Source organism: Rhodoferax sp. ZS1R8 (assembly GCF_056521325.1).
In genome coordinates, this window is the sequence record NZ_JBWMBA010000004.1 from 512,341 (window position 1) to 625,694 (window position 113,354).

109 protein-coding genes, 3 tRNA genes and 2 pseudogenes (1 of these 114 running past the window's edge) are annotated in these 113,354 nt (G+C 60.5%); 48 read left to right on the forward strand and 66 right to left on the reverse strand.

The genetic code is table 11. The annotated features are described in order from the left end of the window. The first annotated feature begins 10 nt into the window (after positions 1–10). The 3 genes from AC097P_RS16505 to AC097P_RS16515 all read left to right on the forward strand — a co-directional run bounded on the left by AC097P_RS16505 (position 11) and on the right by AC097P_RS16515 (position 3,587). A complete protein-coding gene (locus AC097P_RS16505; protein ID WP_479611519.1) occupies positions 11–1,441 on the forward strand; it encodes an alkaline phosphatase in 1,431 nt (476 codons plus the stop codon). 68 nt (positions 1,442–1,509) lie between these two features. Next, a complete protein-coding gene (locus AC097P_RS16510) occupies positions 1,510–2,913 on the forward strand; it encodes an alkaline phosphatase (RefSeq protein ID WP_479611520.1) in 1,404 nt (467 codons plus the stop codon). Continuing rightward, positions 2,913–3,587, forward strand: a complete 675-nt coding sequence (locus tag AC097P_RS16515) for a hypothetical protein (RefSeq protein WP_479611521.1) — start codon at positions 2,913–2,915, stop codon at positions 3,585–3,587. The genes AC097P_RS16510 and AC097P_RS16515 overlap by 1 nt, the downstream gene beginning before the upstream one ends. Positions 3,588–3,641: 54 nt before the next feature. Here the strand turns inward: AC097P_RS16515 and AC097P_RS16520 are convergent, their stop codons facing one another. Next, complete coding sequence (locus AC097P_RS16520; RefSeq protein ID WP_479611522.1) at positions 3,642–4,049, reverse strand: GlcG/HbpS family heme-binding protein; 408 nt, start codon at positions 4,047–4,049, stop codon at positions 3,642–3,644. A 187-nt stretch (positions 4,050–4,236) separates the two neighbouring features. Here AC097P_RS16520 and AC097P_RS16525 point away from each other — a divergent pair, with 187 nt between their 5' ends. Together AC097P_RS16525 and AC097P_RS16530 are read left to right on the forward strand one after the other, a co-directional pair. Then, positions 4,237–4,935, forward strand: a complete 699-nt coding sequence (locus AC097P_RS16525) for a Bax inhibitor-1/YccA family protein (protein ID WP_479611523.1) — start codon at positions 4,237–4,239, stop codon at positions 4,933–4,935. Between the two features lie 139 nt (positions 4,936–5,074). Next, positions 5,075–5,440: a hypothetical protein gene (locus tag AC097P_RS16530; protein WP_479611524.1), complete on the forward strand. Its 366-nt coding sequence runs from the start codon at positions 5,075–5,077 to the stop codon at positions 5,438–5,440. A gap of 9 nt (positions 5,441–5,449) precedes the next feature. Here the strand turns inward: AC097P_RS16530 and rlmD are convergent, their stop codons facing one another. From rlmD to surE, 11 genes are all read right to left on the reverse strand, one after another. After that, positions 5,450–6,931: a 23S rRNA (uracil(1939)-C(5))-methyltransferase RlmD gene (gene rlmD / locus AC097P_RS16535; RefSeq protein ID WP_479611525.1), complete on the reverse strand. Its 1,482-nt coding sequence runs from the start codon at positions 6,929–6,931 to the stop codon at positions 5,450–5,452. Between the two features lie 46 nt (positions 6,932–6,977). Beyond that, positions 6,978–7,928 carry an ABC transporter permease gene (locus AC097P_RS16540; protein WP_479611526.1) on the reverse strand — a complete coding sequence of 317 codons (951 nt, stop codon included), beginning with the start codon at positions 7,926–7,928 and terminating at the stop codon, positions 6,978–6,980. Continuing rightward, positions 7,925–8,881: an ABC transporter permease gene (locus AC097P_RS16545; protein ID WP_479611527.1), complete on the reverse strand. Its 957-nt coding sequence runs from the start codon at positions 8,879–8,881 to the stop codon at positions 7,925–7,927. The genes AC097P_RS16540 and AC097P_RS16545 overlap by 4 nt, the downstream gene beginning before the upstream one ends. A 5-nt stretch (positions 8,882–8,886) precedes the next feature. Further along, a complete protein-coding gene (locus tag AC097P_RS16550; protein WP_479611528.1) occupies positions 8,887–9,876 on the reverse strand; it encodes an ABC transporter ATP-binding protein in 990 nt (329 codons plus the stop codon). Continuing rightward, positions 9,873–10,853 carry an ABC transporter ATP-binding protein gene (locus AC097P_RS16555; RefSeq protein WP_479611529.1) on the reverse strand — a complete coding sequence of 327 codons (981 nt, stop codon included), beginning with the start codon at positions 10,851–10,853 and terminating at the stop codon, positions 9,873–9,875. Before AC097P_RS16555 ends, AC097P_RS16550 begins: the two co-directional genes overlap by 4 nt. After that, positions 10,843–12,531, reverse strand: a complete 1,689-nt coding sequence (locus AC097P_RS16560) for a peptide ABC transporter substrate-binding protein (protein ID WP_479611530.1) — start codon at positions 12,529–12,531, stop codon at positions 10,843–10,845. The genes AC097P_RS16555 and AC097P_RS16560 overlap by 11 nt, the downstream gene beginning before the upstream one ends. A gap of 119 nt (positions 12,532–12,650) precedes the next feature. Beyond that, a complete protein-coding gene (gene pepF / locus AC097P_RS16565; RefSeq protein WP_479611531.1) occupies positions 12,651–14,456 on the reverse strand; it encodes an oligoendopeptidase F in 1,806 nt (601 codons plus the stop codon). Between the two features lie 67 nt (positions 14,457–14,523). Continuing rightward, a complete protein-coding gene (locus AC097P_RS16570) occupies positions 14,524–15,561 on the reverse strand; it encodes a sigma-70 family RNA polymerase sigma factor (RefSeq protein WP_479611532.1) in 1,038 nt (345 codons plus the stop codon). An 11-nt stretch (positions 15,562–15,572) separates the two neighbouring features. Next, the gene (locus tag AC097P_RS16575) at positions 15,573–16,490 is read right to left on the reverse strand and encodes a peptidoglycan DD-metalloendopeptidase family protein (RefSeq protein ID WP_479611533.1); all 918 of its coding nucleotides are present in this window, start codon (positions 16,488–16,490) and stop codon (positions 15,573–15,575) included. Between the two features lie 11 nt (positions 16,491–16,501). After that, a complete protein-coding gene (locus tag AC097P_RS16580; RefSeq protein WP_479611534.1) occupies positions 16,502–17,341 on the reverse strand; it encodes a protein-L-isoaspartate(D-aspartate) O-methyltransferase in 840 nt (279 codons plus the stop codon). Beyond that, positions 17,338–18,102: a 5'/3'-nucleotidase SurE gene (gene surE / locus AC097P_RS16585; RefSeq protein WP_479611535.1), complete on the reverse strand. Its 765-nt coding sequence runs from the start codon at positions 18,100–18,102 to the stop codon at positions 17,338–17,340. Before surE ends, AC097P_RS16580 begins: the two co-directional genes overlap by 4 nt. 132 nt (positions 18,103–18,234) lie before the next feature. Between surE and AC097P_RS16590 the strand changes: the two genes are divergently transcribed. The 3 genes and pseudogenes from AC097P_RS16590 to AC097P_RS16600 all read left to right on the forward strand — a co-directional run bounded on the left by AC097P_RS16590 (position 18,235) and on the right by AC097P_RS16600 (position 19,683). Further along, entirely contained in the window at positions 18,235–19,209 is a 975-nt protein-coding gene (locus tag AC097P_RS16590) for an NADPH:quinone oxidoreductase family protein (protein ID WP_479611536.1), read from the forward strand. Positions 19,210–19,223: 14 nt separating this feature from the next. Beyond that, complete coding sequence (locus tag AC097P_RS16595; RefSeq protein WP_479611537.1) at positions 19,224–19,358, forward strand: hypothetical protein; 135 nt, start codon at positions 19,224–19,226, stop codon at positions 19,356–19,358. Beyond that, positions 19,355–19,683, forward strand: a pseudogene (locus AC097P_RS16600) (TfoX/Sxy family protein). Before AC097P_RS16595 ends, AC097P_RS16600 begins: the two are co-directional and overlap by 4 nt. 195 nt (positions 19,684–19,878) lie before the next feature. Here the strand turns inward: AC097P_RS16600 and AC097P_RS16605 are convergent. The 9 genes from AC097P_RS16605 to thrS all read right to left on the reverse strand — a co-directional run bounded on the left by AC097P_RS16605 (position 19,879) and on the right by thrS (position 27,964). Further along, positions 19,879–19,955, reverse strand: a tRNA-Pro gene (locus AC097P_RS16605). A gap of 43 nt (positions 19,956–19,998) precedes the next feature. Then, positions 19,999–20,442: a MerR family transcriptional regulator gene (locus tag AC097P_RS16610; RefSeq protein ID WP_479611538.1), complete on the reverse strand. Its 444-nt coding sequence runs from the start codon at positions 20,440–20,442 to the stop codon at positions 19,999–20,001. Between the two features lie 120 nt (positions 20,443–20,562). Continuing rightward, a complete protein-coding gene (locus AC097P_RS16615) occupies positions 20,563–20,880 on the reverse strand; it encodes an integration host factor subunit alpha (RefSeq protein WP_295784435.1) in 318 nt (105 codons plus the stop codon). 38 nt (positions 20,881–20,918) lie between these two features. Beyond that, the gene (gene pheT / locus AC097P_RS16620; RefSeq protein ID WP_479611539.1) at positions 20,919–23,357 is read right to left on the reverse strand and encodes a phenylalanine--tRNA ligase subunit beta; all 2,439 of its coding nucleotides are present in this window, start codon (positions 23,355–23,357) and stop codon (positions 20,919–20,921) included. 45 nt (positions 23,358–23,402) lie between these two features. Next, a complete protein-coding gene (pheS, locus tag AC097P_RS16625; RefSeq protein WP_479611540.1) occupies positions 23,403–24,476 on the reverse strand; it encodes a phenylalanine--tRNA ligase subunit alpha in 1,074 nt (357 codons plus the stop codon). Between the two features lie 103 nt (positions 24,477–24,579). Continuing rightward, entirely contained in the window at positions 24,580–24,939 is a 360-nt protein-coding gene (gene rplT / locus AC097P_RS16630) for a 50S ribosomal protein L20 (protein ID WP_209395850.1), read from the reverse strand. 25 nt (positions 24,940–24,964) lie between these two features. Then, complete coding sequence (gene rpmI, locus AC097P_RS16635; protein WP_029707661.1) at positions 24,965–25,168, reverse strand: 50S ribosomal protein L35; 204 nt, start codon at positions 25,166–25,168, stop codon at positions 24,965–24,967. A 188-nt stretch (positions 25,169–25,356) separates the two neighbouring features. Continuing rightward, complete coding sequence (gene infC / locus AC097P_RS16640) at positions 25,357–25,953, reverse strand: translation initiation factor IF-3 (protein WP_479611655.1); 597 nt, start codon at positions 25,951–25,953, stop codon at positions 25,357–25,359. Between the two features lie 76 nt (positions 25,954–26,029). Then, positions 26,030–27,964 (reverse strand): threonine--tRNA ligase, encoded by a 1,935-nt coding sequence (thrS, locus tag AC097P_RS16645; RefSeq protein ID WP_479611541.1) that lies wholly within the window; start codon positions 27,962–27,964, stop codon positions 26,030–26,032. Between the two features lie 337 nt (positions 27,965–28,301). On the opposite strand from thrS, the gene AC097P_RS16650 reads away from it, so the two are divergent. The 8 genes from AC097P_RS16650 (at position 28,302) to AC097P_RS16685 (ending at position 33,877) form a co-directional block, all read left to right on the forward strand. Next, a complete protein-coding gene (locus tag AC097P_RS16650; RefSeq protein ID WP_479611542.1) occupies positions 28,302–28,601 on the forward strand; it encodes a flagellar basal body rod protein FlgC in 300 nt (99 codons plus the stop codon). Positions 28,602–28,873: 272 nt separating this feature from the next. Then, positions 28,874–29,161 (forward strand): DnaJ domain-containing protein, encoded by a 288-nt coding sequence (locus tag AC097P_RS16655; RefSeq protein WP_479611543.1) that lies wholly within the window; start codon positions 28,874–28,876, stop codon positions 29,159–29,161. Next, on the forward strand, positions 29,162–29,698 hold the full coding sequence (locus AC097P_RS16660; protein ID WP_479611544.1) for a hypothetical protein: 537 nt from the start codon (positions 29,162–29,164) through the stop codon (positions 29,696–29,698). Positions 29,699–29,702: 4 nt separating this feature from the next. After that, positions 29,703–30,467, forward strand: coding sequence for a hypothetical protein (locus AC097P_RS16665; RefSeq protein ID WP_479611545.1), 765 nt, complete (start codon positions 29,703–29,705; stop codon positions 30,465–30,467). Continuing rightward, complete coding sequence (locus AC097P_RS16670; RefSeq protein ID WP_479611546.1) at positions 30,467–31,675, forward strand: hypothetical protein; 1,209 nt, start codon at positions 30,467–30,469, stop codon at positions 31,673–31,675. Before AC097P_RS16665 ends, AC097P_RS16670 begins: the two co-directional genes overlap by 1 nt. 81 nt (positions 31,676–31,756) lie before the next feature. Next, positions 31,757–32,005: a hypothetical protein gene (locus tag AC097P_RS16675; protein ID WP_479611547.1), complete on the forward strand. Its 249-nt coding sequence runs from the start codon at positions 31,757–31,759 to the stop codon at positions 32,003–32,005. Between the two features lie 12 nt (positions 32,006–32,017). Then, complete coding sequence (locus AC097P_RS16680; protein ID WP_479611548.1) at positions 32,018–32,605, forward strand: DsbC family protein; 588 nt, start codon at positions 32,018–32,020, stop codon at positions 32,603–32,605. A gap of 21 nt (positions 32,606–32,626) precedes the next feature. Beyond that, a complete protein-coding gene (locus AC097P_RS16685; RefSeq protein WP_479611549.1) occupies positions 32,627–33,877 on the forward strand; it encodes a putative Na+/H+ antiporter in 1,251 nt (416 codons plus the stop codon). Positions 33,878–33,892: 15 nt separating this feature from the next. Here the strand turns inward: AC097P_RS16685 and AC097P_RS16690 are convergent, their stop codons facing one another. Then, on the reverse strand, positions 33,893–34,498 hold the full coding sequence (locus tag AC097P_RS16690; RefSeq protein WP_479611550.1) for a glutathione peroxidase: 606 nt from the start codon (positions 34,496–34,498) through the stop codon (positions 33,893–33,895). A gap of 275 nt (positions 34,499–34,773) precedes the next feature. On the opposite strand from AC097P_RS16690, the gene AC097P_RS16695 reads away from it, so the two are divergent. After that, on the forward strand, positions 34,774–36,921 hold the full coding sequence (locus AC097P_RS16695) for a carbohydrate-binding module family 20 domain-containing protein (RefSeq protein WP_479611551.1): 2,148 nt from the start codon (positions 34,774–34,776) through the stop codon (positions 36,919–36,921). 27 nt (positions 36,922–36,948) lie between these two features. On the opposite strand, the gene AC097P_RS16700 is transcribed toward AC097P_RS16695, so the two are convergent. The 3 genes from AC097P_RS16700 to AC097P_RS16710 form a co-directional block, all read right to left on the reverse strand. Further along, a complete protein-coding gene (locus AC097P_RS16700; protein WP_479611552.1) occupies positions 36,949–39,033 on the reverse strand; it encodes an AAA family ATPase in 2,085 nt (694 codons plus the stop codon). Between the two features lie 307 nt (positions 39,034–39,340). Continuing rightward, entirely contained in the window at positions 39,341–43,426 is a 4,086-nt protein-coding gene (gene purL, locus AC097P_RS16705) for a phosphoribosylformylglycinamidine synthase (RefSeq protein ID WP_479611553.1), read from the reverse strand. Between the two features lie 137 nt (positions 43,427–43,563). Further along, positions 43,564–45,795: a heavy metal translocating P-type ATPase gene (locus AC097P_RS16710; protein WP_479611554.1), complete on the reverse strand. Its 2,232-nt coding sequence runs from the start codon at positions 45,793–45,795 to the stop codon at positions 43,564–43,566. A 163-nt stretch (positions 45,796–45,958) separates the two neighbouring features. Here AC097P_RS16710 and AC097P_RS16715 point away from each other — a divergent pair, with 163 nt between their 5' ends. From AC097P_RS16715 to AC097P_RS16765, 11 genes and pseudogenes are all read left to right on the forward strand, one after another. Next, a complete protein-coding gene (locus tag AC097P_RS16715; RefSeq protein ID WP_479611555.1) occupies positions 45,959–46,150 on the forward strand; it encodes a heavy-metal-associated domain-containing protein in 192 nt (63 codons plus the stop codon). Positions 46,151–46,258: 108 nt separating this feature from the next. Then, entirely contained in the window at positions 46,259–46,783 is a 525-nt protein-coding gene (gene cueR / locus AC097P_RS16720) for a Cu(I)-responsive transcriptional regulator (RefSeq protein WP_479611556.1), read from the forward strand. 45 nt (positions 46,784–46,828) lie between these two features. Beyond that, positions 46,829–47,227, forward strand: a complete 399-nt coding sequence (locus tag AC097P_RS16725; protein ID WP_479611557.1) for a hypothetical protein — start codon at positions 46,829–46,831, stop codon at positions 47,225–47,227. A gap of 118 nt (positions 47,228–47,345) precedes the next feature. Then, a complete protein-coding gene (locus AC097P_RS16730; protein ID WP_479611558.1) occupies positions 47,346–47,702 on the forward strand; it encodes a hypothetical protein in 357 nt (118 codons plus the stop codon). A gap of 11 nt (positions 47,703–47,713) precedes the next feature. Further along, the gene (locus tag AC097P_RS16735; RefSeq protein ID WP_479611559.1) at positions 47,714–49,093 is read left to right on the forward strand and encodes a TolC family protein; all 1,380 of its coding nucleotides are present in this window, start codon (positions 47,714–47,716) and stop codon (positions 49,091–49,093) included. Further along, on the forward strand, positions 49,090–50,526 hold the full coding sequence (locus AC097P_RS16740) for a multicopper oxidase family protein (protein ID WP_479611560.1): 1,437 nt from the start codon (positions 49,090–49,092) through the stop codon (positions 50,524–50,526). The genes AC097P_RS16735 and AC097P_RS16740 overlap by 4 nt, the downstream gene beginning before the upstream one ends. Before the next feature lie 26 nt (positions 50,527–50,552). Next, positions 50,553–51,035 (forward strand): annotated as a pseudogene (locus AC097P_RS16745) (cupredoxin domain-containing protein); the annotation flags it as partial. Positions 51,036–51,092: 57 nt separating this feature from the next. Then, the gene (locus tag AC097P_RS16750; protein ID WP_479611656.1) at positions 51,093–51,311 is read left to right on the forward strand and encodes a copper-binding protein; all 219 of its coding nucleotides are present in this window, start codon (positions 51,093–51,095) and stop codon (positions 51,309–51,311) included. Between the two features lie 81 nt (positions 51,312–51,392). After that, on the forward strand, positions 51,393–51,806 hold the full coding sequence (locus tag AC097P_RS16755) for a YybH family protein (protein ID WP_479611561.1): 414 nt from the start codon (positions 51,393–51,395) through the stop codon (positions 51,804–51,806). 287 nt (positions 51,807–52,093) lie between these two features. Next, positions 52,094–52,423: a four-helix bundle copper-binding protein gene (locus AC097P_RS16760; RefSeq protein ID WP_479611562.1), complete on the forward strand. Its 330-nt coding sequence runs from the start codon at positions 52,094–52,096 to the stop codon at positions 52,421–52,423. A 27-nt stretch (positions 52,424–52,450) separates the two neighbouring features. Then, positions 52,451–52,855 carry a DUF305 domain-containing protein gene (locus AC097P_RS16765; protein ID WP_479611563.1) on the forward strand — a complete coding sequence of 135 codons (405 nt, stop codon included), beginning with the start codon at positions 52,451–52,453 and terminating at the stop codon, positions 52,853–52,855. A gap of 42 nt (positions 52,856–52,897) precedes the next feature. On the opposite strand, the gene AC097P_RS16770 is transcribed toward AC097P_RS16765, so the two are convergent. From AC097P_RS16770 to AC097P_RS16780, 3 genes are all read right to left on the reverse strand, one after another. Next, positions 52,898–53,395 (reverse strand): TPM domain-containing protein, encoded by a 498-nt coding sequence (locus tag AC097P_RS16770; RefSeq protein ID WP_479611564.1) that lies wholly within the window; start codon positions 53,393–53,395, stop codon positions 52,898–52,900. Between the two features lie 2 nt (positions 53,396–53,397). Further along, positions 53,398–54,171, reverse strand: a complete 774-nt coding sequence (locus AC097P_RS16775; protein WP_479611565.1) for a TPM domain-containing protein — start codon at positions 54,169–54,171, stop codon at positions 53,398–53,400. Between the two features lie 101 nt (positions 54,172–54,272). After that, positions 54,273–54,905: a LemA family protein gene (locus AC097P_RS16780; protein WP_479611566.1), complete on the reverse strand. Its 633-nt coding sequence runs from the start codon at positions 54,903–54,905 to the stop codon at positions 54,273–54,275. A gap of 281 nt (positions 54,906–55,186) precedes the next feature. Here AC097P_RS16780 and AC097P_RS16785 point away from each other — a divergent pair, with 281 nt between their 5' ends. Continuing rightward, complete coding sequence (locus AC097P_RS16785; protein ID WP_479611567.1) at positions 55,187–55,828, forward strand: RpiB/LacA/LacB family sugar-phosphate isomerase; 642 nt, start codon at positions 55,187–55,189, stop codon at positions 55,826–55,828. 84 nt (positions 55,829–55,912) lie between these two features. On the opposite strand, the gene AC097P_RS16790 is transcribed toward AC097P_RS16785, so the two are convergent. From AC097P_RS16790 to AC097P_RS16825, 8 genes are all read right to left on the reverse strand, one after another. Next, a complete protein-coding gene (locus AC097P_RS16790) occupies positions 55,913–56,284 on the reverse strand; it encodes a PIN domain-containing protein (RefSeq protein WP_479611657.1) in 372 nt (123 codons plus the stop codon). 56 nt (positions 56,285–56,340) lie between these two features. Continuing rightward, positions 56,341–56,601 carry a hypothetical protein gene (locus tag AC097P_RS16795; protein WP_479611568.1) on the reverse strand — a complete coding sequence of 87 codons (261 nt, stop codon included), beginning with the start codon at positions 56,599–56,601 and terminating at the stop codon, positions 56,341–56,343. Between the two features lie 65 nt (positions 56,602–56,666). Beyond that, the gene (locus AC097P_RS16800) at positions 56,667–58,490 is read right to left on the reverse strand and encodes an acyl-CoA dehydrogenase C-terminal domain-containing protein (RefSeq protein ID WP_479611569.1); all 1,824 of its coding nucleotides are present in this window, start codon (positions 58,488–58,490) and stop codon (positions 56,667–56,669) included. An 8-nt stretch (positions 58,491–58,498) separates the two neighbouring features. Next, positions 58,499–59,791, reverse strand: a complete 1,293-nt coding sequence (locus tag AC097P_RS16805; protein WP_479611570.1) for an acetyl-CoA C-acetyltransferase — start codon at positions 59,789–59,791, stop codon at positions 58,499–58,501. 50 nt (positions 59,792–59,841) lie between these two features. Further along, the gene (locus AC097P_RS16810) at positions 59,842–60,705 is read right to left on the reverse strand and encodes a MaoC family dehydratase (RefSeq protein ID WP_479611571.1); all 864 of its coding nucleotides are present in this window, start codon (positions 60,703–60,705) and stop codon (positions 59,842–59,844) included. A 4-nt stretch (positions 60,706–60,709) separates the two neighbouring features. Next, positions 60,710–62,119: a 3-oxoacyl-ACP reductase gene (locus AC097P_RS16815; protein ID WP_479611572.1), complete on the reverse strand. Its 1,410-nt coding sequence runs from the start codon at positions 62,117–62,119 to the stop codon at positions 60,710–60,712. Between the two features lie 86 nt (positions 62,120–62,205). Continuing rightward, positions 62,206–63,282, reverse strand: a complete 1,077-nt coding sequence (locus AC097P_RS16820; protein WP_479611573.1) for a fatty acid desaturase family protein — start codon at positions 63,280–63,282, stop codon at positions 62,206–62,208. Between the two features lie 42 nt (positions 63,283–63,324). Then, complete coding sequence (locus AC097P_RS16825; protein WP_479611574.1) at positions 63,325–64,464, reverse strand: ferredoxin reductase; 1,140 nt, start codon at positions 64,462–64,464, stop codon at positions 63,325–63,327. Positions 64,465–64,599: 135 nt separating this feature from the next. Between AC097P_RS16825 and fabR the strand changes: the two genes are divergently transcribed. The 3 genes from fabR to AC097P_RS16840 are packed head-to-tail and all read left to right on the forward strand — an operon-like array spanning position 64,600 to position 68,781. Then, the gene (gene fabR, locus AC097P_RS16830) at positions 64,600–65,274 is read left to right on the forward strand and encodes an HTH-type transcriptional repressor FabR (protein WP_479611575.1); all 675 of its coding nucleotides are present in this window, start codon (positions 64,600–64,602) and stop codon (positions 65,272–65,274) included. Positions 65,275–65,307: 33 nt separating this feature from the next. Next, positions 65,308–66,138 (forward strand): type I methionyl aminopeptidase, encoded by an 831-nt coding sequence (map, locus tag AC097P_RS16835; protein WP_479611576.1) that lies wholly within the window; start codon positions 65,308–65,310, stop codon positions 66,136–66,138. Positions 66,139–66,171: 33 nt separating this feature from the next. After that, positions 66,172–68,781, forward strand: coding sequence for a [protein-PII] uridylyltransferase (locus tag AC097P_RS16840; protein WP_479611577.1), 2,610 nt, complete (start codon positions 66,172–66,174; stop codon positions 68,779–68,781). Between the two features lie 67 nt (positions 68,782–68,848). Here the strand turns inward: AC097P_RS16840 and pdeM are convergent, their stop codons facing one another. The 6 genes from pdeM to AC097P_RS16870 all read right to left on the reverse strand — a co-directional run bounded on the left by pdeM (position 68,849) and on the right by AC097P_RS16870 (position 76,634). Beyond that, complete coding sequence (gene pdeM, locus AC097P_RS16845; RefSeq protein ID WP_479611578.1) at positions 68,849–69,547, reverse strand: ligase-associated DNA damage response endonuclease PdeM; 699 nt, start codon at positions 69,545–69,547, stop codon at positions 68,849–68,851. A gap of 22 nt (positions 69,548–69,569) precedes the next feature. Next, on the reverse strand, positions 69,570–72,155 hold the full coding sequence (locus AC097P_RS16850; RefSeq protein WP_479611658.1) for a ligase-associated DNA damage response DEXH box helicase: 2,586 nt from the start codon (positions 72,153–72,155) through the stop codon (positions 69,570–69,572). A 124-nt stretch (positions 72,156–72,279) separates the two neighbouring features. Continuing rightward, positions 72,280–73,953, reverse strand: a complete 1,674-nt coding sequence (locus AC097P_RS16855) for an ATP-dependent DNA ligase (RefSeq protein WP_479611579.1) — start codon at positions 73,951–73,953, stop codon at positions 72,280–72,282. Beyond that, positions 73,950–75,089, reverse strand: a complete 1,140-nt coding sequence (locus AC097P_RS16860) for a ligase-associated DNA damage response exonuclease (protein ID WP_479611580.1) — start codon at positions 75,087–75,089, stop codon at positions 73,950–73,952. The genes AC097P_RS16855 and AC097P_RS16860 overlap by 4 nt, the downstream gene beginning before the upstream one ends. A gap of 143 nt (positions 75,090–75,232) precedes the next feature. Then, the gene (locus AC097P_RS16865) at positions 75,233–76,075 is read right to left on the reverse strand and encodes an HDOD domain-containing protein (protein ID WP_479611581.1); all 843 of its coding nucleotides are present in this window, start codon (positions 76,073–76,075) and stop codon (positions 75,233–75,235) included. A 4-nt stretch (positions 76,076–76,079) separates the two neighbouring features. Further along, complete coding sequence (locus AC097P_RS16870; protein WP_479611582.1) at positions 76,080–76,634, reverse strand: peptide deformylase; 555 nt, start codon at positions 76,632–76,634, stop codon at positions 76,080–76,082. Positions 76,635–76,671: 37 nt separating this feature from the next. Between AC097P_RS16870 and AC097P_RS16875 the strand changes: the two genes are divergently transcribed. Next, positions 76,672–77,100 (forward strand): YbaN family protein, encoded by a 429-nt coding sequence (locus AC097P_RS16875; RefSeq protein WP_479611583.1) that lies wholly within the window; start codon positions 76,672–76,674, stop codon positions 77,098–77,100. 19 nt (positions 77,101–77,119) lie between these two features. On the opposite strand, the gene ligA is transcribed toward AC097P_RS16875, so the two are convergent. From ligA to smc, 3 genes are all read right to left on the reverse strand, one after another. Beyond that, positions 77,120–79,171 carry an NAD-dependent DNA ligase LigA gene (ligA, locus tag AC097P_RS16880; RefSeq protein ID WP_479611584.1) on the reverse strand — a complete coding sequence of 684 codons (2,052 nt, stop codon included), beginning with the start codon at positions 79,169–79,171 and terminating at the stop codon, positions 77,120–77,122. Between the two features lie 23 nt (positions 79,172–79,194). Further along, positions 79,195–80,238: a cell division protein ZipA C-terminal FtsZ-binding domain-containing protein gene (locus AC097P_RS16885; protein WP_479611585.1), complete on the reverse strand. Its 1,044-nt coding sequence runs from the start codon at positions 80,236–80,238 to the stop codon at positions 79,195–79,197. An 87-nt stretch (positions 80,239–80,325) separates the two neighbouring features. Then, positions 80,326–83,841: a chromosome segregation protein SMC gene (gene smc, locus AC097P_RS16890; protein WP_479611586.1), complete on the reverse strand. Its 3,516-nt coding sequence runs from the start codon at positions 83,839–83,841 to the stop codon at positions 80,326–80,328. Positions 83,842–83,975: 134 nt separating this feature from the next. Between smc and dapC the strand changes: the two genes are divergently transcribed. The 8 genes from dapC to AC097P_RS16930 all read left to right on the forward strand — a co-directional run bounded on the left by dapC (position 83,976) and on the right by AC097P_RS16930 (position 92,881). After that, positions 83,976–85,193 (forward strand): succinyldiaminopimelate transaminase, encoded by a 1,218-nt coding sequence (dapC, locus tag AC097P_RS16895; protein WP_479611587.1) that lies wholly within the window; start codon positions 83,976–83,978, stop codon positions 85,191–85,193. Between the two features lie 48 nt (positions 85,194–85,241). After that, positions 85,242–86,066, forward strand: a complete 825-nt coding sequence (gene dapD / locus AC097P_RS16900; protein ID WP_479611588.1) for a 2,3,4,5-tetrahydropyridine-2,6-dicarboxylate N-succinyltransferase — start codon at positions 85,242–85,244, stop codon at positions 86,064–86,066. A 66-nt stretch (positions 86,067–86,132) separates the two neighbouring features. Further along, on the forward strand, positions 86,133–87,299 hold the full coding sequence (locus AC097P_RS16905; protein WP_479611589.1) for a PilT/PilU family type 4a pilus ATPase: 1,167 nt from the start codon (positions 86,133–86,135) through the stop codon (positions 87,297–87,299). Then, entirely contained in the window at positions 87,299–88,516 is a 1,218-nt protein-coding gene (gene dapE, locus AC097P_RS16910) for a succinyl-diaminopimelate desuccinylase (protein WP_479611590.1), read from the forward strand. The genes AC097P_RS16905 and dapE overlap by 1 nt, the downstream gene beginning before the upstream one ends. Further along, on the forward strand, positions 88,513–89,412 hold the full coding sequence (prmB, locus tag AC097P_RS16915) for a 50S ribosomal protein L3 N(5)-glutamine methyltransferase (RefSeq protein ID WP_479611591.1): 900 nt from the start codon (positions 88,513–88,515) through the stop codon (positions 89,410–89,412). Before dapE ends, prmB begins: the two co-directional genes overlap by 4 nt. Before the next feature lie 340 nt (positions 89,413–89,752). After that, a complete protein-coding gene (locus tag AC097P_RS16920) occupies positions 89,753–91,696 on the forward strand; it encodes an ABC-F family ATP-binding cassette domain-containing protein (RefSeq protein ID WP_479611592.1) in 1,944 nt (647 codons plus the stop codon). A 172-nt stretch (positions 91,697–91,868) separates the two neighbouring features. Then, entirely contained in the window at positions 91,869–92,387 is a 519-nt protein-coding gene (locus tag AC097P_RS16925; protein ID WP_479611593.1) for a hypothetical protein, read from the forward strand. After that, positions 92,384–92,881, forward strand: a complete 498-nt coding sequence (locus tag AC097P_RS16930; protein WP_479611594.1) for a hypothetical protein — start codon at positions 92,384–92,386, stop codon at positions 92,879–92,881. The genes AC097P_RS16925 and AC097P_RS16930 overlap by 4 nt, the downstream gene beginning before the upstream one ends. Positions 92,882–93,137: 256 nt before the next feature. Here AC097P_RS16930 and AC097P_RS16935 read toward each other — a convergent pair whose 3' ends face one another. The 4 genes from AC097P_RS16935 to AC097P_RS16950 all read right to left on the reverse strand — a co-directional run bounded on the left by AC097P_RS16935 (position 93,138) and on the right by AC097P_RS16950 (position 94,832). Further along, entirely contained in the window at positions 93,138–93,557 is a 420-nt protein-coding gene (locus AC097P_RS16935; protein ID WP_479611595.1) for a hypothetical protein, read from the reverse strand. Next, the gene (locus tag AC097P_RS16940) at positions 93,548–94,111 is read right to left on the reverse strand and encodes a type II toxin-antitoxin system MqsA family antitoxin (protein WP_479611596.1); all 564 of its coding nucleotides are present in this window, start codon (positions 94,109–94,111) and stop codon (positions 93,548–93,550) included. Before AC097P_RS16940 ends, AC097P_RS16935 begins: the two co-directional genes overlap by 10 nt. Before the next feature lie 12 nt (positions 94,112–94,123). Then, positions 94,124–94,531, reverse strand: coding sequence for a hypothetical protein (locus AC097P_RS16945; protein ID WP_479611597.1), 408 nt, complete (start codon positions 94,529–94,531; stop codon positions 94,124–94,126). 94 nt (positions 94,532–94,625) lie between these two features. Next, the gene (locus AC097P_RS16950; RefSeq protein ID WP_479611598.1) at positions 94,626–94,832 is read right to left on the reverse strand and encodes a hypothetical protein; all 207 of its coding nucleotides are present in this window, start codon (positions 94,830–94,832) and stop codon (positions 94,626–94,628) included. 71 nt (positions 94,833–94,903) lie between these two features. On the opposite strand from AC097P_RS16950, the gene AC097P_RS16955 reads away from it, so the two are divergent. From AC097P_RS16955 to AC097P_RS16970, 4 genes are all read left to right on the forward strand, one after another. Then, positions 94,904–95,101: a hypothetical protein gene (locus tag AC097P_RS16955; RefSeq protein ID WP_479611599.1), complete on the forward strand. Its 198-nt coding sequence runs from the start codon at positions 94,904–94,906 to the stop codon at positions 95,099–95,101. Between the two features lie 379 nt (positions 95,102–95,480). Continuing rightward, entirely contained in the window at positions 95,481–95,714 is a 234-nt protein-coding gene (locus tag AC097P_RS16960) for a hypothetical protein (protein ID WP_479611600.1), read from the forward strand. Further along, positions 95,711–96,127 carry a hypothetical protein gene (locus AC097P_RS16965; protein WP_479611601.1) on the forward strand — a complete coding sequence of 139 codons (417 nt, stop codon included), beginning with the start codon at positions 95,711–95,713 and terminating at the stop codon, positions 96,125–96,127. Before AC097P_RS16960 ends, AC097P_RS16965 begins: the two co-directional genes overlap by 4 nt. A 2-nt stretch (positions 96,128–96,129) precedes the next feature. After that, on the forward strand, positions 96,130–96,567 hold the full coding sequence (locus AC097P_RS16970; protein ID WP_479611659.1) for a site-specific integrase: 438 nt from the start codon (positions 96,130–96,132) through the stop codon (positions 96,565–96,567). 53 nt (positions 96,568–96,620) lie between these two features. Here AC097P_RS16970 and AC097P_RS16975 read toward each other — a convergent pair. From AC097P_RS16975 to AC097P_RS17005, 7 genes are all read right to left on the reverse strand, one after another. Beyond that, positions 96,621–96,696: transfer RNA gene (locus AC097P_RS16975), tRNA-Lys, on the reverse strand. An 11-nt stretch (positions 96,697–96,707) separates the two neighbouring features. Beyond that, positions 96,708–96,783, reverse strand: a tRNA-Lys gene (locus tag AC097P_RS16980). Positions 96,784–96,851: 68 nt separating this feature from the next. Continuing rightward, a complete protein-coding gene (locus tag AC097P_RS16985) occupies positions 96,852–97,628 on the reverse strand; it encodes a tRNA threonylcarbamoyladenosine dehydratase (protein WP_479611602.1) in 777 nt (258 codons plus the stop codon). Positions 97,629–97,652: 24 nt separating this feature from the next. Continuing rightward, entirely contained in the window at positions 97,653–98,444 is a 792-nt protein-coding gene (gene ybgF / locus AC097P_RS16990) for a tol-pal system protein YbgF (protein WP_479611603.1), read from the reverse strand. After that, positions 98,441–98,959, reverse strand: coding sequence for a peptidoglycan-associated lipoprotein Pal (pal, locus tag AC097P_RS16995; protein ID WP_479611604.1), 519 nt, complete (start codon positions 98,957–98,959; stop codon positions 98,441–98,443). Before pal ends, ybgF begins: the two co-directional genes overlap by 4 nt. A gap of 32 nt (positions 98,960–98,991) precedes the next feature. After that, positions 98,992–100,257: a Tol-Pal system beta propeller repeat protein TolB gene (gene tolB, locus AC097P_RS17000; RefSeq protein WP_479611605.1), complete on the reverse strand. Its 1,266-nt coding sequence runs from the start codon at positions 100,255–100,257 to the stop codon at positions 98,992–98,994. A 7-nt stretch (positions 100,258–100,264) separates the two neighbouring features. After that, complete coding sequence (locus AC097P_RS17005; RefSeq protein WP_479611606.1) at positions 100,265–101,119, reverse strand: glycosyltransferase family 2 protein; 855 nt, start codon at positions 101,117–101,119, stop codon at positions 100,265–100,267. A gap of 67 nt (positions 101,120–101,186) precedes the next feature. Here AC097P_RS17005 and AC097P_RS17010 point away from each other — a divergent pair, with 67 nt between their 5' ends. Genes AC097P_RS17010 through msbA form a run of 3 tightly spaced genes read left to right on the forward strand, consistent with a single transcriptional unit; the run spans position 101,187 to position 105,031 of the window. Beyond that, entirely contained in the window at positions 101,187–101,975 is a 789-nt protein-coding gene (locus AC097P_RS17010; protein WP_479611607.1) for a glycosyltransferase family 2 protein, read from the forward strand. After that, on the forward strand, positions 101,968–103,233 hold the full coding sequence (locus tag AC097P_RS17015) for an O-antigen ligase family protein (protein WP_479611608.1): 1,266 nt from the start codon (positions 101,968–101,970) through the stop codon (positions 103,231–103,233). The genes AC097P_RS17010 and AC097P_RS17015 overlap by 8 nt, the downstream gene beginning before the upstream one ends. Before the next feature lie 4 nt (positions 103,234–103,237). Continuing rightward, positions 103,238–105,031 carry a lipid A export permease/ATP-binding protein MsbA gene (msbA, locus tag AC097P_RS17020; RefSeq protein ID WP_479611609.1) on the forward strand — a complete coding sequence of 598 codons (1,794 nt, stop codon included), beginning with the start codon at positions 103,238–103,240 and terminating at the stop codon, positions 105,029–105,031. 90 nt (positions 105,032–105,121) lie between these two features. Here msbA and AC097P_RS17025 read toward each other — a convergent pair whose 3' ends face one another. The 10 genes in view from AC097P_RS17025 to AC097P_RS17070 are tightly spaced (at most 52 nt apart) and all read right to left on the reverse strand, a layout consistent with a single transcriptional unit that may run on beyond the window. Continuing rightward, entirely contained in the window at positions 105,122–106,288 is a 1,167-nt protein-coding gene (locus AC097P_RS17025) for a glycosyltransferase family 4 protein (protein WP_479611610.1), read from the reverse strand. Next, positions 106,285–107,040: a polysaccharide deacetylase family protein gene (locus tag AC097P_RS17030; RefSeq protein WP_479611611.1), complete on the reverse strand. Its 756-nt coding sequence runs from the start codon at positions 107,038–107,040 to the stop codon at positions 106,285–106,287. The genes AC097P_RS17025 and AC097P_RS17030 overlap by 4 nt, the downstream gene beginning before the upstream one ends. A gap of 21 nt (positions 107,041–107,061) precedes the next feature. Beyond that, entirely contained in the window at positions 107,062–108,540 is a 1,479-nt protein-coding gene (gene rng, locus AC097P_RS17035) for a ribonuclease G (protein ID WP_479611612.1), read from the reverse strand. Positions 108,541–108,560: 20 nt separating this feature from the next. Continuing rightward, positions 108,561–109,172 carry a Maf family protein gene (locus tag AC097P_RS17040; protein WP_479611613.1) on the reverse strand — a complete coding sequence of 204 codons (612 nt, stop codon included), beginning with the start codon at positions 109,170–109,172 and terminating at the stop codon, positions 108,561–108,563. Positions 109,173–109,180: 8 nt separating this feature from the next. Further along, positions 109,181–109,648 (reverse strand): 23S rRNA (pseudouridine(1915)-N(3))-methyltransferase RlmH, encoded by a 468-nt coding sequence (gene rlmH, locus AC097P_RS17045; protein WP_479611614.1) that lies wholly within the window; start codon positions 109,646–109,648, stop codon positions 109,181–109,183. An 8-nt stretch (positions 109,649–109,656) separates the two neighbouring features. Next, the gene (gene rsfS, locus AC097P_RS17050) at positions 109,657–110,394 is read right to left on the reverse strand and encodes a ribosome silencing factor (protein WP_479611615.1); all 738 of its coding nucleotides are present in this window, start codon (positions 110,392–110,394) and stop codon (positions 109,657–109,659) included. Then, the gene (gene nadD, locus AC097P_RS17055) at positions 110,394–111,005 is read right to left on the reverse strand and encodes a nicotinate (nicotinamide) nucleotide adenylyltransferase (protein ID WP_479611616.1); all 612 of its coding nucleotides are present in this window, start codon (positions 111,003–111,005) and stop codon (positions 110,394–110,396) included. Before nadD ends, rsfS begins: the two co-directional genes overlap by 1 nt. Before the next feature lie 2 nt (positions 111,006–111,007). Then, the gene (hemF, locus tag AC097P_RS17060) at positions 111,008–111,934 is read right to left on the reverse strand and encodes an oxygen-dependent coproporphyrinogen oxidase (protein WP_479611617.1); all 927 of its coding nucleotides are present in this window, start codon (positions 111,932–111,934) and stop codon (positions 111,008–111,010) included. Further along, positions 111,931–113,253, reverse strand: coding sequence for a phosphoribosylamine--glycine ligase (purD, locus tag AC097P_RS17065; protein ID WP_479611618.1), 1,323 nt, complete (start codon positions 113,251–113,253; stop codon positions 111,931–111,933). Before purD ends, hemF begins: the two co-directional genes overlap by 4 nt. A gap of 52 nt (positions 113,254–113,305) precedes the next feature. Continuing rightward, on the reverse strand, positions 113,306–113,354 hold the final stretch of the coding sequence (locus AC097P_RS17070) for a YebC/PmpR family DNA-binding transcriptional regulator (RefSeq protein ID WP_479611619.1). The gene runs 671 nt beyond the window's last position; 49 of the gene's 720 nt are visible here — the last part of the coding sequence; the start codon falls outside the window, past its right edge; the stop codon is at positions 113,306–113,308.

Below are 113,354 nucleotides of genomic sequence, written 5' to 3' on the forward strand. Positions count from 1 at the left end.
AAGGATATTCATGAAGCACCACACGATTGCGATTGCCGCATCACTGGCACTGGCCACGGTTCTGACTACAGCGTGCGGAGGCACCGGGGGCACGGCAACAAGCGCGGCACCGAAGAACGTGTTGTTTTTCCTGGGAGACGGCATGGGCATGACGACCATGACCGCGGCGCGCATATATGCGGTAGGTGAAGAGGGTGAACTGACGATGGACACACTTCCCGAGACAGCGTTCGTCAAGACATACTCCGCAAACTCGCAAGTCACCGACAGTGCGCCGTCCATGTCTGCCTACATGACCGGTGTGAAGATGAACAACGAGGTCATCTCAATGACCGCGGGAACCTCGGCATATGACCAGGCGACCGGTGCCGACTACGTCAGTGGTGCAGACTCCACCTGCCCCGCTACCGGTAACGGCACGCCGGTCACGACCTTGCTTGAACTGGCAAAAACTGCAGGGCTGGCGACCGGCGTCGTGACCACCACGCGCATCACCCACGCGACGCCTGCGGCTACTTATGCACACATTTGCCACCGCGATGGTGAAAACAATATCGCCGCGCAAATGGTACCGAAGGGCTCGGGGTTCAACACCGCGCTGGGCGACGGCGTTGACGTCGTTCTGGGCGGAGGCCTGCGGCACTTTTTGCCCAAGGGCACCACGGGCAGTTCGCGCAACGATAGCCGCGATCTGGTATCGGAGATGAAGGCAGCCGGCTACAGCTTCGCGGCAAACAAGACTGACTTCAACGCACTGCCAGCAACGGGCAAGCTGCTGGGTCTTTTTACCTCCAGCCACATGTCATATGACTTGGACCGAGACGGAAACAAAGAACCCAGCCTTTCTGAAATGACCGGGCGTGCTATTGACCAGCTCAAATCCAACAGCAAAGGCATGTTCCTGATGGTGGAAGGTGGGCGCATCGACCACGCGTTGCATGAGACCACCGCCCGCAAGGCGCTGCAGGACACAGTGGCTTTTGACACGGCAGTGAAGACCGCCATCGACAAAATGCAGGCAATCGACCCTGGCCTGAAGAACACACTGATTGTCGTTACCGCGGACCATGACCACACCCTGGTGCTCAACGGTTACGCGGCCCGCACTGGCAAAACCACCGAAGCCAACCCCGGCGTGCTGGGCTTGCTGCGCAGCTATGTGGATGGCATGCTGGGCAAAGACACCGGCGGCAACCCCTTCTCCATCATCGGTTTTGGCAACGGCGAGAACCGCCAGGGCACGCGCACTGCCCTCACCGACGCGATGGTTTTCGACAAGAATTATCACCAAGAAGCGACGATCCCTACCGCCTTGGGCAGCGAAACCCATGGGGGCGCTAACGTATTCCTGGGTGCCGTAGGCAAAGGTTCGGAGAGCTTTTCTGGCGTCATAGACAACACGGCTGTGTTCGGCCTGATTCGCAAGACCGCGGGCCTGTGATCGCAAACACTACTGCGCTCGTCCAGCCCCATAGCTTCACATTCCGGTATTACCAAGGTTTATCCATCATGCATTTTTCACGCCACTCTATTGCTGTCGCAGCCACCTGCCTTGCCGCCACGCTCTGCGCCCCTTCGTTCGCTGCAGGCGAAGCCAAGAACGTGATTTTCTTTCTGGGTGACGGCATGGGTCCGGTCACAGTGACTGCCAGCCGTATCTACAAATACGGCGAAGCCGGTCAGCTCACTATGGAATCATTGCCACGCACGGCCCGCATCAAGACGTATTCACTAGACGGTCAGACAACGGATAGTGCTCCGTCCATGGCCGCTTACATGACTGGCGTCAAGTCACGCAACGAGACCTTGTCCATGGACGGCAATACGTTCTCGAAAGAGCCATCCAGCGACACCAGCGTGACGCCGGCGGTAGCAAACGCCAAGACCAACTGTCCCGCAACCGGGAACGGGGCATCGGTTCCCACCATCCTGGAGCAGGCTATTGCCAAAGGCAAAGCCACCGGCGTGGTCACGACAGCTCGGCTGACCCACGCTACCCCAGCGGCGACCTATGCCCACCACTGCAATCGCAACGCCGAGTACGAAATTGCACGCCAGGCGACACCCGGTGGCGCAGGCTACAACAGTGCCCTGGGCGCAGGCGTAGATGTACTGATGGGCGGCACCAGCTACTTTTGGCGACCGTTTGACGCCACGACCATGCCCAAGGGCCGGCCCGACGGGCGCGACCTGGTCGCGGAACTGCAAGCCAAAGGCTACAGCTATGCCAACGACCTGACCTCCCTGAACGCCGCCCCCAGCGGAAAGATCATTGCGCTGTTCGACCAGGCGGGATCGCAAGGCCACATGTCTTACGAGTTGGACCGCGACCCGGCCAAAGAGCCCAGCCTGTCTCAAATGACGATCAAGGCTATTGATGCGTTGTCCAAAAACACAAACGGGTACTTTTTGATGGTCGAAGGCGGCCGGATCGATCACGCCCTGCACGGTAGCAACGCCAAGCGCGCATTGGCGGACACCATCGCATTTGACGACGCCATCAAAGCTGCATTGGCAAAGGTTGACCTGAGCAACACACTGGTTGTGGTGACGGCGGATCACGATCACACGATGGCGTTCAACGGCTACTCACACCTCGGCAACGACATTTTGGGTAAGTCTACTGATGTCAAGACAAAGAAATTGGCCAAGGCAGCAGACGGTTTGCCTTACACCACGCTGGTGTTTGGCAACGGAAGTGGCCCGCGCAAGGCCACCCGAGACGATTTGACCAACGTTGATACTTCCGGAAACAAGGACTACCAACAGGAAGTAGGCGTGCCCTTGAGCAGCGAAACCCATGGCGGTGGCGACGTAAACCTGTTCGCGACAGGTGCTGGCAGCAGTATCTTCAAGGGAACACTCGACAACACGCGGGTGTACGGCCTGATGAAAACGGCGTTTGGATTTTGATGAAGGCCGCAAAAATCAGCTGGTTGGCGGCGGGTGTGGTGCTGGGGTATGCGATGAGCGCTCTGCCAGCATTTGCGCAAGACGCTGACCTGCTCGTCAAACACATCGCCATCTCGGCCGGCGCAGACGGTATCAAGCGTACGACCGAGTTCACGGAGCGCATGGTGCGCCGACAGAACCAGGTCTGGATCGAGCGGGTGGTGCCGGCAGGCTGGCACACTGCCGACGACCACGGGAAGGCAGACAAATCGCACAAGCATCTGGATACCGCTGCCGCCGCACGCTGGGTCACCCGCGGCGCAGATGGCACTACGGCTATCCGTCTGGCGTCTCGGGAAGACAAGGTGCTGGTAGACGTCTCAAAGCCAGACTTTGAAAACGTTGGTTTCGATGGGTCTTGGGCATCCGCCTACTATCTCATCGATCCGGCCGCCCTCAAACGCATGAAACTTTTGTCCACCGACGGCGATTTGGCTACGTATGCCGTAACCGACCCCAATCGTCAGCTCAAGATAGTCTGGAACGCGAAATTGAAGCTTCCTTTGCTGGTGGAGTCGGTCAGCGGCGCGTCCAGCAAGCGCACCACGGTTGAGGTGGCCTCGCTGGCAAAAAACCTGCCGTGGGACAGCTTGAAGGACTATTCGCGCAAGGACTATTCAGACTACCTCGACTGAACGCAGGTACCGTGTGCCGAACATCGACGGCAACCGTGGTGGCCGCCAGGGCAGTTAGAGGCCTATGGCGGCCACACCTGCATTTGCGATTTGCGCATCTTCGCTGGACTTAACCCCACTGACGCCCACGGCGCCCAGGCACTGACCATCCTTCATGATCGGTACGCCGCCCTCGAGCATGCCGTCCAATGTGGGTGCGCTCAGAAATGATACGCGGCCGCCGTTGATCATGTCTTCATACACCTTGGTTTCTCGCCGACCAACGGCTGCAGTACGGGCCTTGCCGGGTGCAATGTGGGATGAAATAGGGGCCGCACCGTCCAGCCGCTGGAACCACAGCAGGTGGCCGCCATCGTCAACGATTGCGATGCTGACGGCCCAATTGTTTTTTAGCGCCTCGGCTTCGGCTGCTGCTGCAATGGCTTTGACGTCTGCAAATTCAAGTACGGATTTGGTTTTCATGGCAAGAAACTCTAGGGTTGGGATGAAACCTGGAGCATAACGTCCCGCGCAAACCCCCATTGGACCGCTTCGCACGCAACAGCCCCGCTTAAAAAGAGGTCAAGCCAGTAAATTGGACTGGCAATGGGCTTGATAAACCCTAGAATCGCACCATCTGCACCCAGCAGACATTGAAGGAGTTTGAACCATGACAGACAACATCACCACTTTGAACCCGGGCGAAGGCTATGCCGTTGCGGATGCGCAGCAGCGTAACAAGGTACTTCGCAACACCTACATGCTTTTGTCTTTGAGCCTTGTTCCCACTGTACTGGGCGCGTGGCTGGGCGTCTCGTTGGGGCTAGCACCCCTGTTCAGGGGCTGGATTGGCATGATCGTGTTCCTGGGTGTGGCCTTTGGCTTCATCTACGGCATCGAGAAGACCAAAAACTCCGCGGCGGGCGTGCCGATGCTGCTGGGCTTCACGTTTTTCATGGGATTGATGCTCTCGTCCATCATCCAGTCGACGTTGGGGTTCAAGAACGGACCGCAACTGATCATGACCGCTTTTGCCGGCACCTCTGGCGTATTCATGGGCATGGCTGCGCTGTCTACCGTCATCAAGCGCGACCTGTCCGGCATGGGCAAGTTCCTGTTTGTCGGCCTGATCATGTTGATCATCGGTGGCCTGATCAATGCTTTCGTGGGCTCTACCGCCGGCATGATCGCGCTTTCCATGGTCAGCATCGGTATCTTCAGCGCCTACATGCTGTATGACATCAAGCAGATCATCGACGGCGGCGAGACCAACTACATCAGTGCCACGCTGAACCTGTACCTGGACATCATCAATGTGTTCCAGAGCCTGCTGGCCCTGCTGGGCATCTTTGGTGGCGACAGAGACTGAACGTTTCTCTTTGCGGCGGGCAGAGCCGCTTTAACCCCCAAAAAAAGGCCCTTTTCGGGCTTTTTCTACGTTGAAACCAAGCGATCATTCTGGCTATGGTCCACATGACCGATACAAACCTTCCCCACCCCAACTATCCATGATTGCCGCGCGCCCGATTCTTCTCTCCATGGCATTGCTGACGACCATGCTCGCGGGCTGCGACAAGCTGGAGACGATGCTGGCCGACCCCAAGGTGGCCCAGCGCATCGCCGATTCCAAGGCTATTGGCAGCGCCTGCCGATATGGCATGCGCAGCATTGAAGACTGCTACACCAAGAACGAAAAGGCGTCCAAAGCCGCCGTATTTGACGGCTGGAAGGAGATGGACCAGTACATGCGGGACAACAAGATCGACGGTGTGCCATCCAAGGTAGATGCACCTACTGCGCCGCCTGTAGAAGAAGTCATTGATGAGAAGGCCAGCGACGGCAAAACCAAGCCTAAAACCAAGGCCAAGCCCTAGGATTGGCGATCAGCCTTCCAGGTCAAACACCGCAATGCTTTCCACGTGGGCAGTGTGCGGGAACATGTTGACCACTCCCGCCGACGAACATGTGTAGGCCCCCTGCTGCACCAGCACACCCGCATCGCGCGCCAGCGTGGCCGGGTTGCAGCTGACGTAGACGATACGCTTGGGTGGCGTCCAGTTGCGCTCCGCGTCCGTGGCCACCCCGTCCGCCACCCGTTGGCGCACGGCAGCCAGCGCCTGAACCAACGCAAAGGCTCCTTCGCGTGGGGGATCAACCAGCCACTTGTCGGCGGCACCGTCACCGACCAGCATTTCCGGCGTCATCTCGAATAAATTGCGTGCTACAAATTTAGTAGCTGCCCACGCTTGCTGCGCGGGGGCTGCAGCCTGGTTGAACGTGAGGTTTTCGCGTGAACGGACGACCAGCGACTCGGCGCCCTCCACGCCCAGCACCTCGCGCGCCTGTGTGGCCAGCGGCAGTGTGAAGTTGCCCAGACCGCAAAACCAGTCGATGACCCGCTCATGCTTTTGCACTGCCAGCAAACCCAGCGCGCGCGACACCAGCACGCGGTTGATGTGCGGGTTGACCTGTGTGAAGTCTATGGGTCTGAACGGCATCGTGATGCCGAAGTCCGGCAGGCTGTAGGCCAGCTGGCCGGTCTCGTGGCCGGGCAACTCATCCAGGCGGTGCACCGTATCCAGGCCCTTGGGTTGCAGCCACCACTGCAGGCCTGGGCGAGCCGCCGCAAATTGGCGCAGGCGGTTCAGGTCGGCGTCGCTCAGAGGTGCCATGTGGCGCAGCACCATGGCCGTCACGTCGACCCCTCCACCCGAAGCAGCACCGTCCATGTCACCTATTGCCAGTTCGATCTGTGGGCAAGTTTCCACGGCGTCCATTGATGCAATCAGTTCGCGCAACGGCACCAGCATTGCGCTGACGTGGGGTGCCAGCACCTTGCACTGCTGCATGTCCGCCACATAACGGCTCTTGCGCTCGTGGAAGCCCACCAGCACATATCCCTTTTTGCGCACGTTCTTCACCGAAAGCCGTGCGCGGTAGCGGTAGCCCCAGGCTGGTCCTTCGATTGGGCGCAGCATGTTGTCGGGCTTGACCTTGCTGATGTGCCACAGGTTGTCTTCCAGCACCCGCTGCTTCACCGCCACCTGGGCACCTACATGCAGATGCTGCATCTTGCAGCCGCCGCAAGCCCCTTCGTGCAGGCCGAAGTGCGGGCAAGCCGGGCGCACGCGCTGCGAGGATTCCACATGGATCTCAGTCAGCGTACCTTTTTCGAAACTGTTCTTGCTGCGGTGGATATTGGCGCTGACCACCTCAAAGGGCAGCGCGCCGTCGATGAACACCACCTTACCGTCGGGTTTGTGGGCCACACCCTGGGCTTCCAGGTCCAGGGATTTCACTTTGAGCCAGCCCTCGGGCAGCGGTTTTTCGGTCGCTTGTTCAGAAGTTTTTGTGTTGTCGGTCATGCCTGAATTGTCTCAGGTCACGGCACCCGACTTTTCAAGCGCGGCCTTAGTGCGATTCAGCGCGGGGGTCAAACGCGTCCTGCAGGCCATCACCCAGGAAATTGACCGCAATGACGGTGATGAAGATCAGAAAGCCCGGGTAGAAGGCCAACTCCGGCGCGCGTGAGATCAGCTCCTGCGCGTTGTTCAGCATATTGCCCCAGCTAGGCGTCGGCGGCTGTATGCCAAGGCCCAGAAAGCTCAGCGTGCTCTCCAGCAAAATGATTTGCCCCACCGCCAGGCTCAGCGCCACGATGATGGGCGATGTGGTGTTGGGCAGCACATGCACGCTCAGGATGTGGCGGGCACTGGCCCCCTGGGTGCGGGCCGCCAGCACGAACTCGCGCGTCATCAGGCTCAGCGTGGAGGCACGCACCAGGCGGGCCACGGTCGTCCACTCCACCAGCGCGATGATGAACACAATGCGGTAGAAATTGGCCGCGCTAGAGCGTACAAACTCTTCGGAGAAACCCAGCTTCTGCAAGTCGATTGCGGCAAAGACGATCAACAGCGGCAGCAGCGGCAATGAGATCACGCCATCGGTGACGCGCATCAGCAGCGCCTCGGTGCGGCCGCGGTAGTAGCCGGCCAGCAGACCGATCAGCGTGCCCACCATGGCTGCGCTGACGGCCCCCAGCAGGCCGACCAGCAGCGAGATGCGCCCGCCATACATCAGCCGCGCCATAACATCGCGGCCAGCTTCGTCGGTGCCCAGAATGTGTTGGGCCGATGGCGGCGCAAAGCGCTGCAGCAGGTTGGTGTCGTTCACGTTGACGCCCATCACCCGCTCATACAGCGGCGCGCTGGCGGCAAAGAGCGCCAGCAAGACCAGCACGACACCGCCCAGCATGGCCATGCGGTTACGAGACAGGCGGCGCCAGCGCAGTTGCCATACCGATTGCGGTTTGTCGGCAATGGCGGTGAGTACCGCGGGCGGCGATGCAATGGAGTCTGTCATGACAGCGAAATCCTCGGGTCCAGCCAGGCGTAGGCAATATCGGCTACCAGGTTGGACACCAGCGTGGCCGTGGTCGCAAACAGCAGGCCCATTAGCGCCAGGTTGAAGTCATTGCCCATGATGGCATCAAAGATCAGCTTGCCCATCCCGCGCTGCGCAAACATGGTCTCGGTGATCAGCGCCCCGCCCAGCAGTGCGCCAAAGCTCAACGCCAGCACCGTGACGACGGGAATTAGCGCATTGCGCAGCGCATGCTGAAACACCACACGCAGCTTGCCTGCACCCTTGGCGCGGGCTGTGCGGATGTAGTCCATGCGCAGCACCTCCACCATCGATGCGCGGGTGAAGCGGGTAAAGCGCCCGGCAAAGGCGGCCGTCAGTGTCAGCACCGGCAGCACCAGGTATTTGGTGCTGTCAGCCAGGCTGCCATCACCCCCAATCGTGAACATGCCGCTGGCCGGCAACCAGCCCAGCCGCACCGCAAACAGGTAGATCAGCATCAGTGCCAAAAAGAACACCGGCACGGAGATACCGGCGAAGGACAGCAGATTGATGACACGGTCCAAGGCCGAACCCTTGGCCAGCGCCGCGATCACGCCCAGCGTCAACGCCAGCACGGTGAACACCACAAACGATACGCCCACCAGCTTGCCGGTCTGGATCAGCGCCGGCACCAGCACCACCAAAACCGGCTGGGAATAGGTACGCGAGTAACCGAAGTCCAGCACGGCTGCAGCCCGCAGCCAGTTCCAGTAGCGTGTGACCAACGGCTGGTCCAGCCCGTATTGGGCACGCAGGCGGGCCACGTCCTGCGCCGTGTAGCCGGGGTTGGAGTTGACCATGATGTCAATCGGGTCGCCGGGCATCAGGCCGATGAGGCCGTAAATGATGAACGACATCACCAAGAGCACGAGTGCGCTCTGCAACAGTCTTGAGGATATGAAACGCAGCATCGTCGTCAGTCCTTGAAATGGCAGGCCGCCAGCTGCTGCACCCGTCCGGGTGCTGGCATCAGCACCGGTGCCTCGACCTTGCAAATGGCCTGGGCTTTGGGACAACGCGGATGGAAGGCGCAACCGGACGGTGGCTTCAGCGGGCTGGGCAAATCGCCCTGTATCGTGCGGCCACGGGCCCGTCGACCCTGACCAATGCGTGGAATCGCATCCAGCAGCGCCTTGGTATAGGGGTGACTGGGTGACGCGAACAGCTCTTCGCGTGGCGCCACTTCCACCAAGCGGCCCAAGTACATCACCGCCACGCGGTCGGCCAGGTGGTGCACGGCCGACAGGTCATGGCTGATGAACAGGTAGCTCAGGTGCCGCTGCTCGCGCAGCTCGCTCATCAGGTTCAAGATCTGGCTTTGGATGGACACGTCCAGCGCCGACAGGGGCTCGTCTGCGACGATCAGCTCCGGCGCGGGGCCCAGTGCGCGGGCAATAGCAATGCGCTGGCGCTGGCCGCCAGAGAACTGGTGCGGGTAGCGGTTGAGCGCGTCCACCGGCAGGCCGACCTGTGCGATCAGTTCACGGGCACGGTCGGCACGCTCGGCGCGGTTGCCAATGCCGTGTATCAGCAGCGGCTCGGTGATGACGTCAGACACCGGTAGGCGCGGGTTCAGCGACTCGTACGGGTCCTGAAAAATCATCTGGATCGCGCAGCGTGTCTTTTGTTGCTGCACGGGCGTCATGGCTGCCAGGTCTTCGCCTTTGAAGCGGATGGTGCCACGGGTGGCGGCGTACAGGCCCACCAGGGCGCGGCCCAGCGTGGTCTTGCCACAGCCGCTCTCACCAACCAGCGCCAGCGTCTCGCCCGGAGTAATGGAGAAACTTACATCAGACACGGCCTGCAGCACGGGCGACGGCCCGCGTTGCAGCCAGCCGTTGCGGGGCATAGGGAAGTGCACGGCCAGTTGGTCGACCTGCAGCAGGGGTGTTGTAGTGGCGTTCATGCGTCGGCCCTGAAACAGGCAACATCGTGACCGAGCGCAACATTCACCAAGGGCGGCACCTGTTCGCGGCACTGAGCCACCACACGGGTACAGCGGTCGGCAAAACGGCAGCCGGGTGCGGCCACCGCCAAATTAGGCATACCGCCCGGAATCACCGGCAGGCGTGGCTGGCGGTTCTGAAGATTGGGCAGGGTGTGGATCAAGCCCACCGAATACGGATGCCGCGGCTGGTCGAACAGCCGTGCGGCCGGGGCACGCTCCACAATGCGTCCGGCATACATGACGATGATGTCATCGGCCAGCTCGGAGACCACGCCCAGGTTGTGGCTGATGAACTGGATGGCCATGCCAATGCGGTCCTGCAGCTCCAGCATCAGCTCCAGAATCTGGGCCTGTATGGTCACGTCCAGCGCAGTGGTCGGTTCATCGGCAATCAGCAGACTCGGCCTGCAGGCCAGCGCCATGGCAATCATTGCGCGCTGGCGCATGCCGCCGGACAGCTGGTGCGGGTAGGCCGCCGCCCGGGTGCGAGCCGACGGAATGCCCACCTCATCCAGCATCTCGACCGCCCGCTCATAGGCAGCGCGCTTGTCCAAACCCTGGTGCAGCACAAAGGTCTCGCCGATTTGCTCACCGATGCGTATCACCGGGTTCAGCGCCGTCATCGGCTCCTGGAAAATCATCGCGATTTTGTTGCCGCGCACAGCACGCCACTCAGCCTCGGACTGGCCAAACAGTTCCTGCCCAGCGAAGTGGGCCTTGCCGCCAACATGTGCGCTGGATGGCAGCAAGCCCATCAAAGCCAGCGCAGTCGTCGATTTGCCGCAACCGCTCTCCCCCACCAGGCCCAGCGTCTTGCCAGGCGCAATGGCGTACGAGATGTCGTCGACGGCGCGCAGCACGCCCTTGTCGGTCTGGAACCCTATAGACAGATGGTCTACGCGAAGCAGTGAGTCCGCCACCGCTTCAGCGGACACCCCAGCTCTCCTGACCGTAGTAGCTTGATGGCAACTGACCGGGCTTCAATACCCCAGTCAACCATTTAGGCACCACGTACACATCGGTGCGGAAGTACAGCGGCAGCACCGGTACCTCATCGGTGTAGATTTTTTGCATTTCAACCCACATGGGTTTGCGCTTGGCCGGATCCAGTTCGCGCAAGACTCCATCGATCAGCTTATCCATGCCAGGGTGACTGAACTGCGAATAGTTGGCGCCTGCATAGTTGTTGGCTGCAGTCGGTACGGCAGAAGTCGACAGGGTATTGGTTGGCGGCGCCTCGGGCAGGCTGGTCCACGCCAATTGCGCCAGTGCGGTGAACTGCTGCTTCTTCAAAGTCTCACCGAAGAAAGTGCGGGCCGGTACGTTTTTGATCACGACTTCCACACCGATTTGCTTCCATTGGTTCTGCAACACCTGCTGCACCAATTCGCGCATCTTGTTACCCGCCGTGGTCATGTACTCAAATGACAGACGTTGGCCAGCGGCATTAACACGAATACCATCCCCAGCGGGTTTGAAACCGGCTTGGTCAAGCAAGGTCTTTGCGCGCGTCGGGTCAAAGGGGTACTTGGTAGCATTGGCATCAAATCCTGGCTCCAGCGGATTAACCCAGCTGTGTGCGACAGGAAACTTGCCGTCTACCAGCTGCTTGACCAGGGTCTCACGGTCGATACCCAACAGCAAAGCTTGGCGTACCCGCTTGTCGACCAGACCTGGGTGGTTGCGGTTCAGGTCTATGTGCTCGTAGACCAGGCCAAGCGGAAACTCGAAGTCATACTTTTGTTGCAGGGCGGGTTCTTTGGACATCGCCAAGCCCTGGTCCATGGACAGGCCCAACGCACCCGAGATGAAGTCCAGGTCGCCTGAACGCAGGTTGGCTTCCAGCGTGGCGGTGTTTTCAATCGTCTTGATGGTGACGCGTTTGAAGTGGGGTTTTTGACCCCACCAGTGTGGGTTCGGTTCAAACACCAAAAAAGCGCCGGACTGGATTTGTGCCAGCTTGTAGGGACCGTTCCACAATCCTGCGGTGGTAGGCGTGCGGTTGTAGATCGTGTTTTTGTTGTAGTCAGCCAGGGTAGCAAGCCCTTTGACGACAGGTTCTTCCAAGTGGGCCGGTATCAGTGCAAAGTCAGCCAGGTCAGCGAAGTCGTACTCGGCCTTGTTCATGTGGAGCACAAAGTTCTTGGCGTCTACAGTCTCAACCTTGGTGATGCGCTGGAACACGTCGGGGCGCGCGAAACCGCTTTCTGGCTTGACACCGACCGACCAACTAAACGCCACATCCTTGCTGGTAATGGGAGTGCCGTCGGCCCACTTGGCCTGCGGGTGCAACGTGAACTTGACCGTCATGCCCTTTTTGCCACCGCCCAGATCTACCGTCTTGGCGCGGCCATTGGCCACGGTGGGTACTTCGGTGCACAAGAAGCATTCCATCTTGCGGTTGTCGTTGTAGGTCGCAATAGGGCGGTAGCCGAAACGGATAGCGTAGACCTTGGCCACGGTGGGCTCGATGCCGGGGTGCAGGCTAGGTGGGTATTGCGACATGCCTATCGTCAGCGTATCTTTTACGCCCTGGGCCTGGGCCGACGTGGAGCTCAGCAACGGCAAGAGCAAGGCCGCAGCAATAAGTGTTTTGTGAACAACAGATTTCATCAATCGCTTCCCTGGGTAAACAGAAGTGGCCGCCGCAGAATTGGCAGTGGTAGGAACCCAGATCATGGGTTCGCGCGCAGTGTGGCACAGCTCGCAAAAACCATGCCCATCGTTAACCCTTACTGGGGAAAGCTGCGCTCCAGCTCGTCTATCAGACCGCCCACATAGGCCACCGCGTCATGAATGGGTTTGGGCGAGTGCATGTCAATGCCTGCCATCTGCAACAGATCAAGCGGTCTGCGCGTGCCACCGGCCTGCAACACCTGCAGCCAGCGCTGTACAGCAGCGTCGCCCTCTTCCTTGACCAGCCCTGCCATCGCAGTGGATGCCACGAGGCCCACCGAGTAGGTGTAGGGGTACATGCCCATGTAGTAGTGCGGTTGGCGCATCCACGTCATGCGGGCACCGTCATCGATCTCGACCGTGTTGCCCCAGAAGCCCGCCAGGATGTCGCCCTTGCATTGGTTCAGCACGGATGCGGTGACAGATTTACCAGCCTCTGCCATCGCATAGATCTGCCGCTGTAGTTGGGCTTCCAGCAGGTGCGTGATGAAGTTGTGGTGGTAGGTGCCCAGTACCTGCATGATGACGGAACGGCGCATGCGCACGTCCTGGTTTTTGCCGAGGATGTGCTGGGCCAGCAACATCTCGTTCATGATGGACGGTGCCTCGATGAAGGGCATGGCCGGCCGGGTGTTGTTGAAGCGCTGGTGCTGCATGGCCAGCCCGAAGTGCCCGCCGTGGCCCAGCTCGTGGGCCAGCGTGAACACGTTGCGCATGGTGTCGGACCATGTGATCAGGATGTAAGGGTGCACGCCGTAGGGTGACGCGCAGAAGGCGCCGGACGACTTGCCGATGTTGTCGGCCCGGTCCACCCAGCGTTGGGTCAGCGTCTTGTGGGCGAAATCACGGTACTGCGGCCCCATCACCGACAGCGAATCCAGGATCAGCGCACAGGCTTCATCGTATGAAACACAGGGGTTGAACTCCGGGTCCAGCGGTGCCTTGATGTCGCAGTACAGCAGCTTGTCCAGGCCGAGCACGCGTCGGCGCAGACGGGCGTAGCGCTGCATATGCGGCGCAAGCTCTGCCTGGATGATGTTCAGGATGTTGCTGTACACCGCATGCGGAATTTTGTGGGACTGCAACAAGAATTCTTCGGTGCTGCGGTAGTTGCGCAGCCGGGCCAGCACCACGTTTTTGCTGACCTCGGTCGCAAAGGTGGCCGCGTAAGTGTTGTTGTAGGCCTTCAGGCCCGCGCTGAAGGATGCCCAGGCGCCGCGGCGCACGCTGGTGTCGCTGCTGGCCTCGTAGCTGGACTCAAACAGGTTGACGGAATTGGGGTGCACCGTGCCAGCCGCATCGGTGAAGGGCACAAACTGGATGTCGCTGGACTTTGATCGGCTGTAGACCATGTAGGGTGCGGCCAGCGGCTCCCCCAGCGCGGCCAGCACACGCTCAGCATCGGCGCTCAGGCGGTGGGGCCTTAACTCTAGCAGGTCTTGCAGGTAAATGCGATGCGCGTCCAGGCCGGGCGCAGCCGCCAAAAATTGCTCCACAACACCATCCGGCAACTGCAAAATTTCAGAGTCGACAAACGCGATGCTGGTGTTCAGCAGTGCGCCAAGCGTGGACACGCGCGCCATGCACGCCTGGTGCTCTGGGTTGGTGCCATCCTGCGCGTTGCGCAAGTGGGCATAGGAAGCCACGCGCATGAAGCGCTGCTGCAGCGCCTCCACGGTGTCCAGGCAAGCCAGCAGCGCCTGGGCACTACCGCCCAAGTGACCTTGGAAGGGCGTGACGCTGCTGCGCGCCGCATCTACGGCAGTAAGTTCAGCCTCCCAATCGGCCTGCGATGTAAACAAGTCGTCCAGGTTCCATGTCATGTCCACCGGGACGTCGGCGCGGGCAAGGCGGTTCTGCATAGCGTGTTCTCTCTGATCAGTTAGTGACGGTGCTGGCGCTACGCGCTGCGGTCCGAAGCGCAAAGTTTTACATCAACGATTGCCGCGTGATACCGCGGCGCATCAGGTAGCGTTTGAGTTTGGACAGTGCTTCGTTTTGCACTTGGCGCACGCGCTCACGGGTGAGGCCCAGGCGCAGGCTGATGACGTCCAGGGTTTCAGGCTCCTGGTCGTGCAGGCCGAAACGGCCCTCCAGCACGGCGCGCTCGCGGTTGCTCAGCGTGCCAATCCACTCTTCGAGCAACAGGTCCACCTCATGGGCCAGCGTCACGTCTTCCGGAGCCAGCGTCAACTCGTCGATCAAGCCGTCGCCCATGGTCATGTCGTCGCCATTGCGGTCCAGCGATGCGTCCAGCGAGCGTGGCGCCTCGGCCATCGACAGCAAGTCGGCCACGTGGTGCGGGTCCTGGCCCAGCAAGGCGGCTATATCTTCCACGCGTATGCCTTCGGGTCGTTTGGCGACCAACTCGGAGTCGTTCTCCAGCAGACGCCGCGCGCGCAACACGTGTTGCAACTCGCGCACCACGTTGACCGGCAGGCGCACGGCCCGGCCCTGGTACATCAACGCGCGGTCGACGGACTGGCGTATCCACCACGTGGCATAGGTCGAAAAACGGAACCCCCGCTCGGGCTCGAACTTGTCGATGGCATGCATCAGACCCAGGTTGCCCTCCTCCACCAGATCAGCCATGGGCACGCCGCGGCCCATATAGCCCTTGGCGATGCTGACGACCAGGCGCAGGTTGTGCTCGATCATGCTCTGGCGGGCCGCAAAGTCACCGGCGCGCGCGCGGGTGGCGGTGTCGAATTCTTCTTGTGGGGTAAACAGCTCGGTGCGGCGCACACCGCGCAGGTACAGCGACAGTGCGTCGCCCGATTCGTCCGCAGTGGACTCGTCTGCGGCAAGCTCCTGTCCCGTCAACTCCATCGCATGGAGTGCTATGGAATCAGGAGCTGCTTGCGCGCTCCCCGCGGGGGCTACAGGGCTATTTGTCTTAAGAGAAATACCCCCCAGCCCATGGTCGGCAGGACTGCTGCCAACACCATGGTTGCGGGGTTTTTTCATGGAAAGCGCTGCTAGCGGGCGGGCAGGTATTTGGACGGGTCGACCGGCTTGCCCTGGCGGCGCACCTCAAAGTGCAGCTTGACCCGGTCGGAGTCGCTATTGCCCATCTCGGCAATCTTCTGGCCTTTTTTGACCGTCTGGTCTTCCTTGACCAGCAGGGTCTGGTTGTGGGCGTAGGCGGTCAGGTAGGTGTTGTTGTGCTTCAGAATGATCAGGTTGCCATATCCCCGTAACCCGGCACCGGCATAAACAACCTTGCCGTCCGACGACGCAAGCACGGCCTCACCGGCAGCGCCGCCAATGTCCAGGCCCTTGTTTTTGGCCTCGTCAAAGCCGGCCAGCACGGGGCCGTGGCTGGGCCAGATCCAGCCCAAGTCTTCTTCACTGGCCGATGTGCTGGCGGCCACAGCGGTAGTCGCTGCGGGTGCCGAAGCAGGGCTTGCGGTGCCAGAGGCCGGCGCCGATGCGGGTTTGGCGGCACTTCCGGGTGTACCGGGCGCGATGGGTGTTGCAGTGGCTGCGCCGGATGCAACCGGTTTGGTCACGGCAACGCCGCTATCCGCAGTTGTGGTTGGCGCAGACGCCGTAGATACAACGGGCGGTGCCACCCGTAAAACCTGGCCGATCTCGATACGGTTGGGGTTCTCCAGGTTGTTCCAACGCGCGATGTCTTTGTGGCTTTGGCCTGCCTCAAGGCCGATACCGATCAGCGTGTCCTTGGGCTTGACCGTGTAGTAACCGGCCTTGCCTGCATTTTCAAAGCCCGGTGGCTGTTTGACCGGCGCCACTGGCGGCGTGACTTCCATCTTGCTGGAGACCGCAGCGCGGTCTTCTACCGGTGCATGGTTGATAGGCCTGGAGCCGCACGCGGACAACAGCACCACCCCAGCAACGGATAACCAACAAACGGAACGCGAAAAACCAAACATAAACTCTTCCTTCAAGCAACACCCGATTTTAGGGGGACAAAGTGCACGGCCTCCAAAATGGTCTGGCGTACCCCTTGTGCCGTTTTGTCCAGCACGAGCAAGGCCTGCGCGCTGCCGGCTCCACCCGGGGCGCCGACGGTGACCACAGGCGCCACCAGGCGGCCACCCACGGCCAGTTGGTCGACCCAGGCCTGGGGCACAGCCTCGCCGCCGGCAGCGGCGATGATGGCGGCATACGGCGCGCCCTTGGGGTAGCCGACCATGCCGTCGCCAAACAGCAGGTGCAGATTGGCCAAGCGCAAATGGCGCAGGTTGTCGCGCGCGCGGTCATGCAAGCCGCGCAGGCGTTCGATACTGTAAACCTCGGTGGCCAGGCAACTCAGCACGGCAGCCTGATAGCCACAGCCGGTGCCAATTTCGAGCACGCGGCCGAGCTTACCGTTGTGCCCATTGCGCAGCAGCTCCAGCATGCGCGACACAACGCCGGGTTTGGAGATGGTCTGGCCCAGGCCGATCGGCAGGCTGGTGTCTTCATAGGCCTGGTTGATCAGCGCACTGTCGACAAAGCGGTGACGCTCTATCGCGCCCATCGCGGTCAGCACATGGGCATCGGTAATGCCACCAGCCGCCAGCTTTTGCACCATGCGTGCGCGCACGGCGCCGGACTCCATGCCGTGACCTTGCGGGGCGGCATGCTTGGGCGCTACGGCTTGTTGGGCTGTCGGCGCAGGCTTGGCTTTGGCGGGCTGCTGTTGGGTGGCTACTGGCGGCATAGGCACACCATGGGCATTGGGCCGGTTCTGAGCCAGTGTCGCGTCCAGTCGAGCGGGAAACGAGGGGCGCTGCTTCATGCAGCACCAGCCAGGCGCGAAGCGGTCTGCGCCCAGTATCCCAGGCTGTCGTGGTCGGTCAGGTCGACCTTCAATGGCGTGATGGACATATGGCCCTGCGCCGTAGCGTGGAAGTCCGTGCCATCGGCATCGTCCTTGACGGCACCGGCCGCTCCGATCCAGTACATGGTGTCGCCGCGTGGGCTCTTTTGCTGGATGACTTTTTCTGCCGCGTGGCGCTTACCCAGGCGGCACAACTTGGTCTTGCCGATCTGCTCAAACGGCAAATTAGGAATGTTGACGTTCAACAGAAATGGCGTGGGGCCAATCATCTGCTGTTGCACCATGGACTGCACGAACTCACGCACCTTGCGCGTGGCGCTGTCCAGGTGGTGCCAATCTTTTTCTACCTGCGAGAACGCTATGGCCGGAATACCGAACAAAAAGCCCTCCATGGCCGCACCCACGGTCCCCGAGTAAATGGTGTCATCCCCCATATTGGCGCCATTGTTGATGCCGGACACCACCAAATCGGGTCGGTAATCGAGCAAACCCGTGAGCGCAATGTGCACGCAGTCGGCCGGCGTGCCATTCACGTAGCGAAATCCGTTGCTGGCCTTGTGCACATACAGCGGTGAATGCAGCGTTAGCGCATTGGACTTTGCGCTGTTGTTTTGCTCCGGCGCGACCACCTCCACCTCAGCTACATCCTTCAGCGCCTCGTAGAGCGCCATCAGGCCCGGGGCCAGGTATCCGTCATCATTGGAAATCAGAATTTTCATAGATCTTGGGGGTTGAATACCCATTGTAGGGGGCCGCACCGAACACCCTTTGTAACCAGCCTGGGTCTCCCCAGAGACATTTTTTGCCCGAACCACGGCCTATCATGCGGGGCATATTTTTTGGAGAATCCCATGCACGCCTGGCTTTGCGAAAACCCCACCGGTATCGACGCGCTGAACTGGAAAGAATTGCCCACACCCGCGCCCAAGGCCGGCGAAGTGCTGATCGAGATCAAGGCCGCCAGCCTGAACTTCCCGGACATCCTGATCGTGCAGAACAAGTACCAGATGAAGCCTGCCCTGCCCTTTGTACCGGGTTCGGAATATGCCGGCATCGTGCAAGCCGTGGGCGAAGGCGTGACCCACCTCAAGGTCGGCCAAGCCGTGGCCTGCCTGAGCGGTACCGGCGGCTTTGGCACCCACACCATTGCCCCGGCTGCATTGTGCATGCCGCTGCCGCCCGGCTTTCCGATGGTGGATGCAGCAGCCTTCATCATGATCTACGCCACGTCCTACCACGCGCTGGTGGACCGGGCCCAGTTGAAAGCTGGTGAAACCGTGCTGGTGCTGGGCGCTGCCGGTGGCGTGGGCACCTCGGCCATCCAGATCGCCAAGGCCATGGGCGCCAAGGTGATTGCGGCGGCATCCACGCAAGAGAAGTGCGAGTTGTGCAAAAAGATTGGCGCGGACGCCACCATCAACTACTCCACCGAAAACCTGCGTGATGCACTCAAATCCCTGACCGATGGCAAGGGCCCGGACGTGATTTATGACCCCGTAGGCGGCGACTTTGCTGAACCGGCGTTTCGCTCCATCGCCTGGCGCGGTCGCTATTTAGTCGTAGGTTTTGCGTCCGGACCCATTCCCGCGCTGCCCTTCAACCTGGCGCTGCTCAAGGGTGCGTCTATCGTCGGCGTGTTCTGGGGCGACTTTGCGAAAAAGGAACCCAAGGCCAATGCAGCGATGATGGGCGAGCTGGCGCAGTGGTACGGCCAGGGCAAGATCAAGCCGGTCATCGACCGCACCATGCCCATGGCAGACCTGAAAGCTGCCTACGCCCACATGGGCTCGCGTGGCGTCATGGGCAAGCTGGTGATGGTGAACTAAACCACCGACGACGGATGTACCTCCCGCCCCACCACTGTACGGTCGTACGTGCGCGCAGCAAGGCGCGCACCGTGGAAAGCGGGCTGACGGACCAGAGCGACGCTACTACAGCTGTGTTGGCCCGGCTGGTGCAGGAGCGCATAGCATGAGCGCCAGCGCTGAATTTGTGAGCTACACACGTGAACTTTTAGCGCCGTTGGGTGGATTGAGCGACGGCAAGTTCTTCGGCGGCCACGCCATCAAGCACGGCGGACGGCAGTTCGCGATGGTTATGGGCAACACCTTGTACTTCAGGGTCGACGATGCCACACGGCCGGCCTTCGAGAAGCTGGGTTCGACGCTTTCTCTTACCCGACCAAGACCAAAGTGGTTCATGTGCGCAGCTACTTTTCCGTCCCTGGGGAACTGTTTGAAGACCAGGCACGGATGTTGGACTGGGCCCGCCAGGCCATCCAAGCAGCGGCTGTTGCGTAACGCCATACGGAAAGCTGCGTTGGCTAAAAATTTATGCCGATTCGGGCTGTAGCCCCCGTGCAAATAGCGTAAGCAGCTATCATTTTTGTAGTGCGCATTGAAGGTAGCGCAGTGGCAGCTAGCAACACTCAATCGGCGCGACCCATGAAAAAAGCCTTCGAAGGTTTCGCTTCGAAGGCTTTTGTCGTATCTAAATGGTCGGTGTGAAAGGATTCGAACCTTCGACCCCTTGCACCCCATGCAAGTGCGCTACCAGGCTGCGCCACACACCGATCTAGCCTTAAATTATAACCCGGCTAAACCGCACTCTCCGGCTCAAGCCAGTAGCAACTCGCGAATTTCAAATAATTCTCGGCGCACCTGCAGCAAATGCGCGGAGTTTTCGTCCATCAAATCTGGGGATTGGCTGTCTTCGAAGTCTTCCAGATCGACATCATCGACCTCTAAAACCTCGACGCCATCGAGCATGACCTCGCCGTTACGTTTTTTGTCGCGTTCGTTTTGCAGCAATTCCTGCATCTTGTTGCGTGCGCCGCTGATCGTAAAACCCTGGTCGTACAGCAGATCGCGGATCCGGCGGATCATCAAAACCTCGTGGTGCTGGTAGTAGCGGCGGTTGCCGCGTCGCTTCATAGGGCGCAGTTGCGTGAACTCTTGCTCCCAATACCGTAGCACATGGGGTTTTACGCCGCACAAGTCCCCCACCTCACCGATGGTGAAATAACGCTTGGCGGGAATGGGGGGGAGAGTTTTCTCCATTGAAATCAATGCTGTACGAGGGAAAGCGTAGAGGTTACTCTAAGTTTTGCCTCAGTGCAAAGACTCATTGCGGCATTGCCGCACAAATTGTTACGTTTGCGTCACAAACGTAAGCAGCGGTCAGGATTCTTCCTGGATTTGCTCTTTGAGCTTGTGGCTGGCGTGGAAAGTCACGACACGGCGAGCCCGGATCGGGATCGCTTCACCTGTGCGTGGATTGCGGCCGGGCCGCGGCGCCTTGGTGCGGATCTGAAAATTACCAAACCCCGAGATCTTGACATCGGTACCATCCACGAGGCTGGCAGCAATCAAATCGAAGAATGCGTCGATCATGTCCTTGGATTCACGCTTGTTCAGGCCGATCTGCTCGAACAACAAGTCGGCCAGTTGCGCTTTGGTGAGCGCCGGGGTTTCCAGGCTTTCAACAGAAAAATCCATGGCGGCGCTATCCTTTTCTTGTAACACGATGACCCCCGTCAGACACGCTGGCGAGCGCCCAAGGACGCCGTCAGCTGTTCCACAATGGCTTTGACAGCCGATTCAATCTGGTCTTCGGACAGCGTGGACTCTTCGCTGTTGAGCGTCAGGCGCACGGCCAGGCTGCGGTCCGCCGCGCCATCGGCAGCGGGTATCGCGTCTTTGGCCAGCTTAGGGCGGTAGACGTCAAACAATTGCGCGTCGCGCAACAGCCCAAAGGTAGGCGCTGCCCAGATCGCAGCCATAAGGGCGGCGTGGGTCACCTCATCTCCAACGACTACCGCAATGTCGCGCTGCACAGGTTGCAGCTTGGCAACAGGTTTGAACTCGGCCACACGGCGTTGGAGCACGGCGTCCAGATCCAGCTCGAACAATACCGGTGCCTGGGTCAGCTCAAACTGCTGGCGCCATTGGGGATGCAGCTCGCCAACAAATCCAATGGCCTTGCCTTCCATCAACACCTGAGCGCAACGGCCGGGGTGCATGGCGGGATGGTTGCCGGGCACAAACTGGGCTTGCAGCGGTGCCAGCAAGGCCTCCACATCGCCCTTCACGTCAAAGAAGTCAACGCCCTGCTCTTTGCGACCCCACTGCAGCGCATCGGCACCGCCGCTGGCCAGGCCAACCACACGCATGGGCTGGTCGAAACCTTCGACGGTGGTGTCCGTACTTTTGACCGTTGCGTCGCGCAGGAACACACGGCCCAGCTCAAACACGCGCACGCGCGGCTGTTTGCGCGCCTGGTTGAACTTCAAGACCTGCAACAGCGAACCCAGCAACGACGAGCGCATCACACTCATCTGGCTGGCAATCGGGTTCAGCAACTTGATGGGGTTGGGGTTGCCCGCCAACCCGTGCTCCCAGCTTTCTTCGACAAAGCTGAAGTTGATGGTTTCCTGGTAGCCCAGAGCGGCCAGCGAACGGCGCACGGCGAACGGACCGCGTGCGGCTTCGGTGCGGATCTTGGCGGTGATCGGTGCCAACGGTGGCGTGTGCGGCAGGTTGTCGTAACCCACCATGCGCGCGATCTCTTCGATCAGGTCTTCTTCGATCTGCAGATCGAAACGGTAGGACGGGGGCACCAGGGTCAACACGCCATCGACTTGTGTAACGGTCAAACCCAGCCGCTCCAGTGCATCTACGCACTGGGCTTGCGTCAACGGCATGCCGATGACCTTGTTGGCACGGGCTACACGCACGCTGACCGGCGCGGGCACCGGCATGCGGGGTTGGTGGTCATCCACCGGGCCACAGCTGGTGCTGGGCGTGCCGCAGATATCGATGATGAGCTGGCTCAGGCGTTCGATGTGCTCAACCGTCAGTTGCGGGTCCACACCGCGCTCGAAGCGATGGCCCGCATCGGTAGAGAAGTTGAAGCGGCGCGAACGGCCGGCGATGGATTTGGGCCACCAGAAGGCGGCTTCCACGTACACGTGTTGGGTGTCATCGGTCACCGAGGTGGCATCGCCACCCATGATGCCGGCCAGGGATTCGACTTGGATGTCATCGGCAATCACGCCCACCTTTTCATCGACGGTGACAGTGTTGCCATTGAGCAGCTTGAGCTGTTCGCCGGGCTTGCCCCAGCGCACGTCCAAGCCGCCGTGGATTTTGTCCAGATCGAAAATATGGGACGGGCGGCCCAGTTCGAACATCACGTAGTTGGAGATGTCCACCAGCGCTGTCACGCTGCGCTGGCCGCAGCGCGCCAGACGGTCCACCATCCACTGTGGCGTCTTGGCCTTGGTGTTGACGTTGCGGATCACGCGGCCGGAGAAACGGCCGCACAGATCAGGTGCGCTGACTTTGACAGCGACCTTGTCGTTATTGCCAACAGCCACCGCGGGGAACGTGGGCGAGACCAGCGGCGCGCCGGTCAAGGCGGACACTTCGCGGGCCACGCCGTAGACGCTCAGGCAATGGGCCAGGTTGGGCGTAAGCTTGAGTGTGAACAGCGTGTCGTCCAGGTTCAGGTGTTCGCGGATGTCCTGGCCCAAGGGCGCGTCCCCAGCCAGCTCCAACAAGCCACCGTGGTCATCGGCAATCTGCAATTCCTTGGCAGAGCACAACATGCCCTGGCTTTCAACACCGCGCAGCTTGCCGACCTTGATCAGAAAGGGCTTGCCGTCTTCACCCGGAGGCAGTTCTGCGCCGACCAGCGCGCAGGGCACGCGGATGCCGACGCGGGCATTGGGGGCGCCGCAAACGATGTTCAACAGCTCCGGCTGGCCGACATCCACGGTGCAGACGCGCAGACGGTCGGCATTGGGGTGTTGCTCAGCGGTCTTGATCTCACCCACGACGATTTTCGTAAACGGCGGAGCCACAGGCTTGAGGTCTTCGACCTCCAGGCCGGCCATGGTTAGCGTATCCGCCAACTGCTGCGTGGAAATGGACGGGTTGCAGAAGCTGCGCAACCAGGATTCAGAGAATTGCATGGTACTTAATCGATTCGGAACAGGGCGTGCTGAGCTGGGGCGTCTTTATTGGAACTGCGACAGGAAGCGAACGTCACCGTCGAAGAACAGCCGCAAATCGTTGACGCCGTAGCGCAGCATGGTCAGGCGATCGGGGCCCATGCCAAAGGCGAAGCCAATGTATTTTTCAGGATCCAGGCCCATGTTGCGCACCACATTGGGGTGCACCTGGCCAGAGCCAGCCACTTCCAGCCAACGGCCAGCCAAGGGGCCGGTCTGGAACTGGATGTCGATTTCGGCGCTAGGCTCGGTGAACGGGAAGAAACTGGGGCGGAAGCGCAGCACCAGATCGTCCGATTCAAAAAACGTGCGGCAGAAATCGGTGAAGACGAATTTCAGGTCCTTGAAGCTGACGTTCTCACCCACCCACAGGCCTTCGCATTGGTGGAACATGGGCGAATGGGTCGCATCACTGTCAACGCGGTAGGTACGGCCCGGCGCGATAACCCGGATCTCAGGCATATCACCCGAAAACAGGCCCTTGCCCTCGCCGCCATTGGCTTTGCTGCTATATTTTTTGACATGCTGCACCGCGTAGCGGATCTGCATGGGGCTGGTGTGGGTACGCAGCAAATTGGGCGCAGTCTCCGAGCCACCTTCGACATAGAAGGTGTCGTGCATGGAGCGCGCGGGGTGGTCTTCGGGCGTATTGAGCGCGGTGAAATTGAACCAGTCGGATTCGATCTCGGGGCCTTGCGCCACGTCAAAACCCATGGAGCCAAAAATCGCCTCGATGCGTTCCAGCGTCAACGACACGGGGTGCAAACCACCCTGCCCGCGCTGGCGGCCTGGCAAGCTCACATCCAGCGCTTCTGCGCGCAACTGGGCCTGCAACTCGGCATCGGCCAAGGCCTGGCGGCGATTCGTCAACGCGCTCTCGATTGCTTGCTTGGCGATATTGATGGCGGCGCCGCGGGATTTCTTCTCGTCCACGCTCAAGGCGGCCATGCCTTTCATCAGCTCGGTGATACGGCCTGACTTTCCCAGGAACAGCGCTTTGGCGTTCTCCAGGTCAGCGGGCGTGACAGCTTCGGCAAAGGCCGTTTGGGCAGACTCGACGATGGCGTTCAGATCGTTCATATATTCTTGGGGTCAATGAAAAAGGGCTAGCGCTCTTTCAAGCTCTAGCCCTTGTTCTATTTGCACTGATAGCTACCAAAACGATAGCATCACAGGGCGAAAATCAAGCAGCCAGCTTGGCCTTGACTTGCTCCACGATACCGGCAAAAGCCGCCATGTCGTGAATGGCGATATCGGACAGAACCTTGCGGTCGATCTCGATATTGGCTTTCTTCAGACCGTTGGCGAATTGGCTGTATGTCATGCCGCACTGACGTGCAGCAGCATTGATACGGGCAATCCACAACTGACGGAAGACACGTTTCTTGGTACGACGGTCACGGTAGGCATATTGCCCAGCCTTCATTACCGCTTCTTTGGCGACGCGGAAGACATTACCGCGGCGACCGCGAAAACCTTTTGCAAGGGCCAGAACTTTTTTGTGGCGGGCGCGAGCCGTTACACCACGTTTGACGCGAGGCATGTGATTACTCCTTGTTCGTCGTTAATTAAATACCACGGCCTGGGAGCATCTGTGCCATATGACCCATATTGGTCGGATGGACAGTTACTGCACCGCGCAGATGGCGTTTATTTTTGGTGGTCTTCTTGGTCAGGATGTGACGTTTGAAGGCTTGGCCGCGCTTGACGGTTCCACCTGGACGGACGCGGAAGCGTTTCTTCGCCGCGCTTTTGGTCTTCATTTTGGGCATATTAATGCTCCTTCTTGCTTGTGCTCGTGAGGCGTCTGGAAACTACTTCCAGCCTTGTTGGCCCCGAGCCACTTGTGTGGCGAGTTTTACAACCCACCATTTTTAAAGTGGCACCTTTCGGTACTCCACTTGTGTGCGGCGCCTTGCGGCATTCCATGCACTTAGAGGGCTCTCGCCCTCCAATTCCTTTACGAAGCAGCAGGTGTTGCTGCTTCTGCCGCCGGCTTACTAGAGGCCGGCTTTTTCTTGCCTGGGGCGATCATCATGATCATCTGACGCCCTTCCAGCTTGGGGAACTGCTCCACCACAATCAAATCCACCAGATCGGTACGAATACGGTTCAACAACGCCATACCAATTTCCTGGTGCGTAATTTCACGCCCCCGAAAACGCAAAGTGATCTTGCACTTGTCGCCATCGGCCAGGAAGCGCTTGATATTGCGCATCTTGATGTTGTAGTCGCCATCATCGGTACCGGGGCGGAATTTGACTTCCTTGATTTCGATAACCGTCTGTTTCGACTTCGCATCAGCCGCCTTCTTTTGCTCTTGGTATTTGAACTTTCCATAGTCCATCAACCGGCAAACCGGCGGGATTGCGGTCGCGGCAATCTCTACCAGGTCAACATCCAACTCACCTGCCATGCGCAGAGCCTCAGAAATGCTGACAACGCCCAAAGGTTCGTTGTCTTGCCCTGAGAGGCGAACTTCCGGGGCCATGATTTCCCGGTTGAGGCGGTGTTTGCGTTCTTCGCGGTGACGACGGTCACGAAATTCAGTAGCGATGGCTCAATCCTTCACAATATCTTTGCTACCAAAAAAGTAGCTACAACCGCACAGTCCACGCGGACAAACCAACTCATTAAGCCGACTTGTTGGCAATGTCACCCAGGATTTTTTGCACAAAGGCATCAAGGGGCATTGCACCGAGGTCTTGACCACCCCGGGCGCGCACTGCGACAGCGCCTGCTGCCATCTCTTTATCGCCAATGACGACGAGATACGGCAGTTTTTGCATCGAATGCTCGCGTATTTTATACGTAATCTTCTCGTTGCGCAGGTCTAAATTAACTCTAAGCCCTTGATTTTGCAGCGTTTTAGCCACGGAGCGGGCGTATTCGGCCTGTGCATCGGTGATATTCAACACCGCCACCTGGACCGGCGCCAGCCAGGCTGGCAGGGCCCCAGCGCTCTCTTCGATCAGGATACCGATGAAGCGCTCCAAGCTGCCGACGATGGCGCGATGCAGCATGACGGGGCGGTGGCGAGCGCCATCTTCGCCCACAAACTCAGCATCCAACCGCTCCGGCATATTGGGATCCACCTGGATGGTGCCGCACTGCCAAGGACGGCCGAGCGCATCCTTCAGCGTGTACTCGATTTTGGGGCCGTAGAAAGCGCCCTCGCCCGGCAGGTATTCAAATTCGCAGCCCGATGCGCGCAGTCCTTCGGCCAGCGCGTTTTCGGCGCGGTCCCAGCTTTCTTCGCTGCCGATGCGCTTCTCAGGGCGTGTGGAGAGCTTGTAGATGATGTCGGTAAAGCCAAAATCCTTGTAGACCTTTTGCAGCAGCGTCGTGAATGCGACCACCTCGTCCTGAATCTGGTCTTCGGTGCAGAAGATGTGCCCGTCGTCTTGCGTAAACGCGCGCACACGCATGATGCCGTGCAAGCCACCCGAGGGCTCATTGCGGTGGCAGGCACCGAACTCGCCGAAGCGCAGCGGCAAATCACGGTAACTCTTGATGCCCTGCTTGAAGATCAGGATGTGGCCCGGGCAGTTCATCGGCTTCAGCGCGTAATCACGCTTTTCACTCTCGGTGACGAACATGTTCTCGCGGTATTTATCCCAGTGACCCGTCTTTTCCCACAGGCTTTTGTCGATGATCTGCGGGCCTTTGACCTCCAAGTAACCGTTGTCCTGGTAGACCTTGCGCATGTATTGCTCCACGCCTTGCCACAGCGTCCAGCCCTTGGGGTGCCAGAACACGGTCCCAGGCGAGTGTTCGTCAATGTGGAAAAGGTCCAATTCACGCCCCAGCTTGCGGTGGTCGCGTTTCTCGGCCTCTTCCAGCATTGTCAAATGCTGCTGCAGCTCATCCTTGGTCGCCCAGGCTGTTCCATAAATACGCTGCAGCATTTCGTTCTTGTGGTCGCCGCGCCAGTACGCTCCCGCCACCTTCATCAGCTTGAAATGCTTGAGCTTGCCAGTGCTCGGCACGTGAGGCCCGCGGCACAAGTCCTCGAACTTCCCTTCGCGGTACAGCGACACGTCCTGGTCCGCCGGGATGCTTTCGATGATCTCAGCCTTGTAGTGCTCGCCCAGGCTCTTGAAATGGGCGACCGCTTCATCACGCGGCAACACGCGGCGCGTTACGGGCTCGTCCAGCGCGACCAGTGCGCTCATCTTCTTTTCGATCGCAGCCAGGTCTTCGGGTGTGAACGGGCGCTTGTAGGAGAAATCATAGAAAAAACCGTGCTCAATGACAGGGCCGATAGTGACCTGCGCCTCGGGAAATAACTCTTTCACAGCGTAGGCCAACAAGTGGGCGGTGGAGTGGCGGATAACTTCCAAGCCATCGGCATCTTTGCCGGTAATGATGGACAAGGCGCTATCGCCTGTCATCTGGAAGCTGGTATCCACCACCTTGGCAGCTTCCGCAGACTCGCCTGCGGCCCGGACCTTACCTGCCAGCGCGGCTTTAGCCAGCCCCGCGCCGATAGACGCGGCGACTTCGGCCACGGTAACCGGGCCTGGAAATTCACGTTGGGAACCGTCGGGAAGAGTAATTTGAATCATGGTCAGAGCCTAAAAAGAGTCAATCAGAAAAGCAAAAAGCGCGGAAAGGTCCGCGCTTTACTATGAATTTGGTAGCTGGCTACGCACAAGGCGCGCGGACTACGGCCTTATTCGCTTGTTGTGAATGTCGCCGGGGTAGTTCGCGGTGTCATAACCAGATTGCCTTTCTCGCTCTTATACAAAATTGATTGTCTGAGTTTAACCGCATTCGGCGCACACCTGACCGATGCACGCGGCCCAGCTGATGCCCTACGGTGTCACAGCTTTATCGAACTTGTATACCGGGCCCATTTGAACTATTGTGCAAACTTCCACACCAAACCACGGGCTTGCACATATGGTATCGGTCTCCTCCATCTCGCTGTCCGGTATGAAGGCTGCGCAGACGCGCCTGGATTCGTCTGCGCACAACGTCGCCAACACTGAAACAACACCGTTTCGACGACAGGAAGTTGTTCAGACGGAGCAAAAAGATGGCGGTGTCTCCACTTCGCTGAGCAAATCCACCGCGGAAGGATCGGCGCAGGAGACCGACATGGTCGCGCAGTTGCAGGCAAAGAACGCTTTTCTGGTGAACCTCGCCGTGTTCAAGACGAGCAACCAGATGGCCGGGGCGCTGTTGGACCAGAAAGCTTAAGCCCATAAAAAATCCCCCAGCCACCGAAGGCTAGGGGATAAAGCGGGGTCAGACGAATAACCCCGCCAGGAGACGACCCTCAGTCGCAGTAATTGCTTAGCAACTTTGATGCCAAACCAGGCCATTCGCCCAATAACCCACGCAATAAGAACAGCCTTACAGCCCTGGCCTCTCTATAACTGGGTAAAATAGCAGACGCACATTTTTTTGGAGTCGTTTCATGCTAGTTAGCGTACCGCCAGCCGTGAACGCCGTCCTGTGCAACATCTGAGGTGAACGACCACTACGCAACCCTGGGGCTCAACAGTTCGGCAAGCATTGCCGATATCAAGAAAGCCTTCCGCCAGCAAGCATCCCTGCACCACCCGGACCGTAACGACGACCCCGGAGCGCCAGCGCGTTTCAGGTCCGTGCAGGAGGCTTATGACGTGCTATCGGACGACAGCAAGCGCCAGGCCTATGACGACAACCGCCGCCGCAACCTGTTGGACAGCCCGATCGACACGGCCCGAGAAATTTGGCAGAACTATTTCAACCGCATCCATCCAGACCCACACTGAATGAACATTTCTCCCTACTTTCGCAACTTGCGTTCAGCCTACTGTGCAGAACTGGATGACCTGACTTTTGACTCGGAGGGCGTCCACATCCTGGACAAGCGCCTGAAGCAGCGTCGCAAGGAAATGGAATTTCTGGTTCACATGATGGAGATCAGCCCGGAAATGGTGGCCGTGGTCTTCCACAAGGGTTTCCGTTTCACTTCGCTGGCCGCCATGGATGACCTGTTAAGCCATGACGCAGACGCCCTGCCCGAGTGGGACAGTTTGGCCCATGCAATTGATATGGCACCGTGGACCCAGGAATTGGTCCACGTATTGCAAAAGCAGCCCATGGGCGAATGGTTTCTGACCGTCGCGGCGGCGCTGGAGTACATGCACAGCAAGCCCGAGCACCCGCAAGCATCGGAGTCCGACGACGAAGAAGACAATGAAAACGAGGATGGAGAAGTGGAAGACGCCGACGAGGCAGAAGCCCGCACGCGTGAAGAAGCCGGTGCCGACTGGATGGTCGAGCAAGGCTTTGACCGCAAGGAATGATGGCATGAACAGCAACCTTGCACTGATCGAAAAAACCCAAAGCCTGATCGCCGCAGGCGACATCGTTGGCGCCGAGTCCGCACTCGTGGAACTGGCCGATGCCGAAGGCGACAGCGCTCTGCTGGTGGTGCTGGAACAATTGCCGCCCAAGGATATTCTGGCGGTGATTCGCGAGTACGACAACTCCAAGGAATCCGTCATCAACCTGCTGGTCACGCCGGAAATGTTTGCCCGCGCAGTGGTCATCGAAAAGCAGTACAAAGACCTGACCCGCACTCACTTACGCGGCATGGTCAACTCTGTCATCTTCCGCGACGATGCCGATCCGGTCGAGTTTCTAACCGCCATCGGCGAGCTTGAAGGCGGTAGCGAAGCACTGGCCGACTACTTTTCCGAAAAATGGGGCCGCATTGAGGCGTTCGCCCGTACCGGTACCTTTGACGCCGTTGAAGAAGATGGCGAGATCCTGTCCGAGAACGCCCTGCTGTCCCTGGCCTATGCACCACCCCGCATCGAACTGGACGAAGTCACTGACCAAGACTGGATGCAACTGGCCTGGCTGCTGCGCCACGAATGCCCGGACCTGTTCACAGAAACCGTCATGGTGCTGCGGGCCAAAGCACGTGCCCATGATCTGGGTCTGGACGGCGACGACGAAGCCGACGCGGCTGACGAAGAAGAGGACGATGGCAAGGTCGAGACCGGCGACACCGACCGCGGCAAGGCCACGCCAGCCGCCCGTGAGGACGACGAGGAATCCGCGATCTGATGTCGCAGTCCGTATCGCTGTTTGACGGGCGCCCGTTTTTCGAGAAGGCGCTGGCCTACGGTGTGCAACATGGCCTCATCGACCAGGCCAAGCGCGATGCCATATGCCAGGATGCCCCCAAAGGCATGGTGCAGATTGCGCGCTACTTTGGCACCGAATTTCTGCGCCCCGAGTTGGAAAAGGCGCGGGACCGCATGGTCAACCTCGTCAGCCTCTACCTCGAGCACACCAGCGGGGGCGACCTGCGCCTGGCCGCAGAGTCCCTGCGCGACCACTCATTTTTGTCACGTTCCAAAGGTGGTTCGGACATGCTCAAGGCACTGATCGCCATGCCGCAGAACAGCCACTTCGGCATGAACGAAGGCACAGGCTTCACCGACGAGCACATCCCGCTGCTGGCCAAATGGTCGCTGCGCAGCCTGCCGGAATACCAGCAGGAGCTTGCCCAGCGCAGCCAGGCCGCTCTGCTGGTGGACGCCGCCATCTGGATGGCCGACACACTCGGTTTGGGTGCCGACGATCTGGAAGAAGCCGGCAAGGACGCAGAGGCCGTGATCCGCACCGTACTGCTGGCACGCTTTGCGCGGCGCACAGAGATGCCCGACTGGGTGGCTTTTGAAAAATTGATTACCGCGTTGCGCAAGAAGTACCCATCGACCGATGGTGCGCCGCCGATCCCGTTGCCCAAGGACCTGCCAGCGCGCTTCAAGCCGGTGGTGGAGCGCGTGCAACAGTCTGTGTTGGCAGACATGCCCAAGGTACTGGACACCAAGCTGACCGTGCGCAAGCTTTTCGACCAGACGCCGGCCTTCATGGGCCGCTATTTCTGGCTGGAAGATGCCGTCAGTGAGGTAGACCACTTTGACCGTACCGCCTCTGATGCCTGGAACAAGGCCACGGGTGGGCATGGTGACGATGGCTCGCTGCTGACCCTGTTCCTGTGTGTATCCGCAGGCAGTACACCCAAAACGGTGCTGACCGAAAAATCGGCCGCAACACTGGTGCGCAAGATCCGCAAGACAGGGTTGAATGCAGCGCTGGCCAGCCAGTACATCGCTGAGCACGCGCCGCACCACCACCACGACGATTACGCCCAACTGTGGGACGCATTTATCGAAGATGCGCAAGCCACCTTGCAAAGCGACCGCGACTATGCATTGCACGACGCTTTGGCCTTGCTGCGGCGCGAGTGCAATATCGCCCCGTAAACCGGCATTGCGGCGCAGAAATTGCGAGTCCGCTGTGAATCCGCTAAAGTGCAACCAGCCCAGCTTACAGAGGGAACCGTAGTGAACAACAGCAAGCCCCCCGCACCCGCCTCTCCCTCCCCATCCAATACCCCGGAGCGTAGCCAGGAGCAACGCTACATGCCGGGCGACCCCATTCCCGTGCCGGACGCAAGTGAGGCGAATACCGAGTCCACCTGGGCCTTGTTCAGTGACGTGCAGCGGCAGCCGGAGCCGGACTTTCTGGACACCGTGCCGGCCTCTATGCTGGACGAAGAACTGGCCGCCACTGTGCGCAAACGAACCGAATAGATTGCTTTTCTTATGCCGTTGAACCGACTGTTTTTCTCCATCCTTGCCTGTTCCGCACTGCTCGTGCTGGGGGCCTGCTCGCAAAAAGACAAGCCTGGCCCCGCGGCCCAAGCCAGCAAACAAGAGGTTTCCGTAGAAGCCGTTGCGGCGCAGGCCAAAGGCTTTACCGTGGGTGCATTCATGAGCGCCCACACGGTATATGTGTTCTTCGACCCCCAGTGCCCGCACTGTGGACACTTGTGGCAGGCATCCGTGCCGCTGCACAAGAAAGTCAAGTTCGTTTGGATTCCGGTGGCGTGGATCAACGCCTCCAGCCTGCCCCAGGGCGCGGCCCTGTTGACGGCCGCCAACCCCCTGGAACTGATGACCGAGCACGAGGCATTGTTGCTGTCCGGCAAGGGCGGCACATCCGCCCCCGCCAATGTGCCGCCAGAGATCGAGCAATCCATCAAGGCCAATACCAAGTTGCTCAATAGCTTCGGCGCCGAATCGGTGCCCTTTGTTGTGGCCAAGAATGCCCGCACAGGCCAAACCGTGCGCCGGGATGGCGCCTTGGCCACGGCCGCGTTGGCAGAGCTGGTGGGTGTGGATGCGCCCTGAGCTCCTCACCTGGTACTAGCGATGCCCAGCATGGAGGTCCTCGCCGCGTGCATTTTTGCGTTGGCGCTGCTGCACACGTTTTCCACCAAATTTTTTGAGCGGCTGGCCCACCGCAACCCGCACCACGCGGGGCTGTGGCACCTGCTGGGTGAGGTAGAAGTCGTCTTTGGCTTTTGGGCCTTTGTGTTGGTGGCGGCCATGGCACTGGTGGCCGGTGGCGACCGGGCGATACGCTACGCGGAATCCCTCAAATACACCGAACCCCTGTTTGTGTTTGTCATCATGGTGGTGGCCGCGTCCCGACCGGTGCTGGTCAGCATTGAAGGCCTGGTTGCAGCGCTGGCGCGTATGGCACCGGTGCGCAACGTGCTCGCGCAGACCTGGCTCTGCCTGGCCGCAGTCCCACTGATAGGTTCTCTGATCACCGAACCAGCCGCCATGACACTGGCAGCGCTGATGCTCGCGCCGCTGGTGTTCAGGCCCGGCATGCCTGAGTGGTTGAAGTACGCCGCGCTGGGCGTGCTGTTTGTCAACATCTCGATCGGCGGCACGCTTACCTCTTTTGCCGCGCCCCCCGTGTTGATGGTCGCCAGCACCTGGAATTGGGACAGCGCCTACATGGCAACCACCTTTGGATGGCGTGCCTGCATTGCGGTGCTGGTCAATGCCTCGGTGGTGACGCTGTTGCTTCGTAAACATTTGGTAGCCACGGTGGCACAGCCAACCGATACCCCACCGCTAGCGGTTCCACTCGCTGTCAGGGCCATTCACCTTATTTTTCTGGCCGGCGTGGTCGTGTTTGCACACCATCCGGTTATTTTTCTCGGTCTGTTCCTACTCTTCCTGGGTTTTACGCAGGCGTACGCCCGCTACCAAAGCCCGCTGATCCTCAAGGAAGGGCTGCTGGTGGGCTTCTTCCTGGCGGGGCTGGTGGTGCTGGGCGGCATGCAGCAATGGTGGCTGCAGCCCATCGTTTCCGGCCTTCAGCCCACGGCTCTATTTTTTGGGGCCGTAGGCCTGACGGCTCTGACCGATAACGCCGCCCTCACCTATCTGGGATCCCTGATCGTCGGCATGACCGACCCCGCCAAATATGCGCTGGTAGCCGGCGCGGTGGCGGGTGGCGGGCTTACAGTGATTGCCAATGCGCCCAACCCTGCCGGCGTAGCGCTTCTCAAGCGGGGCTTCGACGATGAATCCATAGGCGCTGGGGGGCTGCTGCTGGGGGCGCTGGCCCCCACCGTAATCGCCGCGTTGGCGTTCCTGCTGTGAATCAGCGGCCAGTCTCTACGGGTTGTTGATTGCCTTTTCAACAGCGGCCACCAGGGTGTTGCTTTCGGGCTCCACAGCGCTGGGATAGTAGGTTAGCACCTTGCCGCGGCGATCAATCAGGTACTTGCTGAAATTCCACTTGGGCTCGGCCTGCGTCGCCTTGGCCAGTTCGGCGTAGAGAGCATTCTTGCGTGGCCCGGCTACCTCTGTCTTGGCAAACATCGGGAACTTGACGCCATAGGTGTTGAAGCAAAAGTCGGCAATCTCCTTTGCCGACCCCGGCTCCTGCTCACCAAATTCATTAGACGGAAAACCCAAGACCACGAGGCCTTTGCCCCGGTATTTGGCGTACAGAGATTCGAGCCCCTCGTACTGCTTGGTGAAGCCGCAGAAGCTGGCAGTATTGACGACCAACACCACCTTGCCCGCGTACTGGCACAGGTTCTGCGGAACATCGTCCTGCAGGCGCGCAAATTCGTGTTTCAGGATCGCAGGACACGCCGCCGGATTGGTCGCAGGGGACCCAGCCTGGGCTGGTTTCTGCGCCATCACGGATGCGGACAGCAGGCCCAGTGCAAAGGCCGCCAAGGCCCGACTCAAGAGGGATGGTGAAAGTTTCATACCTTGATTATGGGCGTCTCCAGAAATGTAGTTTTACTAAATCATAAAATCCACCTGAACTAATTCAACAAGCAATTTGGATATTTTTTAAAACTAAGCGTTTCCACTAACTGAAAAAAATTAGTAATAAAACTACACTCCGCCAACCTCATCAGCCCCCGCCACATACAACCCACGCAACCCACAAGGGCAGACGTGCAGGAAAGTCTCAAACCAGGAATGCTTGATCGAGGTTGCACCGTTGCAGACGAAATCAACAATTAGATGGAGTAGACATGACAACTGGTATCCGATCCGCCCTGGTAAAGACGCTCTTCACCACAGGCGCCCTGCTCTGCGGCGCCTTGACCACCACCCCCCCGGCCCACGCCGCCCTGAACCCCAGCGACACCTCGTTGCAGATGTTCCGCTGGAAGTGGAATGACATCGCCAAGGAATGCACCAACTGGCTTGGGCCCCAAGGCTATGGCGCCGTGCAGATCTCGCCACCCCACGCCGCAGCCAACCTTGGCTTCTGGTACGACATTTACCAACCTGTGAACTACTCTGACCTGAAGAGTGCAATGGGCACCGAGGCCGAGCTGCAAACCATGGTCAACACCTGCCACACCGCCGGTGTCCGGGTCTACGCGGATGTGGTCGTCAACCACATGGCGGCCGGTGCCGGCACGGCCACCAATGGCCAGAGCTGGAACTCGACGACGCTGACCTACCCCTTCTTCAGCGCGAACGACTTCCATGCCAACTGCCCTATACAAGACGCCGACTACGGCAACCCCGGCAACCAGAGCAACATCCGCAACTGCCGCCTGGTCGGCCTGCCGGATCTGGCCACAGAATCAACCTACGTGCGCGGCCAGATCAAGAATTACCTGACCAAGCTGCTGAACATGGGCTTTGACGGCTTCCGCTTTGATGCCTCCAAACACATGCAACCGGCCGACCTGCAGGCGGTGGTCAGCGGCGTGTCGCAGACCACGCTGACGGGCGCACCGGTGTGGGTCACACACGAGATCATTCCGGACGGCAACGTCAACCGCGCCGACTATTTCACCAGCGGCACGGTCAACGAATTCAAGTTCACCTACGCCATGCGCGAGACCTTCCGCGGCACCAATGGCAACCAGTTATCGCAGATCCGTACCTACATGGGCACACCCGGCAACTGGGGCGGCACCTGGGGCTTTGTGGACAGCGCCAAGGCCACGGTGTTCGTCAACAACTGGGACACCGAACGCAGCGGCGACTCGCTGATGGCCAGCAACTACGCCGGCCTGACCAACGACACCCAGGGCTCCAAGCGCTACGACCTGGCCAACATCTTCATGCTGGCCTGGCCCTATGGCCATGCGCAATTGCACTCCGGCTTTCGCTTCACCAACAAGGACCAGACCAGCCCCAGCGCCAGCCCGTTTGATGCCAATGGCAACCCGCAGATCAACGTGAACTGGGACTTCATCCACCGCTGGGGCGACATCTCCAACATGGTCAAGTTCCGCTCCACCACGTCGGGCCAGGACGTCAACAGTTTCGTCAGCGGCACCGCCAACCAGATCGCCTTTGGCCGCGGTAACAAGGGCTTTGTCGCCATCAACAACGAGTTCTCTGCGTGGACCACCACACTGCAAACCCAGATGCCGGCCGGTAGTTATTGCAATGTAGTGGATGGCCAGGTCAACGCTACCCAAACCGGCTGCACGGGCAGCACCGTGGTCGTCAGCGCCAGCGGCCAGATCAGCATCAACCTGCCCGCCAATGGCGGCAGTGCCGTTCCGGCGGTGGCCATCCACGTGAACCAAAAGCTCAACAACACCGACACCACGCCTCCCAGCGTGCCCACCGGCTTGACCAAGAGCAATGTCACATCCAGCGCCGCCACCATCAGCTGGAACGCATCGACCGATAACGTGGGCGTGTCCACCTACCGCCTGCTGCGCAATGGTGGGCAGGTCACGACCTCGGCAGCAACCACCGCCACCAACACCGGCCTGTTGCCCGCCACCACCTACAGCTACACCGTGCAGGCGCTAGATGCAGCGGGAAACGTATCCGCCCCCAGTAGCCCTTTGTCCGTCACCACACTGGCAGCACCTGCGGGTTGCCAAGTGACGTTCACGATTGCCAACGCCAACACCACGGTGGGGCAAAACCTGTATGTGGTCGGCAACCAGACCGCCATTGGCAACTGGACACCCGCATCAGGCTTTGCGCTGGTCATACAAGGCAGCGGTGCCAATGTGCCATGGTCCGGCACGGTCTCACTGCCCCTGAGCACAGCCGTCCAGTACAAGTATGTGAAGTGGAATGGCAGCACGGCGGTGTGGGAGAGCAACCAGACGAGCGCCTCGGGGAACCGGGAGATGACTACACCGGCCAGTTGCGCCAGCCCTGTGATCCGAAACGACGGTAGCTTCCGGTTTTAGCCGGAAGGAAGTCACCGCGCGGCAACCTCAAGCCGGCTTGGCCTCAAAGCTGCGTATCTCTGACAACACCTCATGCAGACCCATTTCTCCGGCTTTCAGCAACCTCTCGACAAGGTGCTCCGTCAGCGGTTTTAGCGGCAGCAGCACAGCCATGGTCTCCCGGTAGAGGCGTTCGCTTTGGGCTTCCATGAGGTTGCGCGTTTCCTCATCCAAATCACGACCGTTGCCGGAACGGTCCTTGGCCAAGGATCCGAAGTTAAGCCGGGTTTTGCGGTACATACCCATTTCGCCCACTGCGTGGTACAGCAACTGGGTCACCCGTGTGATGTCATTGTGCGCACCGTTGGTGGTACCGTCCTCGCCAAAAAACAGTTCCTCGTTGGCCATTCCGCCCAGAAGCACCCGCACATCGTGTTCGATATCGCTCTTGGACTTGAGCAGGTTAGCGCCCTGTTTGTGGATGACAAATCCCAACGCGTTGGTTCGCGCATTGGCTTTCAGCGAAATTTTTACAGTCTTCATGTCGGCCTGGATCTGCTCCCACCTGCCACGGGTCAGGCGCCGCTCATATTCAAAGTCCACCAAAAAATGGCCTAGCTCGTGTATGGCAATGATGCGCCGATCGCGCTCACGTTCCTCGGTCGTATTAGTGTTGACATTGCCTACCAGTACCCGCTCGGCGGCTTGCATGAGGGTGTCGGCACCTATCATGTCCCCGCCCTGTACAGCGGTAATGCCGGCCTGGTTAACAATCGTTTCCAGGTCTGCCGGGCTACGGCCCTCGGTGATGTCCACCAGATGGCGCAGATCCAATTCCGGCAACACTTTGTCTGCGCGCAGGCTGAGGTAATGGCCGATGATCGCCAGTCGCTCATCACGGTTGGGCATGCGAAAGTCGACCTTCATCTGAAAACGGCGCAGCATGGCCTCGTCCATCTCCATCGTTTCACTGTTGAAGTTGCTGGCCACGATCCAGATAACTTCGGCTTCGTTTTTGCTTCGCACACCGTCCAGCACGGAAAGCAGCGTATTGGCGGTGTCATCGTCAAACTTGCGGCGACCACCCCGCTTCATGAACAAATCCTGGGCTTCATCCAGAAAGACGATGCATTGCTGGCGTCGCTTGGCCATGGTGATGATGCGACCCAACGTGTTCGATCCACCGGAAACAAAGCCGGTTTCGAGGTTGGCCGCTGAATGAAACAGAATCGGCAAACGCAATTCTTTGGCCAGGTAACTGGCCAGTTTGGTCTTGCCGGTGCCTGGAGGGCCGCTGAACATGACATTGAACGGTTTGCTGATACCGTATTCAGCGTACGCGGTTCGGCGCAGGTACTGATCCTTGATCTGCGCAACCTCTGCTTTGATGTCATCCATGCCAACAAGATCATCGATGGAGCCGCTCACCTGCTCAGGCTCAATGAACGTGAGCGACTTGTATTGGGCCTTGAGCTGAACATACAAAAAGGCCAGCACCCCCAATGTCAGGGCAACCGACAAGACCCCGCTGACACCCGCCCGCCAACTGTCTTTTTCCGCCTGCGGTCGCGCGTCGGCAAAACGCTGGTCCAGGCGCGCGAACAACTCCCGAGCGCTGGGCTGCAGTTCTAGGCGAGGAATGAATACCAGCTTGCTGCCCCAAGGGGCATTGACCGCCTTGTCGGCCACGATCTTGCTCTCCATGTCGCTGAGGTAATAGGCATATTGCTTACCTTGCGATTCGATCAGAAAAATGCGTTCCGACGCGTTCCACAGCCGCGGTTCATAGACAACCGTAATGTGCTCTACCGGATTCGCTTCCAAAAAATTCAGCACGGAACCGGTGCCAAACACAACCGGTAGCTGATCATTAAAAGTCCACATTTGCTCGCCACTTCTCCCGGCGGCGACCATGGCCTTCACCTCGGCGGCTAAGGCGGACTGTTTGTGCAGAACTGTGATCGAGTAAATACCCGTGACGGGTATCAGTGCCGCCGCAACGAGCACCATCACGCGAATGCCCAGGGGCTGGACCGTGAACCAGTCCAGCAACCAAGTGAACACCTTCTTGATAGCCGCCCAGACACCGCCTGGGGCGGGCACCGTATCGTCAGGTTTTGACAAATCTGCCATAGCCGTTCTTCGTGGCGGGAACCACGCCAAGTTTCGAGATAGGGTTACAACCGCGGTCGCGAATCCTACCGAGCGTACGTCTCGAACAAGCTGCGACAACGAACCATTCTAGGCACAGGCGTGGAAACAGTGTGTGCGTTTGCAAACGGACCAACCCGTCGGCGCGGGTTTCAATACCCACTCGTTTCAAGCTTTGTTCAATTTTTCAAAAGGAGTTATCCATGAACCGCATCGTTTACCTGGTTGGCGCAGTCGTCATCATCATTGCTGTCCTGTCGTTCTTCGGCTTGCGCTGAACGCGTTACAGCTAACCCACCCAACGCCGCGCGTTGTGCCACAGCTGCATCCACGGGCTGTGCGCACTGCGGTCGGCATCGGTCCAGCTCATCTGGATATTGCGAAACACGCGCTCTGGATGGGGCATCCATGCGGTGAAGCGGCCATCGCCCGTGGTTACGCCGGTTAGGCCGCCAGGACTGCCGTTGGGGTTGAGCGGATAGGCCTCGGTCGCCACGCCATGGTTGTCGGTATAGCGCATGGCCGCAACGGCCTTTGTTGCGTTGCCACGGTATTTGAAGTTGGCGTAACCCTCGCCGTGGGCCACAGCCACCGGCAAGCGGCTGCCGGCCATGCCCGACAGGAAGATCGACGGTGATTCCAGAATCTCCACCATGGACAGGCGCGCCTCGAAGCGTTCGCTCTGGTTGGTGGTAAAACGTGGCCAATCCTGCGCGCCGGGGATGATGTCAGCCAGCTCGGCAAACATCTGGCAGCCGTTGCACACGCCCAGGCCAAACGTGTCCGTGCGGCCAAAGAAAGCCTTGAACTGGTCGGCGAGTGCCGGGTTGAAGGTGATGGAGCGGGCCCAGCCAATGCCAGCGCCCAAGGTGTCGCCATAGCTGAAACCACCGCAAGCCACGATACCCTTGAAGTCGGCCAACTGCGCACGGCCGGTTTGCAGGTCGGTCATGTGCACATCAAAGGCTTCAAAGCCAGCCTCGGTGAAGGCATAGGCCATTTCTACATGGGAATTAACGCCCTGTTCGCGCAGCACAGCCACTTTGGGACGGGCTGTGAGAATGGCGGGTGCTACATTTTTTGTAGCTGCTTGCGCGCTCTGCACGAGGGCTACAGCCTGATTTGGCATATAAACATGGAGCCCGGGATCGCCCAGCGCTCCGGCGGCGGCGTGCTCTGCATCGGCGCAGGCTGGGTTGTCGCGCTGCTGGCAGATCTTCCAGCTCACTGCGTCCCAGACCTGGTGCAAGTCGGCCAGCGGTGCCTTGAAAATGGCCTTGGCATCGCGCCAGACTTGCAGCTCGTTCTTGCCGGCGTCGATCTCGCTGGAAGCGGGACGGGTCTTGCCGATGAAGTGGCTGTGTGCGGACAGGCCATGCTCGCGCAACGTGGCCATCACCTCGGAGCGCTCTGCGGTGCGCACCTGCAGCACGACACCCAGCTCTTCGCTGAACAAGGCCTTCAGCGTCAGCTCTTCGCGGCGGGCGCCGACTTGGCCTGCCCAGTTTTTGCTGTCCCCGACATCCATGCGGCTATCGGAAATGCCGTCGCCTTCGGTGACCAGCATGTCCACGTTCAGCGACACGCCGACACGGCCGGCAAAGGCCATCTCGGCCACGGCGGCCAGCAGGCCGCCATCGCTGCGGTCGTGGTAGGCCAGTATCTTGCCCTGGGCGCGCAAGGCGTTGACGGCATTCACCAGATTTACCAAATCCTTGGCATCGTCCAGATCAGGCACAGCGTCGCCCACCTGGTTTAGCGTCTGCGCCAGGATGCTGGTGGCCATGCGGTTCTTGCCGTGGCCCAGATCGACCAGCACCAAGGTGGTGTCTTCTGTCGCGTTCAGTTGGGGGGTCAGCGTGCCGCGTACATCAGCCAGTGTGGCAAAGGCGCTGACGATCAGCGAGACGGGGGATGTGACCTTCTTGTCGGTCTGTGCATCTTTCCACTGCGTGCGCATGGACAGCGAATCCTTGCCCACGGGGATGGACACACCCAGCGCCGGGCACAACTCCAGGCCCACGGCCTTGACCGTGGCGTACAGCGCGGCGTCTTCACCGGGTTCGCCGCAGGCGGCCATCCAGTTGGCAGACAACTTGACGCGGGGCAGCTCGATGGGCGCAGCCAGCAGATTCGTAATCGCCTCGGCCACGGCCATGCGGCCCGATGCGGGTGCGTCCAACGCAGCCAGCGGTGTGCGCTCGCCCATGGACATGGCTTCGCCGGCAAAACCCTTGAAGTCGGCCAGCGTGACGGCGCAATCCGCCACCGGCACCTGCCAAGGTCCAACCATCTGGTCGCGGTGGGTCAGGCCACCGACGGTGCGGTCGCCAATCGTGATCAGGAAGCGTTTGGAGGCTACCGTGGGGTGGGCCAGCACGTCGATGACGGCCTTTTGCACGTCCACGCCGGTCAGGTCTAGCGGCTTGAAACTGCGGGCCACGGTTTTAACGTCGCGGTGCATCTTGGGCGGTTTGCCCAAGAGCACGTTCATCGGCATATCTACAGGGGATTCGGCGCCCTCGTCCACCAGCTTCAACTGGCGTTCTTCGGTGGCGACGCCAATGACCGCAAACGGGCAACGCTCGCGTTCACAAATGGCAGTGAACAGCTCCAGCGATTCCGGGGCAATCGCCATCACATACCGTTCCTGGCTCTCGTTGCACCAGATTTCCTTCGGTGCCATGCCGGACTCTTCCAGCTGGACGGCACGCAAATCGAAGCGGGCACCACGGCCGGCATCGTTGGTCAATTCGGGGAAGGCGTTGCTGAGGCCACCGGCGCCCACATCGTGGATCGCCAGAATTGGGTTGCCGCCGACGCCAGCGGCGCCGCTACCGGAGGGGCTTTCACCACTTCCCAGCATCCAGCACTGGTTGATGACTTCTTGTGCCCGGCGCTCGATCTCGGGGTTGCCGCGTTGCACCGAATCAAAGTCCAGCTCGGCCGCGTTCGCACCTGTAGCCATGGAGCTGGCCGCACTGCCGCCCATGCCGATGCGCATGCCTGGGCCGCCCAGCTGAATCAGCAGGCTGCCGGCGGGGAACTCAATCTTGTGGGTCTGCGTGGCGTCGATGACGCCCAGGCCACCGGCGATCATGATGGGCTTGTGGTAGCCGCGCTGCACGGTGTCCACATTGCTGACCACGCTTTGCTCGTATTCGCGGAAGTAGCCCAGCAGGTTGGGCCGGCCAAATTCGTTGTTGAAGGCCGCGCCACCCAGGGGGCCCTCGACCATGATCTGCAGGGGGCTGGCGATGTGCTCGGGCTTGCCGAAATCGCCACCCCACAGCTTGGAAACCGTGAAACCGGTCAAACCCGCCTTGGGCTTGGAGCCGCGGCCGGTGGCGCCCTCGTCACGGATCTCGCCGCCCGCGCCGGTGGATGCGCCGGGGAATGGGGATATGGCGGTCGGGTGGTTGTGGGTCTCCACCTTCATCAGGATGTGGTTGGTTTCGCTATGTTTTTCATAGCTGGCTACGCTCATTCCACCAGGGCTAGAGCCCGATTGGCTCTTGATGCCTGCTGATTTGGCTACAAACCGCTCCACCACCACGCCTTCCATCACGGAGGCATTGTCCGAATACGCCACCAGCATGTGCTGCGGGTTGGCCTGGTGCGTGTGGCGGATCATGCCGAACATACTCTTGTCCTGCGCGACGCCATCGATCGTGAACTGGGCGTTGAAAATCTTGTGGCGGCAGTGCTCGCTATTGGCCTGGGCAAACATCATCAACTCCACGTCGGTGGGGTTGCGGCCCAGCGTGGTGAAGGCGTTGACCAGGTAATCGATCTCGTCGGCGGCCAGGGCCAGGCCGAACTGCGTGTTGGCCTTGACCAGGGCATCTTTTCCACCCTTGAGCACATCCACATGGTCCATGGGCGCGGCCTGCAGCGCGCCAAACAGGCCCAGGGCCTGGGCGCGCTCCAGCATGGCGCTTTCGGTCATGCGGTCGTGCAAAACGGCGGCGATCTGCTGCAGTTGCTCAGCCGTCAAAGCCGTCTTGCTCAGCAGACCGTTCTTCAATGTCAGGCGGTATTCAACCAGGCGTTCGATACGTTTGACGGCCAGGCCGCAGTTGTGCGCAATGTCCGTCGCCTTGGACGCCCACGGCGACACAGTGCCCAGGCGCGGCGACACCACGATCAGCGGGCCATCGGTCGGGCCGGTGTAAGGGTCACCATAGGTCAGCAGGGCCGCCAGTTGGGCACTCAGCGCAGCATCAGGGGCTGTATCGCTGGCCACCAGGTGGACAAAGCGGGCCGAAATGCCGGAGATTTTCTCGTGGATCGCCGTTAAGGCGGGCAGGAGTTGTTGAACGCGGAAGCTGCTCAGGGCGTTGCTGCCCTCGAATTGGGTGATGTGCAGAGTCACTGGGGCGGCCTGGAAGTGTGGACTGAGGGTGGGCTTTGGGTTGAAAATCCAACTCATCCCCCTGCGCTGAATGGGCATGGGGTCAAGCCCGCCGATTTTACCCGCCCCGCAGACGCCGCCCGACAGTCCCCGTCCTGTCAGACCGACCGCCGATCGGCCTGCGCCGGTGGTGCCGCCTTCCAATGCCGCAGCATCAGGGCATTTGTGACCACACTCACACTGCTGAGCGCCATGGCCGCACCTGCCACAACAGGGTTGAGCAGGCCAAAAGCCGCCAGCGGAATGCCCAGTATGTTGTACGCAAACGCCCAAAACAGGTTCTGGCGGATCTTTCGGTAGGTGCGCCGCGAGATGTCTATAGCGTCGGCCACCAGCGCCGGGTCGCCGCGCATCAGCGTGATGCCTGCGGCGTGCATGGCCACATCGGTGCCGGTGGACATGGCAATACCCACATCTGCGGCGGCCAGGGCCGGTGCATCGTTGATGCCGTCCCCCACCATGGCAACGGTGGCGCCCTGTTGTTTGAGCTTGCCAACGATGGCGGCCTTGTCCGCCGGCAACACCTCGGCCTCAATGCCGTCCATGCCCAGGGCGCTACCCACCAGCGCAGCGCTGCCCTTGTTGTCACCCGTGACCAACACGGCACGCACGCCCAGGACTTGCAGCTTGCGCACGGCTTGTAATGCGCTGGCTTTGACCGCATCACCAAAGGCCAGCATGCCGATCAAGCGTGGCTGATCGGTCACGTCGGCCAGCCAGGATACCGTGCGCCCTTGCGCCTGCAGCTCGGCAGCCTCTTGGTCCAGTTCGGTGGTGTCAACCCCAAGCTCCTGCATGTAGCGGGGGCTGCCTAGGCGTATCAGGCGTCGGCGTACCGTAGCCGACATACCGCGCCCGGGGACTGCAGACACATCGCTGGCCGTCGGCACGCTGATCCCGGTCGCCCGCACCTCGTCCAGCACGGCCTTGGCCAGAGGGTGCTCGCTGCCTTGCTGCAGCGCCGCGGCAAAGGGCAACAAGTCATGGGCTTGGCCCTGGGCGGCGACGGCAGCAACCAGCTTGGGTTTGCCTTCCGTCAAGGTGCCGGTCTTGTCAAATGCCACGACGTCGATGGTGTGGGCGATCTCCAGCGCCTCGGCGTCCTTGATCAAAATGCCGTGGCGTGCGGCCACACCGGTGCCCGCCATGATGGCGGTGGGTGTGGCCAAGCCCAGCGCACAGGGGCAGGCAATGACCAGCACGGCCACCGCGTTCAAAATGGCCTGCTCCCAGTTGCCGTTGTAGATGCCCCAGCCCAACAGAGTGAGCAGCGCCAACAACAGCACAACCGGCACAAACACGGCACTCACCTGGTCCACCATGCGCTGGATAGGCGCCTTTTTTGCCTGGGCAGATTCCACCATGCGCACGATGCGCGACAACGTGGACTCCGCACCTACCGCCGTGGTTTGCACCAGCAGCAGACCTTCGGCATTGACCGCACCGCCGGTGACCCGGTCACCCACGAGTTTGCTGACCGGCAGGCTCTCCCCGGTGATCAATGATTCGTCCACTTGGCTTGCACCCTCCAATACGATGCCGTCGACCGGAATGCGCGTGCCAGGCCGAATAACCACCACATCACCCACGGCCACGCGCGAGACCGGCAGTTCAACATCTGCCCCATCCCGGCGTACCAGCGCCAGCTCGGGACGCAGGGCATTGAGCGCCTGAATAGCGGCCGTGGTTTGCTGTTTGGCCCTGGCCTCCAGCCATTTGCCCAGCAGTACCAGCGTGATGATGACCGCCGACGCTTCAAAATACAGGTGCGGCATGCCGTGGTCGGCATGTTGGAACATCAGGTAGATGCTCAGTCCAAAACCCGCGGATGTGCCCAGCGCCACCAACAGGTCCATATTGCCGGCACCGGCACGCAAGGCTTTCCAACCCGCACGGTAGAAGCGTGCACCCAGCCAGAACTGCACAGGAGCAGCAAAAGCCAGTTGTAGCCAAGGTCTGAGCGTCCAATCCAGGCCGAACACCATGGCCAGCATGGGCAGCACCAGGGGAGTGGACAGTGCCGCGGCCAGGGCTACGGGCCACCAGGGCTCACCCTTGCTGCGTGGACGCTCGGCCACGCCACCTTCGTCCTGGGCTTGTATGACACTGGCCTGGTAACCGGCCTTGTCGACTGCTCCGATCAGGGCGCCCGCCATGCCAGCGTCGGTGACCACAATACGCGCAGTTTCTGTGGCCAGGTTCACTTCGGCCTCTACAACGCCGGCCATTTTTTTGAGCGCCTTTTCGACACGCCCGACGCAAGACGCGCAGGTCATGCCCTCAATGCTCAGGTTCAGGGCATGGGTTGCAAGACTGTTGGTTGTTTCCATATTCGATCTCCTTGAGTGGATAAGTACCCGGTGGGCATGGAGCGAACTGTTGGCCTTTACACGATGGCAAGGTCAAGCACCGCCCCCACACCCTGCACTTGCTTGACCTTTCCCCCGTGGCAAGCACCAGACTGCAGTTCTCTTAACTTTTTCGGAGCCTTCCATGATCGAATTTCAAATCCCCGGTATGACCTGCGGCCACTGCGTATCCAAGGTGAGTGCCGCACTTGCTTTCGCAGACCCGGACTGCAAGGTCAGTGTCGACCTGGCGCAGCGCAAGGTCAGCGTACAGACAACCGAGGAAAAATCTGCTTTAGTAGAAGCCTTGACCGAAGCGGGCTATCCACCCGCCTGATCGCTTGCTATTGCAAGACCCCTGCACAATCAGGGGCACTTGACCTTCCCACCGTGGAAAGCTTGATAGTGCAGGCATCGGTCCCAAGTAACGGACGAGGAGCAGACCATGAACCCCTTGATGAACATTGGAGAAGCAGCCAAAGCCGCAGGCGTCTCGACCAAGATGATTCGCAACTATGAGCAGATTGGCTTGTTGCCGCCGGCCGAGCGCAGCGACTCTGGCTATCGCTTGTACGGGGTTCGTGATTTATCGGTGCTGCGCTTTATACGCCAGTCGCGCCGACTCGGGTTTTCGATGGAGCAGATTGCCGAGTTGATAGGTATGTGGGGTGACAACGCACGCACCAGCCGTGAGGTTAAGGCCGTGGCGCAGCGCCACCTGGATGAGCTGGAAGAAAAAATGCGCGAGATCACCGAGATGAAAGACGCGTTGCAGCATTTGGTCACGGCATGCAAGGGCGATGACCACGCCGCCTGCGCCATTCTGGACAATCTGGCGGTAGACAGCCCCACGGCACCCCAGCACAGCGCTACAGTGAACAAGGCCAAGCGCAAAGACGGCGAACTGGTCAACAGCTTCACCAAGCAGCCGTCTGCCGGCCCCGGCAGCCATATTGACCTGATGGCCTGAATGCGGGGTGCGGCGAAAGCCCACGCCCAGTAAAATGCAAAACCTATGATCCGGTTGCGCATTTTGTTCGCTTGGCTACTGATGGCTGCACTCCCTATACAGGGATTTGCTGCCGCGTCCATGCTGTTTTGCGGCATGGGTGCAAAACACCACAGCGCCCCAGCCGCCGATGCACCACACGACCACGCTGCAATGCTCGGCCAGTCAGCCGTAGCACATGTACATACTGAGGCAACGGGTTCCACGCACGGCGCCCTGCCCGATACACAGAACAATAAGCAGCACAAGTGCAGCATCTGCGCTGCCTGTTGCAATGGTGCGGCCCTGATCGGGCTGCAGCAATCGATGGCGGTAGCACCTGCTGCTCAGTCTGAATTGGCCGAACCGCTGGTGCTGATTCACACCATCCCCTCCCCCGTCCCCGACAAACCGCCTCGCGCCTGAGCCCCACCCGGCCCGCTGCCTTTAGCAACAGCGGGCTGCGGATGCATTGCTACGTCTGCCATTGCCCAGCATCGTGCTGGCCACCCTGGCTTTCATTTTTTCATTGTGCGAGGACTTCATGCCCCTACGATTGACCATTTCATGGCTAAGCGCTCTGCCTGCGCTGGCCGCGTTGACGGGTACGGCCCAGGTGAACACACCACCTGTCGCGCCAACGCCTGCACCCGCTAAAGCCCCAGCAGTGGTCTCAACCGCTGCTACGCCCCCGCCCTACCGATCTGTATTTGACGGCTACCAACCGTTCACGGACCAGAAGGTATTGCCGTGGAAGGAAACCAACGCCACGGTCGAAAAAATTGGTGGATGGCGAGCCTATGCCAAAGAAGCAGCGGAACCAGCCGCTGCAGACACACCGGCGCCCGCAGCTTCAACCACTCCCGCCGCTAACCCCCATGCTGGCCATGGAAAAAAGTGACAGGAACCACCATGCAAACACCATTTAGACTCATCTCCGTCAGCGCTGCCGTGTTGCTCTTCACAGGCTGTGCAGCGGTGAACTTCGACCAGACGTTGAACGAAGCCCGCCAGAACAGCAAAGGTTTCGTCCCCGACACACTGGAACTGCGACAAACTGACGCGCAACGCCGAGCCAGCGCAAAGCGCAGCGAACAACTGCTGTCCCAACCGCTGAGCATGCCCGACGCTGTGCAACTGGCACTTACCAACAGCCCGGCCTTGCAGACCCTACTGGCGCAAAGCTGGGCCGACATGGCGACCATCAACCAGTCAGGCAGGATAGCCAATCCCTTGCTAACGTTTGAGCGCACCCAGCTCTTGAATGAAGTGGAGTTGAACCGATCACTGTCCATAGGCCTATTGGATCTGCTGACCCTGCCCCGGCGTCAGGGCATTGCGCGCAACCAACTGGCGCAGGCGAATATTCAACTCAGTGCAAACGTAGTCGACCGTGTCGCCGAAGTGCGGCAAGCCTGGGTGCGCGCGGTAGCGGCCGAACAGACGGCCCAGTATGCCGAGCAGGTCAACAAAGCGGCCCAAGCCAGTGCAGAGCTGGCCAAACGCATGCAACAAGTCGGCAACTTCAACAAGCTACAGCGCGCACGCCAACATGTGTTTTATGCCGACGCCATCGCGCAACTGGCCCTGGCCCGGCATGCGGCCCTGGCGGCACGCGAGGAATTGGTCCGACAACTGGGTCTGGACGACGCGCAGACCGCTATGTTGAAGCTGCCCGATCGTCTGCCGGACCTACCTGATCAACCGCGGGATGCTGGCGAGCTCAGCGCCACGGCCATGGAACAGCGTCTGGATGTGCGACAAGCGAAAGTACAACTGGAGGGCGCAGGCAAGGCCCAGGGCTTGACCCTGCTGGGCACGCTGGCCAATGTGGAAGTCGGCGTGCGCCGTGACACCGTGACGGACACCAGCAGCGGCACATCGGCCGATCGCAACGGCTACTCGCTGGCGATTCGCCTGCCGGTGTTTGACTGGGGCGGTGATCAGCGCGCGGCCATGAATGCCCAAACGCTGGCCGCTGCCAACCACTACGAGAGCGTGATCCGCGCCGCCGCGCCGCAACTGCGGACCAGCTATTCCGCTTACCGCACGAGCTACGACCTTGCCCGGCACTACCGCGACGAGATCGTGCCGTTACGTAAGTCCATGGCTGAGGAAAACGTGCTGCGCTACAACGGCATGTTGATTGGCGTTTTCGAACTACTGGCCGAGACCCGAGAGCAAATCGCCAGCGTGATGTCCGCCATCAACGCGCAGCAACAGTTCTGGCTGGCCGATGCTGGCCTATCTACAGCCTTGCTGGGCAAACCACAAACACAAATCACACCATGAACAACAGACGCAATTTCTTAAGTGGCGCTGGCGCCCTTACCGGCGCTATTTCCGGCGCCGTACTGGCCGCATCGGTCAGCAAAGTGGCCATGGCCGCGCTACCCGAGCCGGTGCTGCAAACCAAGCCGGACACCATGCCGCCGCTGGTCCCTGCCACCGGTCGCCCTTACAACCCAGTGGTCACCCTCAACGGCTGGACGCTACCCTGGCGCATGAACCAGGGCGTGAAGGAGTTTCATCTGGTGGCTGAACCCGTGGTGCGCGAAATGGCCCCCGGCTTCAAAGCCCACCTATGGGGCTATAACGGCCAGTCACCAGGCCCCACCATCGAGGTGGTTGAGGGCGATAGGGTGCGCGTTTTCGTCACCAACAAGCTGCCCGAGCACACCAGCGTGCACTGGCACGGCCAGCGCTTGCCCAATGGCATGGACGGTGTCAGCGGCTTGACGCAAAAGTCCATTCAACCCGGCAAGACCTTTGTCTACGAGTTTGTGGCGCGGCGGCCTGGCACCTTCATGTACCACCCGCATGCGGATGAGATGACGCAGATGGCCATGGGCATGATGGGTTTCTGGATCACCCACCCCAAGGCACAACACCCGCAGATCAGCACGGTGGACCGGGACTTTGTGTTCCTGCTCAATGCCTACGACATAGACCCTGGTGCGTACACCCCCAAGACCATGACGATGCTGGACTTCAACCTGTGGAGCTGGAACAGCCGTGTCTTCCCCGGCATAGCCCCTCTGGTAGTTCGCAAAAACGACAAGGTGCGTATCCGCATGGGCAACCTGACGATGACCAACCACCCCATCCACATCCACGGCCATGAGTTCACGGTGACCGGCACGGATGGCGGGCCCGTACCCCACAGCGCGCGCTGGCCCGAGGTGACTACCGACGTGGCGGTAGGCCAGATGCGCCAGATCGAGTTTGTGGCCGACGAGGAAGGCGACTGGGCCTTCCACTGCCACAAGAGCCACCACACGATGAATGCCATGGGCCACGACGTACCCACGATGATTGGCGTGGACCACCGCAAGGTGGTACGCGAGATTACCAACGTCATTCCCGACTACATGGTCATGGGCGAACGCGGCATGGCCGACATGGGCGAGATGGAAATGCCCATACCCGACAACACCGCCAAGATGATGACGGGCGAAGGCCCGTTCGGATCGGTGGAAATGGGTGGCATGTTCTCAGTGCTGAAGGTGCGCAAGAACCTAAAGGCCGGTGACTACAAAGACCCTGGTTGGTACAAACACCCCAGCGGCGAAGTCGCCTACGAGTGGACCGGCACGCTGCCCAACCCGGCACGGTTTGCAGCCGAGGGCGGCCAGACTATGAAGGCCCAGAACATGCCAGCCGAAGAAGTCGAAGTCCAGGTCCGCAAGCCAGTCATGGGCGGCATGGGCAACATGCAACATTAATCAACCACCAACCAAAAGGAAACACCATGAAAACCACCAAAACTCTCAAATTGATAGCTGCCTACGCAATGTTAGCGGGGGCTACAGCCACTTTCGCTTCTGGCAACCATGCCGGAGGCCATGCCCACGCTGAAGAATCCATTGGCAAAGCCGGCGACGCCGCCAAGGTAAGCCGCACGGTAACCGTCGATATGAGCGACGCCATGCGCTTCACACCATCCAGCATCACCGTCAAGCAAGGTGAGACGATTCGAATCGTTGCTAAAAACTCTGGAGCCATCAAGCACGAAATGGTGTTGGGTTCCGAGAAAGAACTCAAAGCACACAACGAGGTGATGAAGAAAAACCCAGAGATGGAACATGCGGATGCCAACATGGTGACGGTCGCACCGGGTAAAACCGGCGAAATCATTTGGCAATTCACCAAGGCCGGCAAAGTGAATTTCGCCTGCCTGCAACCGGGTCACTACGATGCCGGCATGAAGGGCATCGTTACCGTGGGGGGCGGCTCAATGGCGCTTGCAGACACCAAGAAAGAAACCCCGACGTTGACTGAACCTGGTGCCATGACCGAAGGAGAAATTCGCAAGGTCGATATGGACAACAAAAAGATCACAATCAAACACGGAGAGATCAAGAGCCTCGACATGCCCGGCATGACCATGGTGTTTCAGGTAAAGGACGAAGCCATGCTGAGCCGCGTCAAGGCCGGAGACAAGGTGCGTTTTACGGCGGAAAAAACGGGCGGAGCGATTGTGGTGACGGATATTCAAACCGCAAAGTAACGCTGTCCGAAGTAATCAATGCTCAAACTGGATAAAACAATGCTTGGAACGAAATTCACAATCAGGACTATATGCACCGCAATGCTGGTGATAGCCAGCGTGGCCCATGGTGCCGAAACCACCTTGGGCGATGCAGCAAGCGAGGTAGCGTCCAAATTCCACGCTGCATTAGCGTCGGGAAATGCGGATGGCGCCAGTGCCCTGCTGTCCGCTACGGCGCTGATCTACGAATCGGGTCACGCCGAGACGCGCGATGAATACATATCCCACCATCTCGCAGCCGACATAGCGTTTGCTAAGGCTACACAACGAACGATAAAAAACACGCGGCAGCAGTGCGACGAATCGACGTGCGTACTCATGCAGTCCAGCGAAACAACCGGGACTGTCAAAGGCAAAAGTGTGCGCTATGTGGGCCAAGAGACCATGGTGTTTCGCCGGGAGGGCGACGCTTGGAAGATCCAGCACGTGCATTGGTCATCACACAAACAGTAATCGTGCGAGTGATGCCAGCGGTGCGCCAATGTTTGGTGCACACGCGGCTACCGCGTCACTCCGTGCTGAGTGTTGGAAACGGACGCAGTGATGCGTGCCCTGGTCGACCAAACTCGGCTGCATGGGGTTTCTGAATTGCTGGTCTTCTTCGGCTGCAATCCCGCGATCCCCTAGTGCTCACAACCTAGCATCGATCGCACGCCCCAAGCGTGCGCTGCCGCACCGTCTGCATAAACCGATAGGCAGACTATGGACATCCAATCAACGAACATAGTCTGGAGATCAAGATGCTCACTCAGAGAGAAATCGAATGCCTTCGTGCCTGCAACGAATGTGCTGCGGCCTGCCTTCAATGCGCAGCGGCTTGCTTGAAAGAGGAAAACCCCAAGCCAATGGCCCATTGCATTGCATTGGACTTAGAGTGCGCAGAGATTTGCCGTCTGGCCGCAACGTCTATCGCCTCAAGAGGTACGCACCTGGCGGCCGTGTGCGCCCTCTGCGCGACAGCGTGCGAAGCTTGCGCAACCGAATGTGCCAAGCACGCGATGAACCATTGCCAACAATGCGCCGAGGCGTGCAAGCTTTGCGCTTCTGCCTGCCGCAGCACGGCAAAGTAACTCTTAACTATCAATCAAGGAATTTCCATGACCAACGCAGTACGCAAATCCGTCCAAATTCGGTGCCTCATTCCCATGGCCGCGTTTTGTCTCGCCACTACGATCGTACAGGCTCAGCCCGCCATGCCTATGGCCGCAACTGCCAGCGCGACGCCCAAAGCTGGGTCGCAGAGCAGCATGATGGATTCGCACGACATGAAGCAATCGATGAAGGCCGGGATGGACGACATGCAAAAGATGCAGATGTCCGGCGACACAGACAAGGACTTTGCGATGATGATGAAAATGCACCATCAGCAAGCCCTGGACATGGCCGACATGGAGCTCGCACATGGTAAGTCGGCAGAGATGAAAGCCATGGCGAAAAAAATTATTTCGGCGCAAAAGAAAGAGATTGCCCAGTTTGATCGGTGGTTGGCCAAGCAGAAATAAAACCACCGTTCTTCAAAAAATCCGTTTCTTGAAATAAACGGCTCAGACCAGCACCGGTCGGTTCGACAATTCGTTCCTAGATGGACCATCCGCAGGAAAATGCAATGCCAGTTGCTGGGTGATGGACTGCACACCGCGGACTACACCAGCTTCATAATTCGATTGCTTGAAATCGCTCTCCATCTGCTGGCAGACTGTGCTCCACGCTTGTATACCCACCTTGGCGTGGATGCCGCGGTCCGCTACGATCTCGACCGCCCGGTCCGCTAGCAGTAGATAGACCAACAGCCCATTGTTGTGCGCTGTATCCCACACGCGCAGTTGTGCAAACAGCTCGATCGCCCGCTCTCGCGGAGTCTGATCCTTGAACAATGCCCTGCCGTCCAGCGCGTCTTCGACCGCGAACCGGAGCTCTCCGGTGTGGCTTGCCTCGCTGCCACTGATCGTTTGCTCAATGGTCTCCAATACGTGCGCTGGAAAGGCCGCTTTTAGCTGCCGCTGGCCTGTCAACAGGTGCTTGAAGATGCGTTGGATTGCCATAGCTACCACCTCCCCGACGCGCCACCGCCGCCAAAACTGCCACCGCCACCACTAAAGCCCCCGCCTCCTCCCATGCCTCCCCCTGCGCCCCCACCACCCATGCCGCCGTAGTACCCGCCCACGCCGCGGCCCAGCAGGCCACCACCCATCAGCGTAACCAGCAGCGCAACCACGCCAGCACCGACTGCCATCGCCACAGTGCCCACCACGAACCAAGCTATCACAGCTACGACGCCACCGGTGACGACCGAACCAAGGAGCTTGCCCAACACGCCCCGCAACACACCGCCAACAGCCAGGGCGACGATGAAAAACATGGGCAAAGACTGTTGAATGCCGCCTTGGCTTGGGCCGCGCGAGGCGCTGGGCGCGGGCAAGGGTTCGCCGTCCACCACGCGGATGATTTGACCAACCCCCGCTGAGATACCGCCAAAGAAGTCTTGCGCTTTGAATGGGGGCAGCATGGTCTCGCTGATGATGCGTTTGCTGGTGATGTCCGTGAGTGCCCCTTCGAGGCCATAGCCTACCTCGATGCGCACCGCCCGGTCATTCTTGGCGACAACCACGATGGCACCGTCATCGACCCGCTTGCGCCCTAGCTTCCATTTTTCGGCAACACGCAATGCAAATTGCTCAATTTCTTCCGGGGCAGTAGTCGCGACCATCAGGACGGCAAGCTGACTACCCTTTTTGGCTTCAAACGCGACCAGGGTTTGCTCCAGGCTCGCTTTCTGCTCGTTCGTCAGCGTGCCGGTCAGGTCAGTGACATGCCCCATCAAAGGGGGAACGGGAACCTGCGCAGTGGCTGGTACGAGCCAACCCAACACCCCCGCCAGCAAAAATGCCCGGCAAACCGCCTTGAACTGCTCCCAGAGGATCACTGGGCCACCCCGGACGCTGGGCCCGCGGGTTTGGCCGGCGCAGTGTCGAAATTGACGGTGGGTGGTCGGGCGATTTCTTTTTCATTCTCGACAGTGAAATTAGGCTTTTCCTTGTAGCCCATGGCCATGGCCGTCAGATTGGATGGGAACGAACGCACCGTCACGTTGTAGGCCTGCACCGATGCGATGTAGCGGTTGCGCGCCACGGTGATGCGGTTTTCGGTGCCTTCCAGTTGGGCGGCAAGATCGCGAAAGGCCTGATTGGCTTTCAAAGATGGATAGTTTTCAGACACTGCCATCAGCCGGGATAGCGCCCCGGTTAATTGGCCCTGCGCCTGTTGGAATTTTTGAAAGGCTGCCGGATCGTTGACCAACTCTGGCGTGGCCAAAATGGAGGTTGCTTTAGAACGGGCCTCGATTACCTTGGTCAGCGTATCCTGCTCAAACTTGGCCTCTGCCTTGACCGTGTTGACCAGATTGGGAACCAGATCCGCCCGGCGCTGGTACTGGTTTACCACCTCGGACCAGCTCGCCTTGACCTGCTCGTCATTGGTTTGGAATGTGTTGTAACCGCAGCCCGAGAGGCCCAGTGCCAGCGTTGCCGCAAGTACCGCTAATAGTTTTCGCATGTTGCTTCCTTTACCTGTACATCCAGACTGCCTAGCGCAGTCAACGCGACAAATTATTGACCTGCACCCGGCAGGCATGAAGTGCGCTACCGCACACTGTGTGTGAATTTTTGTCCTCCTAAGAGTCCTCAGGCAACGGGCACTCGTCGCGGATACGCTGAGGTCCGGTTGTGAAGAAATTAGAGCGAAAACGACAGAGTGCCCCTAAATTTGCGACAATCGGTCCGTTAATTGAAATTGCATTTCATTTCTTACGAAACAACCACCCGAACAAATCGACCATGAAAATCGCACTGATCATCGAAAACAGCCAGGCCGCTAAGAGCGAAATCATCGCCACTGCCCTCAAAACCGTCGCTGAGCCGCTGGGCCACGCTGTGCACCACTACGGCATGTACACCGCGGACGACAAGGCATCGCTCACGTATGTGATGAATGGCCTGCTGGCCGGCATCCTGCTGAACTCCAAGGCGGCGGACTTTGTCGTTACCGGCTGTGGCACGGGCATGGGCTCCATGCTGGCGTGCAACGCGATGCCGGGCGTGTTCTGCGGCTTGGTCATCGATCCGACCGACGCCTTCCTGTTCGGCCAGATCAACGATGGCAACTGCATGTCCATGCCTTACGCCAAGGGCTTTGGCTGGGCCGCCGAACTGAACCTGCAGGACTGCTACCGCAAGTTGCTCGAAAACGAGCGCGGCGCCGGCTACCCAAAGGAACGCGCCGCCATCATGGCCAAGAACCGCAGCATCCTCAAAGATGTAAAGGCTGCGGCCACCAAAGACATGCTGACCGTGCTGAAGACCGTGGACCAGGACCTGTTGAAGGCCGCTATCGCAGGCGAGAAGTTCCAGGAATACTTCTTCGCCAACAGCCAGGACGCCGCCATCTCCGCCTACCTGAAGAGCGTGCTGGCTGCGTAATTCGCACAGGCCCCAAAAAAAAGCCGACCTTGTGGGTAGGCTTTTTGTGCGGGGAGCTTTCTCAGCTGGCACGCCAGTGACACCTCAAACCAGGGGGTTAACTGTTTTCAAAGCCTTGAAGCGCCCAAAGTCGCGATCTGCGCTCCATAGCACTGACACCCCACCTTCAACGCAGATGGCCGCGATGCGCGCGTCGTGGAATTGCCCTCCCTGCAGCTTGGCCTTGCGGGTTAGATCCGACAATATTCGCCAGTGCTGCGGTCCGCTGTGTAACAGCAAGGCTGTTGGCGATGCCAGCCAAGCGTCAATTTGTGTCAACGCCTGCTCGAAGCTGCTGGGTGGATTGAAAACTTTAGAATTGGTGACCACGGACAGAAATTCGTGCAGACAACTCACCGGAATTCCCCACGGCTGACGGCCTTCTGCCAGCGACTTCAGGCAATCAAAAGCTGGCAGGTGAAATGCGGATTCGCCCCGGTGCGCATACACCAAGATATTGGTGTCAACCGCAATCATGGATGGGGCTTCGTGACACGGCTAATGACTTGCTCTTCCTCCAGCTTTTGCCAGTCTCGCGGATCAGACATCAGCATCGCCTTGCCATGTACGCGCGCGTCTTTGAGTTTGAAAGACGGTTTAGCTTTGATTTGCGCATCACTGATGACGCGACGCAAGCCCTCCTCAACCAAGGCGCGCATCGTGGTATGGCTTTGCTGCGCGAAATCCTTGGCCGAGTGGAAAAGAGCGTCAGACACTTCAATGGTGGTCTTCATAGGGGTACCCATATTTGAGAATATGGGTGTATTGTAGTTCGCATGGTCCCCCGCGTCCAACCGCCTCACGCCATCTGGAACAGCTCCTGCGGCATCTGCATCACTGCGCTGGTGGGTGCCAGCGCCGCACTGTAGTGGCCATCTGCACGGGGCAACAAACGCGCAAAGTAGAACTCTGCGGTCTGGATCTTGGCCGTGTAAAAGTCATTCGATTCCTTGCCCTTGCCGCTGGCCAACAGCTCGACTGCCTTGGATGCCTGCAGCGCCCAGAAGTAGGCCATCATCACAAAGCCGGAGTACATCAGGTAGTCCACGCTGCTGGATCCCACCTGCTCACGGTCCTTGGACGCGCGCAGCATGATGAGTGTGGTCAGCACGTTCCACTGCGCGGTGCGGCGCGCCAATGTGCGCATCATCTGGCCCATGGGCGTGCGCTGCAGTGCATAGGGCTTGACCATGCGCAGCATGGTGCCGCTGAAATCACGCACACACTTGCCCTTGGTGTTGAGCAGCACTTTGCGGCCCAGCAGGTCCAGCGCCTGGATGCCGGTTGTGCCTTCGTACAGCGTGGAGATGCGGGCATCGCGCGCGATCTGCTCCATGCCGTGTTCGCCGATATAGCCGTGGCCGCCAAACACCTGGATGCCCAGGTTGGCTGCTTCCAGGCCCATCTCGGTCAAAAAGCCCTTCAAGATGGGGGTGTAGAAGCCCAGCTCGTCGTCGTGTTTTTTGTACTTGGCCTGGTCGCCTTCCGTCACGGCGTTGAACATCTTGTCGGCAATCTTGGACGCACCGTAAATCATGGCACGACCGCCTTCGGCAATCGCCTTTTGCGTCAGCAGCATGCGGCGCACATCAGGGTGCCAGATCAAGGCATCTGCCACCTGCTCGGGCTCTTTCTTGCCCGACAGTGCGCGCATGGAGCGGCGCTCTTGTGCATAGGGCAAGGCGCCCTGGAACGACAGCTCAGCATGGGCCACGCCCTGGATGGCGGTGCCGATGCGGGCCGTGTTCATGAAGGTGAACATCGCTTCCAAGCCCTTGTTCGGCTCGCCAATCAAGGTACCGATGGCGCCGTCGAAATTCAGCACCGCGGTCGCGTTGGCAGCGATGCCCATCTTGTGCTCCAGCGAGCCGGTGTTAACACCGTTGCGATCACCCACTTTACCGTCAGCGGCCACCGCAAACTTGGGCACCACAAACAGCGAGATGCCGCGTGTGCCTTCGGGTGCACCGGGCAAGCGGGCCAGCACGATGTGGACGATGTTCTCCGCCAGATCATGGTCGCCAGACGAGATAAAAATCTTGGTACCGGTCAGCGCGTAGCTGCCATCTGCTTGCGGCTCGGCGCGGGTCTTGACCTGGGCCAGGTCGGTACCGCACTGGGGTTCGGTCAGGCACATGGTGCCGGTCCATTCACCCGCCACCAGGCGTGGCAGGTACACCGTCTTGATGGCATCGGTGCCGTACTGCAGCAGCGTGTTGATACAGCCAATGCTCAGGCCCGGGTACATGTTGAACGACCAGTTGGCCGCACCCATCATTTCCGACTTCATCAGGTTCAGCGACATGGGCAGGCCTTGGCCGCCGTATTCTGCAGGGAAGGAAAGGCCCTGCCATCCGCCAGCGATGAATTGCGCATAGGCTTCCTTGAAACCCTTGGGCGTGGTCACCACACCGTCGTTCAAATGGCAGCCTTCCTTGTCACCAGATGCGTTCAGCGGTGCCAGCACCTCTTCACACAGCGTGGCCGCGCCTTCCAGGATGGCGTCCACCATCTCGGGTGTGGCGTCCGCGCCATTGGACATCGTGCTGTAGTGCTGGGGGTAGTCCAGCACTTCGTTGATCAAAAAGCGCATGTCGCGCAGGGGGGCTTTGTATTGCAGCATGGCGAGAATTACCTTTCGATGATGGCGACGACGCCCTGGCCACCTGCGGCGCAGATGGAGATCAAACCGCGGCCGGAGCCCTTTTGCGCCAGCATCTTGGCCAGCGTGGCGACAATGCGGCCGCCCGTTGCGGCAAAGGGGTGGCCCGCTGCCAGCGAACTGCCGTTGACGTTGAGCTTGCTCATATCGATCTTGCCCAGTGGCTTGTCCAGACCCAACTGGTTTTTGCAGAACACCTTGTCTTGCCAGGCATTCAGCGTGCACAACACCTGGGCAGCAAAGGCTTCGTGGATTTCGTAGTAGTCAAAGTCTTGCAGCGTCAGTCCGGCGCGCTCCAGCATGCGTGGCACGGCATAGGCCGGGGCCATCAGCAGGCCTTCCTTCTTGTCAAAGAAATCTACGGCAGCTACTTCGCTGAACGTGATGTAGGCCTGCACCGGCAGTTTGCGTTCGGCAGCCCACTCTTCGCAGGCCAGCAGCACCGCAGATGCGCCGTCGGTCAGTGGTGTGGAGTTGCCGGCGGTCAAGGTGCCTTGGCCAGGTGCAACCTTCTTGTCGAACACGGGTTTCAACGAACGCAGCTTTTCGATCGTCAGGTCAGCGCGCAGATTGTTGTCTTTGGTGACTCCCTTGAACGGTGTCATCAGGTCGGTGAAGAAACCCTGGTCGTAGGCCTTGGCCAGATTCTGGTGGCTCTTCAACGCCAACTCGTCCTGTGCTTCGCGGCTGATGGCCCATTCGTGGGCCATGATCTCGGCATGTTCGCCCATCGAGAAGCCGGTGCGGGGCTCGCCATTGCGGGGTAAGGCGGGCTTGAGCAACATGGACGGGCGCACGCGTGCGGCGATGGCCAGACGCTGTGCGCCGGTCTTGGCGCGGGACAGGTCCAACAGAATCTTGCGCAGCTTTTCGTTCAGTGCGATCGGCGCGTCGGACGTGGTGTCCACACCGCCGGCGATACCGCTGTCGATATGGCCCAGCGCAATCTTGTTGGCCACGATCATCGCGGCTTCCAGGCCCGTTCCGCAGGCTTGCTGGATGTCGAAGGCCGGTGTTTCGCGGGCCAGCGTGGTGGACAGCACGGATTCGCGCACCAGGTTGAAGTCACGCGAATGCTTCATCACTGCACCAGCCACCACGTCGCCCAGGCGCTCGTCGTGCAGGTTGAAGCGGTCCACCAGGCCTTGCAGCGTGGCGGTCAGCATCTCCTGGTTGGAGGCTTGCGAATAAGCGGTGTTGGAGCGGGCAAAGGGAATGCGGTTGCCGCCCAGGATGGCGACGCGGCGAATAGGGGTTGTCATGGTGTTGTTCCGTATCGTTAGACAAACAAATCGATGGTCTTGCTACAGTTTTAGTAGCTAAGTTGGCCGCGCAGATGGGGGCGCATGCCCTTTTTGTCGCGCACTTCAAACTGCGCACCGTGTGCGGACCGCTCGGTCCACAGCGCGGCGCGTCCGGGCAGCAGCAACGGGGTCTTGAATTCCACCGCGGCGGAAGCACGCTCCAGCGGATCGGCTGGCAAAAGATAGGACAAGGCGCGGGCCTTCGTCCACATGCCGTGTGCAATGGCGCGCTTGAAGCCGAATAGCTTCGCGGTCACCGCGGTCAGGTGGATGGGATTGCGGTCGCCTGACACAGTGCCGTAGCGGCGGCCAATGTCGGCAGGTGCCGTGAATTCGGTCTGGCACGACAACGATGTGTCCAGCGCCAGCTGGCTGGTGAACGGCTGGCCAGCGGTTTCCTTGACACCTACGCGCAGCAGGCTTTGTGTGGCGCTCCACACCAGTTCACCATCACGCAGGATGCGCAGGTCCAGCGTGAAGCCCTGGCCCTTTTCATGGGTGAACAGTTGGCCCGAGTCCATTTCCACACGCACGGTGTCGCCGGCGCGCAGGGATTTGTATTGCTCGATGCTATTGGCCAGGTGCACGGTGCCCATTGCTGGCCACGGACATTCGGGCGAACACATATACGCGGTCACCAGCGGAAAGGTCAGCATCTGCGGGTAGATCAGCGGCACACCTTGCGATGCGCTAAATCCGGTCAGTGCGGCGTAGCGCGCGATGTGTTTGGCGTCCAGCGTGACGCTGGGAATGGCCAGCTCGACCTTGGGCAAGGTCTTGACCAAACCGGGGCGTTTGCCGCCAGTGCCCAGCGCTCTGAAGAAGGTAGCGGCCAGACTTGGCGATTCGGTGATTTCTTGGGTGGTTGTCATGTTGTTAAGCACCAATCAGGCTCTGGCCGCAGACGCGCACCACATTACCGGTCAAACCACCGGAGGCTGGGGATGCAAACCAGGCGATGGCCTCAGCCACGTCCACCGGTTGACCGCCCTGCCCCATGGAGTTCATGCGGCGGCCCGCTTCGCGGATCGCAAACGGCACGGCGGCCGTCATCTGGGTTTCGATAAATCCGGGCGCCACCGCGTTGATGGTGATGCCCTTCTCTGCCAGCACTGGCGCCATGCTTTGCACCATGCCAATGACTCCGGCCTTGGACAACGCGTAGTTGGTCTGGCCCAGGTTGCCGGCAATACCGGAGATGGACGACACACACACAATGCGCGCGCCGGCCTTTAGCGCACCGCTCGCCACCAGCGCGTCGTTGATGCGCTCTTGGGTGGACAGGTTGACGTTGACAACCGCCTGCCACAAATGGTCTTTCATGTTGGCAATGGTCTTGTCGCGCGTGATGCCGGCGTTGTGCACGACCACATCCCAGCCGCCATCAGCCAATGCTGCCTCGACCAATGCCTGGGGTGCTTCTGCGGAACCGATGTCCAGGGCCAAGGCTTTGGCACCCAGGCGCTGTGCCACTGCGTCCAATCCTTCTTTGGCTTTCGGCACATCCAGGCAGATGACCTGCGCGCCGTCACGTGCCATGACTTCGGCTATGGATTCGCCGATGCCGCGGGATGCACCTGTTACCAGAATTTTTTTACCGGCGAGGGGCTGCGCCCAATCGATAGCCGTCTTAGAGGCAACGCTGGGTACAGCCAAATGCACGACCTGGGCCGATACATAGGCCGAGCGCGGCGACAGCAAGAAGCGCAATGTGTTCTCCAACTGGTCCTCGGCTCCTTCGGCCACGTATACCAGTTGCACGGTGATGGCGCGCTTGAGTTCCTTGGCCAACGATCGTGTCAAGCCTTCTAGCGCGCGCTGGATCGTCGCCTGACGGGGATTGGTGCACGCCTCCGGGGGGCGACCCAGCACAACCACACGGCCGCAGGGCAACACGGAACGCGCGGCATCGTGGAAGAAGTTGTAGATGGCGTCCGATTGATCGCTGTCGGTCAGACCCGTGGCGTCAAACACCAAGGCCTTGACCTTCTCACCGGGCTGGTCAGCCACACCCCAGCGGCCAGTCATCATGCCGGCTTCATTGGCCAAACCCATCCATTGCGGCAGGCTCTTGTGGGCCACGGTTTGGGCGTTCATGGACTTGAAGGCCGCTACCAATGCGTTCAGCAGTTGCGGAGTGCCACCGCCACCGATCAGCACACCGCCTTTAATGACTGGTTGGCCGGGCTTGAAGCGCTCCAAAGGTAAGGGTTGTGGCAAGCCCAGCATCGCTGCGATACGTGAGCCTAAAGTTGAGTTGGCAAAGCCAAGGTACGAATCGTTCATGAGAGGGAGCTCCTTTGGGGCGCGATGGTACCGACCAATTGGTCATTTAACCTAGAGCGTTCCGCCTAACCGAATATTGCAGTGCGTCAAATAGGCACGCGCTTGGGCGGCAAGGTGTACGTCAATATGCGTTTCATGACCGTCAAATACTGCTTGAAAAGGCTGCCCGTGTTGTAGAAAAGGCCATATTTGCGACACAGCGCCTGGATCTGCGGAGCCACCTCCGGGTAACGGTGCGCGGGCATGTCGGGGAACAAATGGTGCTCGATCTGGTGGCTCAGGTGGCCGCTCATGATGTGAAAGAACTTGCCGCCCGTGAGGTTGCTGGACCCGGAGAGCTGGCGGATATACCAATCGCCCTTGGTCTCGTTGCGCGTATCTTCCTCGCGGTAGATCGCCACCCCCTCAGTGAAGTGGCCGCAGAAAATAATCAGGTAGGTCCACAGGTTGCGGATCAAATTGGCGCAGAAATTACCCGCCAATACACGCGGTGCGCTCCATAGCGCGAGCGCCGGGAACAACAAATAGTCCTTGAACCAGACTTTGCCCACCTTGGTCAGAAAGCGGTCCAGCCGCGCCTTGAATTCGGCCTTGGGCATGGCCCCGTGTTTATAACGGCCGATCTCCAGATCGTGCGAACCCACGCCGTACTGGAAACCCATGGCCAGCATCAAATTCGCCAGTGGCTGGAACCAGTGGCGCGGTTTCCACTTCTGCTCGTCCGTCATACGCAGCAGCGAATAACCCAGGTCGCGGTCCTTGCCCAGGATATTGGTGTAGGTGTGGTGGGTGACGTTGTGCGAGTGGCGCCATTGCTCGCCGTCGCAGGCAATGTCCCACTCAAAGGTTTGTGAGTTCAGCGCCGGGTCACCGGTCCAGTCGTACTGGCCGTGCATGACGTTGTGGCCGATCTCCATGTTGTCCAGAATCTTGGCGCTGGCCAATGCCAGCACGCCAGCCACCCAGCTCAGTGGCCCCAGGCCAAAGTGCAGCAAGGCGCGGCCACCGATTTCGCTGGCGCGGCTGATGCGGACCATGCTGCGGATGTGGTCCACATCGGCTTGGCCCAGGTTGTTCATGACGCTGTCGCGAATGGCATTGACCTCGCGTTCGAATTCGGCAACTTGGTCGCGGCTCAGGGTGGTGGGTTTGGCAAAGCTCATGGCGGGCTCCAGTTAATTTTCAGATGTTGGGGGTTGGTGTGTTTACAGCGCCAGCGCCACATCAGAGCGCGCGGTCGAGATGCACAGGCGGATCAGTTCGTTCGGTGCGGACGACACCTCGCCGGTCTGCAGGTTCTCCACCGTGCCGCTGGTCTTGACGCACTGGCACGAGCGGCAGATGCCGATGCGGCAGCCGTGTTTGGGTGACAGGCCCGCGCGCTCGGCCTGCAACAGCAAGGGGTCTGTACCGCAGGTCGTAAATGTGGCGCCGCTGTTCGCAAACGCCACCTGCACGGGTGTGCCTGTTGCGGTGCTGGGTAGCAATGGCGCACCGACAAAGCGCTCGCTGAACAGCGGCGCGGTCAGGCCCTGGGTTTGCCAATGTGCGCAGACCGCATCCATGAAACCGGCAGGCCCGCACATCCAGGTGCTGCGCTCTGCAAGGTCCGGCACCCGTTGGGCCAAAACCTCTGCAGAGAAAAACCCGGCACTCGCGTCATGGTGCAGCACCAGACGCAGTCCAGAAAATCCTTCCGCCAAGGCCTGCAACTGCGACGCGAAAATCAGGTCGTCCGGTGCACGGCATATATGCACAAACGCTACGTCACCGCGGTAGTCACGCGCCTTTAAATCGCGCAGCATGGCCATCACCGGCGTGATGCCGCTGCCCGCGCTCAGCAGCAATATCCTGGTCGGCAATACGGCAGGCATTGTGAAATCACCGAGAGCCTGGCTGATGGTCAGCACGTCGCCGACGCGCACGGTCTTGTGCATGAATTGCGATACCAAGCCTTGTTCCTGGCGCTTGACGGTAACTGCAATGCGCCGTGCTCCGGGCCGCGACGACAGGCTGTAGGCACGCTCCACCCGGCGGCCATCAATCTCCAACTGCACCTGCACAAACTGCCCCGCCTGTGCACCGGCCCACAGCGCGTTGGGCTGCAACACAAAGGTCTTGGTGCCAGCAGTCTCATCAATGATGCGCACAACGCGGGCTCGCACATCCGTCAGCGACAGCAAGGGATGCAGCGCGCTAAGCGCATCTTCCACCGCACTGAGTCGAACAATGTGCTCCACCCAGGGGTGGTGCAGAGCCTTGACCACCGGCTTGTTAACTGCAAGTGCCAGGCGATGGATGTTGCCTGTGGACGGGTTGGTAGGGCTTGCGAGAGACGGCTGCATGGTGGCTCCTGGTTGCGATGGCTTTATTGTGTACATATGTACACCAATAGTCAATCACACCCCGCTTTATTAGAGAGATACGCCAACTCCATACGCCAAACACCATAGAATACAAACGTACACAGTTAAATAGCGATGACAAAACCCACCGCCGCCCCGGAACCAAAGGACAAGCTGACCCGTACCGAGCGCAAGGACATCACGCGCAACAGCCTGTTGCAAGCTGCCCTGGCGCTGATGGGCGAAGGCCGCAGCTTCACCAGCTTAGGGATCCGCGAGATCGCACGCGAGGCCGGCATGGTGCCCAACGGCTTCTACCGGCACTTTCGCAATACCGACGAGTTGGGGCTGGAACTGGTGGAGGAAATGGGTGTCGCACTGCGCCGCCTGCTACGCGAAGCGCGCCAGGCGGACGCCACCGATACCGACATCGTGCGCCGCTCCGTGCAGGTCTACCGCCACTACGTGGTGGACAACCGCCTGCTGTTTTTGTTTGTGTCCAGCGAACGCTCTGGCGGCAGCCGCATCCTGCGCATGGCCATTCGCAACGAGGTGACCCACTTCACGAATGAAATGGCACAAGACTTCCGCCGGCTGGGTGCCTACAAAGACCTGTCCACCGCCAGCCTGCAAATGGTCTGCGGTCTGATCGTGACCAGCATGCTGGCAGCGGCGCCCGAGATTCTGGACCTGCCGCCCGACCAGCCGATGCTGGAGGCCGAGATGACGGAAAACTTTGTCAAACAGCTGCAACTGGTGCTGATCGGTGCATCGCAGTGGAAAGACGCGGGGGGTGTTCGCCGTCCCTAGCGGCGTAGCGGTACTCTCTGGGATAATCCAGGGATGACCATTACCTACAAAGATGCCCAGGGCATTGCTGGCATGCGCGTTGCAGGCCGCCTCGCCTCCGAAGTGCTCGATTACCTGACCCCCTACGTCAAACCCGGCGTCACCACCAACGAACTGGACAAACTGGCACACGACTACATCACCCAGGTGCAGGGTGGCATTCCGGCCCCGCTGAACTACAAGGGCGGCGGGGATATCGCCTACCCCAAGTCCATCTGCACATCGGTCAACCACCAGGTCTGCCATGGCATCCCCAACGACAAGGCGCTGAAAAAGGGCGACGTCGTCAACATCGATGTCACCGTCATCAAGGACGGCTGGCATGGCGACACCAGCCGCATGTTCATGGTGGGTGAAGTGTCCATCGCGGCCAAGCGCCTGGCCAACATCACGTACGAAGCCATGTGGAAGGGCATCATGCTGGTCAAGCCCGGCATCCACTTGGGCGATATCGGTTTCGCAATCCAGAAGTTTGCCGAAGGCCATGGATTCAGCGTGGTGCGCGAATTCTGCGGCCACGGCATTGGGCAGATCTTCCACGAAGAGCCCCAGGTGCTGCACTATGGCCGCCCCGGCACGCTGGAGAAGCTCAAAGAGGGCATGACCTTCACGATCGAACCCATGATCAACGCCGGCAAAAAAGAGATCAAGGAAGGCCCCGAGAAAGACGGCTGGACCATCGTCACCAAAGACCATTCGCTGTCCGCCCAATGGGAGCACACCGTACTGGTCACGCCTACCGGCTATGAAGTGATGACACTGTCTGCCGGCTCGCCGCCTATACCGGCCTTCGTGCCCGCGCAAGCCGCCACCGCCGCGGCCTAAGCCCTCGGCGCAACGACCGCACGGCACGCACCCATGGCTGACCTGCAGGCAATCCGCAACACCTACCGCGCCGACAAGGGCCTGTTGCTGCAAAACCTGGGCAAGGGCGATGCCACCGGTCGCGATGTACGCAAGGCCCTGGTCCGGCTGGCCCATCTGGCCGATGGCGTGCTCAAGCAGTTGTGGGACCACGCCGGCCTGCAGCACCCATTTGCATTGCTGGCGGTAGGCGGCTTTGGCCGCGGCGAGCTTTTTCCACATTCCGATGTGGATGTACTGGTGCTGATGCCCGACGGCTTTGATCCGCACTGCGACACCGCGCTCAAGGGACGCATAGAGGCCTTCATCGGCAGCTGCTGGGATGTGGGCTTGGAGATTGGCTCCAGCGTCCGTACGCTGAGCGATTGCCTGGCCGAAGCCGCCAAGGACGTCACGATACAAACGGCGCTGCTCGAATGCCGACTGATCACCGGCAACACCGATCTGTTGCAGCAGTTCCAAAGCGCCTTCTTCAAGGCCATGGACCCACGGGCCTTCTTCGTGGCCAAGACGCTGGAACTGCGCCAGCGCCACACCAAGTTTGAAAACACGCCCTACTCGCTCGAGCCCAACTGCAAGGAATCGCCGGGCGGCATGCGCGACCTGCAGGTCATTCTGTGGGTGGCCAAGGCGGCGGGCTTTGGCGACAATTGGCACGCGCTGGCGGTCAACGGGCTTGCTACGCCGTTCGAGGTACGGCAGATCCAGCGCAACGAGTCGCTGCTGATGCGTGTGCGCGCCCGGCTGCACCTGATCGCCAACCGCCGAGAGGATCGACTCATTTTCGACATGCAGAACGCAGTCGCCGAGTCCTTTGGTTACACCTCGCAGACGCTGATATCGACCGGCGCCACGCCCAAGCGCACCCTGGTACGCGCCAGTGAGGCGCTGATGAAGCGCTACTACTGGGCCGCCAAGGCCGTGGCCCAGCTCAACCAGATCTTGCTGCTCAACATTGAAGAGCGGCTGAACCCGTCCACGCACGCACCACGCCGCATCAACGACCGTTTCAACGACAAGGCCGGCATGATCGACGTGGTCAGCGACGACTTGTACCAGCGCGAGCCCCACGCCATTCTGGAGACCTTCCTGGTCTACCAGACGGTCGTGGGGGTCAAGGGCTTGTCCGCCCGCACGCTGCGCGCGCTGTACAACGCCCGCAACCTGATGGACGCGCGTTTTCGCAGCGACCCGGTCAACCGCGAGACCTTCCGCAAGATCCTGATGGAGCCACAGGGTACGACGCACGCGATGCGGCTGATGAACCAGACATCGGTGCTGGGGCGCTACCTGTGGGTGTTTCGCCGCATCGTCGGCCAGATGCAGCACGACCTGTTCCACGTCTACACGGTGGACCAGCACATCCTGATGGTGCTGCGCAATATGCGCCGCTTCTTCATCGTCGAGCATGCGCACGAGTACCCGTTCTGCTCGCAGCTGGCCGCGGGGTGGGACAAACCGTGGCTGCTGTCGATTGCCGCCATCTTCCACGACATTGCCAAAGGGCGCGGTGGCGACCACTCTGACCTGGGCGGCGCCGAGGTGCGGCGCTTCTGTCGCCAGCACGGTTTCCCCACCGAAGATGCGCAGCTGATCGAGTTTGTCGTGCGCGAGCACCTGACCATGAGCCGCATCGCGCAAAAGGCCGATTTGAGCGACCCGCAGGTGATTGCCGACTTTGCCAAGCGCGTCGGCAACGAACGCCAGCTGACCGCGCTTTACCTGCTGACCGTGGCCGACATACGTGGCACATCGCCCAAGGTGTGGAATGCGTGGAAGGGCAAGCTGCTGGAAGACCTGTACCGCTACACCAGCCGCGCGCTGGGCGGCCACGCGCCCGACCCCGATGCCGAGGTGGAGGCCCGCAAGCGCGAGGCCCTGGTCATCGTCAACATGCACTCGCTGCCCTTTGAGGCGCACAAACCGCTGTGGGACACACTGGATGTGGGCTACTTCATGCGCCACGACGCGGCCGACATCGCCTGGCACACCCGCCACTTGTCGCGCGTGGTCGGCACCGGCAAGGCCGTAGTGCGGGCGCGCCGCTCACCTGCTGGCGAGGGCTTGCAGGTGATGGTCTACACGCCGGACCAGAGCGACCTGTTCGCCCGTATCTGCGGCTACTTTGAGCAGCGCGGCTTCAGCATTCTGGATGCGCGCATCCACACGGCCAAGAACGGCTATGCGCTGGATACCTTCCAGGTCGTCACCTCGGCCGGCCCTGACGAATACCGTGAGATCACCAGCATGATCGAGAACGGCCTGGCCAAGGTGATCGCTGATGCCGGCCCTCTTCCCAAGCCCAGCCGCGGCCGGGTGTCGCGCCGGGTCAAGAGCTTTCCGATCGCGCCGCGCGTGACATTGACGCCGGATGAAAAAGGCCAACGCTGGCTGCTCAATGTGTCGGCCAGCGACCGCGTGGGTTTGCTCTACAGCCTGGCCCTGGTGCTGGCCCGCCACCAAATCAACGTACAGCTGGCCAAGGTTGCCACCTTGGGCGAGCGTGTAGAAGACACGTTTTTGATCGATGGGCCGGAGTTGCAGCACAACAAAAAGCAGATTGAGATCGAAACGGAATTGCTGGAAGCCCTGGCGGCGCAGTAGGCCTGCTATACATTCGATAGCTGCTTACGCTCATTCCACGAAGGCTACAGCCCATTTCTTCATAAGCTTACGGCCTGGGAATCGCCCAGACCCGACCACCCCCCACGGCATAGAGGCAGCGGCCCGGTTGCGCTTGCACCGCATGACCGCCTGTGAAAGAGCCAAAGGCCGGCAGGGTCGCCTGCCCCCCCTCCTGGACAAAGCACGGCAGGCGCAGGCTGTCGCGCGCGCCACCACGCAAGTGGACGACCGGGTGGCTGTGGCCGGCCAGCACAAAGTGGGTGGCGTGCGTCTGCGGGTGGTGGCAGGCGGCCAATGGCCCGATCAAGAATGGTTCGTCGACCACCACTATTCCCAATTCAGCTGGCGGGTCACCGGCGTGGCTATCGTGGTTGCCGCGCACCAGCGTCATGCGTACGGCGGCGTGCTGGTCGCACCAAGCCCGCAGTGCTGCCAGGACTGCCGCGGTCCGGCCCGTGGCGGCGTGCAAAAAGTCCCCCAGGAACACGATGTGCCGTGGCGCGTGCTGCGTTACCAACTGGGTCAGGCGTTGCAGGTTGTCTTGTGTGCTGCCTGATGGCACGGGCTGGCCGAGTTTGCGGTAGCTGGCGGCCTTGCCCAGGTGCAGGTCGGCGATGAACAGGGTCCGGTTTGCGGGCCACCACAGCGCATGCTCAGGCAACAGATACAGGGTCTCGTCAGACCATTGAACCACGCAGTGGGACGGGTTGAGAGATGGGTTTGGGGGCGCGTTTGGGTCATCCATTGCACCCGATCTTACAAAGCCCTCACAGCGGCGGCAGCGGTCGGGATTTCTTGCGTTCGCGCCGCGGACGCTTTGGGGAACCATCCGCCAACGCATCACGGCCGTGCGCCAGCGTCGCCAGCACCGCATCAGCCGCAGGCGCGTTGGCTGCGGAGCCGGCTGCCTTCTCCAGCTGCACCACCATGCGCGCGATGCGGTCCGCCAGCTGTTCGTTGCTCAGCTTTTCGCGGAAGCGCTCCACCAACAGCGGAAACGCGAACGGGGTTGGGCGTTTCAGCGGCTTGATCACCAGCGTCTGGCCCGCCATGCGCAGCAGCGTCTTGCGCAGGCGCGCTATGTCCAGCTCCTGCTGCAATAATTCGGACTCGGCTTGGTGCAACAGCTTGTTGGCGGGGTCGTATTTGCGGAACACCTCCCAGAACAGAGATGACGAAGCCTGCAGTTGTTTGCTGCTGCGCGCCTCGCCGGGGTGGCTCTGGAAGATTAAGCCTGACACGCGGGCGATTTCGCGGAAGCGCCGCTGCGCGAGTTCGCTTGCGTTCAGGCTGGCCAACACTTCTGCCATCAGCGAATCGTTATCCAGCGGCGCGGCCAGCACTTGCGGCAGCAGCGCGGGCCAGTCAACGTCATCAGCACACAGCAACTCAAAGCCGTAATCGTTAAACGCCATCGAGAAGGTGCGCGGCGTGTGGCGCGCCACACGCCAGGCGAACAGGCTGGCCAGGCCCAGGTGGACATGGCGCCCGGCGAACGGGTACAGAAACAGATGGCTGCCTTCGCGCGACGTAAAGGTTTCGGCCAGCAACGTCTGCGGCGTGGGCAGGGCCGACCATTCGCGCTGGATGGACAGCATGGACTGCGCGGCCTGCATCTCGGGGTTGGCCGGCGTGCCGCCCTGCCCTGCGATGGCCAGTTGCTCGACGACCGCATCGGCCAGCGTCGTGGACAGGGGCATACGCCCGCCATTCCAGCGCGGCACGGCGGGCTGCTTGCCGCTGGCGCGTTTGACCCAGGCGGTCATTTCGTGCACACGGATCAGTTCCAACAGCCGGCCGGCGAACAGAAAACAGTCGCCGGGTTTCAGGCGCGCGGCGAAACTCTCCTCCACCGAACCGAGCTTGGCGCCGCCCCGGTACTGCACCACCGTGCTGGCATCGCTGACGATGGTGCCGATGTTGGACCGATGCCGCCTTGCCAGCCGCGCGTCCGGGACACGCCAGACGCCTTCCTCATCGGGGTGCACGCGGTGGTAGTCCGGGTAGGCGGCGAGCGATGCACCGCCTTGGGACACAAAGTCCAGAGACCATTGCCAGGCCTCTGCCGACAGCCCGGCATACGCCGCGGTACTGCGTACCTCGGTCAGCAGCGCATCGGGCACAAAGCCGCCACCCAGCGCTACGGTCACCAGGTGCTGTACCAGCACGTCCAGTGGCTGTTGCGGTGTGTCGCGCGCTTCGACCCGCCCTGCTTGCACCGCGGCGCGGGCGGCCGCCCCCTCTACCAACTCCATGCTGTGTGTGGGCACCAGCGTAATGCGCGAGGGTCGCCCGGGCGCATGACCCGATCGGCCAGCACGTTGCAGCAGCCGCGCCACGCCCTTGGCCGAGCCGATCTGCAGCACCCGCTCCACTGGCAAAAAGTCCACACCGAGGTCCAGGCTGCTGGTACAGACCACGGCGCGCAGCGCACCGCTCTTGATACCGGTCTCGACCCAATCGCGCACGCCACGGTCCAGCGAGCCGTGGTGCAGCGCAATCACGCCCGCCCATTCAGGCCGGGCCTCCAGCAGTGCCTGGTACCACAGCTCGGACTGCGCGCGGGTATTGGTGAAGACCAGCGTGCTGCCACTGTTTTCGATCTCATGGACCACCTGCGGCAGCATGGCCATGCCCAGATGGCCTGCCCACGGGAAGCGTTCGGCGCGCTGCGGCAACAAAGTGTCGACGACCAGGGTCTTGGGGGTTTGGCCCCGCACCAAGTGACCGCTGCGGAGCGGGCCCAACAGCGTGTGCAGCGCTTGGTCCAGATTGCCCAGCGTGGCCGACATGCCCCACACAATGAGCCCAGGCTGCCAGCGTGTAAGCCGTGCCAGCGCCAGCTGCAACTGCACACCGCGCTTGTTACCCAGCAGTTCGTGCCATTCGTCGACCACCACGATGCGCACGCTGGCCAAAGCAGCCTGCGCATCGGCACGCGACAGCAGCAGGCTCAGGCTCTCGGGCGTAGTGACCAAGGCAGTGGGCAGGCGCTTGTTTTGCGCCGCGCGTTGACCACTGGGTGTGTCGCCGGTACGCGCGGCCACGGTCCACGTGGGTGCCAGTGCGGGCAGTGGCTCCTGCAACGCGCGCAAGGTGTCTGCAGCCAACGCACGCATCGGCGTGATCCACAACACGGATAGCGGCGGCGCGACAGGCTTGCGGGTGGTCTTGGCAGGGGCGGAAGCGGTTCCAGAGGCACCAGCCCTGGACAGCGCCTGCAGCGCGCCCAGCCACACCGCATAGGTCTTGCCGGCGCCGGTGGTGGCGTGCAACAGGCCGCTGTCGCCCGCCGCGATGGCGGCCCAGACCTCGCGCTGAAAATCAAACGGCTGCCAGCCGCGTGTGGCCATCCAGGCGCTGGCGTCGCGCAACAAGGGTACAGCTACCGGCTGGAGCACAGGCACCAGCGGAGGTGCAGACGCGGGCTGTGGCGCGGGTATCTTTCGCGGCCTGGGGAAACGGTTCATAAGCGACTCATGGGTCGCTATGGGCCAGCAAGGCGGCCAAGGTTTGCAGCGTGTCAGCCTCGGCCACCGGTTTGTCCTCACGCCAGCGCAACATGCGCGGAAAGCGCACGGCGATGCCACTCTTGTGGCGCGGGCTGCGCGCAATCCCTTCGAAACCCAGCTCAAACACCAGCGTGGGCCGTACGCTGCGCACAGGGCCAAAGGTCTCCACCGTGGTTTTGCGGATGATGGCGTCCACCTGCGCCATCTCGGCATCGGTCAACCCGGAGTAGGCCTTGGCAAAGGGCACGAGCTTCCGGTCTGCCACATCCGGCGGAGCCTCCCACACCGCAAAGGTGTAGTCGCTGTACAGACTGGCGCGGCGGCCGTGGCCGCGCTGCGCATAGATCAGCACGGCGTCGACGCTCATGGGGTCTATCTTCCACTTCCACCACACGCCCTCTGCCTTGGTGCGGCCCACGCCGTAGCGGCTGTCGCGGTGCTTGAGCATGAAGCCCTCGGTGCCCAGCGTGCGCGCGGCTTCGCGCTGCTTGGCCAGCGCCTGCCAATCGGCGCCTGTTATCAATGGGGAGAGAACCAGGCGCGGGTGGTTCAACTCTTGGGCCAGCGACTCCAGCGCGGCGCGGCGTTCGTGCTGGGGCTGCATCCGCAGATCGACGCCACCCGACTCCAGAAGGTCGTAAGCGATGAGCGCAGCTGGCAGATCGCGCAGCATCTTGGGGCCAATCGTCTTGCGGGTGATGCGTTTTTGCAGTTCGGCAAACGGTTGGACGCCTGCGGCAGCATCGGCGGACCCTTCACGCCAAATCACGATCTCACCGTCCACAACCGTGCCGTCTGGCAGCGCCTCGCCCAAAGCGGCAAGTTCCGGAAAGCGGTCGGTGATCAGCTCTTCACCCCGTGACCACAGCCACACCTGGCCGGCGCGGCGCACCAGTTGGGCGCGTATGCCGTCCCACTTCCATTCGATCTGCCAGTCGGCCGGCGCGCCCAGCAGGGTATCGAACCGATCCACAGGCTCGGCAAAGGGGTGGGCCAGGAAGAAGGGGTAGGGTTGGCCGTTGGTGGCGCGGTCCTGCTCGTGCGTGCTCTCAGGGGCAACCAGCGCCAGGTAATGGTCCGCCGTGGGTTGGGCACCGCTCAGCGTGTAGCCCATGAAGCGCTGCGCCAAACGCCGTGCGTCCACACCGGCCACCGCTGCCAGAGCCTGGGTCACCTGCAGCCGCGACACGCCGACGCGAAAGCCGCCCGTGATGAGTTTGAAATACACCAGGCGCTGGTCATCCGGCAATTCGCGCCACTGTTGCTGCAGCTTGGCCGTGAGTTCTTCAGCGGGCATGCCGCGCAGCGGCAGCAGGTGGTGCAGCAGCCAATCGGCCAGGCCGCGCTCCTGCGGCGCGCTGGCGGGCGGCAGCAGCAGGGCAACCGTTTCGGCCAGATCGCCGACGGTCTGGTAGCTCTCTTCGAACAGCCACTCCGGCAGATCAAAGGCTTTCAGCGCCAGCTCGCGCAGCAGTCGCGTAGGCACGAGTTGGCGCGGTTTGCCACCGGCGAGGAAGTACACGGTCCACGCGGCGTCTGCAGGGGCTGCATGGCGCAGGTAGCGTTGCAATGCGGCCTGTTTGCTGCGGCTGGCGGTGCTGGCGTCGAGCTCGCGGTAGAGGTCGGCAAAGGCCTTCATGTGCTGGGGTCGCCTTCCGCATCGCCTCTTACATCGTCATTCACATCGTCATGGACATCGCCATTCACGCCGTCTTTCGCATCACCTTCCGCAGCGCCCTCAATCGTTGTCTCCGCACCACCGGCGTCTTCATCGCCGTATTCGGTTTCAAAGGCTTGCGCGTCCAGCCCGTGTTCGTTGAGCCAGCGCACCAGTACCGGCACGCTGCCATGGGTGACACGCACATGTTGCGCGCCGGTACCGGCGATGGCGCTCAACAGGCCCGGCCAGTCGGCGTGGTCGGACATCACGAAGCCGCGGTCCACACCGCGCCGCCTGCGCCGTCCGCGCACCTGCATCCAGCCACTGGCAAAGGCGTCAACCGCATCGGCGCCGAAGCGCTTCATCCACGGCGTGCCTTGGGCGGATGGGGGTGCAATGACCAGGGCACGCTTCAGTGCAGCCTTGTCCATTGCGGGATCTGTTACCCGATGGGTGGTTGGCAACGCTACGCCAGCCGCTCGGTACACGGCGTTCAGCGGCTCCACCGCACCATGCACGACGATAGGGCCGATGCTGGCATCCACGCCGCTGAGCAAACGCTGCGCCTTGCCGAAGGCATAACAGAGGATCACCGACGTGCGCCCCTCCAACGCGTTACTACGCCACCAGGCATTGATTTCTGCAAACAGTGCGGGCTGCGTGGGCCAGCGGTAGATGGGCAGGCCAAATGTGGACTCGGTGATGAAGGTGTCGCAGCGCACCGGCTCGAACGGCGCGCAGGTTCCGTCGGCCTCCGTCTTGTAGTCGCCGGAGGCCACCCACACCTGCCCGCCATGCTCGAGCCGCACCTGCGCGGACCCCAGCACATGGCCAGCTGGGTGCAACGACAGGCGCACGCCATGGTGTTCAATCGCCTCGCCATAGTCCAGCGTCTGCAGCGTGATGTGCGCGCCGAGCCGCTGGCGCAGCGTGCCGGCACTTAAGCGTTGGGCCAGGTAGTGGGTGTTGCCGATGCGGGCATGGTCCGAATGGGCGTGGGTGATAACTGCGCGGCTCACAGGGCGCCAAGGGTCGATATAGAAGTCACCCGCCGGGCAATAGAGTCCTTCGGGGCGCGCGATGACGAGGTCCTGGCGTTTGTGGGAGGTTGGCATCACCCGAGACACTCTACGTAGCAGCTACGCGGGCCGCTGTGCGATCGAGCACAGTGCTCCTGAATTCATAGCTGCTTACGCTTGCTGCACGAGGGCTACGGCCATATTTGGCATATAGCATTCGCCCAGAAACCATATGCTTGCTAGATCTTGGAGAAGACCTGGGCTTCTTCAAACAGCGGCGTGAGGTTACCCAAGCTCGCCGTTACCTCTTCCAGCGTGCCGCCCAGGCGCTTGGCCACGTTGGGCGGGAAGTCCTCCACCAGGTGGTTGCCGGCAAAACCGAACTTCAGCTGCTTGCTGATCTGGTTGGCCACGAACACGCAGGCAATCATGTCGGAGTCAGCCAGCTCGGGGCCGTATTGGTGGCGAATCGTCTCTACCAGCTTGGGCGCAAAGCGCCATTTTTCGACCAGCATGGCGCCCACCACGGCGTGGTCCACCTCAATGACGTCGCGCAGCGCAAGGTGCAACGATGTGCCCTGCTGCTTGCTGACATCCAGCGCAATGCGGAACTCCTTGGGCATGAACTGGGCCAGCACTACCTTGCCAAAATCGTGCAGCAGGCCGGCGATAAAGCAGTCCATGGGGTCGGCGTCGTCCAGCTTAGGCGCCAATTGTTTGGCGATAGCTGCGGTGGCCAAAGAGTGCAGCAGGTACTGCTGGCCGTCAAAACCCGCTTCGTTGGTCTTGGGAAGCATGCCGATGGCAGCAATGCTCAGCGCGACATTCTTGATGGTGTTAAAGCCAAGGTATACAACAGAGTGTCCGACCGATGTGATTTGCCGCGGTAGGCTGTAGTAGGCTGAATTGACGACCTTGAGGATCTTGACGGTGAGCACCGGGTCTTTGTCTATGACCTCGACCAGGTCCTTGGGCGTGCTGTTGACATCACGCGTGAGCTCCAGAACCCGTTGCACGCTCTTGGGAAAGGCCGGCATGCCATCCACCGCAGCGGTGAGCTTTTTGGTCAGTTCTGGGCTCATGGCATCAACTCAGTTCAGGGAACAGAACTTCAGTGTAGCCAAATTGGCTGAAATCGCGAACCCGCATCGGGTACAGCTTGCCCCACAGGTGGTCACACTCATGCTGCACGACACGGGCGTGGAAGCCATCCACGGTGCGGTCTATGGGGTCACCATACTGGTCAAAGCCGGTGTAGCGGATGCGAGACCAGCGCGGCACCAGTCCACGCAGGCCGGGCACGGACAGGCAACCTTCCCAGTCGTCTTCCTCAGGTGTTTCGCCCGAGGTGGTGCCTTCAGCAGACAGCGGAGTGATGACAGGATTGACCAGCACCGTGGGCGGCACGATGGGCCGGTCCGGATAGCGCGGGTTCTTGTCGCGGCTGCCGAAAATGACGACCTGCAGGTCCACGCCAATCTGCGGCGCGGCCAGGCCGGCGCCATTGGCGGCACGCATGGTGTCCAGCAGGTCGGTGATCAGCAGGTGCAGTGCGTCAAAGTCAAAGTCGCTCTGCGGCACGGTTTGCGCCACACGTAGCAGGCGGGGGTCGCCCATTTTGAGGATGTCGCGTACGGTCATGTATCAAACCTTTCTGTTCACCCGGCACAATCCGGGCATGTCTGTGCAAACCAGTCCACCGCCTGCCACCGCCACGGAAAAGCCATTGCCGCGCTGGCTGCAATGGTTGCTGCGCGGACTGGCTGCGGTAAGCCTGGCGCTGGGTTTCCTGGGCATATTTTTGCCGCTGCTCCCTACCACGCCGTTCATTCTGCTGGCCGCCTGGGCCGCAGCGCGCAGTTCTCCGCGCATGCTGGCATGGCTAGAACAGCACCGACTGTTTGGCAAGATGCTACGCGACTGGCGCCAAGGGGGCGTGGTCAGCCGCAAGGCCAAGTGGGCAGCCACCACCGCCATGTCTGCCAGCACGGTGTTTCTGCTGTTGACCGTGTCCAAACCTTGGGCAGCCGTCATTGCCATTGGTTGCATGGTCACTGTACTGGTCTGGTTATGGCGCAGGCCGGAGCGTGCCTTGCCACCCGGATGAACGGCCCGGTTCCTGGTGCTCACGCGGGTGACGCTTGCAGCAAGGCCAACATCGACGCCTCGTCGATGACGGCCACGCCCAGTGTCTGCGCCTTTTCCAGCTTGCTGCCCGCCTCGGCACCGGCGACCACATAGTCGGTCTTCTTGCTGACCGAGCCCGATACCTTGGCGCCAGCGGCCTCCAGCAAATCCTTGGCTTCGTCTCGGCTCAGTGTGGGGAAGGTGCCGGTCAGCACAAAGGTCTTGCCGGCCAGCGGCTTGGGCGCCTGGGCTGCGGGCTCGCCTTCTTGCCAGGTGACGCCGCACGCGCGCAGTTGCTCAACCACCTCGCGGTTATGGGGCTGGGCAAAAAAGGTGTGCAGGCTTTTGGCGACTATGGGCCCTACGTCGTTGACGGCAAGCAGTTGCTCTTCTGAAGCGTCCATGATGCCGTCCAGCGTGCCGAAGTGGCGGGCCAGATCCTTGGCCGTGGCCCCGCCGATGTGGCGTATGCCCAGGCCAAACAGGAAGCGCGGCAGTGTTGTCTGCTTGGATTTCTCCAGCGCATCGACGATGTTCTTGGCCGACTTCTCGGCCATGCGGTCCAGTGACGCCAGCGATGTCAGACCCAGTTTATACAGATCTGGCAGCGTGCGGATGGTGTTGGTCTCCACCAGCTGGTCCACCAGTTTTTCGCCCAAGCCTTCTACCTCGACCGCACGGCGCTGCGCGTAGTGCAGGATGGCCTGCTTGCGCTGGGCGCCGCAGAACAGGCCGCCGCTGCAGCGGTGGTTGACCTCGGCCTTTTCGCGCACGACGGCGCTGCCGCAAATGGGACAACTACGGGGCATGCGGAAGTTGGGCACGTAGACCGCGCGAGGGCCACTACTAACCACCCCTACAACTTCGGGGATCACATCCCCAGCACGGCGCACGATGGCCTGGTCGCCGACACGCACCTTCTTGCGGCGCATTTCAAACAGGTTGTGCAGCGTGGCATTCGTCACAGTCACGCCGCCCACAAACACCGGCGCCAGCCGGGCCACAGGCGTCAGCTTGCCGGTGCGGCCGACCTGCACATCAATGCCCAGTACGGTGGTGAGCTGCTCTTGTGCCGGGTACTTGTGCGCCACGGCCCAACGCGGCTCGCGGCTGACAAAGCCCAGGCGCTGCTGCAGGGCCAGGCTGTTGACCTTGTAGACCACACCGTCGATGTCGTAGGGAAGCTGGTCCCGTGTCTGGCCGATGTGCTGGTGGTACGCTATCAATTCAGGAGCGCCTTGTGCGCGCTGGACGAGGGCTGCGACCGGAAAACCCCAAGACTTCAGGGTCTGCAGCATATCGTGGTGCGTACCAAAGCTTGGGCCGCCCTGCCCTGCTGGCGTCACCTCGCCCAGGCCATAGGCGAAGAAGCTCAACGGGCGCTGCGCTGCGATGCCAGGGTCCAGCTGCCGCACAGCACCGGCTGCGGCATTGCGCGGGTTGACAAAGGTCTTGTCGCCCTTGTCGCGCTGCTTTTCATTCATGGCCTCGAAGGCATCGCGGCGCATGTAAATCTCGCCGCGGACTTCCAATACCGGTGGCACACCCTGGGGCAGCTTCAAGGGGATCTGCTTGATGGTGCGGATGTTCTGCGTGACGTCTTCACCGGTCTCGCCATCTCCGCGTGTCGCAGCCTGCACCAGCACACCATGCTCGTAGCGCAGGTTCATCGCCAGTCCGTCAAACTTGAGTTCGGCCACGTAGTCGACAGGCGGATCGGTCTCGGTCAAGCCCAGTTCCTTACGGACACGGGCATCAAAATTCTGTGCACCGGTGGCCTCGGTATCAGTCTCGGTGCGGATGCTGAGCATGGGCACGGCATGGCGCACCGACGCAAACTGGTCCAGCGGCTTGCCGCCTACGCGCCGGGTCGGTGAATCGGGCGTTACCCACTCGGGGTGTGCCGCTTCCAGCGCCTGCAGCTCCTGGAACAGCCGGTCGTACTCAGCATCAGGAACCGTGGGCTCATCCAGCACGTAGTACTGGTGGGCGTAGCGGTGCAAGATCTCGTGCAGCGCCTGCACACGTGCGTGATCGGGTGTGTTGGCCATTGCCGCCTCAGCCCCTGTGCGAGTCAGGCAAACAGGCGGCGGGCCAACAGCGAGCCAGCTGCCAGGTCGCGCTGCTCCAGCGTGTCGTACAGGCTTTCCAGTTCGGAGCCGATGACGTCCATGGTGGCTGCGGTCAGCAGCTGGCCGTTGTCATCAGTGACGACGCCGTCCATGGTCTGGGCCAGCGCGGCGGCGACTTCGCGCATGCGCACAAAGGGCTGCTCGCTGCGGTCGACCTGGGCCACGTCCAGGTGCAGGGCAATGTCGCGTATCGCGGACTGGGCGGGGTCTTCGGCCAGTGCTGCCTGCGAATCGAAGCTCAACACCAACACAGGTGCCAGGCCCTCGGTGCTGGCTGGCAGCACCATGCGCCCAGGTATCACGCCGGCCACAAAGCCCAGGCGTGCCGCATTCTGCTGCACATAGCCGGGGCTCCAGGATGCGTCACGGGCTCGAATCGTGAAGCCCAGCTGGGCATCGTGCGCGCTGGCAAACTGGTCCAGCTCACGGGCGCGGGCCACCTCTTCCAGCATTTCCGGAAACTCGGGCGTGGCGTTGATGGCATCGGCAAAGGCCTGGGTCTTGACGACGTATTCCGAGTATTCGATTTCGTTCAGCGCGCCGGAGCGGTTGGCCAACTGCACGCCGGCCTGGAACCCCCCGTAGCGCTGGCCCGGCATCGGTACTTCCCAGTTCAGCGTCGTCAGGTTGTAGCCTTCGATGGCAAAGGGCTTGGTTCCGGCACGGCGGGTGGCCGGCATCGCGGCAATGGCTGCCTCGCCGGATACCACCATGCTGGGGCCGTCCAGGGCAATGGTCGCAATCACGTCGATCAGCGAATCCATCGCCGATCGGCGTGCCACGGGCGGAACAGACATAGGTTGCGTGTCGCGAACGCCGTCATCGTCTAACGCCGGCTCGCGCAACGGGGACTGCTGCGATGCGTCGCCGGGCTCCGGTTGTGCCTGGCGGGGTGCGTTGCGGCGCGAATTCCAGGCACCGTGGGCCACGACCGCGGCCAGCACCACGCCACCTGCAATCGCCAAACCAATTTGTAAATTGCTCATGACGCCTCCTGCCGAGCCGCCTCAAAGGTGGTGCACGCCCCCTCGGGGGGCAGCGAATGGATATGAGCGTGGGGGTTCATAGGTGTTTTAGGCCAGCTCGGCCAGGGTGAGAGCGGACTCCATGTCGACCGCAACAATGCGCGACACGCCCTGTTCCTGCATGGTCACGCCAATCAGTTGTTCGGCCATTTCCATCGCAATCTTGTTGTGGCTGATGAAAAGGAATTGGGTTTCTTTGCTCATGCTGCGCACGAGTTTGGCATAACGCTCGGTGTTGGCGTCGTCCAGCGGCGCATCCACCTCGTCCAGCAAGCAGAACGGCGCCGGGTTCAGCTGGAAGATCGCAAACACCAGCGCAATGGCGGTCAGCGCTTTTTCACCGCCTGACAGCAGGTGGATGGTCTGGTTCTTCTTGCCCGGGGGTTGCGCAATCACCTGCACGCCGGAGTCCAGAATCTCATCGCCGGTGATCACCAGGCGCGCATTGCCGCCGCCAAACAGCTCGGGGAACATGCGGCCAAAGTGCTGGTTGACCTGGTCAAACGTGCCCGACAGCATTTCGCGCGTTTCAGCGTCGATCTTGCGGATGGCGTCTTCCAATGTCTGCATGGCCTGGGCCAGATCGGCATTTTGCGAATCCAGAAATTGCTTGCGCTCACGCGCAACGGCCAGCTCATCAAGCGCAGCCAAGTTGACAGCGCCCAGTGCCGCAATCTCGCGGTGCAGGCGGTCGATCTCGCTTTGCATGCCAGTCAGGCGCACATTGCCCTCTTTGATCGACAGTTCGAGCGCTTCCAGATCGGCCTGCGCGTCCAGCAATTGCTGTTCATACTGCTCAAAGCCCAGGCGGGCGGCCTGCTCCTTGAGCTGGAATTCGGTGATGCGTTGGCGCAGCGGGTCCAGCTCGCGCTCCAGTTGCAGGCGGCGCTCGTCACTGGCGCGCAGCTTGGCGGTCAGGTCGTCGTACTCGCTGCGTTTGGCGCCCAGGGCCTGCTCACGCTCCAATTTGAGCGCCAGAGCGCTTTGCAAGCCGGCCTGTGCCGCCGCGTCGCTGAGACGGGCCAGTTCTTCGCGGGCACGCTGGGCCTCTGAATGGACAGATTCGGTTTGTTGCGTGGCGGTGTCTATGGTGCGGGCCAGTTCGGCATTGCGCGCCTGCAGGCTGCGTTGCGCAAACTGCGCCTCTTGCGCCTGGCGTTCCAGGCTTCGCTGCTGCTCACGGCATTGCGTCAGCTTGCGCTGCACTTCAATGACGCGCTCGTCCAGCTGGGCGTGGCGCTCCTGGCTGTCGGCCAGTTGCATGTCAAGGGATTCAAAGCGGCCCTCGGCGGTCTCACGGCGCTCCTGTAAGTCATCGAGTTGTGTCTGCACCTCGGCAATGTCGGCGTCGATTTGGGCGCTGCGGGTGCGGGCCTGTTCTGCCAGCTGCGACAAACGCAAGGTTTCCACCTGCAGCCCATGGGCCTCGGTTTGCGCCTCGGTGGCTTCGCGCCGTACGCTGACCAGGCGCTGCGAGCTTTCCGCATACGCCGCCTCAGCGCGAACCAGCCCGGTACGGGCTTCCTCGGCAATCATGACTTGGGCGCGTAACTCTTTTTCGAGGTTTTCAATCTCTTGGGCGCGGGCCAGCAGACCGGCCTGCTCGGAGTCCTGCGCGTAAAAGCTGACGCTGTGCGCCGTGACCACATGGCCGGACTTGAGGTAGATGCTTTCGCCGGGCTTCAGTGATTCGCGCTGGGCCAGCGCATCTTCGATACTGCCGGCGGTGTAGCAACCGTGCAGCCACTCATTGAACACCGCCTTTTGGCCCACATCGTTGATGCGCAGCAGGTCGGACAATCGCGGCAAAGCAGATGCGGACTCCGGCACGGCGGCCATGGGTGGGCTGAAAAAGGCCAGCTTGGCCGGTGGTGCATCGTTGGCGAAGGCGCGCACCAGTTCCAGGCGCGAAACCTCCAAGGCAGCCAGCCGCTCACGCAGCGCCCCCTCCAACGCATTCTCCCAACCCTGCTCAATATGGATTCGGGTCCATAAACCCTGCAAATGGTCCAGCCCATGCTTGGCCAGCCAGGGCTGCAGCTTGCCGTCGGTCTTGACCTTTTCCTGCAGCGTCTTCAACGCTTCCAGGCGGGCGGACAGGTCGGCCTGGCGGGCTGATTCGTCATTGACGGTTTGTTGCTGATTGCGCCGGGCTTCATCGCGCTGCGGCAGCATGTCTTGCAGCTCCTGCAAACGCGCATCAGCCACGGCCGCTGCCTCTTGGGCTTCGTCCAGCTGAGCCTGCAGCTCTTGCAGTTTGGCTTCATCCGGGGGAGCGAGCGCATTGCGGTCCACGGCCAGGCGTTCACGTCGGGTGGTCACCTGGCGGAATTGCTCCTCGATGCCCCGCTGCTCGGCCGCCAGAACCTGGATTTGTTGCTGCACCTGCATGACACTGCCACGCTGGTCGTTGGCGGCCGATTGCGCGGCGGTCAACGCGTCTTCCAGATCGGGCAACTGCTGGGCCTGTTCTTCTACCTGTGCGGCCAACAATTCGGTCTGTTCGTCGCCCAACAGCGCCAGCTCGGCCAAGCGTTCGATCTCGGCCGCGGCGTCTTCTTTTCGGGCGGCCCACTGGCCGATTTGTTCTTGCAGCGTCGCCAGGCGTTGCTCGGCACGCTGGCGGCCTTCTACAACAAAGCGGATCTCGGCTTCCAAGCGACCCACATCGGTGCTGGCTTCGTACAGCAAACCCTGGGCCTGGTTGACCTGGTCACCGGCCGCGTAGTGGGCCTGGCGCACCGTTTCCAGATCGGATTCAATACGGCGCAGATCGGCCATGCGGCTCTCCAATGCGTTGACTGCGCCTTCTGCGTCCATCTTGACCTTGGACTGGTCAGCCAGCGCCTCGGCCCGCTTCAAAAACCATTGCTGGTGCTGTTTCAGCGTCACATCGGCCTGCAGCGCGTTGTACTTTTGCGCAACCTCGGCCTGCTTTTCCAGCTTTTCCAGGTTGGCGTTGAGCTCACGCAGGATGTCGTCAACGCGGGTCAGGTTTTCGCGCGTGTCGGACAGACGGTTCTCGGTCTCGCGGCGGCGCTCCTTGTATTTGGAAACTCCTGCGGCCTCTTCGAGGAACAGGCGCAGCTCTTCGGGCTTGGACTCGATGATGCGGCTGATAGTGCCCTGGCCGATGATGGCGTAGGCGCGTGGCCCCAGCCCCGTGCCCAGGAAAACGTCTTGCACGTCGCGGCGGCGCACGGGTTGGTTGTTGATGAAGTAGCTGCTGGTGCCATCGCGGGTCAGCACGCGTTTGACGGCGATTTCGGCAAACTGGCCCCACTGGCCTCCGGCGCGGTGGTCGGCGTTGTCAAAAATCAGTTCAACGCTGGAGCGGCTGGCCGGTTTGCGGGTGGTCGTGCCATTGAAGATGACGTCCTGCATGGACTCGCCACGCAACTCGCTGGCCTTGCTCTCACCCAGCACCCAGCGCACCGCGTCCATGATGTTGGACTTGCCGCAACCATTAGGCCCGACCACGCCCACCAATTGGCCCGGCAACAGGAAGTTGGTGGGCTCGGCAAAGGATTTGAATCCGGACAGCTTGATGGAATTGAGGCGCACGGGACGAAAGGCTAATCTAAGCGGTTGATTTCATTGATTTTTGTGGGGTGTTCACGGCCATCAACGGCCTGCAATGATAGCGTGTGGGTGCATGGGCAAAAATCCATGCAAGTGCTCAGGGATAATGGGCGCCCATGAATCCGAATTTGCACCGCCTGCAGGCCTATCCGTTTGAGCGCCTAAAGCAACTCTTTGCCGCGGTGATCCCCAATCCCGCCTACGCACCCATCAGCCTGGGCATTGGTGAACCCCGCCATGCCACACCCCAGCTGATCAAGCAGGCTTACTGTGATGCCATCATGGACCCGCATGGTGGCCTGTCGGTCTACCCGGCTACCGGTGGCATTGTGGCTCTGCGCCAATCGATTGGCCGCTGGATGCAGCGCCGCTATGGGCTAGAACTCGACATCAACACCCAGATCCTGCCAGTCAACGGTTCGCGAGAAGCGCTGTTCGCGTTTGCCCAGGCCGTTATCGACCCCGCCGTGCGCCATGCCGATGGCCAGTCTGCGCTGGTGGTGTGTCCCAATCCGTTCTACCAAATCTACGAAGGTGCGGCCTTTCTGTCGGGCGTGCAGCCCTACTACGTGCCGTCGGACCCGGAGCGCAATTTTGCGCAGGACTGGGACAGCGTGCCCGAGTCGGTTTGGGCGCGAACCCAGCTGCTGTTTGTCTGCTCACCCGGCAACCCCACTGGCGCGGTGATGCCGCTGGACGAGTGGAAGAAATTGTTCGCCTTGAGCGATCGCCACGGCTTTGTCATCGCATCCGACGAGTGCTACAGCGAAATCTACTTCCGCGACGAGCCACCGCTGGGCGGCCTGGAAGCCGCAGCCAAGCTGGGCCGTACTGATTTCAAGAACCTGATCGCGTTTACCAGCCTGTCCAAGCGCAGCAATGTGCCCGGCATGCGCAGCGGTTTTGTGGCGGGCGATGCAGCCCTCATCAAGCAGTTCTTGCTGTATCGCACTTACCACGGCAGCGCGATGAGCACCGTGGTGCAGGCCGCCAGCATCGCCGCCTGGAACGACGAAGACCATGTGCGCGACAACCGCGAGCAGTACCGCACCAAATTTGCCCAGGTGACCCCCGTGCTGGCCGCGGTGCTGGATGTGGCCCTGCCCGACGCCGGCTTCTACCTGTGGGCCAAGGTAAAAGGGCCGGACACAGACTTCGCCCGCGACCTGCTCGCTCTCTACAATGTGACGGTCTTGCCCGGCAGCTTTCTGGCCCGCGAGGCGCAGGGGCACAACCCGGGCGCCAACCGCATCCGTATGGCGCTGGTGGCCGAAACCGCCGAATGCCTGGAAGCCGCCCAACGCATCGTCCAATTTGTTAAATCTCGCAGCTAACGCCTCGGGTCCGACCTCCTCAGCTATTGATCCATTAGAAAGACTTCCATGAGCCAACAACTCCAGCAAATCATTGACGCCGCCTGGGAAGACCGTGCCAATATCTCCGTCAGCTCCTCGACCGCCGAAGTGCGCGAAGCCGTGGAGACCGTGATCCACGCGCTGGACCGCGGCCAACTGCGCGTGGCCAGCCGCGAAGCTGTGGGCCAATGGACCGTGCACCAGTGGATCAAAAAGGCCGTCTTGCTGAGCTTTCGCCTGCGTGACAACGAAGTCATTGAGGCCGGCCAGTTGGGCTTTTATGACAAGGTGCAGACCAAGTTCGCCGGCCTGTCGGCTGAGGAAATGCGCGCCAGCGGCACCCGTGTTGTGCCGCCCGCCGTTGCACGCCGCGGCAGCTACATTGGCAAGGGCACCATCCTGATGCCAAGCTTTGTGAACATCGGCGCCTATGTGGACGACGGCACCATGGTCGACACCTGGGCAGCAGTCGGCTCCTGCGCGCAGATCGGCAAAAACGTACACCTGTCCGGCGGCGTCGGCATTGGTGGCGTGCTGGAACCCATGCAGGCCAACCCGACCATCATCGAAGACAACTGCTTCATCGGCGCCCGCTCCGAAGTGGTCGAAGGCGTCATCGTCGAGGAAAACTCTGTACTGTCCATGGGCGTCTACATTGGCCAGAGCACGCCCATCTATGACCGCGCCACCGGCGAGGTGAGCTATGGCCGCATCCCCAGCGGATCAGTCGTTATCAGTGGCACGCTGCCGAAAGACGGAGGAAAATACAACCTCTACGCCGCCATCATCGTCAAGCGTGTCGACGCGCAGACCCGCGCCAAGACATCCCTGAACGATTTGCTGCGCGACTGAGACTGTCAGCCCGCGTTAGCACCAGGTAGCACGTAAGTTAGTTGATTACCAACCGAGGTTGAACCTATGGCCACGACGACACCACCCGCATCCGGCACCATGGAGCGCATCCTGCGCCTGATGAGCGAGAAGAAGGCATCGGACGTCTACCTGTCGGCCAACTCGCCGGCGCTGATAAAGATCAATGGCCAATGCGTGCCTATCAACAACCAGTCGCTGCCAAACGACGCCACACGCAACCTGCTGGCTGAAATTTTGCCCCCAGACCGTATGGCCGAGCTGGATGCCGAGGGTGAGCTGAACATGGGTTTCCCCATCGCGGGCGTGGGCCGGTTCCGGGTGAGTGCCATGCGCCAGCGCGGCAGCATTGCGGCGGTGATCCGTTATATCTCGGTCGACGTGCCACCGCTGGCGGATCTGTTTTTGCCGCCCATTCTGGGTGACCTGATCATGGAGAAGCGCGGTTTGGTGCTGATGGTAGGTGCCACCGGCGCCGGCAAGAGCACAACGCTGGCATCGATGATCGACTACCGCAACGGCATGGTGTCCGGCCACATCCTGACCATTGAAGACCCAGTGGAATTTTTGTTCAAGAACAAGAAATCGGTCATCAACCAGCGTGAAATCGGTTCCGACACCAAATCCCTGCAGGTCGCGCTGAAAAACGCGCTGCGCCAGGCGCCCGACGTGATTCTGATCGGTGAAATCCGCGACCGCGAAACCATGTCCGCGGCCATTGCCTACGCCCAATCGGGCCACTTGTGCCTGGCCACCATGCACGCAAACAACAGCTACCAGGCGCTGAACCGTATCTTGAGCTTCTACCCGGTTGAGGTGCGCCCCACCATGCTGGGCGACTTGGCCGCCGCGCTGAAGGCCGTGGTGTCGCAACGCCTGCTACGCAACACGGCCGGATCGCGCGTCCCTGCCATTGAAGTTTTACTCAACACGAAGCTGATTGCCGAGCTGATCGAAAAAGGCGACTTCTCCGGTGTCAAGGAGGCTATGGAAAACTCCATGGCCGACGGGTCGCAGTCTTTTGAGCACGACATCGCGCGCATGATTGTCGAAGGTGTGGTCGACCGCAAGGAAGGTCTGGCCAATGCCGACTCCCCCACAAATCTGATGTGGCGTATGCAAAACGACTTCACCAAATCACAAGCACCGGCAAACGCACCCGAGGAACACGAAGAAGCCTCGTTCACAGAAATTACCCTGGACGTCAAGCATTGATGCATGCAGCAACAAATAGTGCAACTTTGCATTTGGCAGAACAGCTGATTGCGCGTCCTTCGGTCACTCCACTAGATGGCGGTTGCCAGGAACTGATCGCACAGCGGCTCAGCGCGCTGGGTTTCAACTGCGAAACCATTGTCAGCGGCCCGGCCGACTTTTTGGTCTCCAACCTTTGGGCAAAACGGGCTGCAGCCCTCGTGGAACGGCCGCAAGCCGCTACTGATTCTGTAGCAACTTACATGCCCGCGAAGACACTGGTGTTTGCCGGCCACACCGATGTGGTGCCCACCGGGCCGCTGGCGGAGTGGCACAGCGCGCCCTTCACCCCTACGCACCGCGACGGCAAGTTGTTTGGCCGCGGCGCCAGCGACATGAAGGTGTCTTTGGCGGCTTTCGTTGTCGCTATTGAAGAGTTCCTGGCCGCCAACCCCGACCCGCAGCTGAACATTGCGTTGATGTTGACCAGCGACGAGGAAGGCCCCGCCAACGACGGCACAGTCGTCGTCTGCAAAACTTTAACAGCCCGCGGCGAGAAGATTGACTATTGCATCGTCGGCGAGCCGACATCGGTGGAGCGAACCGGTGACATGATCAAGAACGGTCGCCGCGGCACCATGAGCGGCAAGCTGACCGTCAAGGGTATCCAAGGCCACATTGCCTACCCGCACCTGGCCAAGAATCCCATCCACCTGGTAGCGCCCGCAATGGCCGAGCTGGTGGGCGTGGAGTGGGACAAGGGCAATGCTTTCTTCCCGCCGACCACCTGGCAGATCAGCAACATCCATGGCGGCACCGGTGCCAGCAATGTGATTCCGGGCTCTGTGGTCATCGATTTCAACTTCCGTTTCTCCACCGAGTCCACGCCAGAATCGCTGCAATCACGCCTGACACGCGTGCTGGAGAAATACGAGCTGGAATACGACCTGACCTGGACCGTGGGCGGCCTGCCCTTTCTGACCACCCCCGGCACGCTGGTGGGCGCTGTGCAAGAGGCCATCTTGGCCGAGACCGGCATCCAGACCCAGCTGTCGACCACTGGCGGCACCAGCGACGGGCGCTTCATCGCACAGATCTGCCAGCAGGTCATAGAGATGGGCCCGCCCAACGCCACCATCCACAAAATCAACGAGTACGTCAACGTGGCCGACATTGAGCCGCTGAAGAATATCTACCGCCGGGTGCTGGAAAACCTGGAACGTCAGGCCCGCGCATGACACTTTTGGAATTGATTGAGTCCGGCGCGAAGCAACTGGAGGATGCGAAGCTGTCGTTTGGCCACGGTACGACGAACGCCTTTGACGAGGCCGCCTGGCTGGTGCTGTGGAGCATGGGCCTGCCGCTGGACACCCCGCTGGATGGTGAGGACTCCAAGGCAAATGAGGCTGTAGCCCCCGCCCAGCGCGCGCAAGCCGCTAGCATTTTGGAAGCACGCATCAGCACCCGTAAGCCTGCAGCCTACCTGACAAAAGAAGCGTGGTTGCAGGGCGTTGCCTTTTATGTGGACGAGCGGGCCATCGTGCCGCGCTCGCTGATCGCCGAACTCATTGTGGACGGCAGCATTGACTATTGGTTGAAGGCCTCGACGCACACCGTGCTGGACCTGTGCACTGGCAATGGCAGCTTGGCGGTGATTGCCGCGCTGACCTATCCCGATGTGGTCGTCACCGGTTCAGACCTGTCTGCCGACGCGCTGGCTGTGGCGCGCATCAATGTGGACAAGCATGGCTTGCAGCAGCGTATCGCGCTGGTTGAGTCGAACGGCTTTTCCGCCCCGGCACTGGCGAACCGCGGCCCTTTCGACCTGATCCTGTGCAACCCGCCCTATGTAAACGCGCAGGGCATGGCCGACCTGCCTGCGGAGTACAAGGCTGAGCCGGCAATGGCACTGAGCGGCAACCAGGCTGGTGGCAGCGACGGCATGGATTTCATCCGTGTGCTGTTGCAAGAAGCGCCGCGGCAGATGACCGAAGATGGCGTGCTGGTGCTGGAAATTGGCAATGAGCGGCCCTACTTTGAAACCGCATTTCCGCAGCTGGAAGTCGTCTGGCTGGAAACCAGTGCGGGGGATGACCAGGTGTTGCTGGTGACCAAGGAGGCCTTGTTGCTTTAGCGCCTTTGCCGAGCCCGCAGCAGACTTGGGGTACGGGCCTCCGTTCGTGTCCCCCGGCCTGCGGCCTCCTCCTTTACCTCACTGCGCCCCATACCCCAAGCCTGCTGCTCAGACAGTTTCACCTTTTTTTTGCGAGAAATTTCGCGCTCTTCCTGCCCGAGTAATAACGACCGCCACTTAGCGGGAGGCTGGGGCACTGCGAAGCGCAGGTAAAGGAGGAGGCCGAAGGCCGGGGGACACGGAGCTTCGCAGTGCCCCAGCCTCCCGCCACCACCGCCCGCCGAGATGACGTCTACATGACGTCCGAGATAAATTGAATTAATAGCTACGACCGTAAAGAATGATCACCTTAAAAAACGTAACCCTGCGCCGCGGGGCCAAGGTTCTACTGGACAGTACGTCCGTAACGCTGAACCCCGGCGAAAAAGTCGGCTTGGTAGGCCGCAATGGCGCCGGCAAATCCTCGCTGTTTGCGCTGCTCAACGGCAACCTGCATGAGGACTCCGGCGAGTACTACATCCCGACGCAATGGCGCATGGGCCAGGTGGCCCAGGACATGCCCGAGACCGACCAATCGGCCACAGAGTTTGTCATCGAAGGTGACACCGTATTGCTGTCAGCGCGCGAGGAAGTGGCAGCCGCCGAGGCCACCGAAGACTACAACCGCATGGCCGACGCCTACACCGGCTTGCACGACGCCGGCGAGTACGATGCTGCCGCCCGCGCCCAGGCGCTGATCCTGGGGTTGGGCTTCAAGACCAGCGAGCTGGAGAACCCGGTCAACAGCTTCTCTGGTGGCTGGCGCATGCGCCTGCAGTTGGCCCGTGCGCTGATGTGCCCGAGCGACCTGCTGCTGCTGGACGAACCTACCAACCACTTGGACTTGGACGCACTGGTCTGGCTGGAGGCCTGGCTCAAGAAGTACGAAGGCACCATGGTCGTCATCAGCCATGACCGCGAATTTCTGGATGCCGTGACCAACGTCACACTGCATATTGACGCAGGCAAACTTGTGCGCTACGGCGGTAACTACAGCAAGTTTGAAGACATGCGCGCAGAGCAGATGGAGCTGCAGCAAAACGCGTATTCCAAGCAGCAAGACAAGATCGCCCACCTGCAGAAGTTCATTGCCCGCTTCAAGGCCAAGGCCAGCAAGGCCAAACAGGCGCAGAGCCGCGTCAAGGCACTGGACCGCATGGAGAAGATTGCGCCGCTGCTCAGCGAAGCGGATTTCACATTCGAGTTCAAGGAACCCGCCAATTTGCCCAACCCGATGCTGTCGATGAGTGGCATCAGCGTGGGCTACCCCGCACCGGAAGATGCGCCCGCTGGCACGCCGCCCACGACCATCGTGCGCAACATTAGTAAATCGGTGTTGGCCGGGCAACGCATCGGCATCCTGGGTGCGAACGGCCAGGGCAAGTCAACGCTTGTCAAGACCATTGCACGCGACCTGGCCATCCTGGAGGGTGAAATCACCGAGGGCAAAGGCTTGAACATCGGCTACTTCGCCCAGCAGGAACTGGACGTACTACGCCCCGCAGACAACCCGCTGGACCACATGATCCGCCTGGTGCGCGAGATCACGGCCGCCGGCAAGATCGCAGGCCAGCAGACACGCGAGCAAGACCTACGCAGCTTTTTGGGCACATTCAACTTCAGCGGCGACATGGTCAAGCAGTCCGTCGGCAGCATGAGCGGTGGCGAAAAGGCTCGCCTGGTGCTTTGCATGCTGGTATGGCAGCGCCCCAACCTCTTGCTGATGGACGAGCCCACCAACCACCTGGATCTGGCAACACGCGAAGCGCTGTCGATGGCGCTGAACGAGTTCGAAGGCACCGTGATGCTGGTCAGCCACGACCGCGCACTCTTACGCTCGGTCTGCGACGAATTCTGGATGGTGTCACGCGGCGGTGTGGAGCCCTTCGACGGCGACCTGGACGACTACCAGAAGTACCTGCTGGATGAAGCCAAGCGCCAGCGCGAGGAGGCCAAGGAAGCCGCCAAGGTGCCAGTGGTAGCCAAGGCGGTTGCGCCCTCGCCTGCCGCCGGCAAGTCCAAAGGCAAGGGCGACACGTCGCCCAAAACCAAGAAGGAATTGCAGGATGTGGAGACCCGCATGGAGGCGCTCAACAACCAAGGTGCAGAATTGGAAAACCGTTTGTCGACCAACCCTCACCCCCAGGAGATCGCCGAGATCGGCCGTAGCCTGAAGCTGGTCAACGACGAACTGGCGGTGCTGGAGGATAAGTGGCTGGAGTTGTCGAGCAGCTTGGGCAATTGATCCACCAGACAACGGTTAAAGTGTAAGGGCGCAGAGCCGTTTAGGACCTATAGCGGCTGACGGTCGGACCGAGAGCCGAAGGACAAACTTAAGGCTAAGATATGCCGAAATAGCCCAAGACAAAATGCCGCGGGTCTAGAAATCGAGTTGATATTCTTGAAATGAGACCAATGTGAGCGAGGCGACACGATTTATTAATTTGTCCGACTCCGCAGTCACTTCGCCGTTGACAACTGCAACGGGTGGCGACTTGCATGAGTCATTAATGCTGAGACACATATTTGGGGCACAGCAAACCGAAAAGAAAACCGATATGGCAACTTCAATGACACGCGAAGAGATGACTGCAAGGCTTGAGCTCGTGGAGGCTAAAGCGGAAAGTCGTCTCGCACGCTTTGAAGAGCGATTAGACCAATCCATCGGTGAGATGCGGCGTGAAACCGCCGATCTCAAAGCATCCATCAGTAACTTGAAGACGACGACAGTCGTCACAGCGATTTCAGCAGTTCTGGCTATTGTGTTTGGCGTTGCGGCGTTCAATGCAACAGTATTGTCGAACATCGTCGCTTCGTTTGAATCTGGTAAGAACACAGCAACGGTAATTGCTCAAACAGCCGAACAGCTGAAGCAAACCCAAGAGCAACTAAAGGCCATTCAGGAAGCCCTGGTGAAAAAGGACTCTAAAAAATGACCGCTCCTAAGATAGTACGCATGGGAGACCAACGCGTCCTTAATGTCACTTGGTGTGATGACGTTCGCCAAGAAGCTAACAACAAGCTATCCTTCATGGGAATATATGCGTCGCGGTTGGTCGTTGAAAAAATTCCAGCTGCGCTGCCCGGTTTGAGTGCACACGTGCAAGTGCAGACGCCCTACGAAAGGCCGTTCCAGAAACTGAAGCTGAGTGTGTTCGACAACCTTTCCGACAAGCCTCTTGGCGAAATTGAGGCAATTGAAGCCGATGTGGCAAAGCTAAACGAACATTCGAGGACGCAAGCACAAAGCAAGGATGATGGCGATAGCTTGCTCGCCGGATTATTCGCATCATTTGTTTTCAGCTTTGGTCCCTATGAACTGAAAGAAGGTCTCAAGTGGCTACAGGTAAGAGCTGACCTCGGAGACGAAATCTTTGAGTCTGTGAAACTCAAAATCATGACTAGGGAAGAGGACGTTAAGTCGGCTTAGCACCCCTCCCGACCAAGAAAAAAGCCTGCTATCGATGTGATAGCAGGCTTTTCATATGCCACGGGGGCAATCTGGTGGGATCTGAGAGATTCGAACTCTCGACCTACGGATTAAGAGAATGGCTGACTTTAACAAAACTCAATAAAATCAACATCTTGCGTCGCTTGCCTAGTGTTGAAGTCAGCTACGTTTAGTCCCAATCAGTCAAAAATCGTTGTGCGTAGCTACGTTCTAGCTACGGTGTTATGACAATCGACTAAATTCCCAATGGCATCTTGCGGGCATCAAATCCCATGGATTGCATTTCGCGGCGGAAATGAGTCATTGCTAGAGGAAAAGCCTGCGCAACTAGCATGTACTGATAGTGCTCGTCATCGAGGTCCGCTAGTACGTCCCCCTCAGTGACAGCCGGCAGATAGTCAAACTTCCCCTCGTACTCTGCATTGAATGTAGCTTTGTCATCTGCCTTACCATCGTTAGCGGCTTCGGCAATGAACTCGATCTTTACGACGGCTTGCAAAATTCCGCCCGATACGTTGGGCACAGCTAAACCGACTTCAATGTTTTGCGTAAGTTGAATTGACCAAGCATCTGTACCATTCACCGGGCTCTTGTTTTCACCATGAAAAGCCAATGCCCGGAAGGACACTAGCTTTGGGCGCCTAGTCATTTCCATTTCTGGCTCTCCTGCCGGTAGGGCCGCAGAGTTGTCGTGCTCGGCCCACGTGGTGGCCCATTTCGGTAATCTGCCATGACGATGACGTTGGCAGTCACCGATTTCGTAGACACGTGCATTTCTTTGGAGAATTCGGCAGTCATCCTCTTCTCTTCAACCAATTCCCAAAAAGCTGCTTCACTACGACGTACTAATCGCAATAGGGTATCCATCGACTCAGACTGCGACACGTCATCGTTTTCGTACTTGCTGAACGCAACCGGACCACCACCAAACAAATTAGCAGCTTGGCTTTGGGTCAATTTGTATTTGTCGCGCAAGGCGCAAATTTCAATCCCGGTTAGCAGTCCGTCCACCGACTTGCGAAACGCAAGGACGGCGCGCTTATTCAACTTGCTTTCTTTCGCACCCGCCGACTCAGAATGACACACATCACACAATTGGTAGTGCAAAGGGAGCAGAGTCTTGTGTCCCTTGTACTCGCTCTCAACTTGATCCACATGATCCGTCACGTACCCCTCGCCACATATTGGGCAGAGCTCTTTGGTATTCATTTTTTCCCCAATCTAGGTATGACAAGAAATCGTCATGACCATCGTGCCAAGTCTGTTAACAGCAAACTTGACGAAATACTGGATCAACATGTGTTTGTTGACCGCTTCAATCCACTCCTTGATATTTATCGAATATGCATCACAGGCAGCATAGGCACCTCTGCCGTTTTCGCACCATTCCGAATCAATGTAGTGCGCTTGGCGCAATTGAAGAACCAGATCAATGACATCCGATGCGTCCCATCCAAGTTCTCGGACGCTCGTCACGCAATCTCTTGTCCATAGTTGTAGCCCCTTTCCGTCATGAATGATCGCTTTGACCCGATCAAGGTCATACAGTGGCCCGCCAGTGATTTTTTCACCACCGCCAGTTGACGGCGAAGTCAAACTGTACTCCGAAACGATAGTAAAAGTTACCATGGTGGTAATAATACAGCTAAAAACACGGTCATTGCTGTGTATTCATCCATGGTTTTTGGTGTTTCCATCCAACATTTTGGTTAAATAGCTGGTTTCAGTTTGGTCTGCATTTGACAGAAACGGAAGAAGATTGAGGACTATCCAGACCTGTGCCAGAATCAAATCCATGCAATGCGCGTTCTGTGATGACCTCGACAATCGCGTGCGTCACGGCGGCCGGGTGCTGTCCCCAAGTGGCCAGAGTCTTGAGCACTGCCGCCCGTGCCTGATTATCTAAAACATCGACGATGAAAACTGCCATCTTGGCGCCAAGCAAATCGAGCTACTTGCTGTCGTCATCTTCATTCTCGTCAGACAGCAAATGGCTATCCCTTGCAGTCTCGGAACGTGCCACTGCGGGCACAACCGCGCGCCTGCAACCTGTTCGACCTGTCGGGCGACTTGGAGCAATACCGGGGCTTTGTGGTGGCCGACATCAATGCGCTGACCAACACGGTGACCTTCACCAATGGGCATGAGCTGGTGGCGGGTGGTCGCTTAGCGCCGTCTCACTTGACCCCACCCGCGTAGAATAATTTTCAGCAGTTAGCTCCCACTAAAACCTGTTTTTATTATGCAAATAGACTTTGAAGCAATTCTCGAGGAAATTCAGAAGACAAAAAATCAGCTCAGCCAATTGGAAAGTTCGCTTTCGGTCTTGACGCACGACGCGCTAGAAGGGGAACGGTGGCGAGTAAGCAACCAGGCATTTGGACTCGTCAGCCAAGCTGTTCGCGTTACGGTGGAGCTGCACGAGCTGATTGAGACAGCGCCTAAGCATTGGAATAGGCATTGCGGTAGTCCCTTTTCGACTTCCTCCCCACCCTTTTTTTCTTAATTGGCGAGAACTAAGCCAGCATTCAGCACGCAAGAGCATTGGCCAAATGAGCCGCGTGTCCTGAATAAGCATTTGATTGATGCTCAGATACCCGCGTCACTGGAGCGCTTGCGAAGTCACATGGTGGAGATCGAGCGCCACCAGGACCGCCATGCCCGCATTGCGTCCGACTTTGCAGCGCTCACGCCCGAGCAGCGCGCGGCCACCTTGATCGTGGCCGGGACCAACCTAGGGCGTGAGGCCATCAACCAGGAGGTGCGCCAGGCGCTCGACTGTGCGGCCAAGGCGAGGTGCTCAACACGTTGAGCCGCAAGGACTTGACCCAGGCACAGGCATTGCGCACGGTGAGCTATCACGAAGGCGATGTGCTGCGTGCTGATCGCGAATACAAAGGCATGGGCCTGCAGCGTGGCGAGTTTGCGCGCGTTGTCGATGGACCGGAAGGGGTTGTGACCTTGGAGCGCCAGGACGGTGTGCGGGTGCCATGGCGCGCGGCCAACCAGCCGCACATGAGCGCCTTCACTGAGCATCAACGGGAAGTGGCTGAGGGCGACGTGCTGCGCTTTACCAACAATGACCATCGGTCGGGCATTGTCAATGGCGAGCGTGCCGTGGTGCTGTTGGTGGAGCCCGCCCAGGACCGGCTGCTGGTGGAAAAGTCAGACGGCACACGCCTCGCGTTGCCTTCGCGACGGGGCTACGGCAAAGCAACGTATTAAAGCTGGAGTGGAGCAACGTCGACATTGAACGGCGGCACGCTTGGGTATCGGCAATCAATTCAAAGAATCGCAAGCCGATTGCGGTGCCTTTGAATGACATATCCATGGCAGTGTTGCTGCGTCAAAAAGGAAAGCATTCCACCAGGGTGTTTACCTATGCTGGCAAGCCCATCGCCAACGCCAATACAAAGGCTTGGCGTAGCGCCCTGGTAAGAGCTGGAATTTCCGATTTCCGCTGGCACGACCTGCGCCACACTTGGGCGACCTGGCAGCGGCAGTCGGGAACGCCGACTTATGAGCTACAGAAATTAGGAGGGTGGAAATCTGCAACCATGGTGGAGCGGTATGCCCACTTGGCACCAGACAATCTGTCTGTCGCCGCCGGAAGAATCAATGGAATGATTTTTGGCTACGATTTAGCTACGGTGCAGGGGAAATAAAAAAGCCTGCTATCGATTAAATAGCAGGCTTTTCATATGCCACGGGGGCAATCTGGTGGGATCTGAGAGATTCGAACTCTCGACCTACGGATTAAGAGTCCGCTGCTCTACCAGCTGAGCTAAGATCCCTTAAAAAAAATTGGTGGGACCTGCGGGGGTCGAACCCACGACAAACGGATTAAAAGTCCGCTGCTCTACCAACTGAGCTAAGGTCCCGACAAGAAGTAACAATTTACTGTGTACTTCCTGCGAAGCTTTCAATTATAGCGTTTTTATTCTATCGGCTACGCGGTTTCAGAAATTTTATCGAGTATCCAGCCAGCGGCGCACATGCCAAAGCTTGCGGTCACAGACACTGCCGAACCATAGCCGTGGCAGTTCAGCGAGTTGTCCCCCTGCTCTATCTGGCAGGATGCGTCGGCGGGCTTGACCGCTTCACGGCTGAAGACGCAGGCCACTCCGATGCGTTTACCTTCCTTTGGTGCATTGTGCGCCTTACGCAGGCGGTAGCGCAGTTGCGCCAGTAACGGGTCGTGCGTGGTCTCGCTAAGGTCGGCTATGTCCACCTTGTGCGCATGGCGTTTGCCGCCGGCCGCGCCCACTGCCACAAACAACGATTTTGTTCTGCGTGCCCAATCGGCCATCGCAGTCTTGGCCTTGATCTGGTCACAGGCGTCGACCACGGCATGCACACCTGCGGGTAAAACGGCGGGCCAGTTGTCGGGCTCGACGAAGGCATCCACACACAGCACCTCGCACAGCGGATTGATCAGCGCAATACGTTCCTGCATCGCGGTGATCTTGGCCATGCCAACGGTGGTGCTGAGCGCGTGGACCTGGCGATTGATATTGGACTCGGCGACATGGTCCAAGTCGACCAGTGTCAGCCGCCCGACGCCGCTACGGGCCAGCGCTTCGGCAACCCACGAACCCACGCCGCCAATGCCGACCACGGCAACATGGGACTCGCGGATGGCTTGCGCGGGCGCCATGCCATACAGGCGCTCCATGCCGGAGAACCGACGAAGCACATCGGCATCTTCGCCGCCATCAACGCGCATGGTGTGGTCGCCTGGGCCGGTGAATTAGCGCAGACGCGCCAGTCGGTCTTTAGCGGCTTGCGCGGCTTCGGACGCCGGGTAGTTGGCAATCAGTTCGTCTAGTGTCTTGCGTGCGCCCTTGTTGTCTTTCAATTCCAACTGGCAGTTGGCAATGGCAAGAATAGCCTCTGGCACCCGCATGTGGTCGCCGCCCATGGCAACCAGTGCACGGAAGCTGGCCAGCGCGTCCTTGTAATTGTTGGTCGCGTACTGGGCATTGCCCAACCAGAACAGCGCAGACGGCCGGAAACCCGTCTTGGGATAGCGGTTCAGGAAATCGACAAACGCCACCTGGGCCGCGGCGAATTCACCCTTGCGGAAGATGGCCATCGCAGCGTCATAGCTTTGCTTCTCGGCAGGCTCCGCGACAAACTCGCGTCCATCCACTGTAATGCGCGAGGGTTCGAATTTGCGCAAACGCTCGTCGACATTTTGTACAGCGTCCTTTTGTTGGCGCTGCAATTCGGCCACATCACGGCCCATTTGCTCGCCCTGCCCGCGCATGCGCGCGAGTTCGCCGCGGGTTGCTTCCAGCTGGTTCTGCAGATCCAGCATTCCACGCTGAAGCTGGGCAGACTCTTCCGACGCACGCCGTGTTTCCTCGGCCAACTTTTGCTCGGTCGCCTGTACTTTTGCCCGCAAGTCCAATATGGCTTTGCGCGCCTCATCGTCATCAAAAAGGCCGGCAGAGGCGTGACCCATGCAAGCCACCATCAAAGCCACAGCCGCCGCCACGCGGCTCAGCTGCACGACGGAGGAAGCGGCGGCAGTTTTCATCGGTAAGAGATTTCAGCGCGGCGGTTCTTGGCAAAAGCGTCTTCGGTAGAACCCGAGACAGCAGGCTTTTCCTTGCCAAAGCTGACGGCTTCCAGTTGGCTCTCGGCCACACCCAGCAGGCTCAACGCGCGCTTCACCGCTTCTGCACGTTTCTGACCCAGGGCCAGGTTGTATTCACGGCCACCACGCTCGTCGGTATGACCTTCGATCGCGACCTTCTTGTTCTTGTCGGCCTTGACCAGCTTGGCATTGGTCTCGATCAGGGCCTGGAATTCCGGGCGGATCGTGTAGCTGTCGTAGTCGAAATAGACGACACGGTTGGCCACATCAGGGACCTTGTTCTGGTCCACGGCGACGGAGGTTACCCTGCTCTCGGCAACACCGCCGGTGCCGGGTCCGCCGGGCTGGGTAATTTTGCTGCCGGACTTGTCTTCAACCGGAGCATTGTCCAGCTTTGTCGAACTGCAGGCGCTCAAGAGAACGGCCAGGGAAGCCACCAATACCAAATGTTTCATCCAATACTCCTTTTGAAATTCCGTTGTGTGTATTACTTCTGCATCGGGCCCCAATCGGGCTCCCGAATGTCACCGTTTTGGCCCGCCAGACGGGCCTTTATCTTTCCATCCACGGTTGTTGTCATCAGCGCCTCGCGACCTTGTTGGTGGGTAGCGTAAATGATGAGACGGCCATTGGGTGAAAAACTGGGGTTTTCGTCGGCAGTAGTGTCGGTGATGGCATTGGCTGTACCGGTCGCGAGGTCCATGACATGCAGTTTGAACACGCCACTCACTCGCGAAATATATGCCAGCCATTTGCCGTCGGGACTCACCGAAGGAGAAATATTGTAAGTGCCAGTAAATGTCACGCGCTCGGCGTTACCGCCGCTGGAAGGCATGCGGTAGATCTGGGGTGCGCCACCGCGGTCGCTAACGAAGTAGATGAAACGGCCGTCGGACGTGAAGGTTGGCTCGGTGTCGATGGAGCTGTTCTGTGCCAGGCGGCGCGGTTCGCCACCGTTGGCGTCCATCAGATAGAGTTGTGAGCCGCCGTCACGGGTCAGCGTCGCGGCCAGCGTCTTGCCATCGGGCGACCAGGCCGGCGCACTGTTGGAGCCCTTGAAATTGGCCACCAGACGCCGTTTGCCAGAAGCCACGTCGTGCACAAAGATGACGGGCTTGCGGGATTCAAACGACACGTACGCCAGCTGCTGGCCATTGGGCGCCCAAGACGGCGAAATGATGGGCTCGGCGCTGTTGAGCGCGCTCTGTGCGCTTTCCCCATCGGCATCAGCCACCCACAGGTTGTAATTGCGGCCCGACTTCGTCACATAGGCGATGCGGGTGGAGAAAATGCCCTTGTCGCCGGTCAGCTTCTCATAGACAAAATCGGCCACGCGGTGGGCCACCAGGCGCAGGTCACCGGCAACCACCGCATAGCTCTGTCCACCCAGGTCCTGCCCGCGCACCACGTCCCACAGGCGCATGCGCACGTCAAACCGACCGTCGGCCAGGCGGGTGATGCTGCCGGTCACCAGTGAGTCGGCACCCTTCTGGCGCCAGGTAGACACTTCGGGGCGGGAGCCTTCGTCCATCGCGGCACCACTGCTGTCCACGGCGCGGAATTGGCCGCTGCGCTCCAGGTCGGCCTGCACGATGCTCGCGATTTTTTGAGGGGCTGCGTCGTCGCCACGGAAGGCAGCAATCGCAATGGGAACCTGGGTCAGACCCACGCCGGTGACCTCTACGCGGAACTGCGCAAAGGCAGAACCGCAGGCCAGACCGGCTATCAAAATTAACAGGTGACGCTTCAACATCTTTGCATTATCCCAGTGTTGTGATGAGCACATCATCGTTGATCCGTTGTTGTGAATAACCCAGCGTGGGCTGGGTCACCGTTGTCGCCGCACGGGCTTTCACAACCGCCGCATTGTGCGACTCCTGGTTGCGAGCCGCTTCCTTGTGCCATAAGTGAAAGACCTCCGTCGCACAAAAACCGTTCTTGCGTGCCACACCACTGTTGTGCAGGCGCAAGACGAAGTCCGCATCCTCATGCCCCCACCCAACGAAGGATTCATCAAATCCGTTTACACGCTCAAAGTCTGTGCGCCAACACCCCAAGTTGCAGCTGCGTATGCCCTTCCAGGAAAAGGCTTTTCGGTTGCGCAGGGGCATGTCCGGCAAGCGCAGCAGACCACTGAGTTTACTGGCCTGGCCGCCCAGCCTGCGGTGCAACCAATACCATGCGGATCGCCCGCTGACCTGCTCTGCGCCAGTGAGAACCAGGGCCGTGAATTCCGGCGACAGCAGCACGCGGCTGCCATTGAGGAAAAACCCAGGACGGGCAAGTTGGCGATGCCGGGCGATGAAGTCAACCTCGGGCACGCAGTCCCCGTCCAGAAACACGATGTAGTCTCCGCGGGATGCGGCCACGCCGAGGTTGCGGACACGTGACGCAGTAAATCCGACATCGGGGTGCCAGACGTGGGTCACGTGCAGGGCTTTGGCGACAGGTGACTGCGCTATCGCGGCCTGGTGCTCGGCCCGGGAGCCGTCATCTGCCACCAGCACCTCAAAATGGCGGTCCGTTTGCCGCGCCAAACCGGCCAGCACCGCGAGCAAGGCGTCGCTGCGGTTGTAGGTCGTGATGACCACGGAAACAAGGTGGGAGGCATTCATTTTGAACTAGACTACGCGGCTGGCAACCGCCTGCTGCGCGCCAAGTGGCCGAATACTACCACCCCCGATGAGCAAAATTTCCGTCTATATCATCGCCTTCAATGAAGCCGAAAAAGTTGCCGCCACGATAGAGAGCGTGCAATGGGCCGATGAGGTGGTGCTGGTGGACTCCTGGAGCACCGACGGCACGCCAGAGATCGCGACGCGCATGGGTGCCAAGGTCGTGCAGGTGGACTTCAAAGGCTTCGGCGCACTGCGCAACAGCGCCCTGGCCGCTTGCACCCACGAATGGATTTTCAGCCTGGACGCTGACGAGCGCTGCACGCCAGAGGCCCAGCAGGAGATACGCGCCATCACCAACAGCCCCGACGCGCTGGATGTGTACTGGATGCCCCGCCGCAACTACTTCATGGGCCGCTGGATCAAGCACTCCGGCTGGTACCCCAACTACCGCCAACCCCAACTGTTCCGCAACGGGGCCATGGAATATGACCTGAAGCCGGTGCACGAAGGCTATGTGCTGAAGACGGACAAGCCCATCGGCCATCTGAAGAACCCGATCTGGCAATTCCCGTTCAAGAACATGGCCGAGGTCATGCACAAGTCCAACCGCTACTCGACCTTGGGTGCGGAGAAGATCCAGCACAAGAAGATCAGCATGGGCATGGCGCTGAGCCATGGCATCTGGTCCTTCGTCAAACACTACATCTTCAAGCGCGGGTTTCTCGATGGCTGGGCCGGCTTTGTGATTGCACTGGGCAACTTCGAAGGCACCTTCTACCGCTACGCCAAGGCCCTGGAAATCCAGAAGGGCGCCGAGTGGCAGGCACCCAAGGCGCCGCCCCGCAATGCCTGAGGACCGCGCCCCCCCCACAGGCGTGTGGAACGCGCGGCTGGCCCTGGTCTGTCTGTCGGCCGTATCGGTGAGCCTGCCGATGGCCTGGATCAGCCTTGCCAAGGTGCTGGTATTGGTCGCTGGTCTGGGCTATCTGATTTTTGATACCGTGCGCGGACGGCGCGACACCGCGCTGGGCGCACTGTGGACACCGCGCATGCTGGTAGCCATCACCGTTGTGTTCGCAGCCAGCCTGCTGTGGACTGGTGCAGATATGCCATCAGCCCTCAATACGCTGGTCAAACACACCAAGCTGGTCGAGATTGCGCTGCTGGCCGTGCTGGTGCGCAGCATTGCGGAGGCGCGCATAGCCATTGCCGCCTATGTGCTGGGCCAGGGGTTTTTGCTGCTGAGTTCGTGGCTGTTGTTTGTCGGCGTGCCCGTTCCTTGGCAAGCGGGTTCCGCCATCAAATACGAGGTGTTTTCCACCTACCTGGACCAGTCCCTCATGTTTGCCACGTCGGCCGGCGTGTTCTGGTATCTGCGGGCCGAGCGTTTGTGGCCGCAGTGGGTGGGCATTGGCCTGGCTGTGCTGGCACTGGTCAATACGCTGCTGCTGCTGGAGGGCCGCAGCGGCTACCTGGTGGCGCTGACCACCATAGCGCTTGCCATCATGTGGACCATGCCGCGCAGGTTGCGCTTTGCAGCCCTGGTCATCACCCCTGCGGTACTGCTGCTGGGCCTGTCGCTGGGTTCGGCCAAGGTGCACGAGCGCGTGACCAAGATTTTTGCCGAGAGCCAGAATTTCGCCCAGACGCAGCAGGTTGCCGAAGGCGACTCTTCTGGCTGGCGCCTCAATGCCTGGCTGCGCTCGGTGCAGGCCCTGCAAGAGAAACCCCTGCAAGGCCACGGCGTCGGCAACTGGGCTCCGGTGGTCAAGCGCATCCAGGGTAGCAATGCCGATGCGATCTTTGGTGTGGGCAACCACAGCAACCCGCATGAGGAATACCTGCTGTGGGCGGTGGAACTGGGTGTGGGCGGAGCCTTGCTGCTGCTGGGCCTGTTCCTGTGCATCGCCCGGGATGCGCTGCGCTTTCCCCCGCCGGTGCAGCAGGCCTTGCTGGGCGTGGTGGCCGCTACTGCGGTGGCTTGCCTGTTCAACTCGGCGCTGTACGACGACCTGATGGGCGACTATTTCTGCGTCAGCCTGGGCTTGCTGTTGGCGCTGGGGCTGCGCAGCGGCTCACCCGCCTTCAATCAAGCCCCAACACACCAGTGACCGCATGACCAAGCCAACACCCGAATCCACTGCCGCTCCGTCGCAACCGCAACGCGGCCTGCTCCAGCGCATGCGTGCGCTGCAGCCCTACTTCGGCGCTTACCGTGGCACGTGGTTCATTGTCGTGTTGGCCACTATCGTCGCGGCCATCACCGAACCTTTTATTCCGAAACTGTTTGCAGATCTGCTGGACCAAGGATTCGTTAAACGCAGCCTGGACCCGTGGATCGTGCCGGTGGTGTTGATGGCGGTGTTTGGTGTGCGCGGCTTGGCCAGCTATGTGGCGCAACTAGGCTTGTCGCACGTCACCAACAACGGGCTGCTGCTGATGCGCCGCGAAATGTTTGCCAAGCTACTGGTCTCGGAGCTGGGATTGTTCAAAAAGCAAACATCCAGCGCTCTGTCCAACGCCATCGTGTATGAAACGCAAAACGGCGCCTTTATGCTGGTCAACTCTGTGCTGAGCTTGATGCGCAACGCGCTCACATTGGTCGCGTTCCTTGTTTCCCTGCTGCTGCAAAATTGGAAGCTGACGCTCATCGTCATCGCCGTGTTTCCGGCGCTGGCCTGGGTCATGCGTGTGCTGACCAAGCGGCTGCACAGTCTGACCAAGGCAAACCAGGACGCCACTGATGGCCTAGCTTATGTGGTCGAGGAAAACGTGCTAGCCCACCGTGATATCCGCCTTTACGGGGCGCAAGCCTCGCAGGCCGAACGGTTTGAGCACTTGGGTCTGTCCCTGCGCAGTCTGGCCATGAAGTCCACGGTGGCCGGTGCCGCGATGACGCCCCTCACCCAAATGTTGGCAGCCATGGCGCTTTCGGCCGTAGTGTCTGTGGCCCTGGTACAAAGCGCCGCCAGCGAAACATCGGTGGGCGACTTCGTCGGCTTTTTGATGGCCATGCTGATGACTATCGCACCGATTCGCCAATTGTCAGAGGTCTCCAGCCCAATCACCCGCGGCTTGGCGGCGCTGGAGCGCGGCCTGGAACTGATCCACGATGTGCCGTCCGAAAGCCAGGGCGGTTTCTCCGAGCCACGAGCCAAGGGCGAGATCGTGTTCGACAACGTGGTTGTGCAGTACGCAGCTGACGCCGCACCCGTCATCCAGAACCTGAGCCTGGACGTGCACAGTGGCGAGACCATTGCCCTGGTTGGCGCATCCGGCGCCGGCAAGTCCACGCTGGTCAACCTGTTGCCGCGTTTCGTCGATTTGCAGGGCGGCAGCATCCAGCTGGACGGCCAGGACCTGCGGGACTGGGATCTGAAAGCGCTGCGTGCGCAATTCGCCTTTGTCAGCCAGCACGTCATCATGCTCAATGACAGCATTGCGGCCAACGTGGCGCTGGGATTGCCGCTGGACCGTGACAAGGTCATGGCATGCATGCAAGCCGCCAACCTGGGTGCGCTGGTCAGCGACCTGCCCCAGGGCGTGGACACGGTCGTGGGCCACAACGCGATGCAGCTCTCCGGCGGCCAGCGGCAACGCCTGGCGATTGCCCGGGCGCTGTACAAGGATGCGCCCATACTGATCCTGGACGAGGCCACCTCCGCGCTGGACACCGAATCCGAACGCGCCGTGCAAGACGCCCTGCAAGCCCTGATGCGCAACCGCACGACGCTGGTCATCGCCCACCGCCTGTCCACCGTGATGCACGCCACCCGCATCGTCACGATGGACGCCGGGCGCATTGTGGAAACCGGCACCCACCAGGAGCTGATCCAGCGCAACGGCCACTACGCCCGCCTCTACCAACTGGGCCTGGGTGGCAGCCTGGACGCAGCCGAAGCCGGCTGAGCCCCGTAAGGCTTCTTAGCTCGGGCCATATGCCAAATCAGGCTGCAGCCCCCGTGCAGAGCGCGTAAGCCGCTACTAAAACAATAGCATTTATCGGACCATGGCGAGCCGCTGGTACACAGCTTCCTGCTGCACGGCGATCTCCGACCACAGATGGCGACGCGCAAATGCCAGTCCGTGTTCCCGCACATGCGCTGCCAGGGCCGTGTCCTCCAGAACGCGGCTCAACGCATGGGCCAGCGCCCGGGCATCGCGCGGGTCGGGCAGCAGCAGGGCCTCTTGTCCATCCCGCAGCTCAGCAGCGATACCGCAATAGACCGCACAGCTGACGACCACCGGCAGGCCATGGGACATGGCCTCCAGCACCACCATCGCAAAGCTGTCTTCCAGCGTCGGATGGGCCAGGCAATCCGCAGCCTGGTAGGCCACGTCCACGGCTGCCAAGGCGCCCAGAAAGAACACCCGCTGGGCCTGGCCGCTGGCCTGCAGTTCCGCCTGCACCAGGCTTTGCTGTGCGGCATTGCCCACCACCGCCACATAGACATCGGCTGGCAACTGCGGCAGGGCCTGCAGCAACGCCGGCAAACCCTTCTTGCGAAAATCATTGCCCACCAGCAGTATGCATCGCCCGGCTTGCGGTAGGCCTAGCTGGGCGCGGGCTAGCGCGCGCTGGGTAGCACTGGCCGGTCCGGGTACGGAGGCAACACCGGGAGATACGACCTGGCATGCGGTCACCGCATGGGGAAAGGACTCGGCCATCACCGGCAACTGGATGCGGGATGCCAGCGCAATGCAGCGCCCGTCCGCAACCCGATAGCGACCCCACTCCAGCGCCAGGTAGGCCAGCAGGCGCGGGCTGGACATGATTTTGAGCCAACGCAACGCCCGCCGCCAGCCGTGGCGTCCGTGCAGCAGGCTGTAGCGTACCGGTACCACATGCACGGTCTGCACGCTTCCATGCCAGGTGTTCTCGTGGGAATGCACCACATCAAAGCCGCTTTTGGTCTGCCACCAGGTGGCCAGTGCAAACCACAGCTGGTTGATCCAGCGGGGTTTGTCAAACGGCAATGGAATGCGATGGTAGGTGACGCCAGGCCACTGGTGGTCTATCTGTTGCGCAAAGACGTGGATGTCGTGGCGTGCTGCGAGCTGCTCCACCAGCGCAATCGAATAGCGCTCAGCCCCGCCCCCGGTCGGTCGAAAAATCCGGTTCAGGACTGCAATGCGGAGGCGTTTGGGCGTGGCATCCGCCGTCATTCCCGCCGCCGGTCTTCGTATTGCGACACCAGTTTCCACCACAGCAGCATCCGGTTGGTTCTGCGCAGTACGGGTACACGGGGCAACTCCAGCAGCGTATCGCCCGAGCGGCAGCGGCCACGCCGGGTGGTGGTGGCGCTGATGTAGCCGGCCTCCTGAACCATCGCCACATGCTCGGGCGTGAACTCCCCATAGGGGTAGCAAAAGTGATTGACTGCGGTGCCGGTGAAATACTCCAGATCTGCCTTGCACTGCGCAATTTCCGTGTGGCAGGCCGCGGCGTCCAAGGTCGGCAGCCGCACATGGTTGCGCGTATGGGCACCGACCTCTTGTCGACCCGCCACCCATTGCCGCAAGTGCGCAGCAGACATCAACTCGGACGGCGGCACGCCCATGGCCGTGTCCCAACTATTGGTCTGGCCCAGCATGCCACTGACGATATAGCAGGTGGATGAAAACCCGTACCACTGCAGTACGGGTAGCGCATGGGTCAGGTTGTTCAGGTAGCCATCGTCAAAGGTGATGCCAAAGACCTTGCCCTCGCGTTCACCATTCAGGTAGGGCTGCAGCGCCGTCATAGACAGGCCGTGGTAACCCAGGCCGTGCAGAAACGCCATCTGGCGCTCAAAGTCTGCAGGCGCAACGCTCAGGCTGCGAAAGCCCGCGCCCCGGGGCGAAGCCTCCGCGATCTGGTGGTAGGTCAGTATTGGGACCGGTGAGCGGCTTTTGATCTTGGAGTGCACGGTGGACAAGGCTGGGCGGGGATCGGAGGTTTACAGCAGCACGATATCGTACTGGTCCTGTGCCATCGCGGCCTCGCTTTGCAGCGATACGGGCTTGCCGATGAACTCGCTGAGGCCTGCCAGGTGCTGGCTTTCCTCGTCCAGAAACAGCTCGATGACCTTGGGTGAGGCGACGACGCGGAACTCACGCGGATTGAACTGCCGTGCCTCGCGCAGGATCTCGCGGAAGATGTCATAGGCAACGCTGCGCGGCGTCTTGACGATGCCCTTGCCCTCGCACATGGGACAGGGTTCGCACAGCATGTGGGCCAGCGACTCGCGGGTGCGTTTGCGCGTCATCTCCACCAGCCCCAGCTGCGAGAAGCCGCCCGCCATGGTCTTCACGCGGTCACGCGCCAGCTGCTTGCGGAACTCGGCCAGCACGGCCTCGCGGTGGTCTTCGCGCACCATGTCGATGAAGTCCACGATGATGATGCCGCCCAGGTTGCGCAGCCGCAATTGGCGCGCAATGGCTTGTGCTGCTTCCAGGTTGGTCTTGAAGATGGTGTCGTCAAAATTGCGCGCGCCAACAAAACCGCCGGTGTTGACGTCCACCGTGGTCAAGGCTTCGGTCTGGTCGACGATCAGATAGCCGCCGGACTTGAGGTCTACCCTGCGCCCCAGCGCCTTCGCAATCTCTTCGTCAATCGAAAACAGGTCAAAGATGGGGCGCTCGCCTTTGTAATGCTGCAGCTTATCCGCCGCCATCGGCATGAATTCGGCGCCAAAGGACTTCAGCGCGTCAAACTGCTCGCGCGAATCGACGCGGATGGTCTGCGTAGACTCGCCCACCATATCGCGCAGTACGCGCTGCAACAGGCTCAAATCCTGGTGCAGCAGCGACTGTGGTGGCAGGCGGGTCGATGCGTCCTTGATACGCGCCCAGGCCTTGCGCAGGTAGCCTATGTCGTCGGCCAGCTCAGCATCCGTTGCCTCTTCACCGTTGGTGCGCAGGATGAAACCGCCGCCCTGCGTGCCGGACAGCGCCTGCATGCGCCCGCGCAACTCGTCGCGCTGGTCCTTGGGAATCTTCTGGGACACGCCGATGTGGTCGTCCTGCGGCAAAAACACCAGCAGCCGACCAGCAATGCTGATCTGGGTGGACAGACGGGCACCCTTGGTGCCGATAGGCTCTTTGATGACCTGCACCATCAGCGCCTGACCTTCGAAAATCTGCTTTTCAATCGGAATGACGGGGGCCGCGCCCTTGGCGACGAAGGGTGCCTCGCCATCGGGCTGGCGGTGCCAGACATCGGCCACGTGCAAGAAGGCCGCGCGCTCCAGGCCAATGTCGATAAAGGCGGACTGCATGCCGGGCAACACGCGTGCGACCTTGCCCAGGTAGACATTGCCAACCAGACCGCGCTCCAGCGTGCGCTCCACATGCAGCTCCTGCAGCGCGCCGTTTTCCAAAATGGCAACACGGGCTTCCTGGGGGGACCAATTGATCAAGATGTCATTGTTTTGCATCGTCGCTAGTCCGGTTTGATTCAGAGTCTGAAACCCAAGGACCGCAACGCCTGCGCAGTCTCGTAGATTGGCAACCCCATGATGCCAGAGTAGGAGCCGCTCATGTGGGCAATGTGGGCAGCCGCCCTGCCCTGCACCGCATACGCACCGGCTTTGCCCATGGGCTCGCCGGACGCCACATAGGCGTCGATGTCGGCCTCGCTCAACTCTGCAAACGTAACCCAGGATTCGCTGCAGGCCGCTGCATATTGATCGCCAATGCCAATGGCGACGGCAGTCAGCACCCGGTGTGGCCGGTTGGACAGCGCGTGCAACATGCGTTTGGCATCGTCCGCATCCTCCGGCTTGCCAAAGATGGTCTGCCCCATGGCCACCGTGGTGTCGGCACACAGGATGGGTGCGGGCTGCAGATGGCGGCGCACCAGGCGCTGTTGGGCGGCCTGCAACTTCAAGGCTGTGACGCGTTGCACATAGGTCTTGGGCGCCTCGTTGCGCAGCACCACCTCCAGTGCTTCCGAATCCTCATCGGCGTCTGCCAACAACAGGGCGTGACGTACGCCAAGCTGCTCCAGCAACTGACTGCGCCGCGGGCTTTGGGACGCCAGGTAAATGAAGTCGAGAACGGATTGCATTTTAATGGTTATTCCCTGTGGTACGGATGGTTGGCGTTGACGGACCAGGCGCGGTAGAGCTGCTCGATCAACAGCACCCGCACCATCGCATGGGGCAGCGTCAAATCGGAGAGGCGGATGCGCTCGTGCGCCGCCTGGCGAAATGCCGGGTCCAGCCCGTCAGGGCCTCCGATGACCAGGGCCACATCGGTGCCACCCAGTTGCCATTCCTTGAGCTTGGCAGCCAAGGCCAAGGTGGTGACGGTCGTGCCCCGCTCGTCCAGCGCGACGATGCGCGCGCCCTTGGGAATGGCGGCTTCAATGCGGGCGCGTTCGGCGGCGTAAAGGGTTTCCAGTGTCTTGGAGCCACGCGGCTCGGTCTTGACGGCCTTGAGTTCAACCTTGAGCTCGTGGGGAAAGCGTTTGGCGTAATCGTCCCACGCCGTTTGCGCCCAGTCGGGCACCCGCTGTCCCACGGCGACGATAGCCAGCCGCATGGCGGGAATCAGGCTTTGCGGGGAGCGGTCTTCTTGGCGGCGACCTTCTTGGCCGCAGGCTTTGCTGCTGACTTAGCCGCTGGCTTGGCGGCAGGCTTGCCGACCACGGTGCGCTTGGCAGAAATCGGCACCTTTTTGGCAGCCGCTTTCTTGGCGGGGGCAACTGCGCCGGCTGCGTCAGATTTGGGGCCTGCCGTTTTACGGGCCGGTGCCTTGGCCTTGGCGGCCTTGTCGGCATCCTTCTTCAACTGCGCCTTGGAGGGGAAGGCCTCGGCCACACCCTTTTTGGCGGCATTGGAGCGCTTCAGCGTTGTAGGCTCAGCCTTCGGAGCAGCCTTGGCCGCTGGCTTGGCGCTTTCGGCCGTTGCAGGCTTGGCGGCACCCAGTTTCAGGCGTACCGGCTTTTCGCCCCACAACTCTTCGAGGTTGTAATACTGGCGGAAGGTGGGCTGCATGACGTGCACCACGGCCTGCCCGCAGTCCACGATGATCCATTCACCGTTTTCTTCACCCTCAATGCGCGGCTTGGGAAACCCAGCTTCGCGCACGGCATCGCGCACGCTGGCGGCCAGGGCCTTGGTTTGGCGGTTGGAGGTACCGGATGCCACGACAACCCGCTCGAACAATGCGGACAAATGCTCCGTGTCAAACACCTGGATGTCCTGGGCTTTGACGTCTTCAAGGCCATCGACGATGGCGCGTTGGAGCTTGGTAATGTCTTTTTTGGCAACGGTAGGTGTAGTCATCAGGCAATTCGGTAAAGGTGGTGTTGGGCAATATAACGCGCAACGGGATCAAAAACCAGTGGGACGGCAGGCTGGCCGTGGGCCAAACGCTGGCGGATTTCGGTGGCGCTGACCTCCATGGGAGGCATTTCCAGCTGTCGCAAGCCTGAAATCCGGGCAGGCAATGCATCAGATGTGCCTAGAGCCCTCGTGGAATCGGCGCGGTCAGCTACACATATTGTAGCTAGTTCAGATATCTCGCCAATTCGGTGCCACGAACCCAGCGCCTGGGCCTGGTCTTCGCCCAGCACCAGAAAGAACTGGGCCCCCGGATGTTCGGCGTGCAATTCCAGCAAGGTGTCGACGGTGTAGCTGGGGCCGGTGCGCTGCGTTTCGCGCGGGTCGACCAACACACAGTCCAGCTCGGCAAAGGCCAGATGGGCCATTTCCAGGCGGTGCACCGCAGGGGTTAGCGGGCGGCTCTTGTGCCAGGCCTCACCCGTGGGGATGACCAACAACACATCGAGCCGCAACTGTGCAATGGCCGCGCGGGCCAGGGCCACGTGGGCGATGTGGGGTGGATCAAAGGCACCGCCGAAGATGCCGATGCGCCGCGGCAAAGCTGCTGCCACGCTCAGACGACCCAGTCTCGCCGGGGCAAGAATTGCGTGTACAGCGCCGCCTCGGGCGTGCCGGCTTCGGGCACGGCCTGGTAGGCCCAACTGGCCAGGGGTGGCATCGACAACAGGATGGACTCGGTACGGCCACCGGATTGCAAGCCAAAGTGCGTACCCCGATCCCAAACCAGGTTGAATTCCACATACCGGCCACGGCGGTAGAGCTGGAAATTGCGTTCTCTCTCGCCGTAGGCAGTGTCCTTGCGTTTTTCAACGATGGGCATGTAGGCCTTCAGAAAGGCATCACCCACGGCTTGCATCAGCGCAAAGCCATTGTCAAAACCGCCCTCGGCAAAGTCATCATAAAAGATGCCGCCAATGCCGCGCTGCTCGTCGCGGTGTTTCAGGTAAAAGTATTCGTCGCACCACTTTTTGAAGTGAGGGTATTTGTCGGCGCCAAAGGGCAGCACGGCATCGCGGCACGTCGTATGGAAGTGGCGCGCGTCTTCGTCAAAACCATAGAAGGGCGTCAGGTCCATGCCGCCGCCAAACCAGCAAACCGCCTCCTGCCCGGGGTGGCCTGCCGAGATCATGCGCACATTCATGTGCACGGTGGGCACATAGGGGTTGCGCGGGTGGAAGACCAATGACACGCCCATGGCCTCAAACGGCGCACCGGCCAACTCGGGCCGGTGTTGCGTGGCAGATGGTGGCAGCTTGGGGCCACGCACATGCGAGAAACCGCAACCTGCCCGCTCAAACACGGCGCCGCCCTCCAGAATGCGGGTGATGCCATTTCCCTGCAGCGGTTCGCCCGGTGCCTTTTCCCAGGTGTCCGACACAAAGGCCTGCGTGCCGCCGTCCATGTCCGCAACGGCAACGGTGATGCGCTGTTGCAGGGCCTGCAGATAGGCGCGCACTTGCGCCACCCGCACGTCACTCATCGGCCGGCCTTGGCGTCCCCGCCGGGTTTGATGGCGCGGTGGCCGATGTCGTGGCGGTATTGCATGCCGTCAAATCGGATGCCTGGAATCGCCTCGTAGGCCACCTGGCGGGCCGCCTTGGCGTTCTCCGCCAGCGCGGTCACGCACAGCACGCGGCCACCGCTGGTCACCGTGGCGCCATCGCGCGCCTCGGTACCGGCGTGGAAGACCATGCAGGTTTCCTGCGCGGCGGGCAGCCCGTGGATGGCGTCGCCCTTGCGCGGTGTGCTGGGGTAGCCAAAAGCGGCAAGCACTACGCCCAGCGCCGTGCGGCGGTCCCACTCCAGCTCCATGTTTTCCAGACCACCGTGTTCGGTAGCGGCCAGCAGCACGTCGACGAAGTCAGTCTTGAGGCGCATCAGGATGGGCTGGGTCTCCGGGTCGCCCATGCGGCAATTGAACTCCAGCGTCTTGACATGACCCTGGGGGTCGATCATCAAACCGGCGTACAGAAAGCCGGTGTACGGAATACCGTCCTGCTCCATGCCCTTCAGTGTGGGCAGGATGATCTCGCGCATCGCGCGGGCGTGCACCTGGGGCGTAACCACCGGTGCCGGCGAATAGGCACCCATGCCACCCGTGTTGGGGCCCTGGTCGTCGTCCAGCAGGCGCTTGTGGTCCTGGCTGGTAGCCAATGCGACCACGTCCTTGCCATCGCACAGCACCATGAAGCTGGCTTCTTCACCTTCCAGAAACTCTTCGATGACCACACGCGGCACGGCATGACCACCCTCGCCCGCGTTGTGCACCACGCCCAACTTGTTGTCCAGCAGCATGAAGTCGATCGCGTCGTGGGCCTCAATCAGCGTCATCGCTACCACCACGCCCTTGCCAGCGGCCAGGCCATCGGCCTTGACGACGATGGGCGCACCCATGCGGTCCACGTAGGCGTGGGCTGCTTTGGGATCTGTAAACGCTTCGTAAGCTGCGGTCGGAATGTTGTGCCGCTGCATGAAGGCCTTGGAAAAAGCCTTGGAGCTTTCCAGCTGCGCGGCCGCCTTGGTCGGGCCAAAAATGCGCAGGCCGTGGGCGCGAAATTCATCCACGACGCCGGCTGCCAGCGGACCTTCGGGGCCTACCACGGTCAACCCAATCTTGTTCTCTTGTGCCCATTCACGCAGCGCCACCACATCGGTGATGGGCACGTTTTTCAGCCGGCTGTCCAGCGCGGTTCCGCCGTTGCCTGGCGCCACGTACACCATTTGGACCTTGTCGGACTCTGCCAACTTCCAGGCCATGGCGTGCTCGCGGCCGCCTCCCCCGATCACCAGAACATTCATGTAGGACTCCGACGCGCCAATTGGCGGTTGTTGCAAGTGTTGTTGTAGTTCGTCATATCGCAGCGTTGTGGTAAATCTCTTGCGTGTCGTCCAGGTCTTCC

What these genes read in the sequence shown, in the direction of transcription:
- AC097P_RS16580 (WP_479611534.1), bottom strand. Translation starts at nt 17,341, where the DNA reads ATGAAGCAGCGCCCCTCGTTTCCCGCTCGACTGGACGCGACACTGGCT.
- AC097P_RS16820 (WP_479611573.1), bottom strand. Translation starts at nt 63,282, where the DNA reads ATGAGCTTTGCCAAACCCACCACCCTGAGCCGCGACCAAGTTGCCGAA.
- dapC (WP_479611587.1), top strand. Translation starts at nt 83,976, where the DNA reads ATGAATCCGAATTTGCACCGCCTGCAGGCCTATCCGTTTGAGCGCCTA.
- pepF (WP_479611531.1), bottom strand. Translation starts at nt 14,456, where the DNA reads ATGCAGAACCGCCTTGCCCGCGCCGACGTCCCGGTGGACATGACATGG.
- AC097P_RS16755 (WP_479611561.1), top strand. Translation starts at nt 51,393, where the DNA reads ATGCTGGTGATAGCCAGCGTGGCCCATGGTGCCGAAACCACCTTGGGC.
- pal (WP_479611604.1), bottom strand. Translation starts at nt 98,959, where the DNA reads ATGAAACATTTGGTATTGGTGGCTTCCCTGGCCGTTCTCTTGAGCGCC.
- AC097P_RS16590 (WP_479611536.1), top strand. Translation starts at nt 18,235, where the DNA reads ATGCACGCCTGGCTTTGCGAAAACCCCACCGGTATCGACGCGCTGAAC.
- AC097P_RS16885 (WP_479611585.1), bottom strand. Translation starts at nt 80,238, where the DNA reads ATGAGCAATTTACAAATTGGTTTGGCGATTGCAGGTGGCGTGGTGCTG.
- purD (WP_479611618.1), bottom strand. Translation starts at nt 113,253, where the DNA reads ATGAATGTTCTGGTGATCGGGGGAGGCGGCCGCGAGCACGCCATGGCC.
- pdeM (WP_479611578.1), bottom strand. Translation starts at nt 69,547, where the DNA reads ATGGATGACCCAAACGCGCCCCCAAACCCATCTCTCAACCCGTCCCAC.
- AC097P_RS16650 (WP_479611542.1), top strand. Translation starts at nt 28,302, where the DNA reads ATGGTATCGGTCTCCTCCATCTCGCTGTCCGGTATGAAGGCTGCGCAG.
- pheT (WP_479611539.1), bottom strand. Translation starts at nt 23,357, where the DNA reads ATGCAATTCTCTGAATCCTGGTTGCGCAGCTTCTGCAACCCGTCCATT.
- AC097P_RS16700 (WP_479611552.1), bottom strand. Translation starts at nt 39,033, where the DNA reads ATGGCAGATTTGTCAAAACCTGACGATACGGTGCCCGCCCCAGGCGGT.
- AC097P_RS16805 (WP_479611570.1), bottom strand. Translation starts at nt 59,791, where the DNA reads ATGACAACCCCTATTCGCCGCGTCGCCATCCTGGGCGGCAACCGCATT.
- msbA (WP_479611609.1), top strand. Translation starts at nt 103,238, where the DNA reads ATGACCAAGCCAACACCCGAATCCACTGCCGCTCCGTCGCAACCGCAA.
- AC097P_RS16610 (WP_479611538.1), bottom strand. Translation starts at nt 20,442, where the DNA reads ATGGAGAAAACTCTCCCCCCCATTCCCGCCAAGCGTTATTTCACCATC.
- AC097P_RS16905 (WP_479611589.1), top strand. Translation starts at nt 86,133, where the DNA reads ATGGCCACGACGACACCACCCGCATCCGGCACCATGGAGCGCATCCTG.
- thrS (WP_479611541.1), bottom strand. Translation starts at nt 27,964, where the DNA reads ATGATTCAAATTACTCTTCCCGACGGTTCCCAACGTGAATTTCCAGGC.
- pheS (WP_479611540.1), bottom strand. Translation starts at nt 24,476, where the DNA reads ATGAACGATCTGAACGCCATCGTCGAGTCTGCCCAAACGGCCTTTGCC.
- tolB (WP_479611605.1), bottom strand. Translation starts at nt 100,257, where the DNA reads ATGTTGAAGCGTCACCTGTTAATTTTGATAGCCGGTCTGGCCTGCGGT.
- prmB (WP_479611591.1), top strand. Translation starts at nt 88,513, where the DNA reads ATGACACTTTTGGAATTGATTGAGTCCGGCGCGAAGCAACTGGAGGAT.
- AC097P_RS16575 (WP_479611533.1), bottom strand. Translation starts at nt 16,490, where the DNA reads ATGTTTGGTTTTTCGCGTTCCGTTTGTTGGTTATCCGTTGCTGGGGTG.
- rlmD (WP_479611525.1), bottom strand. Translation starts at nt 6,931, where the DNA reads ATGACCGACAACACAAAAACTTCTGAACAAGCGACCGAAAAACCGCTG.
- AC097P_RS16785 (WP_479611567.1), top strand. Translation starts at nt 55,187, where the DNA reads ATGAAAATCGCACTGATCATCGAAAACAGCCAGGCCGCTAAGAGCGAA.
- AC097P_RS16825 (WP_479611574.1), bottom strand. Translation starts at nt 64,464, where the DNA reads ATGCAGCCGTCTCTCGCAAGCCCTACCAACCCGTCCACAGGCAACATC.
- cueR (WP_479611556.1), top strand. Translation starts at nt 46,259, where the DNA reads ATGAACCCCTTGATGAACATTGGAGAAGCAGCCAAAGCCGCAGGCGTC.
- AC097P_RS16545 (WP_479611527.1), bottom strand. Translation starts at nt 8,881, where the DNA reads ATGCTGCGTTTCATATCCTCAAGACTGTTGCAGAGCGCACTCGTGCTC.
- rpmI (WP_029707661.1), bottom strand. Translation starts at nt 25,168, where the DNA reads ATGCCCAAAATGAAGACCAAAAGCGCGGCGAAGAAACGCTTCCGCGTC.
- AC097P_RS16935 (WP_479611595.1), bottom strand. Translation starts at nt 93,557, where the DNA reads ATGGAAATGACTAGGCGCCCAAAGCTAGTGTCCTTCCGGGCATTGGCT.
- AC097P_RS16530 (WP_479611524.1), top strand. Translation starts at nt 5,075, where the DNA reads ATGATTGCCGCGCGCCCGATTCTTCTCTCCATGGCATTGCTGACGACC.
- AC097P_RS16615 (WP_295784435.1), bottom strand. Translation starts at nt 20,880, where the DNA reads ATGGATTTTTCTGTTGAAAGCCTGGAAACCCCGGCGCTCACCAAAGCG.
- surE (WP_479611535.1), bottom strand. Translation starts at nt 18,102, where the DNA reads ATGAAAATTCTGATTTCCAATGATGACGGATACCTGGCCCCGGGCCTG.
- rlmH (WP_479611614.1), bottom strand. Translation starts at nt 109,648, where the DNA reads ATGCGGCTGGCTATCGTCGCCGTGGGACAGCGGGTGCCCGACTGGGCG.
- AC097P_RS16815 (WP_479611572.1), bottom strand. Translation starts at nt 62,119, where the DNA reads ATGAACGATTCGTACCTTGGCTTTGCCAACTCAACTTTAGGCTCACGT.
- AC097P_RS16680 (WP_479611548.1), top strand. Translation starts at nt 32,018, where the DNA reads ATGCCGTTGAACCGACTGTTTTTCTCCATCCTTGCCTGTTCCGCACTG.
- AC097P_RS16810 (WP_479611571.1), bottom strand. Translation starts at nt 60,705, where the DNA reads ATGACAACCACCCAAGAAATCACCGAATCGCCAAGTCTGGCCGCTACC.
- AC097P_RS16740 (WP_479611560.1), top strand. Translation starts at nt 49,090, where the DNA reads ATGAACAACAGACGCAATTTCTTAAGTGGCGCTGGCGCCCTTACCGGC.
- AC097P_RS17040 (WP_479611613.1), bottom strand. Translation starts at nt 109,172, where the DNA reads ATGCAATCCGTTCTCGACTTCATTTACCTGGCGTCCCAAAGCCCGCGG.
- rsfS (WP_479611615.1), bottom strand. Translation starts at nt 110,394, where the DNA reads ATGACTACACCTACCGTTGCCAAAAAAGACATTACCAAGCTCCAACGC.
- AC097P_RS16765 (WP_479611563.1), top strand. Translation starts at nt 52,451, where the DNA reads ATGACCAACGCAGTACGCAAATCCGTCCAAATTCGGTGCCTCATTCCC.
- map (WP_479611576.1), top strand. Translation starts at nt 65,308, where the DNA reads ATGACCATTACCTACAAAGATGCCCAGGGCATTGCTGGCATGCGCGTT.
- AC097P_RS16715 (WP_479611555.1), top strand. Translation starts at nt 45,959, where the DNA reads ATGATCGAATTTCAAATCCCCGGTATGACCTGCGGCCACTGCGTATCC.
- AC097P_RS16660 (WP_479611544.1), top strand. Translation starts at nt 29,162, where the DNA reads ATGAACATTTCTCCCTACTTTCGCAACTTGCGTTCAGCCTACTGTGCA.
- AC097P_RS16595 (WP_479611537.1), top strand. Translation starts at nt 19,224, where the DNA reads ATGTACCTCCCGCCCCACCACTGTACGGTCGTACGTGCGCGCAGCAAG.
- AC097P_RS16775 (WP_479611565.1), bottom strand. Translation starts at nt 54,171, where the DNA reads ATGGGGCATGTCACTGACCTGACCGGCACGCTGACGAACGAGCAGAAA.
- AC097P_RS16540 (WP_479611526.1), bottom strand. Translation starts at nt 7,928, where the DNA reads ATGACAGACTCCATTGCATCGCCGCCCGCGGTACTCACCGCCATTGCC.
- AC097P_RS16695 (WP_479611551.1), top strand. Translation starts at nt 34,774, where the DNA reads ATGACAACTGGTATCCGATCCGCCCTGGTAAAGACGCTCTTCACCACA.
- AC097P_RS16865 (WP_479611581.1), bottom strand. Translation starts at nt 76,075, where the DNA reads ATGAGCCCAGAACTGACCAAAAAGCTCACCGCTGCGGTGGATGGCATG.
- AC097P_RS16770 (WP_479611564.1), bottom strand. Translation starts at nt 53,395, where the DNA reads ATGGCAATCCAACGCATCTTCAAGCACCTGTTGACAGGCCAGCGGCAG.
- AC097P_RS16855 (WP_479611579.1), bottom strand. Translation starts at nt 73,953, where the DNA reads ATGAAGGCCTTTGCCGACCTCTACCGCGAGCTCGACGCCAGCACCGCC.
- AC097P_RS16510 (WP_479611520.1), top strand. Translation starts at nt 1,510, where the DNA reads ATGCATTTTTCACGCCACTCTATTGCTGTCGCAGCCACCTGCCTTGCC.
- AC097P_RS16670 (WP_479611546.1), top strand. Translation starts at nt 30,467, where the DNA reads ATGTCGCAGTCCGTATCGCTGTTTGACGGGCGCCCGTTTTTCGAGAAG.
- AC097P_RS16725 (WP_479611557.1), top strand. Translation starts at nt 46,829, where the DNA reads ATGATCCGGTTGCGCATTTTGTTCGCTTGGCTACTGATGGCTGCACTC.
- AC097P_RS16945 (WP_479611597.1), bottom strand. Translation starts at nt 94,531, where the DNA reads ATGGTAACTTTTACTATCGTTTCGGAGTACAGTTTGACTTCGCCGTCA.
- ligA (WP_479611584.1), bottom strand. Translation starts at nt 79,171, where the DNA reads ATGGCCAACACACCCGATCACGCACGTGTGCAGGCGCTGCACGAGATC.
- AC097P_RS16860 (WP_479611580.1), bottom strand. Translation starts at nt 75,089, where the DNA reads ATGCCAACCTCCCACAAACGCCAGGACCTCGTCATCGCGCGCCCCGAA.
- AC097P_RS17005 (WP_479611606.1), bottom strand. Translation starts at nt 101,119, where the DNA reads ATGAATGCCTCCCACCTTGTTTCCGTGGTCATCACGACCTACAACCGC.
- dapD (WP_479611588.1), top strand. Translation starts at nt 85,242, where the DNA reads ATGAGCCAACAACTCCAGCAAATCATTGACGCCGCCTGGGAAGACCGT.
- AC097P_RS16795 (WP_479611568.1), bottom strand. Translation starts at nt 56,601, where the DNA reads ATGAAGACCACCATTGAAGTGTCTGACGCTCTTTTCCACTCGGCCAAG.
- AC097P_RS16800 (WP_479611569.1), bottom strand. Translation starts at nt 58,490, where the DNA reads ATGCTGCAATACAAAGCCCCCCTGCGCGACATGCGCTTTTTGATCAAC.
- AC097P_RS16940 (WP_479611596.1), bottom strand. Translation starts at nt 94,111, where the DNA reads ATGAATACCAAAGAGCTCTGCCCAATATGTGGCGAGGGGTACGTGACG.
- AC097P_RS16665 (WP_479611545.1), top strand. Translation starts at nt 29,703, where the DNA reads ATGAACAGCAACCTTGCACTGATCGAAAAAACCCAAAGCCTGATCGCC.
- AC097P_RS16850 (WP_479611658.1), bottom strand. Translation starts at nt 72,155, where the DNA reads ATGGCCACACGCGGCTGGCAGCCGTTTGATTTTCAGCGCGAGGTCTGG.
- AC097P_RS16920 (WP_479611592.1), top strand. Translation starts at nt 89,753, where the DNA reads ATGATCACCTTAAAAAACGTAACCCTGCGCCGCGGGGCCAAGGTTCTA.
- AC097P_RS16515 (WP_479611521.1), top strand. Translation starts at nt 2,913, where the DNA reads ATGAAGGCCGCAAAAATCAGCTGGTTGGCGGCGGGTGTGGTGCTGGGG.
- AC097P_RS16570 (WP_479611532.1), bottom strand. Translation starts at nt 15,561, where the DNA reads ATGAAAAAACCCCGCAACCATGGTGTTGGCAGCAGTCCTGCCGACCAT.
- dapE (WP_479611590.1), top strand. Translation starts at nt 87,299, where the DNA reads ATGCATGCAGCAACAAATAGTGCAACTTTGCATTTGGCAGAACAGCTG.
- AC097P_RS16710 (WP_479611554.1), bottom strand. Translation starts at nt 45,795, where the DNA reads ATGGAAACAACCAACAGTCTTGCAACCCATGCCCTGAACCTGAGCATT.
- AC097P_RS16735 (WP_479611559.1), top strand. Translation starts at nt 47,714, where the DNA reads ATGCAAACACCATTTAGACTCATCTCCGTCAGCGCTGCCGTGTTGCTC.
- AC097P_RS16750 (WP_479611656.1), top strand. Translation starts at nt 51,093, where the DNA reads ATGACCGAAGGAGAAATTCGCAAGGTCGATATGGACAACAAAAAGATC.
- AC097P_RS17010 (WP_479611607.1), top strand. Translation starts at nt 101,187, where the DNA reads ATGAGCAAAATTTCCGTCTATATCATCGCCTTCAATGAAGCCGAAAAA.
- rng (WP_479611612.1), bottom strand. Translation starts at nt 108,540, where the DNA reads ATGCAAAACAATGACATCTTGATCAATTGGTCCCCCCAGGAAGCCCGT.
- AC097P_RS16840 (WP_479611577.1), top strand. Translation starts at nt 66,172, where the DNA reads ATGGCTGACCTGCAGGCAATCCGCAACACCTACCGCGCCGACAAGGGC.
- AC097P_RS16505 (WP_479611519.1), top strand. Translation starts at nt 11, where the DNA reads ATGAAGCACCACACGATTGCGATTGCCGCATCACTGGCACTGGCCACG.
- AC097P_RS16985 (WP_479611602.1), bottom strand. Translation starts at nt 97,628, where the DNA reads ATGCGCGTTGATGGCGGCGAAGATGCCGATGTGCTTCGTCGGTTCTCC.
- fabR (WP_479611575.1), top strand. Translation starts at nt 64,600, where the DNA reads ATGACAAAACCCACCGCCGCCCCGGAACCAAAGGACAAGCTGACCCGT.
- AC097P_RS16780 (WP_479611566.1), bottom strand. Translation starts at nt 54,905, where the DNA reads ATGCGAAAACTATTAGCGGTACTTGCGGCAACGCTGGCACTGGGCCTC.
- AC097P_RS16950 (WP_479611598.1), bottom strand. Translation starts at nt 94,832, where the DNA reads ATGGCAGTTTTCATCGTCGATGTTTTAGATAATCAGGCACGGGCGGCA.
- AC097P_RS16560 (WP_479611530.1), bottom strand. Translation starts at nt 12,531, where the DNA reads ATGAAATCTGTTGTTCACAAAACACTTATTGCTGCGGCCTTGCTCTTG.
- AC097P_RS17015 (WP_479611608.1), top strand. Translation starts at nt 101,968, where the DNA reads ATGCCTGAGGACCGCGCCCCCCCCACAGGCGTGTGGAACGCGCGGCTG.
- AC097P_RS16520 (WP_479611522.1), bottom strand. Translation starts at nt 4,049, where the DNA reads ATGAAAACCAAATCCGTACTTGAATTTGCAGACGTCAAAGCCATTGCA.
- AC097P_RS16930 (WP_479611594.1), top strand. Translation starts at nt 92,384, where the DNA reads ATGACCGCTCCTAAGATAGTACGCATGGGAGACCAACGCGTCCTTAAT.
- AC097P_RS16870 (WP_479611582.1), bottom strand. Translation starts at nt 76,634, where the DNA reads ATGACCGTACGCGACATCCTCAAAATGGGCGACCCCCGCCTGCTACGT.
- AC097P_RS16685 (WP_479611549.1), top strand. Translation starts at nt 32,627, where the DNA reads ATGCCCAGCATGGAGGTCCTCGCCGCGTGCATTTTTGCGTTGGCGCTG.
- ybgF (WP_479611603.1), bottom strand. Translation starts at nt 98,444, where the DNA reads ATGAAAACTGCCGCCGCTTCCTCCGTCGTGCAGCTGAGCCGCGTGGCG.
- AC097P_RS16875 (WP_479611583.1), top strand. Translation starts at nt 76,672, where the DNA reads ATGTCTGTGCAAACCAGTCCACCGCCTGCCACCGCCACGGAAAAGCCA.
- AC097P_RS16730 (WP_479611558.1), top strand. Translation starts at nt 47,346, where the DNA reads ATGCCCCTACGATTGACCATTTCATGGCTAAGCGCTCTGCCTGCGCTG.
- AC097P_RS16525 (WP_479611523.1), top strand. Translation starts at nt 4,237, where the DNA reads ATGACAGACAACATCACCACTTTGAACCCGGGCGAAGGCTATGCCGTT.
- AC097P_RS16760 (WP_479611562.1), top strand. Translation starts at nt 52,094, where the DNA reads ATGCTCACTCAGAGAGAAATCGAATGCCTTCGTGCCTGCAACGAATGT.
- AC097P_RS17025 (WP_479611610.1), bottom strand. Translation starts at nt 106,288, where the DNA reads ATGACGGCGGATGCCACGCCCAAACGCCTCCGCATTGCAGTCCTGAAC.
- AC097P_RS16550 (WP_479611528.1), bottom strand. Translation starts at nt 9,876, where the DNA reads ATGAACGCCACTACAACACCCCTGCTGCAGGTCGACCAACTGGCCGTG.
- rplT (WP_209395850.1), bottom strand. Translation starts at nt 24,939, where the DNA reads ATGCCTCGCGTCAAACGTGGTGTAACGGCTCGCGCCCGCCACAAAAAA.
- AC097P_RS16690 (WP_479611550.1), bottom strand. Translation starts at nt 34,498, where the DNA reads ATGAAACTTTCACCATCCCTCTTGAGTCGGGCCTTGGCGGCCTTTGCA.
- hemF (WP_479611617.1), bottom strand. Translation starts at nt 111,934, where the DNA reads ATGAGTGACGTGCGGGTGGCGCAAGTGCGCGCCTATCTGCAGGCCCTG.